This is a genomic window from Brevibacillus fortis (genome assembly GCF_003013395.1).
Lineage (GTDB): Bacteria > Bacillota > Bacilli > Brevibacillales > Brevibacillaceae > Brevibacillus > Brevibacillus fortis.
Genome location: NZ_PXZM01000029.1, coordinates 57,672 through 169,386, shown reverse-complemented (window position 1 = coordinate 169,386; position 111,715 = coordinate 57,672). Strand labels below are relative to the sequence as shown.

Annotated in this window: 118 protein-coding genes, 5 tRNA genes, 1 pseudogene and 3 riboswitches (2 of these 127 only partly in view); of the genes and pseudogenes, 88 read left to right on the top strand and 36 right to left on the bottom strand. The window is 47.3% G+C overall.

Features of this window, described 5'->3' with window-relative positions; genetic code table 11:
- Positions 1-529: the 3' portion of a DUF3238 domain-containing protein gene (locus tag C7R93_RS18280; RefSeq protein WP_106840155.1), read on the top strand. Its footprint begins 59 nt before the window's first position; only the last 529 of its 588 coding nucleotides appear in the window; the start codon falls outside the window, past its left edge; its stop codon occupies positions 527-529.
- A 136-nt stretch (positions 530-665) separates the two neighbouring features.
- On the opposite strand, the gene C7R93_RS18275 is transcribed toward C7R93_RS18280, so the two are convergent.
- Positions 666-992, bottom strand: a complete 327-nt coding sequence (locus tag C7R93_RS18275; RefSeq protein WP_106840154.1) for a DoxX family protein — start codon at positions 990-992, stop codon at positions 666-668.
- Between the two features lie 111 nt (positions 993-1,103).
- Here C7R93_RS18275 and C7R93_RS18270 point away from each other — a divergent pair, with 111 nt between their 5' ends.
- On the top strand, positions 1,104-1,673 hold the full coding sequence (locus C7R93_RS18270; RefSeq protein ID WP_106840153.1) for a GNAT family N-acetyltransferase: 570 nt from the start codon (positions 1,104-1,106) through the stop codon (positions 1,671-1,673).
- 62 nt (positions 1,674-1,735) lie between these two features.
- On the opposite strand, the gene C7R93_RS18265 is transcribed toward C7R93_RS18270, so the two are convergent.
- Positions 1,736-3,196, bottom strand: a complete 1,461-nt coding sequence (locus tag C7R93_RS18265) for a flavin monoamine oxidase family protein (protein WP_106840152.1) — start codon at positions 3,194-3,196, stop codon at positions 1,736-1,738.
- Between the two features lie 155 nt (positions 3,197-3,351).
- Here C7R93_RS18265 and C7R93_RS18260 point away from each other — a divergent pair, with 155 nt between their 5' ends.
- From C7R93_RS18260 to C7R93_RS18245, 4 genes are all read left to right on the top strand, one after another.
- Positions 3,352-3,915: a putative glycolipid-binding domain-containing protein gene (locus C7R93_RS18260; RefSeq protein ID WP_106840216.1), complete on the top strand. Its 564-nt coding sequence runs from the start codon at positions 3,352-3,354 to the stop codon at positions 3,913-3,915.
- Positions 3,916-3,931: 16 nt separating this feature from the next.
- A complete protein-coding gene (locus C7R93_RS18255) occupies positions 3,932-4,321 on the top strand; it encodes a hypothetical protein (RefSeq protein ID WP_106840151.1) in 390 nt (129 codons plus the stop codon).
- 18 nt (positions 4,322-4,339) lie between these two features.
- Positions 4,340-4,810: a macro domain-containing protein gene (locus tag C7R93_RS18250; RefSeq protein WP_106840150.1), complete on the top strand. Its 471-nt coding sequence runs from the start codon at positions 4,340-4,342 to the stop codon at positions 4,808-4,810.
- A 362-nt stretch (positions 4,811-5,172) separates the two neighbouring features.
- Positions 5,173-7,200: an endonuclease MutS2 gene (locus C7R93_RS18245; protein ID WP_106840149.1), complete on the top strand. Its 2,028-nt coding sequence runs from the start codon at positions 5,173-5,175 to the stop codon at positions 7,198-7,200.
- Between the two features lie 135 nt (positions 7,201-7,335).
- Here the strand turns inward: C7R93_RS18245 and C7R93_RS18240 are convergent, their stop codons facing one another.
- Positions 7,336-7,689: a HesB/IscA family protein gene (locus C7R93_RS18240; protein ID WP_106840148.1), complete on the bottom strand. Its 354-nt coding sequence runs from the start codon at positions 7,687-7,689 to the stop codon at positions 7,336-7,338.
- Between the two features lie 22 nt (positions 7,690-7,711).
- Positions 7,712-8,614 carry a UDP-N-acetylmuramate dehydrogenase gene (gene murB / locus C7R93_RS18235; RefSeq protein WP_106840147.1) on the bottom strand — a complete coding sequence of 301 codons (903 nt, stop codon included), beginning with the start codon at positions 8,612-8,614 and terminating at the stop codon, positions 7,712-7,714.
- Between the two features lie 221 nt (positions 8,615-8,835).
- On the opposite strand from murB, the gene C7R93_RS18230 reads away from it, so the two are divergent.
- Together C7R93_RS18230 and C7R93_RS18225 are read left to right on the top strand one after the other, a co-directional pair.
- A complete protein-coding gene (locus tag C7R93_RS18230; RefSeq protein WP_106840146.1) occupies positions 8,836-9,471 on the top strand; it encodes a helix-turn-helix transcriptional regulator in 636 nt (211 codons plus the stop codon).
- A 36-nt stretch (positions 9,472-9,507) separates the two neighbouring features.
- Entirely contained in the window at positions 9,508-10,425 is a 918-nt protein-coding gene (locus tag C7R93_RS18225; protein WP_106840145.1) for a phosphotransferase, read from the top strand.
- 55 nt (positions 10,426-10,480) lie between these two features.
- On the opposite strand, the gene C7R93_RS18220 is transcribed toward C7R93_RS18225, so the two are convergent.
- On the bottom strand, positions 10,481-11,608 hold the full coding sequence (locus C7R93_RS18220; protein ID WP_244191577.1) for a sigma-54 interaction domain-containing protein: 1,128 nt from the start codon (positions 11,606-11,608) through the stop codon (positions 10,481-10,483).
- 258 nt (positions 11,609-11,866) lie between these two features.
- Here C7R93_RS18220 and C7R93_RS30940 point away from each other — a divergent pair, with 258 nt between their 5' ends.
- From C7R93_RS30940 to C7R93_RS18175, 10 genes are all read left to right on the top strand, one after another.
- Positions 11,867-12,001 carry a hypothetical protein gene (locus C7R93_RS30940; RefSeq protein WP_279629451.1) on the top strand — a complete coding sequence of 45 codons (135 nt, stop codon included), beginning with the start codon at positions 11,867-11,869 and terminating at the stop codon, positions 11,999-12,001.
- A 286-nt stretch (positions 12,002-12,287) separates the two neighbouring features.
- The gene (gene fmdA, locus C7R93_RS18215; protein WP_106840143.1) at positions 12,288-13,469 is read left to right on the top strand and encodes a formamidase; all 1,182 of its coding nucleotides are present in this window, start codon (positions 12,288-12,290) and stop codon (positions 13,467-13,469) included.
- Positions 13,470-13,505: 36 nt separating this feature from the next.
- A complete protein-coding gene (locus C7R93_RS18210; RefSeq protein WP_106840142.1) occupies positions 13,506-13,811 on the top strand; it encodes an FmdB family zinc ribbon protein in 306 nt (101 codons plus the stop codon).
- Between the two features lie 177 nt (positions 13,812-13,988).
- Positions 13,989-15,608 carry an AraC family transcriptional regulator gene (locus C7R93_RS18205; protein ID WP_106840141.1) on the top strand — a complete coding sequence of 540 codons (1,620 nt, stop codon included), beginning with the start codon at positions 13,989-13,991 and terminating at the stop codon, positions 15,606-15,608.
- A 32-nt stretch (positions 15,609-15,640) separates the two neighbouring features.
- Positions 15,641-16,234 (top strand): nitroreductase family protein, encoded by a 594-nt coding sequence (locus tag C7R93_RS18200; RefSeq protein ID WP_106840140.1) that lies wholly within the window; start codon positions 15,641-15,643, stop codon positions 16,232-16,234.
- Positions 16,209-17,246 carry a FecCD family ABC transporter permease gene (locus tag C7R93_RS18195; protein ID WP_106840139.1) on the top strand — a complete coding sequence of 346 codons (1,038 nt, stop codon included), beginning with the start codon at positions 16,209-16,211 and terminating at the stop codon, positions 17,244-17,246. The genes C7R93_RS18200 and C7R93_RS18195 overlap by 26 nt, the downstream gene beginning before the upstream one ends.
- Entirely contained in the window at positions 17,246-18,271 is a 1,026-nt protein-coding gene (locus tag C7R93_RS18190) for a FecCD family ABC transporter permease (protein WP_106840138.1), read from the top strand. Before C7R93_RS18195 ends, C7R93_RS18190 begins: the two co-directional genes overlap by 1 nt.
- 42 nt (positions 18,272-18,313) lie before the next feature.
- Positions 18,314-19,315: an ABC transporter substrate-binding protein gene (locus C7R93_RS18185; RefSeq protein WP_106840137.1), complete on the top strand. Its 1,002-nt coding sequence runs from the start codon at positions 18,314-18,316 to the stop codon at positions 19,313-19,315.
- Positions 19,316-19,945: 630 nt separating this feature from the next.
- Positions 19,946-20,542 (top strand): PepSY domain-containing protein, encoded by a 597-nt coding sequence (locus C7R93_RS18180; protein ID WP_106840136.1) that lies wholly within the window; start codon positions 19,946-19,948, stop codon positions 20,540-20,542.
- A gap of 197 nt (positions 20,543-20,739) precedes the next feature.
- Positions 20,740-21,672 (top strand): manganese-dependent inorganic pyrophosphatase, encoded by a 933-nt coding sequence (locus C7R93_RS18175; RefSeq protein ID WP_106840135.1) that lies wholly within the window; start codon positions 20,740-20,742, stop codon positions 21,670-21,672.
- A gap of 51 nt (positions 21,673-21,723) precedes the next feature.
- On the opposite strand, the gene C7R93_RS30350 is transcribed toward C7R93_RS18175, so the two are convergent.
- Positions 21,724-21,894 carry a hypothetical protein gene (locus C7R93_RS30350; RefSeq protein ID WP_167402478.1) on the bottom strand — a complete coding sequence of 57 codons (171 nt, stop codon included), beginning with the start codon at positions 21,892-21,894 and terminating at the stop codon, positions 21,724-21,726.
- A gap of 138 nt (positions 21,895-22,032) precedes the next feature.
- Here C7R93_RS30350 and C7R93_RS18170 point away from each other — a divergent pair, with 138 nt between their 5' ends.
- The gene (locus C7R93_RS18170; RefSeq protein ID WP_106840134.1) at positions 22,033-22,791 is read left to right on the top strand and encodes a MerR family transcriptional regulator; all 759 of its coding nucleotides are present in this window, start codon (positions 22,033-22,035) and stop codon (positions 22,789-22,791) included.
- Between the two features lie 53 nt (positions 22,792-22,844).
- On the opposite strand, the gene C7R93_RS18165 is transcribed toward C7R93_RS18170, so the two are convergent.
- Positions 22,845-23,423 carry a pyridoxamine 5'-phosphate oxidase family protein gene (locus C7R93_RS18165; RefSeq protein ID WP_106840133.1) on the bottom strand — a complete coding sequence of 193 codons (579 nt, stop codon included), beginning with the start codon at positions 23,421-23,423 and terminating at the stop codon, positions 22,845-22,847.
- Positions 23,424-23,581: 158 nt separating this feature from the next.
- On the opposite strand from C7R93_RS18165, the gene C7R93_RS18160 reads away from it, so the two are divergent.
- From C7R93_RS18160 to C7R93_RS18130, 7 genes are all read left to right on the top strand, one after another.
- Complete coding sequence (locus C7R93_RS18160; protein WP_106840132.1) at positions 23,582-24,529, top strand: MBL fold metallo-hydrolase; 948 nt, start codon at positions 23,582-23,584, stop codon at positions 24,527-24,529.
- 138 nt (positions 24,530-24,667) lie between these two features.
- A riboswitch (cobalamin riboswitch) is annotated at positions 24,668-24,816 on the top strand.
- A 156-nt stretch (positions 24,817-24,972) separates the two neighbouring features.
- Complete coding sequence (locus tag C7R93_RS18155; RefSeq protein ID WP_106840131.1) at positions 24,973-25,950, top strand: ABC transporter substrate-binding protein; 978 nt, start codon at positions 24,973-24,975, stop codon at positions 25,948-25,950.
- Between the two features lies 1 nt (position 25,951).
- Positions 25,952-26,989, top strand: a complete 1,038-nt coding sequence (locus C7R93_RS18150) for a FecCD family ABC transporter permease (protein WP_106840130.1) — start codon at positions 25,952-25,954, stop codon at positions 26,987-26,989.
- Positions 26,990-26,998: 9 nt separating this feature from the next.
- Positions 26,999-27,775, top strand: coding sequence for a heme ABC transporter ATP-binding protein (locus C7R93_RS18145; RefSeq protein ID WP_106840129.1), 777 nt, complete (start codon positions 26,999-27,001; stop codon positions 27,773-27,775).
- Positions 27,776-27,801: 26 nt separating this feature from the next.
- Complete coding sequence (gene cobU, locus C7R93_RS18140) at positions 27,802-28,368, top strand: bifunctional adenosylcobinamide kinase/adenosylcobinamide-phosphate guanylyltransferase (RefSeq protein ID WP_106840128.1); 567 nt, start codon at positions 27,802-27,804, stop codon at positions 28,366-28,368.
- Positions 28,369-28,646: 278 nt separating this feature from the next.
- Positions 28,647-29,303 (top strand): YitT family protein, encoded by a 657-nt coding sequence (locus C7R93_RS18135; protein WP_106840127.1) that lies wholly within the window; start codon positions 28,647-28,649, stop codon positions 29,301-29,303.
- A gap of 172 nt (positions 29,304-29,475) precedes the next feature.
- Positions 29,476-29,952, top strand: coding sequence for a hypothetical protein (locus C7R93_RS18130; protein WP_106840126.1), 477 nt, complete (start codon positions 29,476-29,478; stop codon positions 29,950-29,952).
- Here the strand turns inward: C7R93_RS18130 and C7R93_RS18125 are convergent.
- The 3 genes from C7R93_RS18125 to C7R93_RS18115 all read right to left on the bottom strand — a co-directional run bounded on the left by C7R93_RS18125 (position 29,937) and on the right by C7R93_RS18115 (position 33,237).
- Positions 29,937-31,043: an N-acetylmuramoyl-L-alanine amidase family protein gene (locus C7R93_RS18125; protein WP_106840125.1), complete on the bottom strand. Its 1,107-nt coding sequence runs from the start codon at positions 31,041-31,043 to the stop codon at positions 29,937-29,939. The two genes, C7R93_RS18130 and C7R93_RS18125, sit on opposite strands and share 16 nt — an antisense overlap.
- Before the next feature lie 102 nt (positions 31,044-31,145).
- Positions 31,146-31,955, bottom strand: coding sequence for a WYL domain-containing protein (locus tag C7R93_RS18120; protein WP_106840124.1), 810 nt, complete (start codon positions 31,953-31,955; stop codon positions 31,146-31,148).
- The gene (locus C7R93_RS18115; protein WP_208637832.1) at positions 31,942-33,237 is read right to left on the bottom strand and encodes a helix-turn-helix transcriptional regulator; all 1,296 of its coding nucleotides are present in this window, start codon (positions 33,235-33,237) and stop codon (positions 31,942-31,944) included. The genes C7R93_RS18120 and C7R93_RS18115 overlap by 14 nt, the downstream gene beginning before the upstream one ends.
- Positions 33,238-33,420: 183 nt before the next feature.
- On the opposite strand from C7R93_RS18115, the gene C7R93_RS18110 reads away from it, so the two are divergent.
- The 8 genes from C7R93_RS18110 to C7R93_RS18065 all read left to right on the top strand — a co-directional run bounded on the left by C7R93_RS18110 (position 33,421) and on the right by C7R93_RS18065 (position 37,841).
- On the top strand, positions 33,421-34,857 hold the full coding sequence (locus tag C7R93_RS18110) for an RtcB family protein (RefSeq protein ID WP_106840215.1): 1,437 nt from the start codon (positions 33,421-33,423) through the stop codon (positions 34,855-34,857).
- Between the two features lie 283 nt (positions 34,858-35,140).
- Positions 35,141-35,683 carry a hypothetical protein gene (locus C7R93_RS18105; RefSeq protein WP_244191576.1) on the top strand — a complete coding sequence of 181 codons (543 nt, stop codon included), beginning with the start codon at positions 35,141-35,143 and terminating at the stop codon, positions 35,681-35,683.
- Complete coding sequence (gene thiM, locus C7R93_RS18100; RefSeq protein ID WP_106840121.1) at positions 35,649-36,452, top strand: hydroxyethylthiazole kinase; 804 nt, start codon at positions 35,649-35,651, stop codon at positions 36,450-36,452. The genes C7R93_RS18105 and thiM overlap by 35 nt, the downstream gene beginning before the upstream one ends.
- Before the next feature lie 863 nt (positions 36,453-37,315).
- Positions 37,316-37,408: transfer RNA gene (locus tag C7R93_RS18085), tRNA-Ser, on the top strand.
- Between the two features lie 8 nt (positions 37,409-37,416).
- Positions 37,417-37,490 (top strand) — tRNA-Glu (locus tag C7R93_RS18080).
- Between the two features lie 86 nt (positions 37,491-37,576).
- A tRNA-Val gene (locus tag C7R93_RS18075) sits at positions 37,577-37,652 on the top strand.
- 9 nt (positions 37,653-37,661) lie between these two features.
- A tRNA-Leu gene (locus tag C7R93_RS18070) sits at positions 37,662-37,748 on the top strand.
- A gap of 17 nt (positions 37,749-37,765) precedes the next feature.
- Positions 37,766-37,841, top strand: a tRNA-His gene (locus tag C7R93_RS18065).
- Between the two features lie 80 nt (positions 37,842-37,921).
- On the opposite strand, the gene C7R93_RS18060 is transcribed toward C7R93_RS18065, so the two are convergent.
- From C7R93_RS18060 to C7R93_RS18050, 3 genes are all read right to left on the bottom strand, one after another.
- Positions 37,922-38,290 (bottom strand): glyoxalase superfamily protein, encoded by a 369-nt coding sequence (locus C7R93_RS18060; RefSeq protein ID WP_106840119.1) that lies wholly within the window; start codon positions 38,288-38,290, stop codon positions 37,922-37,924.
- On the bottom strand, positions 38,287-38,751 hold the full coding sequence (locus C7R93_RS18055) for a DinB family protein (protein ID WP_106840118.1): 465 nt from the start codon (positions 38,749-38,751) through the stop codon (positions 38,287-38,289). Before C7R93_RS18055 ends, C7R93_RS18060 begins: the two co-directional genes overlap by 4 nt.
- 148 nt (positions 38,752-38,899) lie before the next feature.
- Positions 38,900-39,808 (bottom strand): EamA family transporter, encoded by a 909-nt coding sequence (locus C7R93_RS18050; protein ID WP_106840117.1) that lies wholly within the window; start codon positions 39,806-39,808, stop codon positions 38,900-38,902.
- 288 nt (positions 39,809-40,096) lie between these two features.
- Here C7R93_RS18050 and rarD point away from each other — a divergent pair, with 288 nt between their 5' ends.
- Positions 40,097-41,005, top strand: coding sequence for an EamA family transporter RarD (rarD, locus tag C7R93_RS18045; RefSeq protein ID WP_106840116.1), 909 nt, complete (start codon positions 40,097-40,099; stop codon positions 41,003-41,005).
- Between the two features lie 70 nt (positions 41,006-41,075).
- Here the strand turns inward: rarD and pdxK are convergent, their stop codons facing one another.
- Positions 41,076-41,903 (bottom strand): pyridoxine/pyridoxal/pyridoxamine kinase, encoded by an 828-nt coding sequence (gene pdxK / locus C7R93_RS18040; RefSeq protein ID WP_106840115.1) that lies wholly within the window; start codon positions 41,901-41,903, stop codon positions 41,076-41,078.
- 171 nt (positions 41,904-42,074) lie between these two features.
- Positions 42,075-42,248 (bottom strand): hypothetical protein, encoded by a 174-nt coding sequence (locus C7R93_RS30345; RefSeq protein WP_007723176.1) that lies wholly within the window; start codon positions 42,246-42,248, stop codon positions 42,075-42,077.
- A 220-nt stretch (positions 42,249-42,468) separates the two neighbouring features.
- Between C7R93_RS30345 and C7R93_RS18035 the strand changes: the two genes are divergently transcribed.
- From C7R93_RS18035 to C7R93_RS18025, 3 genes are read left to right on the top strand one after another with little or no spacing between them, the layout of a single operon-like run.
- A complete protein-coding gene (locus C7R93_RS18035; RefSeq protein WP_106840114.1) occupies positions 42,469-43,170 on the top strand; it encodes an ABC transporter ATP-binding protein in 702 nt (233 codons plus the stop codon).
- A gap of 24 nt (positions 43,171-43,194) precedes the next feature.
- On the top strand, positions 43,195-44,655 hold the full coding sequence (locus C7R93_RS18030) for an ABC transporter permease (protein WP_106840113.1): 1,461 nt from the start codon (positions 43,195-43,197) through the stop codon (positions 44,653-44,655).
- A gap of 24 nt (positions 44,656-44,679) precedes the next feature.
- Complete coding sequence (locus tag C7R93_RS18025; protein ID WP_106840112.1) at positions 44,680-46,197, top strand: efflux RND transporter periplasmic adaptor subunit; 1,518 nt, start codon at positions 44,680-44,682, stop codon at positions 46,195-46,197.
- A gap of 90 nt (positions 46,198-46,287) precedes the next feature.
- Here the strand turns inward: C7R93_RS18025 and C7R93_RS18020 are convergent, their stop codons facing one another.
- On the bottom strand, positions 46,288-46,962 hold the full coding sequence (locus C7R93_RS18020; RefSeq protein WP_106840111.1) for a hypothetical protein: 675 nt from the start codon (positions 46,960-46,962) through the stop codon (positions 46,288-46,290).
- Positions 46,959-47,759 (bottom strand): class I SAM-dependent methyltransferase, encoded by an 801-nt coding sequence (locus C7R93_RS18015; protein ID WP_106840110.1) that lies wholly within the window; start codon positions 47,757-47,759, stop codon positions 46,959-46,961. Before C7R93_RS18015 ends, C7R93_RS18020 begins: the two co-directional genes overlap by 4 nt.
- A 192-nt stretch (positions 47,760-47,951) precedes the next feature.
- On the opposite strand from C7R93_RS18015, the gene C7R93_RS18010 reads away from it, so the two are divergent.
- From C7R93_RS18010 to C7R93_RS18000, 3 genes are read left to right on the top strand one after another with little or no spacing between them, the layout of a single operon-like run.
- A complete protein-coding gene (locus C7R93_RS18010; protein ID WP_106840109.1) occupies positions 47,952-49,994 on the top strand; it encodes a hypothetical protein in 2,043 nt (680 codons plus the stop codon).
- Positions 49,995-50,053: 59 nt separating this feature from the next.
- Positions 50,054-50,248 carry a hypothetical protein gene (locus C7R93_RS18005; RefSeq protein ID WP_244191575.1) on the top strand — a complete coding sequence of 65 codons (195 nt, stop codon included), beginning with the start codon at positions 50,054-50,056 and terminating at the stop codon, positions 50,246-50,248.
- A 12-nt stretch (positions 50,249-50,260) separates the two neighbouring features.
- Positions 50,261-51,115, top strand: coding sequence for an EcsC family protein (locus C7R93_RS18000; RefSeq protein ID WP_106840108.1), 855 nt, complete (start codon positions 50,261-50,263; stop codon positions 51,113-51,115).
- Here the strand turns inward: C7R93_RS18000 and C7R93_RS17995 are convergent.
- Positions 51,090-51,638, bottom strand: coding sequence for a GNAT family N-acetyltransferase (locus C7R93_RS17995; RefSeq protein WP_106840107.1), 549 nt, complete (start codon positions 51,636-51,638; stop codon positions 51,090-51,092). The two genes, C7R93_RS18000 and C7R93_RS17995, sit on opposite strands and share 26 nt — an antisense overlap.
- Before the next feature lie 68 nt (positions 51,639-51,706).
- Positions 51,707-52,147, bottom strand: coding sequence for a flavodoxin (locus tag C7R93_RS17990; protein WP_106840106.1), 441 nt, complete (start codon positions 52,145-52,147; stop codon positions 51,707-51,709).
- A gap of 140 nt (positions 52,148-52,287) precedes the next feature.
- Positions 52,288-52,476, top strand: a riboswitch (Lysine riboswitch).
- A 92-nt stretch (positions 52,477-52,568) separates the two neighbouring features.
- On the opposite strand from C7R93_RS17990, the gene dapD reads away from it, so the two are divergent.
- The 5 genes from dapD to C7R93_RS17965 all read left to right on the top strand — a co-directional run bounded on the left by dapD (position 52,569) and on the right by C7R93_RS17965 (position 56,995).
- Complete coding sequence (gene dapD / locus C7R93_RS17985; RefSeq protein WP_106840105.1) at positions 52,569-53,279, top strand: 2,3,4,5-tetrahydropyridine-2,6-dicarboxylate N-acetyltransferase; 711 nt, start codon at positions 52,569-52,571, stop codon at positions 53,277-53,279.
- A gap of 14 nt (positions 53,280-53,293) precedes the next feature.
- Entirely contained in the window at positions 53,294-54,508 is a 1,215-nt protein-coding gene (locus C7R93_RS17980; RefSeq protein ID WP_106840104.1) for an aspartate aminotransferase family protein, read from the top strand.
- A gap of 3 nt (positions 54,509-54,511) precedes the next feature.
- Positions 54,512-55,645, top strand: coding sequence for an N-acetyldiaminopimelate deacetylase (locus C7R93_RS17975; protein ID WP_106840103.1), 1,134 nt, complete (start codon positions 54,512-54,514; stop codon positions 55,643-55,645).
- 275 nt (positions 55,646-55,920) lie between these two features.
- The gene (locus C7R93_RS17970; protein ID WP_106840102.1) at positions 55,921-56,520 is read left to right on the top strand and encodes a hypothetical protein; all 600 of its coding nucleotides are present in this window, start codon (positions 55,921-55,923) and stop codon (positions 56,518-56,520) included.
- 112 nt (positions 56,521-56,632) lie between these two features.
- A complete protein-coding gene (locus tag C7R93_RS17965; RefSeq protein WP_106840101.1) occupies positions 56,633-56,995 on the top strand; it encodes a DUF4912 domain-containing protein in 363 nt (120 codons plus the stop codon).
- A 112-nt stretch (positions 56,996-57,107) separates the two neighbouring features.
- Here C7R93_RS17965 and C7R93_RS30710 read toward each other — a convergent pair.
- Positions 57,108-57,215 (bottom strand): annotated as a pseudogene (locus C7R93_RS30710) (glycoside hydrolase family 73 protein); the annotation flags it as partial.
- A gap of 101 nt (positions 57,216-57,316) precedes the next feature.
- On the bottom strand, positions 57,317-57,745 hold the full coding sequence (locus tag C7R93_RS17960) for a DUF1885 family protein (protein WP_106840100.1): 429 nt from the start codon (positions 57,743-57,745) through the stop codon (positions 57,317-57,319).
- A gap of 181 nt (positions 57,746-57,926) precedes the next feature.
- Between C7R93_RS17960 and C7R93_RS17955 the strand changes: the two genes are divergently transcribed.
- The 5 genes from C7R93_RS17955 (at position 57,927) to C7R93_RS17935 (ending at position 62,014) form a co-directional block, all read left to right on the top strand.
- On the top strand, positions 57,927-58,475 hold the full coding sequence (locus C7R93_RS17955; RefSeq protein WP_106840099.1) for a MarR family winged helix-turn-helix transcriptional regulator: 549 nt from the start codon (positions 57,927-57,929) through the stop codon (positions 58,473-58,475).
- 78 nt (positions 58,476-58,553) lie between these two features.
- Positions 58,554-58,853, top strand: coding sequence for a DUF3055 domain-containing protein (locus tag C7R93_RS17950; protein WP_106840098.1), 300 nt, complete (start codon positions 58,554-58,556; stop codon positions 58,851-58,853).
- 110 nt (positions 58,854-58,963) lie between these two features.
- Positions 58,964-59,761 carry an alpha/beta hydrolase gene (locus tag C7R93_RS17945; RefSeq protein WP_106840097.1) on the top strand — a complete coding sequence of 266 codons (798 nt, stop codon included), beginning with the start codon at positions 58,964-58,966 and terminating at the stop codon, positions 59,759-59,761.
- 118 nt (positions 59,762-59,879) lie between these two features.
- The gene (locus C7R93_RS17940) at positions 59,880-60,005 is read left to right on the top strand and encodes a GapA-binding peptide SR1P (protein WP_007723214.1); all 126 of its coding nucleotides are present in this window, start codon (positions 59,880-59,882) and stop codon (positions 60,003-60,005) included.
- A gap of 107 nt (positions 60,006-60,112) precedes the next feature.
- The gene (locus tag C7R93_RS17935; protein WP_106840096.1) at positions 60,113-62,014 is read left to right on the top strand and encodes a hypothetical protein; all 1,902 of its coding nucleotides are present in this window, start codon (positions 60,113-60,115) and stop codon (positions 62,012-62,014) included.
- Between the two features lie 69 nt (positions 62,015-62,083).
- Here the strand turns inward: C7R93_RS17935 and C7R93_RS17930 are convergent, their stop codons facing one another.
- Together C7R93_RS17930 and C7R93_RS17925 are read right to left on the bottom strand one after the other, a co-directional pair.
- Positions 62,084-64,021, bottom strand: a complete 1,938-nt coding sequence (locus C7R93_RS17930) for a beta/alpha barrel domain-containing protein (protein ID WP_106840095.1) — start codon at positions 64,019-64,021, stop codon at positions 62,084-62,086.
- Between the two features lie 120 nt (positions 64,022-64,141).
- On the bottom strand, positions 64,142-65,614 hold the full coding sequence (locus C7R93_RS17925) for an aminotransferase class I/II-fold pyridoxal phosphate-dependent enzyme (RefSeq protein WP_106840094.1): 1,473 nt from the start codon (positions 65,612-65,614) through the stop codon (positions 64,142-64,144).
- Between the two features lie 166 nt (positions 65,615-65,780).
- On the opposite strand from C7R93_RS17925, the gene C7R93_RS17920 reads away from it, so the two are divergent.
- On the top strand, positions 65,781-66,740 hold the full coding sequence (locus C7R93_RS17920) for an NAD(P)H-dependent flavin oxidoreductase (RefSeq protein WP_106840093.1): 960 nt from the start codon (positions 65,781-65,783) through the stop codon (positions 66,738-66,740).
- Between the two features lie 84 nt (positions 66,741-66,824).
- Here C7R93_RS17920 and C7R93_RS17915 read toward each other — a convergent pair whose 3' ends face one another.
- Positions 66,825-67,460: a YktB family protein gene (locus C7R93_RS17915; RefSeq protein ID WP_106840092.1), complete on the bottom strand. Its 636-nt coding sequence runs from the start codon at positions 67,458-67,460 to the stop codon at positions 66,825-66,827.
- A gap of 232 nt (positions 67,461-67,692) precedes the next feature.
- Here C7R93_RS17915 and C7R93_RS17910 point away from each other — a divergent pair, with 232 nt between their 5' ends.
- The 3 genes from C7R93_RS17910 to C7R93_RS17895 all read left to right on the top strand — a co-directional run bounded on the left by C7R93_RS17910 (position 67,693) and on the right by C7R93_RS17895 (position 69,969).
- Entirely contained in the window at positions 67,693-68,292 is a 600-nt protein-coding gene (locus C7R93_RS17910; RefSeq protein WP_106840091.1) for a hypothetical protein, read from the top strand.
- A gap of 227 nt (positions 68,293-68,519) precedes the next feature.
- On the top strand, positions 68,520-69,026 hold the full coding sequence (locus C7R93_RS17905; protein WP_106840090.1) for a DUF4446 family protein: 507 nt from the start codon (positions 68,520-68,522) through the stop codon (positions 69,024-69,026).
- 346 nt (positions 69,027-69,372) lie between these two features.
- Entirely contained in the window at positions 69,373-69,969 is a 597-nt protein-coding gene (locus C7R93_RS17895) for a hypothetical protein (protein WP_106840088.1), read from the top strand.
- A 103-nt stretch (positions 69,970-70,072) separates the two neighbouring features.
- Here C7R93_RS17895 and C7R93_RS17890 read toward each other — a convergent pair whose 3' ends face one another.
- Entirely contained in the window at positions 70,073-70,561 is a 489-nt protein-coding gene (locus C7R93_RS17890; protein ID WP_106840087.1) for a GNAT family N-acetyltransferase, read from the bottom strand.
- Positions 70,562-71,031: 470 nt separating this feature from the next.
- Here C7R93_RS17890 and speD point away from each other — a divergent pair, with 470 nt between their 5' ends.
- Positions 71,032-71,433: an adenosylmethionine decarboxylase gene (speD, locus tag C7R93_RS17880; RefSeq protein WP_007723244.1), complete on the top strand. Its 402-nt coding sequence runs from the start codon at positions 71,032-71,034 to the stop codon at positions 71,431-71,433.
- A gap of 79 nt (positions 71,434-71,512) precedes the next feature.
- On the opposite strand, the gene C7R93_RS17875 is transcribed toward speD, so the two are convergent.
- Positions 71,513-72,124, bottom strand: coding sequence for a YhcN/YlaJ family sporulation lipoprotein (locus tag C7R93_RS17875; protein ID WP_106840085.1), 612 nt, complete (start codon positions 72,122-72,124; stop codon positions 71,513-71,515).
- Positions 72,125-72,263: 139 nt separating this feature from the next.
- Here C7R93_RS17875 and typA point away from each other — a divergent pair, with 139 nt between their 5' ends.
- The gene (gene typA, locus C7R93_RS17870) at positions 72,264-74,105 is read left to right on the top strand and encodes a translational GTPase TypA (protein ID WP_106840084.1); all 1,842 of its coding nucleotides are present in this window, start codon (positions 72,264-72,266) and stop codon (positions 74,103-74,105) included.
- A gap of 59 nt (positions 74,106-74,164) precedes the next feature.
- On the opposite strand, the gene C7R93_RS17865 is transcribed toward typA, so the two are convergent.
- Positions 74,165-74,647, bottom strand: coding sequence for a glutathione peroxidase (locus tag C7R93_RS17865; RefSeq protein ID WP_106840083.1), 483 nt, complete (start codon positions 74,645-74,647; stop codon positions 74,165-74,167).
- Between the two features lie 231 nt (positions 74,648-74,878).
- Between C7R93_RS17865 and C7R93_RS17860 the strand changes: the two genes are divergently transcribed.
- From C7R93_RS17860 to C7R93_RS17850, 3 genes are all read left to right on the top strand, one after another.
- On the top strand, positions 74,879-75,205 hold the full coding sequence (locus C7R93_RS17860; RefSeq protein WP_106840082.1) for a YlaH-like family protein: 327 nt from the start codon (positions 74,879-74,881) through the stop codon (positions 75,203-75,205).
- Positions 75,206-75,215: 10 nt separating this feature from the next.
- Complete coding sequence (locus tag C7R93_RS17855) at positions 75,216-75,491, top strand: hypothetical protein (protein ID WP_106840081.1); 276 nt, start codon at positions 75,216-75,218, stop codon at positions 75,489-75,491.
- Between the two features lie 189 nt (positions 75,492-75,680).
- Positions 75,681-77,105: a hypothetical protein gene (locus C7R93_RS17850; protein WP_106840080.1), complete on the top strand. Its 1,425-nt coding sequence runs from the start codon at positions 75,681-75,683 to the stop codon at positions 77,103-77,105.
- Positions 77,106-77,114: 9 nt separating this feature from the next.
- On the opposite strand, the gene C7R93_RS17845 is transcribed toward C7R93_RS17850, so the two are convergent.
- A complete protein-coding gene (locus C7R93_RS17845) occupies positions 77,115-77,447 on the bottom strand; it encodes a DUF5665 domain-containing protein (RefSeq protein ID WP_016740690.1) in 333 nt (110 codons plus the stop codon).
- Positions 77,448-77,594: 147 nt separating this feature from the next.
- Here C7R93_RS17845 and C7R93_RS17840 point away from each other — a divergent pair, with 147 nt between their 5' ends.
- The 3 genes from C7R93_RS17840 to C7R93_RS17830 all read left to right on the top strand — a co-directional run bounded on the left by C7R93_RS17840 (position 77,595) and on the right by C7R93_RS17830 (position 80,691).
- Positions 77,595-78,053, top strand: coding sequence for a pyridoxamine 5'-phosphate oxidase family protein (locus C7R93_RS17840; RefSeq protein ID WP_106840079.1), 459 nt, complete (start codon positions 77,595-77,597; stop codon positions 78,051-78,053).
- 74 nt (positions 78,054-78,127) lie between these two features.
- Positions 78,128-78,249, top strand: a riboswitch (SAM riboswitch).
- Between the two features lie 94 nt (positions 78,250-78,343).
- Positions 78,344-79,507 (top strand): aminotransferase class I/II-fold pyridoxal phosphate-dependent enzyme, encoded by a 1,164-nt coding sequence (locus tag C7R93_RS17835; RefSeq protein WP_106840078.1) that lies wholly within the window; start codon positions 78,344-78,346, stop codon positions 79,505-79,507.
- Complete coding sequence (locus C7R93_RS17830) at positions 79,504-80,691, top strand: trans-sulfuration enzyme family protein (RefSeq protein ID WP_106840077.1); 1,188 nt, start codon at positions 79,504-79,506, stop codon at positions 80,689-80,691. Before C7R93_RS17835 ends, C7R93_RS17830 begins: the two co-directional genes overlap by 4 nt.
- A 24-nt stretch (positions 80,692-80,715) precedes the next feature.
- Here C7R93_RS17830 and C7R93_RS17825 read toward each other — a convergent pair whose 3' ends face one another.
- The gene (locus C7R93_RS17825) at positions 80,716-81,321 is read right to left on the bottom strand and encodes a YhcN/YlaJ family sporulation lipoprotein (RefSeq protein WP_106840076.1); all 606 of its coding nucleotides are present in this window, start codon (positions 81,319-81,321) and stop codon (positions 80,716-80,718) included.
- Positions 81,322-81,523: 202 nt separating this feature from the next.
- On the opposite strand from C7R93_RS17825, the gene C7R93_RS17820 reads away from it, so the two are divergent.
- Positions 81,524-82,858, top strand: a complete 1,335-nt coding sequence (locus tag C7R93_RS17820; protein ID WP_106840075.1) for a PhoH family protein — start codon at positions 81,524-81,526, stop codon at positions 82,856-82,858.
- A gap of 334 nt (positions 82,859-83,192) precedes the next feature.
- Here the strand turns inward: C7R93_RS17820 and C7R93_RS17815 are convergent, their stop codons facing one another.
- Positions 83,193-83,669: a DinB family protein gene (locus tag C7R93_RS17815; protein WP_106840074.1), complete on the bottom strand. Its 477-nt coding sequence runs from the start codon at positions 83,667-83,669 to the stop codon at positions 83,193-83,195.
- A gap of 139 nt (positions 83,670-83,808) precedes the next feature.
- On the opposite strand from C7R93_RS17815, the gene C7R93_RS17810 reads away from it, so the two are divergent.
- Both C7R93_RS17810 and C7R93_RS17805 read left to right on the top strand, forming a co-directional pair.
- Positions 83,809-84,255 (top strand): hypothetical protein, encoded by a 447-nt coding sequence (locus C7R93_RS17810; RefSeq protein WP_106840073.1) that lies wholly within the window; start codon positions 83,809-83,811, stop codon positions 84,253-84,255.
- An 80-nt stretch (positions 84,256-84,335) separates the two neighbouring features.
- Positions 84,336-84,875 (top strand): hypothetical protein, encoded by a 540-nt coding sequence (locus C7R93_RS17805; protein ID WP_106840072.1) that lies wholly within the window; start codon positions 84,336-84,338, stop codon positions 84,873-84,875.
- Positions 84,876-84,928: 53 nt separating this feature from the next.
- Here C7R93_RS17805 and C7R93_RS17800 read toward each other — a convergent pair whose 3' ends face one another.
- Entirely contained in the window at positions 84,929-85,429 is a 501-nt protein-coding gene (locus tag C7R93_RS17800; protein ID WP_106840071.1) for a hypothetical protein, read from the bottom strand.
- A 63-nt stretch (positions 85,430-85,492) separates the two neighbouring features.
- Between C7R93_RS17800 and C7R93_RS17795 the strand changes: the two genes are divergently transcribed.
- Both C7R93_RS17795 and C7R93_RS17790 read left to right on the top strand, forming a co-directional pair.
- Positions 85,493-86,140 carry an MBL fold metallo-hydrolase gene (locus tag C7R93_RS17795; protein WP_106840070.1) on the top strand — a complete coding sequence of 216 codons (648 nt, stop codon included), beginning with the start codon at positions 85,493-85,495 and terminating at the stop codon, positions 86,138-86,140.
- A gap of 93 nt (positions 86,141-86,233) precedes the next feature.
- On the top strand, positions 86,234-87,490 hold the full coding sequence (locus C7R93_RS17790) for a CapA family protein (RefSeq protein WP_106840069.1): 1,257 nt from the start codon (positions 86,234-86,236) through the stop codon (positions 87,488-87,490).
- A 13-nt stretch (positions 87,491-87,503) separates the two neighbouring features.
- Here C7R93_RS17790 and C7R93_RS17785 read toward each other — a convergent pair whose 3' ends face one another.
- Positions 87,504-88,577, bottom strand: coding sequence for a hypothetical protein (locus C7R93_RS17785; RefSeq protein WP_106840068.1), 1,074 nt, complete (start codon positions 88,575-88,577; stop codon positions 87,504-87,506).
- Positions 88,578-88,670: 93 nt separating this feature from the next.
- On the opposite strand from C7R93_RS17785, the gene C7R93_RS17780 reads away from it, so the two are divergent.
- Positions 88,671-89,768, top strand: a complete 1,098-nt coding sequence (locus tag C7R93_RS17780) for a class I SAM-dependent methyltransferase (protein WP_106840067.1) — start codon at positions 88,671-88,673, stop codon at positions 89,766-89,768.
- A gap of 56 nt (positions 89,769-89,824) precedes the next feature.
- On the opposite strand, the gene C7R93_RS17775 is transcribed toward C7R93_RS17780, so the two are convergent.
- Positions 89,825-90,091 carry a DUF2626 domain-containing protein gene (locus tag C7R93_RS17775; RefSeq protein WP_017249582.1) on the bottom strand — a complete coding sequence of 89 codons (267 nt, stop codon included), beginning with the start codon at positions 90,089-90,091 and terminating at the stop codon, positions 89,825-89,827.
- A gap of 137 nt (positions 90,092-90,228) precedes the next feature.
- Positions 90,229-90,927: a helix-turn-helix transcriptional regulator gene (locus tag C7R93_RS17770; protein ID WP_106840066.1), complete on the bottom strand. Its 699-nt coding sequence runs from the start codon at positions 90,925-90,927 to the stop codon at positions 90,229-90,231.
- A 304-nt stretch (positions 90,928-91,231) separates the two neighbouring features.
- On the opposite strand from C7R93_RS17770, the gene C7R93_RS17765 reads away from it, so the two are divergent.
- From C7R93_RS17765 to C7R93_RS17755, 3 genes are all read left to right on the top strand, one after another.
- Entirely contained in the window at positions 91,232-91,609 is a 378-nt protein-coding gene (locus C7R93_RS17765; RefSeq protein ID WP_016740704.1) for a Spx/MgsR family RNA polymerase-binding regulatory protein, read from the top strand.
- An 88-nt stretch (positions 91,610-91,697) separates the two neighbouring features.
- Positions 91,698-92,465 (top strand): enoyl-CoA hydratase/isomerase family protein, encoded by a 768-nt coding sequence (locus C7R93_RS17760; protein ID WP_106840065.1) that lies wholly within the window; start codon positions 91,698-91,700, stop codon positions 92,463-92,465.
- 134 nt (positions 92,466-92,599) lie between these two features.
- Entirely contained in the window at positions 92,600-93,241 is a 642-nt protein-coding gene (locus C7R93_RS17755; RefSeq protein ID WP_106840064.1) for an RsfA family transcriptional regulator, read from the top strand.
- A gap of 91 nt (positions 93,242-93,332) precedes the next feature.
- Here the strand turns inward: C7R93_RS17755 and C7R93_RS17750 are convergent, their stop codons facing one another.
- Positions 93,333-93,800: an N-acetyltransferase gene (locus tag C7R93_RS17750; RefSeq protein ID WP_048033769.1), complete on the bottom strand. Its 468-nt coding sequence runs from the start codon at positions 93,798-93,800 to the stop codon at positions 93,333-93,335.
- A gap of 276 nt (positions 93,801-94,076) precedes the next feature.
- Between C7R93_RS17750 and C7R93_RS17745 the strand changes: the two genes are divergently transcribed.
- The 10 genes from C7R93_RS17745 (at position 94,077) to C7R93_RS17700 (ending at position 104,096) form a co-directional block, all read left to right on the top strand.
- The gene (locus C7R93_RS17745; protein WP_106840063.1) at positions 94,077-95,432 is read left to right on the top strand and encodes an acetyl-CoA carboxylase biotin carboxylase subunit; all 1,356 of its coding nucleotides are present in this window, start codon (positions 94,077-94,079) and stop codon (positions 95,430-95,432) included.
- A 31-nt stretch (positions 95,433-95,463) separates the two neighbouring features.
- A complete protein-coding gene (locus C7R93_RS17740; RefSeq protein ID WP_015892116.1) occupies positions 95,464-95,676 on the top strand; it encodes a biotin/lipoyl-containing protein in 213 nt (70 codons plus the stop codon).
- Positions 95,677-95,727: 51 nt separating this feature from the next.
- Complete coding sequence (locus C7R93_RS17735) at positions 95,728-96,627, top strand: hydroxymethylglutaryl-CoA lyase (RefSeq protein WP_106840062.1); 900 nt, start codon at positions 95,728-95,730, stop codon at positions 96,625-96,627.
- Positions 96,628-96,664: 37 nt separating this feature from the next.
- Positions 96,665-97,438 (top strand): enoyl-CoA hydratase-related protein, encoded by a 774-nt coding sequence (locus C7R93_RS17730; protein WP_106840061.1) that lies wholly within the window; start codon positions 96,665-96,667, stop codon positions 97,436-97,438.
- Between the two features lie 17 nt (positions 97,439-97,455).
- Positions 97,456-98,994 carry an acyl-CoA carboxylase subunit beta gene (locus C7R93_RS17725; protein WP_106840060.1) on the top strand — a complete coding sequence of 513 codons (1,539 nt, stop codon included), beginning with the start codon at positions 97,456-97,458 and terminating at the stop codon, positions 98,992-98,994.
- Between the two features lie 172 nt (positions 98,995-99,166).
- Positions 99,167-100,132 carry a ketopantoate reductase family protein gene (locus C7R93_RS17720; RefSeq protein ID WP_106840059.1) on the top strand — a complete coding sequence of 322 codons (966 nt, stop codon included), beginning with the start codon at positions 99,167-99,169 and terminating at the stop codon, positions 100,130-100,132.
- Positions 100,129-100,527, top strand: a complete 399-nt coding sequence (locus C7R93_RS17715) for a DUF3397 domain-containing protein (protein ID WP_106840058.1) — start codon at positions 100,129-100,131, stop codon at positions 100,525-100,527. The genes C7R93_RS17720 and C7R93_RS17715 overlap by 4 nt, the downstream gene beginning before the upstream one ends.
- Positions 100,528-100,579: 52 nt before the next feature.
- The gene (locus tag C7R93_RS17710) at positions 100,580-101,137 is read left to right on the top strand and encodes a helix-turn-helix domain-containing protein (RefSeq protein WP_106840057.1); all 558 of its coding nucleotides are present in this window, start codon (positions 100,580-100,582) and stop codon (positions 101,135-101,137) included.
- Between the two features lie 123 nt (positions 101,138-101,260).
- A complete protein-coding gene (bshC, locus tag C7R93_RS17705; protein WP_106840056.1) occupies positions 101,261-102,883 on the top strand; it encodes a bacillithiol biosynthesis cysteine-adding enzyme BshC in 1,623 nt (540 codons plus the stop codon).
- Positions 102,884-103,043: 160 nt separating this feature from the next.
- Complete coding sequence (locus C7R93_RS17700; RefSeq protein ID WP_106840055.1) at positions 103,044-104,096, top strand: S-layer homology domain-containing protein; 1,053 nt, start codon at positions 103,044-103,046, stop codon at positions 104,094-104,096.
- Between the two features lie 38 nt (positions 104,097-104,134).
- On the opposite strand, the gene C7R93_RS17695 is transcribed toward C7R93_RS17700, so the two are convergent.
- Positions 104,135-105,400, bottom strand: coding sequence for an APC family permease (locus C7R93_RS17695; RefSeq protein ID WP_106840054.1), 1,266 nt, complete (start codon positions 105,398-105,400; stop codon positions 104,135-104,137).
- 110 nt (positions 105,401-105,510) lie between these two features.
- Between C7R93_RS17695 and C7R93_RS17690 the strand changes: the two genes are divergently transcribed.
- The 6 genes from C7R93_RS17690 to C7R93_RS17665 form a co-directional block, all read left to right on the top strand.
- Positions 105,511-106,440 carry a LysR family transcriptional regulator gene (locus tag C7R93_RS17690; RefSeq protein WP_208637831.1) on the top strand — a complete coding sequence of 310 codons (930 nt, stop codon included), beginning with the start codon at positions 105,511-105,513 and terminating at the stop codon, positions 106,438-106,440.
- A gap of 83 nt (positions 106,441-106,523) precedes the next feature.
- Positions 106,524-107,783, top strand: a complete 1,260-nt coding sequence (locus C7R93_RS17685) for an adenosylhomocysteinase (RefSeq protein ID WP_106840053.1) — start codon at positions 106,524-106,526, stop codon at positions 107,781-107,783.
- A gap of 151 nt (positions 107,784-107,934) precedes the next feature.
- Positions 107,935-108,366 (top strand): division/cell wall cluster transcriptional repressor MraZ, encoded by a 432-nt coding sequence (gene mraZ, locus C7R93_RS17680; RefSeq protein WP_007717680.1) that lies wholly within the window; start codon positions 107,935-107,937, stop codon positions 108,364-108,366.
- Between the two features lie 17 nt (positions 108,367-108,383).
- Entirely contained in the window at positions 108,384-109,328 is a 945-nt protein-coding gene (gene rsmH, locus C7R93_RS17675) for a 16S rRNA (cytosine(1402)-N(4))-methyltransferase RsmH (RefSeq protein ID WP_106840052.1), read from the top strand.
- Between the two features lie 33 nt (positions 109,329-109,361).
- Positions 109,362-109,775: a cell division protein FtsL gene (gene ftsL2, locus C7R93_RS17670; RefSeq protein WP_106840051.1), complete on the top strand. Its 414-nt coding sequence runs from the start codon at positions 109,362-109,364 to the stop codon at positions 109,773-109,775.
- Between the two features lie 140 nt (positions 109,776-109,915).
- Positions 109,916-111,715, top strand: partial view of a penicillin-binding protein gene (locus tag C7R93_RS17665; protein ID WP_106840212.1) — the 5' portion only. Its footprint extends 654 nt past the window's final position; only the first 1,800 of its 2,454 coding nucleotides appear in the window; the start codon lies at positions 109,916-109,918; its stop codon lies beyond the right edge, outside the window.

Sequence of the window (111,715 nt, the reverse complement as noted above, 5' to 3'; positions counted from 1 at the left end):
TAGGACAGACCCGCAAACAGGAAAAGTCATTCAATTCGAAGGCGATTCACGTGAATTTACTCCCTATGCCGTCAACAGCATGCGTTCCAGAGTGGAGCAAGAGGTCGTCGTAGACTTTATGAAAAAAGAAATGTTCACCTATCAGAACACAGGAATCACAACAGAGAAGATCACGAATCCAGATGGCTCGATTCAGCTGCGAAAAGGAAAAGCGAGTACAGAGGGCATTTTGTGTAGGAACATCGTGTGGAAGTCGGATGAAGAAGTGAGCTTTGAAATGAGCGCAAGTGCGAGTAATCCCTTGAATGAGCAAGCGCCTCCAGTTGACTACTTGTTATCGATAACTGCGAAAAGTGATGGTCTTGTACAGATCGAAGGAGCGCATGATGGGTTCCCTTGCTTTGAATTTTATAAGCAAGCGGATTTTGGGCCGTTTGAAACGATTTATACCCATGATTTCCGTGAAACAGGTGATACTCCGGCAGCACTGGCTGGAGAGATGGAATATCATTTTCGTAAGATTCTGTAGTACGCAAGAGATTTGTTCAACTATCAGTGCCTTTCACTCGGTTTTCCTTCCAGTAGTACAGAGTTGTCACGACAAAAATGCCGATCAATACCATAGTCAAAAAAGGGGTCATAGCCATGAGCCTCCAGATATTTGATTATTTCGCGAGCAGACCACACAATTTTTTTCGATCTACCCACAGCAATAGGCCACACATTACGGTGAGAAGCAGACTGTAATTTTGGGCAGAAATATCAAAAGCAAAATTGACGACTGTAATATTCAAGGTAATGGGGAATAGACAAACTGCTGCGATGGTTCTCGTCCTAGGAAAAAGAATGAGTAGGGCACAGGCCAGTTCAGCAACGCCAATAAATATTTCGTAAAAGCGCGAGTAGCCAAAAAAGTGCCACGCTAAAATAAGTGGCTCATCTTGGCTGGGATCAAACGTAAACGCTTTGGGCGGGCTGAACTGACCAATCACCGTTGCTTATCCTACATGTCCTTCCTATAATAAACCATATTACTACAAGACTATGGAAGGGGAAGGGGCACCAATAATCTCCTCTCCCATGTATACGAGGAGGTTCTTTTCGTGAGTAACCCAACTATGTTCAATCAATTTCCTGTCATCGAAACAGACAGATTGATCCTTCGACAACCTGATCAACAAGACATAGAAGATATTTATGAAGTTTTGTCACATGAAGAGGTGGCGAGATATGTAGGGATAGCGAGGTTTCAATCGATAGCCGAGGCTGAAAATGAACTTCGTTGGTATCGAGACTTATTTGAACAACAACAGGGACTCAGGTGGGCGGTCACGGATCGTTCCACTGGAAAATTTCTTGGCAGCTGCGGCTACAAACATTATCATGCTGTACATAACAAAGCGGAGATTGGGTATGATCTGAATTTTTCGTGGTGGAATAAGGGGATTATGTCGGAAGCGTTGCGGCCCATTATCGCGTACGGGTTTACGCATATGCATCTAAATAGAATAGAAGCTGACGCAGATACGAGAAATACGGCATCCATCCATTTGCTCCAAAAATTCGGCTTTCAAGTGGAAGGGATCCATCGGGAAACAGAATTTGAAAATGGGATGTACATTGATCTTGTGAAGTTAGCGCTACTTCGAAAAGAATATGAGATGAAATCGTAAAAGAATAGTAGTCGATAAGCGGCGGGGGAATGTACGGAATTTTTCATCGTACATTCTCCCGCTCATTTTCTCCCTACCTCTACAGCCACTCGCACAGCCGACTCTATCGCCCCCTGAATCCAGCCGTGATATTCATTCGAGGTGTGCTCCCCCGCAAAATAAATTCTTCCTTCAGATGCACCAATGTAAGGAGAAAATTCCGTCTCCTGCAACGGTTTGAACAAGGCAAAAGCACCAGCAGCATAAGGCTGCAACGCCCAATTATGTGTGATTCCCGTAACAAAGGTGCTGTACACCTGCTCCCCATGAATGTCAGCCAGAAGCTTTACTGCTTGCATAATCTGCTCTTCTTTCGACATGCTGAGCCACGGAAGGTCGTCATCCTCCCATGTGTAACTGACCAATACGACACCCCCAGGCTGATCAAAACCGTGGCTGGGAAAGTAGGAGAGGCGAATAGGCGAATCTGTAACGGTTTGTCCGCTCTTTATTCCCTGTGCTTCCCAGAATCGCTGAGAGAACTGGACGCCTATTTTGGATGAGGAAACATAGTGGAGTTGACGAATGGCTTTCCATTTTTGATAGGAAAACAGGTCGTACGGTTCGACTTGTACAAACTGCAAAACGGTAAAAGGGATGGTAACAATCGCGATATCACCGGTCATCTGAAACAGCTCGTCAGTGTGGGTACACACGCCAGAAATCGTAATTTGATTTCCCGTTTGGACGATTCTCGTCATTTTATGCTGAAAGTAGATATTCTCATGTAATTGGGGGAGAAATGCCTGTGGTAGCTGGTCAAATCCCCCTGCTATTTCGTAAAAGCGTGTAGAAGGATCGAACAGGATGAAGTCTCGTAATATTTCGGGAAAGGCCAGCTCAGGGAACCCTTCGAAGCCAGTCATGACTTTGATCATGTCGATAGCGGGGACGGATAAGGAAGGGCCAACAGGATTGAAGCGCATGAATTGATCCATGGAAAAACGATCGTATTTTTGGACGACGATCGGCCAATTCGTCGCTGGATTGAGTTTGATGAAGTCGATGACAGGCTTGATGGCTTCTCCGGCCAATTCATTGAACGTACGGCCTTTTTCATGTGGAGCTACAGGGAAACGGAGGATGTCCGGATCGCGTTGATAGATCCAACGCCTCGTTTTGATACCATTTACTGAGATGATGTCGTTCGTAGTATTGTTGATAAACGGTTGAAGGGGAAGACCAAATTTTGTCACGTATGCCAAGGTTAGATCGTGTGTATGAGGAATGCGCATGGCACCAGCTTCTAGATAATGGCCATGGGTAAAAGGAGAGCGCAATGTGAAAACTCTACCACCTATCAGGTCTGCTGCTTCCAAAATCGTTACGTTGTGTCCCGCGGCTTTTAGCAACGAGGCAGAAACAAGACCGGCCATTCCAGCGCCTACGATGATGATGTTGAGTGGGGAGTGAGCTTGTGGGAGACCTTTGCGAATAATGGACAGCATTTCAGGTCGTGATAAGGAGAAGGAGGTATTATCCATAGATTGTCTCCTTTCCATTCTTTTTCGATAAAAATATTCTATTCAATCAATTAATCAGATATGCGTTTTGTAAGCCGATAATACAGGACTCTACCATTTTCATCCAAGAAATGATAGGATGAAGAACAGGGGAACAAATGATCGGAGGGGTAGGTATGTTACCTATGAATGTTATCTGGAAACCAACGACAGGTGTCGGATATGAGCACTTGAGAATACGGGAGGGATTGAACCGGATCCACGTAAACAGCATGGTGATCGGGAAGCTGGATGACGAAACCATTTCAAGAATCCAATATGAGATTGTCCTTGATTCAAATTGGATCACGCGAGAGGTTTCAATGGGAATCATGGGTGAAGAAGGTGCTCTGCATCTCTCATCGGATGGCAGGGGAAATTGGACGAACGAGTCGGGGGAGTCCATTCCTGAGCTCTTTGGCTGTATCGATATCGATATTTCTTGTACACCATTCACGAATACACTGCCGATCCGCCGCTTGTCGTATGCTCCAGGTGAACCTCAGTCGATCCAAGTAGCCTATTTCTCAGCCCATGAGCTGACGTATAGACAAGTGCAGCAGCAATATACGTTGCTAGAAAGCACAGTAGACTCCTCTGTGTATCAATACCGGGCAGGAACATTCGTGGAGAACATCACTGTCGATACCAATGGGCTTGTAGTAATCTATCCAGATCTGTTTATACGTGAGCAGGTATAGGAGGTGATTGTCCAGCATGGCTGAAAGGTTTATTGCGGGTATACTCGCCAGTTTTTTATTTACGTTTGGGACTGCGTTTCTGTATTTTCAGGATCGTTTCTCTGTTCTTCCTATCGCTATGTTTACGTTCCCGACGGTGTTTCTCTTAGGAATTCCGCAATCACTCGTCATTGATCGGGTCACGAAGCGATTACCATGGAACAAGAGAAGTCATCTTTTCTTGCTAGAAGCGCTGCTGTACATCATGGCTGGAATGATCGCGACCATGATGCTTTTTTTAATCGTTACGCGCTCCTTTGCCTTTGTTCTGTCAAAGTTTTACGTCTTGGGCATAGTTGCTTCCTTGCTTTACTTTGGTTGTCTGTGGTTCTTGAGGCGTAAAAAGAAGGCCGTACATGTCACGTAAGGAAAAGGGGTGAGTGCAATGCATGATTGGGTACAAGTCATACCAGGAAATATTTTGGAAGCCAAGGAAAATATCATCGTACAGCAGGTCAACTGCATGGGTGTGATGGGAGCAGGGCTTGCCAAGCAAATAAGAGCCAAATATCCAAGTGTATATACAGAGTACAAGCAGCTTTGCGAGCAGTATGCGGATGCACGTGAAGACCTCCTTGGACAAGTGCTGCTTTGTCAGGTTGGGGAAGGGAAGTACATGGCCAACCTTTTCGCACAGCTTGGTTATGGAAAAAAAGGTGTCTACACGAAATACGACATGCTGCAAAAAGGGTTAGAAGAAGTTCTTTCCCTAGCGAAAAAAGAAAATCTGACCATCGCCATTCCATACGGGATTGGCTGCGGATTAGCAGGCGGGGACTGGGATGTGGTAAGTAAACAACTCAACGATATTTTTGTGAGCTTTCGTGTGAAGGTGTATAAATGGGAAGCGGCTTGACGATAGCGGATTACATACGTTAAAGTAAAAAGAACCATATCTAGGGAGAGATGTTGATGTCGGCGGTCGTTCTTAACTAAAGCAATTCCATACAAAAGGTCTTGATTCATCATTCGAAATTTTGCCATGTAGCAAAGTTTCTTTGTGCTGGATGATAATCGGCCTTGGAATTAGTTAAGAACAACGGATATCATACAATGCCTTAGGTGAAAACCCTATCATTGCGCCCAAAATCCGTGCTGAGTTCAGCGCGGTTTTTTATTTGGTTGCGTTTTGTTTAGGTATCCCAAAAAAAGGGCGGAGAATGACATTTGTTCATTCTTCGCCCTTTTTTATTTTTCATAAAAAAGGAGAAATCAGTCATGAATAAAAAAGCATTACAGCGTCTCGAATACGACAAAATCAAAGAAAAAGTAATGGAGTACGCCTTATCGTACGTAGGGAAAAAGCATGTCGAACAAATGGTGCCGATTGACTCTGTAAAAGGAGTGCGAAGTAAGTTGGACGAAACAGCAGAAGCCAAAAACATCCTGCAAAATGGGGCCAGTGTACCGATTCCTGCACTGGAAGGGATGGAAAAGATACTTTCCCTCCTGGGGACGGGATATGTATTTGGTGTAATCGATTTTACGAATCTGTACTTGTTCCTAACGAGTTGCTCACAGCTAACGAAGTACATGGCGACAAAAGCACAATTGGCGCCACGCGTAAGCACTTATGCAGCATCGATGTACGACGCTCAAAAATTGAAAAATGAAATCGAACAATGCATCCGTCATGGGCAAGTTGTCGATTCCGCCAGCAAAGACTTGTTGAAGGTGCGTAAACGCATTGTCGTATTTGAAGAGCGCCTGAAAAGACAGCTGGAATCCATCATGAACAAATATCGTTCGATCATGCAAGAAAATGTCATTAGTACACGCAATGGACGCTATGTCATCCCCATCAAAAAAGAGCATCGCAAGCAAGTAGCTGGCAGTGTTTTAGATGAATCGGCGAGCGGTCAAACCGTCTATATGGAACCGACGGAGATCAGCTCCGTACAGTTCGAGCTGACAGCACTCATGGCAGAGGAAGAACGCGAAGTAACAAAAGTATTGATGCAACTGTCCGCGTTCGCAGAAGAATATACGCACGAACTTGCTGTGAATGTTGAGACCGTTGGAATGTATGACTTCCTTTTCGCAAAAGCGAAGTACGCATTGGCAATCGGAGGTGCGAATGTAGAACTAAACGACAAAGGGATCATCGATGTCAAGGAAGCGCGACATCCGCTACTCGGTCCGAAAATGGTGCCGCTGCATCTGAAGATTGGTCGAGAGTACAAATCGCTTATTATTACAGGTCCCAATACAGGCGGGAAAACATTGACGTTGAAAACGATTGGACTTTTAACAATGATGGTGCAGTCCGGTTTGCTCGTACCTGTACAGGAAGGCAGTCGCTTCTCCATTTTCCGCAACATCGCGGTAGATATTGGGGATGGGCAAAGCATCGAGCAAGCGTTAAGCACGTTCTCCGCGCATATTCATAATGTCTTGGAAATCTTGCAGATTACCGATGCCGCGACCCTCGTTCTGATTGATGAGATGGCTACTGGTACAGATCCAGGAGAAGGTGTCGCCCTATCCATTGCTATTTTGGAGGAGCTGCACAGAAGAGGTGCGACGGTAATTGTGAATACGCATTTTAACGAGATCAAAAATTTTGCCTCCGCAACTGCTGGGTTCCAAAATGCACGAATGGAATTTGACGAAGAGACCTTGCAGCCACTGTATCGCTTGCGAATCGGAGAAGCTGGCCAGAGTTACGCATTCCTGATCGCACTGAAGCTGGGTATCCCGTCTGAGATGATTCAGCGTTCTCGGGAAATTACTCGGAATGGATTCGCTGCTACGACTTTCATGACAGAAAGGCTGGAACAATACCAAAACGACGAGCAGGAAGAGCATGAGGCTCCGAATTATGTGGAGACACGAGTGATAGAAGAGCCAGAAGAAGTGGAAATGACAGTGGCAGTAGAAGTAGAAGAGGAACGGCATGAACCTCTTCCGCAGGGAATTTCAGAAAAAGCAGCAGGTACGCCAGCCACGCCTAAGCGTGACAAACCATTTGCTGTTGGTGATAGTGTATTCATCTCCTATCTCGGAAGAACCGGCATCGTGTTTGCCGCGGAGGACTCCAAAGGTATCGTTGGCGTCATGATTCAAAATCAGAAATATAAAATCAACAAAAAGCGCCTTGTCTTGCATATTGAGAGCAAAGAATTGTATCCGACCGACTACGACATGGACATCGTATTCGAGACAAAAGAAAACCGGAAGAAGCGTAAAATGATGAGTCGCAAGCATGTCGAAGGATTATCGATCGAGACGAAGCGGGAGGGATAAAGGAACGGGCAAAAAGCCGATTTTCTCTAAGAGAGAATTGGCTTTTTGATGTTTGATGGGAAGAACGGATGGGCTATTTGGTTGTATGGCTAGCATTCGTTCGGAATCGGTGACAAGCCATTTTCGTTCGTTGGTTTACTCACACTTTTCTCTTTTTCCTCGATGTAGCGCTGTACGGAAGCTGCTTCCACAGCCGCAGGTGGCAATTGCATTCGGGTTTTGGATCGTAAATCCACCCATCATTCCTGTCTCTTTGTAATCGATTTCGACGCCATCGACATACGGATAGCTTTCCGGATTGACGACCAGCTTCACTCCATCAATATGGATCGTGGTATCGCCTTCTTGATAGGTATCATCAAAACCGAGTCCGTAGGTCATCCCGGAGCATCCCCCGTCCTTCACGCCAAAACGAATGAAGAGAGAAGAGCTTTCTTGTTCGAGCATATTCTGAATGCGAGTTACGGCAGCTTCGCTGATTTGTATCATCGTGAGACCTCCCTTTTTATGCTTACTGTTCACCTACGATTACAACCTCAGGAACAAGCTGAATACCTGATTGGCTGTGCACTTTTTCCTGGATCTGCTTCATGAGTGTCGATACATCAAGTGCGGTGGCATTGCCGGTGTTCATAATAAAATTGGCATGTTTGTTCGATACTTCAGCGCCTCCATACCGCATGCCCTTGAGGCCAGCCTCTTCAATGAGCTTTGCAGCAAAATGGCCTGGAGGATTTCTGAAAACACTGCCTGCACAGTCAAAAGGCAGTGGCTGTGTTTTTAGACGCTTCTCTTTATATTGGTTCCACTGGAGCTTGATGCTTTCGCTGTCGCGCGGAGTCAGCTCAAAGATAGCTTCCGTGATAATGACATCAGTATCTTGCAAGGAGGAGTGGCGATAAGAAAAATCCAAATCTACGGCACGCAGGCGGCGTATGGCTCCAGTTTGCGTGATCACTTCGGCAGAATGGAAAATGTCAGAGATATCCGATCCGTTAGCGCCTGCATTCATATACACAGCGCCGCCTACAGACCCGGGTATTCCTCCTGCAAATTCCAAGCCACTGAGCCTGTGCTTGTTTGCCAACGCTGCAAGCTTGATCAAGGAGTAGGCGGCCCCTCCGTAAATCTGATTGCCCACGATTCGGGCATAGTCCAAAGCCTTGTTCAATTTAATGACCGCGCCACGATACCCCTTGTCTGTAACTAAAAGGTTCGAGCCCTTTCCTAGCACCATCCATGGGACATGATGATCATTCAGTATTTGTAGAACCATGATCAGATGGGATTTACTGCTCGGTGTGATTAGTAAATCCGCTGGTCCGCCTATTTTCCAGGTAGTATGTGCCGCCAAAGGCTCCTGATAAGTCACCTCGACCTGTCGTTCACGAAGAAGGGAGAATACAGGTTTCATTCGTTTCACCTATCCTTTTTGGAAAAAAGCACCTTGCACTTCAATTACAGTATATGCACAAATTTATATATATTCAACTAAAATGTTTAATAAGTTGCAACTGTGTAGATTTCGTTATGAACAAAGACTGTCACTTTGTAAACATGTTTGTTGAATTAGTTTTGCAAAGGGCATATACTGTGAGCGTATCGTTCTTTTCCAATTAAAGGGGCGAAGAGAAAATGGAGAGATATAGACACCTATCTACACGAGAATACATTCTTTTATTGCTGAAAAGGGAAGGGGAGCTCAGCACAAAAGATTTGCAAAACAAGCTGGAGCTCACAAAGGTAGCTGTCAGCAGGCAGATGATCTACTTGGAAAAAGACGGTTTCGTTGTGTGCAGAGTGGGGCGTCAAAAAGCAGGCAGACCGATGCACTACTACTCATTGACACAGCAAGGTAACGAGCAATTTCCGAATGATTACGGGCAATTAGCCGTTGATTTGATGGAGCATATCGTGCTGGCAGATGGGACAGACCGAGTTGATCAATTTTTCGCAAGACAGCAAGAGAAGATTATCCAGAAATACGAGGGACAAATGGCAGGAAAAGAGCTATCTGAAAAGGTAGCAGAGATGGCACGCATCCAAGATGAGAACGGATTCATGGCGAGGTGGGAACGAGAAAGCGATGAGGAATTTGTGATCACACAGCACAATTGTCCATATTTTAAAGTAGCAGACCGGTATCAGATGATCTGTGAAAGAGAGCTGAATTGTTACCGAGCGTTACTCCAGACGAGTGTAGAACGGACGGAGTGTGTGGCAATCGGAGGGAAGAAATGTGTCTATGTGATCCGTTCTACGCATTCGTAGCTACGAAACATAATCACAATAGGAGGGAAGGCAAATATGACCAACGCGAATCCATGGGATGCTGACTGGGAAGTATCCGAACCATTGGCGAGCGCACTCATCTTCCGTCAGTTTCCGCAGTTATCTTCTATGCCAATTAAGCTTATTGGCTGTGGTTGGGATAACGTGGTCTTTCGCGTGGGGGACGATTATGTTTTCCGTTTTCCGAGGCGGAATGTCGCTGTTGAATTGATCAAAAAGGAAGGGGTGCTGCTGCCAATGCTTGCGGCATTCCTGACGCTTCCGTATCCGAAGCCAGTTTTTTACGGTGAACCTAGCAACGACTATCCATTCCCTTTTTTGGGGTACACGTTCGTACCGGGAACGTTTCCAAAAGGCTTGACCGACGAACAGCGTGCTTCATCGGCAGTGGCACTCGCGACATTTTTAAAAAGACTGCACGCGTTTCCGCCCGAGCATGCACGCGAGAACGGGGGCGAGCATGATCACAGGAACCTCCTGGACATTGCACAGAGAAAAGAAAAGATGCAGACATTCTTGTCTACCTTGGCCGTACATATTTCGGACGAGGATCGGGATGCGATCGCGAATTATTTGGGGCAGGTCTTGATAAACCGAATAAGTCCGCGTGAAGTTCTTCTGCATGGAGACCTCCATGTGAAAAATATGCTGGTAGGTGAAGCTGGGCAGATATCAGGCATCATTGACTGGGGAGATCTCAACGTGGGTCACCCAGGAGCAGATTTAAATGTGGCTTACAGTTTTTTACCGCCACAGGCCCGCCAGCCTTTTTTCCATGCGTATGGAGAAGTGGATGAAGAGACAAAAATATTGGCCAGGATGATGGCGGTGTACATTCCGATGCTACTCTGGATGCAAGCCATTGATAACCATGACGAAGAAATGGCAGAGGAAGCACGAATGACGATACGGCGAGCACTCGCTAACGAATAGGGCATCTGCAAAATATTTCGGGGGACAAGCCGCTTACGCTCATCCCCCGATTTCCTTATCCGATTCCTAACTCTTCCATTTTTCGATACAGGGTGCTTCGCGCAATTCCTAGCTTTTTGGCAGCGGCGCTGATTGATGGAGCTTGTGTGATGGCTTGCTGGATCGTCTGTCGCTCTAATTCTCGCAACAAAGGCAATGGTTCCCCAGAAGCTTCTTGCAATCCGTACTGTTGCTGCCATTCACTAGGGAGATGGTGAGAGGTGAGCCACGAATCGCCGTACGCATGTAAAAACGCTCGCTCTATAATATTGCGAAGCTCACGAATATTTCCGGGCCAAGAGTGCTGCTGCAAGATTGCCAGAGCAGATTCACAGATGCCTGTCGGACCGCCAGCGTATTGGGTATGAAGCTGCTGGAGGAACTCGTCAGCCAAGGTTGCAATGTCTTCCTTTCGTTCGCGCAGTGGAGGGATGCGTATTTGCAGGACATTCAGCCGGTAGTAAAGGTCTGCACGAAACAGCCCGTTCCGTACATCTTCTTCAATGGAACGATTGGTGGCAGCGATAATCCGGATGTCCAATGGCTTTTCTTCGTGAGAGCCCAATCTCGTCACTTTTCGTTCTTCCAGCACCCGCAGCAAAAGCACTTGAAGCTCCATACTCATTTCCCCGATTTCATCGAGAAAAAGCGTTCCTCCATTTGCTGCTTCAAATTTTCCCGGTTGCCCTCCTTTTTTTGCTCCAGTAAAAGCTCCTTCTGTATATCCAAACAGCTCACTGGCGATAAGCTCGCGTGGAAGTGCTGCGATATTGACTGCAAGAAAAGGGCCGTCTTTTCGCGAACTGGATGAGTGGATGGCACGTGCAAGGACTTCTTTGCCACAGCCTGTTTCTCCCAGCAATAACGTATTCGATAAAGATTGTGCAGCGATACGTGCTGTATGTAGTTGGGCTTGATAGAGGGGACTATTCGTTTGAATCTCTGAAAACGAGTAGCTGCTAGCTGTTTTTGACAAGGTTGACATGCATGGGCGAATAAGAAAAAGACGATACCCCGTCTTTTCCCCCAGATCGAGTTCTTCCAAAAACCAATTGCTTAAGCGTTCTTGTTCCCAATCTACCTCGAGTACAAGGCCTTCATATAACGAAAATCGTTCTTGTGCCCGCTTGTTAGAAAACAGCACAACCCCCTCGTCACTGACCGCGATTAGGTATTCTTGGCTGTGTTCGGCCCATGCGAAAAGAAGACTCTTCCAATTGGGAGCTGAATGAGAGACGTGGCTGAGAGCTGGAATCACAGGATCAGATTGAGGTGTAGAAGGGCGTCTCGTAGTTGAAAGAGATAGCGGGAGAAATGGCAAAGAGCCATTATGTAGGAAATGAATAAGTGCATCCCTGATCAGAGAAAATTCGTAGGGTGAAAAATTCGCGGAGGCCTGTAATTGCTGATAGAGAGAATGAAAGACAGCATGAGAGATCGTGCGATGATGGGAACGCTCGATTACAGCGGAAGAATCGAAAGACGAGAGCAGTATGCCGGCTTCAAAAATCGTTCTCGCACCCTTTCTTGGTTATAGTTTGTTTGTTCGATCGTGGGACAGGTGTCCGACAAGGAAGCAGGGAAACAAACGACACACAATGACGAAAGCGATACAAGAGATGAGAGATATTTCCGGTCAAAGACAGATCAACTGCATGACCTGTTTTGCGACAAGCTCTATGTAATAAGTATACAGGAGAAAATAGCCAAAAGAATCGGTATCATCAAATTTTTATCGAGACCTGCAAGCATTGGCATGTCATTTGCTTCTTTTTTGTGAATGTACATCATTCGCAATTTTGAACATGTGAGGGGGAAGCAGCATGCCAGAAGTTTTATTTCGAGTTGACTTGAACAAGCCGATGGAGGAGCAGGATACACCTGGTCACAACAGATGGCACCCAGACATTCCGGCAACAGTTTCCGTGAATCCAGGAGCTGTTTTCCGCATGGAATGTAAGGACTGGACGGACGGGCAGATCAGTAACAACGATGACCCTTCCGACATTCGCGATGTCAATCTCAATCGCGTCCATGTGCTCAGTGGACCTGTCTGGGTGAATGGAGCAGAACCAGGCGACCTCCTGGTTGTCGATATTCTCGATATCGGGGCACTTCCCCAATCGGAATGGGGCTTTAACGGGATTTTCGCCAAAGAAAACGGCGGGAGCTTCCTCGTCGATCATTACGCACAAGCGGCCAAGTCGATCTGGGACTTCCACGGAATATACACGACCTCTCGTCATTTGCCAGGAGTCAAATTTGCTGGCCTTCTTCATCCAGGCTTGATCGGTACGGCACCTTCCCACCAGCTACTGGATCGCTGGAACCGAAGAGAGAGCGACCTCGTAGCGACAAATCCTGAACGAATGCCGCCACTCGCTAATTTGCCGACCCCGCACAGCGCGGTGTTGGGCAGTTTAAAAGGAGCCGAGTTTGATCGGATTGCCAGAGAAGCGGCTCGAACTGTCCCTCCTCGCGAGCATGGCGGAAACTGCGATATTAAAAACTTGTCCAAAGGCACTCGCATCTACTTCCCGGTTTATGTAAATGGAGCGAAGCTGTCCATGGGCGATTTGCATTTTTCACAAGGAGACGGTGAAGTGACCTTCTGCGGTGGAATTGAAATGGCTGGATGGCTGGATCTTCATGTCGACGTAATCAAGGGCGGGATGGCAAAGTATAACATCGTGAATAACCCTGTATTCAAGCCAGGTCCAGTAGAGCCTCGCTACACGGAATACCTCGTTTTCGAAGGAATTTCTGTCCATGAGACGACAGGGCAGCAGCTGTACATGGATGCGCACGTCGCTTACCGCAATGCATGCCTAAATGCCATCGAGTATTTGAAAACAGCGATGGGTTTCACGGGGGAGCAGGCCTACATGCTGCTGGGTACGGCACCGGTGGAGGGAAGAATTGCGGGGATCGTCGATATTCCGAACGCGTGCTGCACCTTGTCTATCCCAACTAGCATTTTTGATCGAGATATTTTACCGAAGTAGTCTAGAAAAAGACCGCGAAAGAGGGAGCCAAATACGATGCCGAGATACGATTACATGTGCGAGGAATGTGGTCCATTTGTACAGTGGCTGAAGATGAGCGAGCTTACAGATAGCGTTGCGTGCCCCGATTGCCAGCAACCGTCAAAGCGTTTGTATGCTGCACCAGGATTGATCATGACACCGCAAGCGTTGCGCCAACGTATCGAGCGTGGTGTGGAACCGAAAATCGTCAGGAAACAAGCTCATTCACACGAGGGAGCAGGGTGCAGCCATGGGAGTCACTCGTATGGTGGTCATTCCCACAGCCGCGGGGGGAAGCGACCTTGGATGGTCGGACACTGAGTCATAAGAATAACTTAAGTGGAGAGGGAAAAACGCCGAGTGGTCATCTTGATGATCGTTAGGCGTTTTTTTGCTTTTTCTCATTCAAGTGCAATTGCAGTTTTATCCAGTCTCCCGTACAATTAATGAGAATTGTTATCAATGGATTGCTACATCATGATTCAAGAGGAGTTAGTTATGGGGAAAACAGACAAATATAGTGATCCGAATGTCATCACTGTAAATGATGTGCAAGTTTTGTCCATTTCAAAAGAATGGAAGCTTGCAGAAGCGAGAGATAGAAGCGAACAAATAATCATTCTGGTAATAGAGGGCAGGGCGTCGTTTCGGTTGGATAAGACAGGAGGGATGCTTACCCAGGGAGATTTCTTGGTCATATCTCCAGAGGATATAGAGGAAGGGCTCGCCCTTTTGCCCATTACGGAGAACATCTATGTTTGTTATGTGGCGCTTTTTGCTGCTCATGCCAGAAAAGAAAGGGATGGCTGGCTCATAAACGAAGTGATGCTACCAATCCAGGGGAAGCACCATATCGAAGCAATCTCCTTGATTCACCATCACATCGAACAATTGCATCTGGCATGGCGAAAGGATCATTTCGATCAGGCAACCATGCAAATTCTTTTTCTGAAGCTATGGCAAGCGATTATGGCTGGAATTACGCTGCAAGAGAAAAAAACAGATCGTCAGCAACTTCTTCAAGGGATCGCTGAGCATATGGAGCAGCATTGTGAGGAGACTTTTCAAATTGAAGAGATGGCTCGCTACTCAGGAATGACGCCGACCCTTTTCTATCAGCAGTTTAAGGAGTACACCTCGCTCACTCCCTTGCAATTCATCAATCGGAAACGAATGGAGAAGGCCTGTCAGCTTCTGGTGGCGGAGGACGTGATGATTCCTGAGGTAGCTAGTGAAGTTGGCTATCGGGATGTGTACTATTTCAGTCGGATGTTTAAAAAGATCGTTGGCGTGCCCCCTTATCGCTTCAAGAAATCGTTACACAAGAAAATAGCCGTTCTCCATCCAGCAATCATCGGCGATCTGCTTGCATTGGGGGTTTCGATTCAACATCTGATCCCCGTTTGGGAAAAGCATCGGCAAAAGCGGCCGTACTCCCAGATGGAAGCTGCTACGTTGGAATTTGACTTGTATCGTCTGCGCCAGATGGAGCCGGATTTGATTGTCGGTACAGATCAGGTTGCACCATGGCTTGAACAATTGGAAGCCATTGCACCGACACAGCTCATTCCTTTCAAAACAACGACCTGGCGAGATCATTTGCAGCAGGTAGCTACCATGCTGGGAATTGCAGAGGTGGCGACGAGTTGGCTCTATTATTATGATCTGAAAGCAGTTGCTGCCCGCGAGCGTATCCGCAAAAAAATTGGGAATGAAACCGTTATGGCAGTGAGGGCTTGGGATGGTGGAGCCCGTATCTTTGGGGCGAGAAGGCGGAAAATTTCCGATATTTTATACGGTGACCTACAGGTGAGACCGCCAATGGGAACAGATCATTTTGCCTTTCTGGATATCACGAGCCTGGATGAACTTCATGATTTTCAGGCTGATCATATTCTGCTTTTCGACGAAAGGAAAATTCGCACGGATGTACGCAAGCATCGATTAAAAGGAAATGTACATCGAGCTGGGGTATATCCTTGGCTGCATTATTCCGCACTCGGCCATGAGCAGGCGATTTCAGAGGCGCTCACGCATTTTGCAGAGTCACAGGAATGTACAAAAAAGGAATCAGGTTCTTCAATTTTCTTGCGTCCACAAGTTTGTGATAATGATTGAGAATGAGTATCACTATTGTTGGAGGGAACGAGATGATGTCACCACAGTATCCGATTGCACAAGCGATCCGTGACCGCAGAACCATAAAGAAATTCAAGCCAGATCCGGTTCCACTGGAACTGATTCGTGAGTTGCTGGATGTAGCCGTCTGGGCGCCTAACCACGGACTGCGCGAGCCTTGGCGATTCGTTCTGTATAGGGAGGAAGGCAAGCAGATTGTCGTCGATGCCATTCTTCAAAATGCCATGAAAAAAAGAGATCCTGAATTACTCTTACGCGTTCCGGCGTATTTATTCGTCATCGTCAACGAAGACTCTCGGCAAAGAGAACGGGAAGAGGACTATGCGGCAGCCTGCACGTTGATTCAAAACTTTCAGCTTGCGGCGTGGGAGCGGGGATTGGGCGTCGTTTGGAAAACGGAACCGTTCACGTATCAAGCAGGATTTTTGCAAGCGGTAGGGGTACGTGCGGAGGAAAAACTCGTAGGAATGCTTCAGCTTGGCTTTCCGGAGGTCATCCCGGAAGCACGAGCGAGAACGGCTGCAAATGACAAGCTGACCGTGATTGATTCAACCGTTGCTTTGGAGGATAAGAAGGGAAATGTCACTGTCACAGCCGATCACTAAAAATGCTTCGCTTCGAACTAGGCCGTGGATGGCGACCGTTTTAATTGTTGCGGGGATATGCGCCATCTTGTTCGGGCTAGGTTCATCCATTATCACGGGAGTGGCTAACATCTCGTTTGCCACCGTTTGGAACTCGATTTTTCACTATGATTCTAGCAACGAGCACCACGTCATTATTCAAACACTGAGATTGCCACGTGCCTTGGCAGGAGCGTTGGTGGGTGCTGCTTTTGCCGTAGCGGGAGCCATTATGCAAGGCGTCACGAGAAATCCGATTGCGGATACGGGCTTGATGGGCATTAATGCAGGGGCTGGATTCGTGCTCGTACTCGTTTTTGCTTTTGCACCAGGACTCCCTTTTGAGTCTATTATTCTCTTTTCTTTTATCGGAGCGGGTTTGGGGGTAGGTCTTGTTTATGGACTGGCCTATTTTTCTAAAAACGGTTTGACACCTTTACGACTCGCGTTGGCGGGAGCAGTCGTCAGCTCACTCATATCAGGAATCAGTCAGGCGATTTCCCTCTTGTTTCAGATCAACTACGATCTGGCTTTCTGGTCGGCCGGGGGGATCTCTACAGCGGAGTGGTTTCAAGTATCCGTCATGATGCCATGGATTGTGGGAGGAATCATTGTGGCAATGATTCTTTCTCGCTCCATTACCATTTTGAGTCTGGGAGAAGAGATAGCAGCGGGACTCGGACAAAAGACCAGGCTGGTGAAGGGGGTGGCGGCGGTTGTCGTCATGGTGCTGGCAGGTGCTTCAGTCTCAACGGTTGGCGGTGTTGGGTTTGTCGGTCTCGTCGTCCCACATATCGTTCGTTTTCTGGTCGGGGTTGATTACCGCTGGATTATTCCTTGTTCGGCAGTCATGGGAGGCGTTTTGGTTGTTTTTGCAGACATTGGAGCCAAAATGATAGCGATGCCCTACGAGACACCGCTTGGCGCTATTATCGCTGTCATCGGAGTCCCTTTCTTCCTGTACCTGGCTCGTAAGGAAAGGAGGGAGTGGTAGTGGACATCGATCTATTTTCCGAAAAAAGAAAAAGCCGTAGTGTCCGACTGATCCTCCTTTTCGCGGTACTTTTGCTTGTCGGTTTTGTCCTGAGCTTGAACACGGGACCGTACAGTATTGGGCCCTTCGAGGTGTTGCAGACGTTGCTGGGGGAGGGCTCGAAAAAGCAGAATCTCGTGCTGTTTGAGCTGCGGCTTCCTCGGATGGTGATTGCGGTCATGATTGGGGCTGGGCTTGCTGTATCGGGAGCGATTCTGCAAGGAATCTCTCGCAATGGTCTGTCTGACCCCGGCATTCTTGGAATCAGTTCAGGTGCTGGACTGTCCGTATTGTTGTTCGTCTCTCTTTATCCCGCGACGAATATGGCTCCCCCTTTTTTGATGCCGTTTCTCGCACTCATCGGTGCCACTGTCACTGCGACCATCATCTATCTGCTTGCATACAAGCGGGGCCATGGAATATCACCTACTCGTCTTTTGCTTACAGGGATTGCAGTTGGGGCGGGGCTTAGTGCCATCAGCATTATTTTGACGCTTCAGTTGAATCCGCGGAACCTCGAGTTTGTCGTCACTTGGCAAATGGGATCGTTGTGGGGTTCCAATTGGAAGTTCGTGCTGGCACTGTTGCCGTGGATGGTGATCCTGTTGCCGTACGTGTATCGGAAGGCAAGTGTGCTGAACCTGCTCAGTATGAACGAACAAATTGCAGCAAGTCTGGGCGTATCTCTTCAACGGGAGCGACTGGCCTTGATGGCGGGAGCGGTTGGTCTGGCTGCGTCGAGTGTAGCGACTGGCGGAGGGATAGGGTTTATCGGCTTGCTTGGCCCGCATATCGCGCGCAGATTGGTCGGTCCCCAGCATCAATACATGCTGCCCATTACGGCGCTCGTCGGTTCATTGCTCGTATTGGCCGGGGATACGATAGGGCGAAGCATCATGCCGGCTACAGAAGTACCAGCGGGCATTGTCATTTCCCTCATTGGGGGCCCTTATTTTCTGTATTTGTTGATCCGGTCAAAAGGGTAAGACACGTTTGAAATCAGGAGATGAAAAAGGAGTTCAATATATATGAAAAAGAAACTATCAGGCATTCTGTCCGTAATCTTAGCCACAGCCGTCGTGGCGGGGTGCGGGGCAGGACAGGCGACGACAGACACAAACGCTAACAATAAAACGCAAACGGTTGAGGCAGGAGCATCACAACCTGATACAAAAGGGACAGGGGAGCCTGTGTATCCGCGAACCATCAAGCATACGATGGGAGAAGTCACACTGGAGAAAAAGCCAGAGCGTGTCGCTTCTGTTGATATCATGGGAACAGATTACTTCCTCGTACTAGATTTTGCTCCGATTGTATCCGAAGGCTTTGAGTCGACGAAAAGTAAGTCACCCATTTTTGCGAAGTATGCGGAAGGGAAAACGGTGAAGGATCTGGGTGGAAAAACGAATTTGGAGACCTTGTTGGAGATGGACCCAGAGGTTATTGTCATGACAAGCACCGGAAAAGGCTCTAGATTTGAGGAATTCAACAAAATGGCTGATTCCATCGTCATTGATTTCTCAGTGGATGCACCCAACCGCCTCATGAAAATAGCGGAAGTGATTGGTAAAGAAGAAAAGGCGAAGCAAGTTTTGGCCGATTTTGATAAGCTGAAGAACGAAGCAAAAGCAGCAGCAGATAAGCATAAAGGAGAAACGGTGCTATTCCTCGTTTCCAATGGTAAGGATTTTACGGTGATGCATCCCAAAAACTTCCCGATTTACTATGAGGAAGTGGGGCTGACACCGATAACAGGATTGCCCGAGGATGGCAAGATTGGGGGGCGTATCGGAATCGAGGCGTTGAGTGAGCTCGCTCCCGATCATATCTTTATTGCTGAGAACCGTCGTTCGGCGAAAGCAGAGGAGCCGGAAGGGTTGATTCATATCTGGAAGGATCATCCTGTCTGGAAAAACCTCAAAGCAGTGAAAAACAACCATGTTTACACCATGGATACACTCGCGGGCGATACGTTCTTCCTGGGAGAAATCGCTGGATTGGAAGCCATTAAGATCAATCTCGGAAAATAGAAAATACTTATGCGATAGCCCCCTTGCTGTCACTCCTTTTTCACATGAATGGTTTATCGTAAACGTATAAGAAGCACTCTACAAGATTAGTAGAGTGCTTTTGTTTATTTTCGATTGTCTGATTCCGAATAGGCATAGGAGATAGCTTGTGTTGCTTGTGCAGTCAATTGGATACGTGCTGGGTTTTTCACTTCCAAGGTCATAACGGACATGACGACCATGTGCATGGTTACGAGAAAATAGATTCAAAAAAAGATGTTTTTCAAAAGTGGTGATTCCACGGAAAAATCGTTTCTCCTTCTCATTTAAGAACAACTGCCATTCACGCTCTCTTTCGCATGTTATCGAGTCAGCTGTTGTCCTCTCGATTGCTTTTATTATACAGAAAGAAGCGGAAAGCACGCAAAAGCGCGGATGTTTCATTCTTACAGCCGGAATGGATCGTTTTTGCCAGTAGAAAACACGCGCTCTTTTTGTTAAGCGTGCTGGCTCACTGGCAATCATGGAATCTGTGAGAGGTCTTATCTATTTTCTCATCAATTTCTAATCTCTCTCTTTTTTTTCCTTCATCTGCCCTTTTTATGATAAAGGAGATCAAACAAAACCAGTTAAAAAAAGGAGCGAGATCATATGAAAAAAGTAGTCATGACCATGGTAGGAGCACTGATTGTAGGGAGCCTCAGCGTAACAGCCTTTGCACATAGCAACCAGTACAACAGCGGACAGCAAAAGAACACTTCTACCGTGTACCTGCAAATCGACGATGATGTGAAACACAATTGGGCGAAGCTCGTGCGCATCACTCCTGAAAAAGCACTCAAAAAAGTTCGGGATGTACAGTCTGGTATTATTACGGAATGGAAGCTGGATGAAGAGGACGGTTTCCTCGTATACAAAGCAGAGATCAAAAACAAGCATCAAGAGTTTGATGTGTACGTCGACGCGATGACTGGCGAGGTGTGGCAAACAGTTGACCACGATGACAATGATGATCATGACGACGACAACGACGATCAGTGGAAAAACCAACAAGTGAAAATCAGTGTAGAGCAAGCGAAAAAAATCGCTTTGGCGAAAGTGAACGGTAACATCAAATCCATTAAGCTGGATGAAGACGATAACCAATACGTGTATGACGTGGAAGTGAAAACGGCGAAAGGACAGGAAGTAGATTTGGAGATTTCCGCTACGACAGGTGCTGTACTGGATGTAGACTGGGACGATTAATCGAATCAGCTATATTGCTCACCGACCCTTTACTATGTAGAGGGTCGGTTTTTTGTGTCATGGCCTCCCATTTTTTACTAATTGATCTTGAAAACCGTATTTCCAATGATCCAATTTGAACCTATAATGGATCTTGGGCATATCCTCTAACCTATGGTATAATTTTGACGCCAAATCACGATTAAGGAGTATGGATGATGGAAAAAAAACTAATCTTCGGTCATAAAAATCCAGACACGGATTCCATTTGTTCAGCACTGGTGTACGCTGACTTGAAAACAAAACTGGGCGCGAATGTAGAGCCTGTACGCCTCGGTGTAATCAGCAGCGAAACAGCATTTGTGTTGAATTACTTCCAAGTAAAAGAGCCTCGCCTCGTAGAAACAGTGGCGAATGAAGTAAATGAAGTCATCCTTGTAGACCACAACGAGCGCCAACAAAGCGCGAATGATATTGAGCAAGTGCAAGTGGTAGAAGTGATCGACCATCATCGTATTGCGAACTTTGAGACGAGCAATCCTCTCTACTTCCGTGCAGAGCCAGTTGGATGCACGACAACCATTTTGAAGAAAATGTACAAAGAAAACGGCGTAGACATTCCAAAAGAAATAGCGGGCTTGATGCTTTCTGCCATCATTTCGGATACGTTGCTGTTGAAATCTCCAACGTGCACGGAGCAAGATGTAGCGGCAGCACATGAGCTGGCTGAAATCGCGGGTGTCAATCTGGAAGCATACGGTCTGGACATGCTCAAAGCGGGGGCAGACTTAAGCGACAAAACAATCGCACAACTGCTCACACTGGATGCAAAAGAGTTCCAAATGGGCAATGCGAAAGTAGAAATCGCGCAAGTAAATGCAGTTGATGTCAATGATGTACTCACACGCCAAAGCGAATTGGAATCGGCTATGAATGCAAACATCGCTGAAAAAGGTTTGGACCTGTTCGTGTTTGTCGTAACGGATATCTTGAACAACGACTCTGTTGCAATCGCTCTTGGTAGCGCAACACAAGCAGTAGAAAAAGCGTACCAAGTAACATTGGTAGACAACAAAGCTGTTCTGAAGGGCGTTGTCTCCCGTAAAAAACAAATCGTACCGGTATTGACCGATACGTTCCAAGCTCTGTAAAAAAGAAAGTTGGCTGCCTTGCACACGATGCGGGCAGCCAACTTTCTTTTTTTACATTCCTTGGGTAGGATTGTTGTGCATTTGGAACAAGGTTTGCTGGGCGTATGCATCGTCAGCATAATGGGTGATAGCATGTTTGTCTCTTGCTTTGAGACTGAGCAGCCCTGTTAATCCCCAGCCAGCACCAAGTATGGCTACAATGAAGCCGATGACATAGAGCATCGCATAACCTCCTTTGTAATACCCTTCCTATTATTTTAACAAATAATAAAAATAGAGTAACGCCAATTTTATTATGAAAATGTGTTTGACATTGACGGTCCGTAAATGTGTACGATCAATTTGTCAGGAGGAATGAACATGGAATATACGGTGCAAAAGCTAGGACTCCTGGCGGGTGTCAGCACCCGGACGCTCCGATACTACGATGAAATTGATCTTCTCAAGCCGGCGAGAATCAATTCGTCAGGGTATCGCATTTACGGACAGCAAGAGGTGGATCGATTGCAGCAAATCCTTTTCTACCGCGAGCTGGGTGTGAGCTTGGAGGAGATCAAGGAGATTCTGGATTCACCAACCTTTGATGCTGACCGGGCACTGCGGGAGCACCGCGAGAAGCTCCTGGATAGGCGAGCGCAATTGGATGCGTTAATCGCCAATGTCGATTTGACATTAGCACAAAGAGAGGGGACCAAAACGATGAGTGACAAGCAAAAATTTGAAGGCTTCAAGCAAAAGTTGATTGACGACAACGAGGCTCAGTACGGAGAAGAGATTCGCACAAAATATGGAAGTGACCAGATTGACAAATCGAATCACAAAATCAAAGGAATGACGGAGCAGGAGTACGCCGCACTTGAGCAGTTGAATGAAGAACTGCATGAGACATTGGCGCAGGCTTTTGCGACGGGAGATCCTGCACATGAGCTTTCCCAAAAAGCAGCTGATCTTCACCGTCAATGGCTCAGCTTTTATTGGGACAGCTACAGCAAAGAAGCTCACGCAGGTGTTGCGCAGATGTACGTCGATGACCCGCGCTTTACTGCTTACTATGACAAGGAACAGCCAGGTGTAGCAGCGTTTCTTCGCGATGCGGTCGTCATTTATACCAGCAAGTAAAGAGGTTTCAAACAAAGAAGCTGCGAGCAAGGCAGCTTCTTTGCGTTGTACGATTAGTTATCCCCTTCTACTACAGGAAAAAGCTTTTGTCCCAATGGTGTTGGCAATCCATCCATGCTTCGTACGTTGTTTTCTTGTTGATAAGCAAGCAGTTCCTGCTCGTCTTTCGCCAGGGTCCATTTCTGAAGGGTTTCGCGTTCTTTTGAAAAGGAGTAGAAGGGGATTGCCCAGCCGCAAGAGGTCTTTACTTCCTGTATGTTTACGGTAATGATTTGACGAGCACCGGGCAGAAGTGGGAAGTCATTTACGAGCTCATCCCATCTGGGCGTATCTGGGAGAATAACCGTTCCTTTGCCGTATAGGCGCATGATGAGAGGGGGGCCTTCGAATGCACAGAACATGATAGTAATTCTGCCATTTTCCTGCAGATGAGCACTGGTTTCGTTTCCGCTTCCAGTCAGGTCCAAGTAAGCGACCTCTGTGGGCGATAATATGCGCAAAGAATCGTACCCTTTCGGTGAAAGATTCACGTGACCATCTGTGTCCATAGGAGCAGAGGCAACAAAGAACATCTGTTGCTTCTTGATGAACGCCTCATGCTCAGGTCGTAATTCTGAAAAAAGCTGACCCATTTTTGTACCCCTCCAGATAATGGAATTGTTTTTGCTGCCCTCATATTACGATAAAAATATGAAGATTTTGTGTTGTTTATCCCCAATGCGTCCACTATAGATGGTAAAGTGTAAATATTCCAGCAATATATTGGCTTTTGAAAAGGAGGAGTATTTACATGCAATCAACACAGCCAATCTATTTAGGGGGACGCATCCATTTAATAGACGGTTTTGATATGGGGTGGCCTGAACGTACGGGTACATATGTGATCGCGGAAGAAGAGCTCACATTGGTAGAAACAGGGCCAAGCCCCTCCGTCCCTTATATCAAGGCCGGTCTCGCCAAGCTCGGTTATACGACGGAACAAGTAAAATACATCATCGTGACGCATATTCACTTGGATCATGCGGGAGGAGCGGGACTATTTCTAAAGGATTGCCCGAACGCAAAGGTCGTTGTCCATCCAAAAGGTGCACGACATCTCGTAGACCCGAGCCGACTAATTGCAGGAGCGCGAGCCGTTTATCATGATGATTTTGATCGTCTGTTTGATCCGATTGAGGCTGTTTCTGAGGAGCGGATTTTGATTCGCGGGGACGGGGATACACTACAGATCGGAGAGAATTGCGTGTTGGAGTTTCTGGATTCGCCTGGTCACGCCAATCATCATTTCAGCATCTACGATCCAGTAAGCCGTGGCATGTTCACAGGTGATACGGCAGGTGTACTCTATCCACAGCTTAAAGAGGATGGCATACACCTCGTGTTGCCGTCGACTTCCCCGAATCAGTTTGACCCGGAGGCCATGTTAGCTTCTCTAAACCGTTTTGAAGCGCGCAAGCTGAGTCGCATTTACTTTGGTCATTTTGGGATGTCAGAGCAAGTAGATGACGCGTACCGCCAATTACGTGAGTGGCTCCCCGTGTTTGTGGCGGAAGGAGAGTCAGCGCTTGCTATTGGACAAACATACGATGAGCTGTCTCGTAAGTTATTGGAACGAGTCGCTGATCATCTACAGTCACAAGGCATCAGCGGTGACCACGATGTTTTCGAAGTACTCAAGCTCGATTTACAAGTATGCTCCATGGGCATTCTAGATTATTTGCAGAAACGAGGGAAATAAAGCGTTACAATTGCCTGAACCTTTTGTTCAGGCGTTTTTCATTTTTGGGAAGCCAGATGGCGTTCGCAGAGTGTTTGTCATTCTTTTTTCATCCAAGGAATGCTATGATGTAGGTTGAGTCATGGACTGTAACAATTTCAAACGTAACAGCAAACAGGTGCCTCGTCTTTGAACCAGAAGACCGGGTGAAAAGGGAAGTCGGTGAAAATCCGGCGCGGTCCCGCCACTGTAAAGCGGTTTGTTCCTCAGCCGTAAGCCAGGAGACCTGCCTGTTTGTTTTAGTGCCTGTTGCCTTCGCGGAAAGGATCGGCCTATTTCAGGAAGCGGACTAACATGTCTGTTTGCCCTGAAGTGCCGACCCTTTGATTTCCGAACGGAAGCAAGGGTCGATTTTTTTATGGGAAATGACAGTCAATCAGACATGCAGAAAGGAAGTTTACTATATGAAACGTTCATTGCGATTCATGATCCCACTATTGGTTGCAGCGAGTCTCGCAGGTTGTGCGGGTAACAGTCAACCGGCACCAGGTGGGCAAACAAGCGCACCGCAAGAGAACGCGGCAGTGCAGCCTGCAAAACAAACAACGTATCCATTGACCGTCACGGATGCGACAGGAAAAGAAGTGACCTTTGCAAAAGCCCCTGAGCGAATCGTCTCAACATCACCTGCCGAGACAGAGATTTTGTTCGCATTAGGCTTGGCAGATCGGATCGTAGCGGTTTCAGATTATGACGATTATCCAGATGCGGCGAAGGCAAAACCAAAAGTTGGTGGAGTAGTCAAGCCGAATGAAGAAGCTATTCTCGCTCAGACTCCAGATATGGTAATCGGCGGAATTTCGATGGAAAAGCCTGTAGCAGACAAGCTAAAATCTCTCGGAATGCCTGTCTATATTACCCATCCGACAAAAATGGATGACATCCTAAACAACATTTTGGCGATGGGAGTTATCACCAACAAACAAGAACAAGCCCAAAAAGTCGTGGCGCAAATGAAGAAAGACATCGCCTACGTTCAAGAAGCAGTGAAAAATGTAAAACCAGAAGAGAAGAAAAAGGTATACTTGGAATTTTCCCCAGGCTGGACAGTCGGAAAAGGCGAGTTCATGGATGAACTCATCACACTGGCTGGAGCGACAAACATTGCATCTGACACCGAGGGCTGGAATCCGATCAGTGAGGAAAAGATTTTACAAAACGACCCAGACGTCATTTTGTACGCGAGCGGAATTACTGATGAAAAGACTGGCGTCAAGCTGGAGGATATGATAGCGAATCGCAATGGCTGGGACAAGATGAAGGCGATCCGTGAGAAACAAATCTTTGGCATGGACCAAAATATTCTTTCCCGTCCTGGTCCGCGTATTACACAAGGCTTGATCGAAGTTGCCAAGGCGATTTACCCTGACTTGGTGAAATAAAATGAAGAAGAGATTGTTCGTATGGGGAGGAGTAAGCTGTCTCGTCCTTCTGGCATCGATAGTCATCAGCATCTCGATGGGAGCAGCACATCTCCCCATTTCGCAAGTGTGGCTCATCCTGCTCCATCAGATCCCGGGCTTGTCTGAGTGGATCACAGTAACGTGGCCGGAGTCTTCTGAGCAAATTGTCATGAAGGTTCGTTTTCCACGCGTAGTATTGGCTGTCTTGATTGGTGCCTGCTTGTCACTTGCGGGAGCGGGCTTTCAGGGAGTTTTGCGCAATCCGCTAGCAGATCCGTTTACGATGGGCGTGGCATCGGGTTCTGCTGTCGGGGCAGCCTTCTTGATCCTTTTTGGCTTGCAAATCACCTTTTTGGGTGCATGGAGCACGCCTGTCGTCGCTTTTCTTACCGGACTGCTTAGTTTATGGATCGTACTCGGCCTCGCGAACACGCAAGGAAAGCTGCAAACGGAGACCTTGATTTTGTCTGGTGTAGTGGTGCAGGCTTTTCTTGGCTCGCTCGTTTCCTTTATGGTGTCGCTATCCGATCAGACTGTGAATGAGATTGTATTCTGGCTTATGGGGAGCCTGTCATTTCGCGGCTGGGCCTTCACGTACGTCTTGATTCCGTACTTGGTCATAGGGGGAATGGTGCTCGTGAGCTATGCGCGCTCCTTGAACCTATTTGCTTTGGGGGAGCGGCAGGCTGCGCATCTCGGCGTCCATGTTGATCGAACGAAGCTGGTGGTTCTGGTTGTCTCGACCCTCCTGACTGCAGCGGCGGTTTCTATCGCGGGAATTATCGGGTTCGTTGGTCTGGTGGTACCGCATCTCGTCCGATTGCTGGTTGGTCCTGACTATCGTATTTTACTGCCTATGGCTGCGATCTGCGGCGGTATTTATGTGCTGTGGGCCGACACTCTTGCCAGAATGCTGCTGAGTCCAACGGAAATCCCGCTCGGTGTCGTGACAGCATTTCTGGGAGCCCCGTTTTTCGCCTATTTATTGAAGCAAAATAAACGCTTTAGGAAGAGGTAACGTAAGCTTATGATCAATGTGCGCAACTTGCAAAAATCGTATCAGGATGCGCCTGTTTTACACGGAATCGATTTTTCCGTGGACAAGGGAGAATTTTTTGGCATCATCGGGCCCAATGGAAGCGGTAAATCCACCTTGCTAAAAATCATTTCAGGTGTCATCAAGGCAGATGCAGGAGACATTTTGCTTCAAGAGAAGAAGCTTCATTCGTATCCACGCAAGGAGCTTGCCAAAATACTTGCTGTTTTGGAGCAAGAAGGACTGCCGCCAGTTGGCTTCCGTGTTCGAGAGGTACTAGAGATGGGGCGTTTTCCTTACCAAAATTGGTTGGGAGAAGAGAAGCAGGATGTCGCATCGCTCATTGATGAAATCGTACAGATGCTCGGCCTTGAACATTTGGAAGATCGCACACTGGATCAGTTGAGTGGTGGGGAAAAGCAGCGCGTAGCTTTGGGGAAGGCATTGATCCAAAGACCTCAGGTGCTGTTGCTCGATGAACCTACGACTTACCTCGATATCGGGTACCAGATTCAACTCATGGACATCGTGCGAAAATGGCAAAAGACGACTCAGGTGACGGTCATTGCTGTGCTGCACGATCTGAATCTGGCCTCCCTATACTGCGATCGTATTTTGATGCTTCATAAAGGAAAGCAGATGAGTGTCGGCGCACCAAAAGACATCTTGCAAAGTGACAGAATAGAGGCTGTATACGGAACCAGACCGATTGTCATGGAGCATCCTGTCCATCATTTGCCGCAAATTATTTTGCAATCGCAAGTTTGAACACGTGCGAATAAGGAGAAAGAAGCATGATCGTACTCATTACAGGCGGAGCACGCAGCGGTAAAAGCACATTTGCAGAAAAATACGCGGCTCACTTGGGTTCCTCGGGTGTTTACATCGCGACCGCACAAATCTCTGATGAGGAGATGGAAGAGCGGATCTTGCACCACCGAGACCGCCGCTTGCAGTCTGGCTTCTCTTGGCAAACGATCGAGGAGCCGTACGCATTGACAGAATGGCTCGCGAAGCTGGGAGCTCAAAAGGAAATACAAGATCAACAGACAGTGATTTTGGTTGATTGCTTGATCCTTTGGCTGTCCAATTGGCTGCTGCATGATGGAGAGGAGCAGCCGTTTGAGCAAGTGCTCCGGCAGGTTGATGTGCTGGTAAACAAGCTGAAAGACTACCCAGGGACCGTTTTATTGGTGACAAACGAAGTAGGCGACGGACTCGTCCCACAACACCCGTTGGGCCGTATGTTCCGTGATTTGGCGGGCTTAATGAATCAACGCGTGGCAGCTGTTTCTGATCAAGTTTTTCTTGTCACAGCAGGGATTCCGGTGGAGATAAAAGGACAAGCTTTCCGATTTTAACTCGGTGAAAAGACGGTTTCGAGTCGTCTTTTTACCTTTTTTATGATATAATACAAGAAAAGCCATGGAAGGGATCAGGATACCATGCGTCCCCATAGGACGATCTGGAAACGTTTTGACCTCTCCTACATCTAGCTTCGTAGTAGTCGCTCGTCACTGAAGACGACTAATCTACTACGAAAGCGAGGCCCTTTGTATGAGTAGCGACTTATACTTTCGATGTTCCTCGGTAGTCGGTTGGTCGTCTGTGTCTAAACCGACAAAAATGCGAGGAAACCATGATGAGGAGAGCGCTGCAGTTATCTAAGCGTTATAGTATGATTTTGTTTGGAGCTTGTTTACTTGCTTTTGCGTATTATCACATTAACTTTCAGAACCATTTGTCTGAAGGTGGGTTTGTTGGCTTGGGGTTATTGGCGAAATACGCCTTTGACTTACCGCCAGCGATGGTGATGCTTTTGCTGGATATTCCACTGTTTTTGGTTGCCTGGTTAGTAAGAGGCCGCCAGTTCATTTGGGACACCATTTTTGCATCCCTTGCTTTTACTGGATTTTACGATTTGTTTGAACGTTTTTCACCGATTGTCATGGATATGAGCAGAATGATGCCGCTGGCGTCTGTCTTGTCCGGTGTATTGACCGGGCTGGGCACCGGATTGGTTCTGCGCTATGGAGCTGCGACAGGTGGAGACGATATTTTCTCCCTGTTGATCAGTAAGTACACGGGATTGTCCATTGGTACGGTCTTTCTTTTACTGGACGTCATTGTGCTTTGCATGTCGTTCTGGTTCGTACCGATGAAAGAGATGATGTATACTATTTTGGCCGTTGTCATTTCCAGCCAAGTCATCACCTGGACCGTACATCGTGGTGCAGGAATGGCGGTCATGGAAGAGGAGCACGGGCATGGAAACGTCTCGATGACCCACCGGTAATGAGTAGATATTCAGTTGAAAAAACATGCCTATACAAAAGCAAGCAAAAGGCCAAGTCGGTTTTCATGTCGACTTGGCCTTTTGAACGTTTATGGCCGTTTTTGTACATAATATCCTGCTTCCCTAGTGGATACTAACCAACACAGAAGACTATCGAAGGAAAGGACCTGCCATGAGCGATCCGTTTTTTAGCAACTACAAAGCATTCGTCGTCATACCGGCGGATGAGAAGCAAATCGGACCGGAGCCTTTTGACCCGAAGGATTACGCCAGCCATTTCATCCTGACGTTTTCGTTGTACGATTCGGTTATTACCGCCTGGAGGGAAGCGACAAAGTATAAAGTGCAGGCAAAAAAGAGCCTGTCGAATGTGATCGACGGTTTCAACGCTAAACGCCGCGGTACAGCCCGGCTGCATTTGTTGGAAATGGAAGAAGACCAGGCGTATTTCGTCCTGGCCTTGTCGTTGAGAATTCAAAAAGACAATGAGAAAGCGGTCATAGAAGCGATCACCAATCTGCTGGAGAAAGATTTCGCCACCGATTTGCTGATCGGTGAGACCTGGTATCAGATCATTGGTGCCAAAGGAAAATTCGAGCGGAAGCTGTTCTCTTACAGTGTCCAGCCGTATGATTATCGACCGAAATAATCAGCGAGTGCTTCCGTAATCGCCTGCGCAGCTTTGTCCTGATAGGAAGCTGTACGGACGATGCCTTCATCCTTTGGATTCGATAGGAAGCCAAGTTCAATTAATACGGACGGATCGTCGTTTTCTCGCAGGACATGATAATTGCCGAATGAAATGCCGTTGCTTCGGAGTCCGATGCCACCTGCCAAGCGAGACTCAATCGCTCGAGCTAACGGCTCATCTTTGTCTTGCGAATAATAAAACGTCAGGGTACCGCTATTTGGCTTCAGAGAAGAATTGTAATGGATGCTGATGAAGGCATCTGCCGCCTTGGATTCGCTATAAGCGACACGCTGCGAGAGCGAAGGCTTTTCTGTGTCACTTGTCCTCGTCATGAAGACTTGCGCACCTCGTTGTCGCAGTTTGCTGGCGAGCAGCATGGACGTTTTGTAATTCAACGTTTTTTCCATGCTATTCCACTTCGTTCCCTGTGTCCCGACATCTGAACCACCATGTCCCGGGTCGATGACGATGACTTTTCCTTTTAAGCCTGGCGCTTTGGAGCTTTTGGAAACAGGAGTGTTGGCTTTGGCATCACCAATATACGTCGCAGAGACCCAGCCTGTTTGTCCGCTCGAAGTTCGCGCTTGGATCCAATCTCCTTGCTTTTTCAAAATGTCTACACGGGTTCCACTGGGCAGCGAAAGAATAATCTCATGGCTCGTGCTTGGCCCTTTTCGCATTCGAAGCGAATCGGCCAAAACCGTGCCTTGCTTGCTTTTGACAGTGGATGTTGTGGCTGGTGAAGAAGCCGAACCTGTACTCGTTACCGCTCCTTTTTGCAAGTAATACCCCGCGACCCAGCCTACCTTTTGATTGTATCTAATTTTTGCCCAACCGTATGCTTCATCCGTAATCGTCACGACGGCTCCATACGGCACGGTAGCCACAACGGAAGCATTGGGGGCTGGTTCACTGCGAACGTTGAGAGAGGTTGCGACCACTTTTGCCTGGATGACACTTGCTGCTTGCGCCGGCTCTGTAAGAAACGGCCATGACAAACTAAGCCATAGCCCACATATGAGAGACGCTTTTTTACATGTTGTTTTCATCATTTCTACCTCTGCCTTGGATTAGCTACTATCTCACCTGAATTATAATAAGGGAAATGCAGGAAATCGAATAGGGTATGATTTCCTGATTTTTTGGGACAATCAAAGTGGTGGTTCTGTGTATCTTGCCAAGGCATTCGTTGCCGACTCTGCCATTCGCTGTTTGAGTTGATCGTTTTCTACTATTTTTACCCGCAGGCCGAGAAAACGAATGCGCGATAAAATAAACTCCTGCTCGTCGGATAGAAAATGCAGGGTGATCGTATACACTTGTAATTCGGGGTCAAAAGCGACCTCTTTGTCAAAGCAGGAAAAGGCGTACAATATGCGCTGCAGCTCTGCGTTGTAACGGCGGATGATCACGATTTTTGCCATCTGCTTGCGCTGTTGGATCTGTTTCGAAATGGTCGGTAAAAAACTGTCATACCATACATCTTCTATGTAAAGCTCGTCGACGGAGCGAATGAGATGCAGCGGAGTCGTGATCACGCGGTTGGAAGACATGTTCAGCCAGATCAGGTACCAGGCCTTCTTGGCAAGTGAATATTCCAGCTTGTAGGGAACTCCTCGCTGATCGCGAAAAACCCGGCCTTTGTTCGTGGCTGCGGTTATTTTTATGTGGTTTTTGCCGAGAATGATTCGCCGCAGGGTGCGCACGTGTGGGCTCCAGAGCTGTTTGGCCTGAGTTTGGGCTTTTTCTACGAAACGTTCTTGTTCGGTCGATTCGCTCTCTGACATGTCTGTCAAACGACGAAGCTTATCGAGTGTCGCGGGCTCGAAAATTTCTCCCGCAGATGGATTCGCTAGCATCAAGGCGAGCCACGCTTTTTCGTGTGAGGTTACCGGATAAACACCCGCTTCATCCAGCCGTGTCACTAGCTGGTAATTGTGTATCTTGTCAAACAAATTCATAGTAGGCGAGCAGCTCCTCCCATTCTTTTTGGAATTGCTTGCGAAGAAACAGCGGTTCAAGGACTTCGACGCTTGAACCGAAGCTGCGAATCCACGGTGTAATTTCCATCGTGCTGTTCACTTTGATCTCATAGACAAAGCTCTCACGTGATTCTTCTGTCACAATCCCCCATTGCCCTTGTGCCTCCACTCGCTCTTGGATAAAGGAATGAGGCGTGTCGCGAGGCTGGAAAAAGCGAAGGCGTACGGTTACGAGTTTTCCAGTATCAATTAGCCAGCTGTGGGCAATGCGCTCATCCGCACTTGCTTGCAAGGAAGAGAAAATGTCTCGCGTGACCGATCTGCCTGTTACTAGCTTGGTCATTCCTTCCACACGGTATTTGCGCAGCGGACCATTGCCGCATCCTTGTGCCAGCAAGTACCATCTGCCGTATTGATGATCAAAAATAACCCGGAGCGGAATCACTTTTTGATGTCGCCCCGATGTATCCCTTTGGAAAGCCGGATTCGTATTTTGGGAATCGTAAAACTTTAGGCGTTTGGGCGTGTAATAGTGAAATTCAACGATGTTTCGCTGACGAATGGCTTCGGTGAGAAGCAAAGCTTGATATTCATCGAGAATACGTGAGACGAAATGATATTTGTATAAAAACGCAGATGCATCGGTTCGCTTCAAGCGAAATTTGAGATAACGCTTCACTTTTTCTTGCAGGAGATAACCAGGGACGGCCGGCAGTTGTGTATTGGCCATGAAGTCGATGAAATCATACAGATCCAATAGCTCGTCGTCCGTCAACGAGTCCAGCAGCTCACCGTCGAATTGATAGACGTACGGTCTGACCTCACTAACGTTTTTAATCACGCCAATTTCTTCGAGGTATTTCATGTCCTGGCGAATTGTTTTTTCATCAGGCTCTGTATCCACAAACGTATCCAGCAAGTCTTTAATGGAGTGAGGCTGCTGTCTGAGCTTTTCCAAGATGTGCGACAGTCGCTCTACTTCCGAGTCCTTCAATGATTTTGCATGGTATAAAAACATCAAGAAATTGTCCGTCACCTCAAAATAGTTGTAACGAAGCTGCGCGTAATACTCTTTTTTCTCCTCATCGCCTACATGCTGGTAAAAAGTCGATTGGATGTCTTTCAGCTTTTTTATCGTTTTATCTAGGGTATGAACGGAGATCCCAAGCCGCTCTGCCAATTGCTGACGATTGTAAGCGCCAGCGGTCAAAAACAGGAGACGGAGCAATTGCAGCTCTTTGTCAAAGCTTTCGCGTGCCATTACACTCATCCTTATTCATTCGTCATTTATTTCCAAATTAGTCCTCATATTACGAAGAGGCTGAAGAGAAGTCAATGATAAAAAGAGGTTCGTAATACTTTTACCATGTTCAAAACAGATGCGCCGATGGAAAATAAGGGTATGAAAAACAGCACAGGCTGCGAAAGACAGGAGAAATGGATGATGAAAACAATATTGCATGGAAACAACCATCGTGAAGTGAAGCTGGAGCATGGAAATGTGCACGTTTTTGCGAATGACGAAGTCTTTGCGAGCTTCGGTGAACGTGTATTTCAAATGGCAGACAATAATCTGCGTATTCCGCGAAATGTGTATTTTTCGTATACACCTGATGCGCATGTCGGCGTCGGAACGTGCATTGGGACGACAGCGGTTTGGAATTTTGCCGATGGATTTGTCTCGCCTTCCATCGTAGGATCAGACATTGGGTGTGGAATGCGTGTGCATCTGACTCCCTTGCATCGAGACGACCTCAAAGACAAGAGTCTAAAACGTGCATTGATCGAAGCGATCGAAGCGTACGTCCCGACAAACGAACGGGGAAATACGCATTTTACAGATATTCGCTTGGAAGAAGTGGTGAAGCATGGCTTGAAAGGACTGCCTGGCAACTACATTCCGGACACAGAAGTGGCGCCTGACACACTAAGTCGTTCTTTCTCGCATGTGGAAAAGTACACATTTGAATTCGACCATTCCTTCCTTGAGCAAATCCCGCAAAAATCTTGGAGTCGTGCTTGGGGCCAATTGGGAACATTGGGGGGCGGAAACCACTTTATTGAAATCCAACATATCGAGATCGCGGAGGAGAACAGGGAGATTGCAAAAGCGTGGGGACTGTTCGACGGCCAGGTCGTCATCATGATTCATTCCGGTTCACGGGCGTGGGGGGCAATGCTAGGGCGTGATTATACCAAAAGCTTCAAGGAAGTCATGTACAAATGGGGGATCACGAATCCCGAACCGAGCCTGGTTTATGCTCCGATCCAAAGCGAGGAAGGGAAACAGTATTTGAATTTGATGTACTCTGCTCTGAACTTTGCGGTAACGAATCGGCATATGATTGGATTTTCAGTGGAGAAGGCGTTTCAGGATGTATTCGGAAGTGAGATGCGTACGCCAGTCCTGTATGACTTAATGCATAATTACGCCTTGAAAGAATTCCACCGCAACACACCGATGCTCGTCCACCGCAAAGGAGCGACGAAGGCGCTGCCGGCAGGCCATTTCCAAAATCCGAAGGCTTACCGTGAAACGGGACATCCAGCTTTGATCCCAGGCTCTATGGGAACATCGTCCTATATCATGGTCGGATCTGATGCCGGAGCCAAAAACTTTTATTCGATCTGTCATGGTGCAGGGCGTGTCCGTTCCCGCAAGGCAACCAAAGAGCTAGTGACGATCGATCAATTCGAGCAGGCAATGCGTGTGGGACAGGAAGATGAGATCATGGTGAATCACCGTTCGCTCACGTCCATCCTTGATGAATGCCCGCAAGCCTATAAAGATGTGGATCAAATCATCGATTCAGTTGTGGGAGCAAATCTTGCATCTGTCGTCGCAAAATGTAACCCTCTTATTGCCATAAAAGGAGTATAATGAAGAGTGGCTTCCTGAAAAATTTTGGGGGGAGCCACCTTTTGTGATTTAACTTACACTAAATAACAGGAGTTAAATTGTGAACAAATTGCGTGAGAAGTTTCAAAAAATAGGTTCGAATGTAACATAAATTGCTGCGCTTCCTCAACCGATACCAAAAGAGAGACAAAATAGGGGAGATAGGGGAACAGATATGCCTACATACTATTACTTCACCTGCCTAAAATGCCGAACCCGGGGGGGAGTTTTCGGCGAACAGGCCTGGGGTTGGGGGAACTTTGACATGATCGAGTCCTTCAAATACCTGGCTCACCACATCCGTACATGCGGAGAGGATTCTATTCGCGTGATTTCTGAGGATGTAGATGATTATGTAGATCAGCTTCACGGAGAGTACAACACCTTCCTCGAGCAAACGAAGCATATATTTCCACATTCCAAAGATTGGGAGTTCCTTGATCGATGGAAAACATTAAAAGTAGAAGAAATGAAGCTGAAATGGGTCGAGGAAAACCGGATTATGCATCCAGATGATCGGATGAAAATATGTGGGGTCCTTGATGCCGTGGACATTTTGAAGGAAGGGGCGGGAAGAGTCTCCTTCAGTGCTAGCGTGACAGACGATGATGGGAAAACGTGGAAAATCGTAGCTGACATGCGCGAATTACCCATCTTAAAACACTCGTATATCATCATTGGCGTCATGCAAGAGCATTCTATATTAGGGGAAGTCATCGAGGTGTACAAGATGATTCCACGAGTCGTCGTTCAAGATGAAAGGGGTAACGATCATGATTCTGGAGACAATCGGGCAATTACTAATTAAAGTGCGCGAGGAAAATCCACTTGTCCATAACATGACGAACGTAGTTGTCACGAACTATACAGCGAATGGCTTGTTAGCCCTTGGTGCATCACCTGTCATGGCGTATGCCAAACAAGAGGTGGCAGATATGGCAAAGATCGCTGGAGCTCTTGTATTGAATATAGGGACATTGAATGAGCATGAGATAGAAGCGATGGTGATCGCAGGAAAATCGGCGAATCAACATGGAGTGCCTGTTTTGTTTGATCCTGTGGGAGCGGGGGCTACATCGTACCGAACTGAGACAAGTCAATATCTTGCGCAGGAGCTCGACCTTACCTTCATTAGAGGAAATGCTGCCGAGATTGCTAATGTCATCGGGGAGCGCTGGGAGATTAAAGGTGTAGATGCGAAGGAAGCGGGAGGAGATGTCGCGGACCTAGCGAGAGCAGCAGCGAAAAAGCTAAAGACAATTGTCGCAATTACAGGCAAGGTCGATGTGATTTCGGATGGAGAAACGACTTACTCGATCCATAATGGTCATCCAATCTTAACGAAGGTGACCGGAACAGGCTGTTTGTTAACATCTGTTATGGGAGCGTTTGCAGCCGTTGCGAATGACAAGCTGATCGCAGGAGCTGCGGCATTGGTATGCTACGGTGTTGCTGCGCAGCTGGCAGCAGAAAAAGCAGCAGGAGTAGGTCCTGGCAGTTTCCAAATCGAATTTTTGAATGCGTTGTATAACTTGACACCAGACGAAGTGCGCCGTTTTGGTTACATCGAAAAATAAGAATAAAAATTCCCCTTGAAAAAGGGGAGGAAAAATGGCCGTAGAACGATTAAGCTAGATATGTTAGACAGTAGCTGTAATTTCGTAGTGAATAAGACAGCAGCTTCTTCTGGTGCTCTGATAGTGCTAGGAATATAAATTCTACTTGATCATCATCGTATGGACGGACATAAAAACGGGAAATACCATGACATATAATTTCTCTCTTTAACGTCAGCGCCACACTGGCGTCTGTTCGTATGTGCAATTCCACGCTGCGTACCCTCCTTGGACATTCAATAGAGTACCAAAAAAATACAAGGAAAAACAAGGGAATTATGTCTGATTCATGTCCAAGTTGTTACCAATTTTTGTATGAAAACTGAGAAAGAGAACGATTCAGAAAAAACTAGCGGGGATTGTTGGGAGAGCACCCTGTTCGAGAGAAAAAATTCGAGATGAGTCCAGCCATTCTCCCTTTTTCCGTCGAATTGTTTACTTTATTTCGAAGGCAACGCACCAGCTCCTGATCGCAATGACAAGAAAAATAGCCGTGCTTTCGATAGCAATCATCATGTCGCTTGCAGCATCTGTCGACGTCATCAATCGGCGCACCCGGCCCGGAGCATCCAGGCCCACACCAGTTTCCGTACAAACAGGGGAAGCCTCCTGAACGACGATTTCTTTTTGACAACTGACATCACTCCGTCTTATAAAGGGATACTACTTGTATCATATTGAACAACAAGTGAAGTTGCTTTAGGCAATCTCCCTTTTTTATATCCGATGTTCGAACAAGGGAAAAACTTTGAAAATATCACTTGAAATCATGTTGTGAATATGATAGATTAATTCTTGCCGAAGCGAACGCTTGCAGGCACGATGGATGGATGTCCGAGCGGCCGAAGGAGCACGATTGGAAATCGTGTAGGCGGTGTCGAACCGTCTCGTGGGTTCAAATCCCACTCCATCCGCCATCATACTTGGCCCGTTGGTGAAGCGGTTTAACACAGCAGCCTTTCACGCTGTCATACAGGGGTTCGAATCCCCTACGGGTCACTTAAACATCCCGTATAGTAATCCGGGGCCCCCGCAAAGTACTCGGAATATGCTTCATTGTATTGGCGTCACTTTGTGGGGTATCTGGAGGCTTAGCTCAGCTGGGAGAGCATCTGCCTTACAAGCAGAGGGTCGGCGGTTCGATCCCGTCAGCCTCCACCATTTTCATATGCGGTCGTGGCGGAATTGGCAGACGCGCTAGATTCAGGTTCTAGTGGTGGCAACACCGTGGAGGTTCAAGTCCTCTCGACCGCACCAAGCAAACCCTATACATGGCGGTCGTGGCGAAGGGGTTAACGCACCGGATTGTGGCTCCGGCACTCGTGGGTTCAAGTCCCATCGATCGCCCCATTTATGATGAAAATGTAAAATGAAATAGCCCAGCAGTGGCTCCTGTAAAGGAACTCCTGCTGGGCTTTCTTTGTATTCGTCTACGAATGATCGACAGGCTGATAAAAGTGAAGGCGATTGCCAAAAGGATCAGTCACGCTCACTTCACGAGTTCCCCATGGTGTCTCCTCCAGACCGGGACAAGCGTACTTGTATTCTTGACGCACCAGTGACTGGTGAAAAAGCTCAATGTTCACTACCTGCACGCGAATTGCGGAACCAGGACAAGCATCTCCGTGATGCTCGGACAGATGGAGCGTGCACGATGGAGACGAAATTTGCATATACAAAGGAAAATGCTCCTCGTAACGATGCTCCCAATCAACCTGAAAACCTAGAAAGTCTACATAAAACTCTCTTGCCTTTTCCACGTCAAACATACGAAAAATAGGAGTTATGATCTGGTTCATTTGCCTAGAAACCTCCGGATTGTGTTGATTGATGCGAGATGCACCCCTTCGTGAAAAATCGTTCGGACAAGCACTTGTGCAATCGTATGCATGCCGGATTCAGTTGCGGGAAACTCTTCTTCTAATCGATCCTTGTAAGCGGCTTGTATCTTCTGAGGTTGTTCTTGTAAAAGGGAGACAAGCACTGCGAGTTTTGGTGGTGGGGTATCCCAGTCAGCAGGTTTTGTCCCGAAGTTAAACCATTCGTTGAAGCCAGGGGATAACGAGATCGTTTCTTTTGTAAGGTGGGCAATCCATAAATACTGGTCGAGATAGATATGTCCCAGATTCCACAAGATATTGTTTGAGAAACCATCGGGTATAAGGTTCACATCTTCATCCGTCAAACCATCGATTGCTTTTAATGTCTCCTGTCGATAATCCTCAAGCTGCTGGAATAGCACCCTATGCCGTTTTTCCATACCTTTTCCCCCTTGCGTGGCAGTCTATCGCAAATACATTCGAGCGAGAGAATCTACCTTCCTTCTATAAGAAGGGGTATAGCAACAAAAAAAGCGTGCAGAATCAGCTCGTCTGCACGCCATTTATATACTGTTTATTGGAACTGCACTACATTCTTTCCTGCTCGAGGGCGCGAGAAGGGGAGAATAGTTTCCGCCATTTTACTTGCGGTACACAAATGGCAGCAAGAATCATAAAAACGCCACCCCATTGAGGGAGAGAGACAGTCTCTTGAAGCACGAAGCTCGACAAGAGCACGACTGTAGGCAGCTCGACTGCACTTAAAATAGTAGCCAGGCCATTGCCGATCCGGGGCACACCGACTGCCAAACAGAAGATCGGGATGACCGAACCGAAGATCGCAACTATAAGACCGAGCGGTAGCAGACCTTGCAGAAGCTGACCATTTACCAGGAAAGTGGGTGGATAAACGATCGAGAGCATCAGGGCAGCCGTACTAATTGAAATGGCGCTTCGCAAATAGGGATCCATTCCAGGGAGAATTCGTCCGCTAAAGAAAATAACCAGGGCAAAGGTCGCGCCAGACAGCAGACCGAAGATCAATCCCACCATGTCTACACTCTGAATGCCACTTTCGCCAAGTCCGCTTGCAAGAACCGTCCCTGCTCCAAGCATAACCAGAGACACCCATTTTTCAGCGGTCGGCCATTTGCGATCGACAATCGCCTCCAGCAAGACACCAATCCAGGTAAACTGAAAGAGGAGAACGATTGCGAGTGAAGCAGAGACCCGGCTAACAGCCTGATGGTAAAAAAGACTGGTTGAGGCCATCATGAGGCTGGCTGGTGCCAAAAGCATCAAATACTTGAACGAAAACCGTTGCTTGGAGAAAAAGATGGCCATGACTGTCATGATCAAGCCGCCAAAAATCAATTGGCTCCCGCTCATTTCAAATGGGGTAAAGCCGAGTTGAAAAGCATGCTTCATGAAGATTGAGAGGACGCCGTAGCTGCACGCACCGAATAAAACTAAAAAGATAGATCGCCAGTATGTCATAAGTAAAAGTTCCTTTCGTATGACTAAACTCGGAAGAATAATGACTATTGTACTACAGGTATAAAAGTGGTACAATAAAATTTTTGTCCATGCTTCACTGTGCTACTAAGGTAATTTACTAGCTGCATGCATTGGTAATATGGTAACGGACGAAAGTGTAGGGGACCCATTATACTTCGTGAGAATACATAGCTGTTTTTTCATATTTCCGTTACACTACTCGATAGAGAAGAAGTTCAAAAAGTCGTCTATAGAGAAAGAGAAGGCGAAACACATGGAGGAGCAAGGATGAGACAGGGGATTATTTACGCAATTGTGGCGTATTTGGCTTGGGGGTTACTCCCGCTCTATTGGAAGCTGTTTCAGGCAATGGGGGCATGGGAGATACTCGCTCATCGAATCGTCTGGTCTATTATTTTTGTCGCAATCATTATTCAGGTAACGAAACGTTGGCGCAGTATGTGGAGCGCGGTTACTGGTTTTAAAATGTTCGGAGCATTAGCGATATGTTCACTGCTGATCAGCGCAAACTGGCTCATTTTTATCTGGGCAGTAAATAACGATCAAGTCATGCAAACGAGTCTTGGCTACTACATGAATCCTCTCATCACCGTACTGCTCGGAGTCATTTTCTTAAAAGAAAAATTGAATGCCGGGCAATGGCTCGCGCTTGTACTCGCCGCTTTCGGAGTCTTGTTCATCACCTTCCAGTATGGTGAGATTCCATGGGTCTCTCTATCGCTTGCCCTGACCTTCGCTTTTTACAGCTTAGCGAAAAAGGTCGTCCGGATGGAAGCGATGATCGGCTTGGCGTGGGAGACGCTGTTTGTGGCGCCTATTGCTTTCGGTTATCTGTTGATGCTACAGGTCAATGGGACGGAGACGATGACATCCTTAGTGTGGTGGCAACTCTTGTTGCTGACGCTGGCTGGGGTAGCTACTGCCATGCCGCTCTACTGGTTCGCCCAAGCAACGACTAGACTTCCACTTTCCGTTGTGGGCTTCATCCAATACTTGGCGCCTACGATATCGCTCCTATCAGCTGTTTTCTTGTTCGGTGAGCCTTTCACACAGGTACATCTTATCAGCTTTGGATTCATCTGGTCTGCACTCATCGTATTTACAGTGTCTTCCGTGCGCCTGAATCGAAAAGTTGCCCCAATCAAACCCGAGGTCGCCATCAAAAAACAAGCGTAAACATAAGAAAACTCCTGACCTGCCGAGAAGCCTCGGAGATGGTCAGGAGTTTTTGCTTACCAATACGTGATTAGCAAATCGCTTCGCCGTGCTTTTTCATGCGGTACGCACCGTGATTAGTAGGTCCCACATATTTATTGAGCGCAAACGAGTGGCGAATCGCTTCGGTAATAAATTCTTTGGCGACAGCTACTGCGTTGTTCACAGAGCTTCCTTTTGCCAATTCAGCACAGATTGCAGCTGAGAATGTGCAGCCAGCACCATGAGTAAAGCTCGTCTCAAAGCGCTCTGATTCTAATACCTCGATCGTTTTTCCGTCATAGAAAACATCTACGGCATTGCCGCTTTGAAGCTTGCTGCCGCCTTTTACAACGACATAAGAGGTGCCGAAGTCGTGGATGCGCTTCGCCGCTTCCTTCATGTCATCGACGCTTTTCAGTGCGCCCATTTGGCTGAGAATACCCGCTTCGAACAGGTTAGGAGTCGCAACTGTCGCGTGTGGGAGCAAGACTTCACGCAGGCTGACTGCAATTTCTGGATGGAGGGCTTCATCTGCACCCTTACAGATCATCACAGGGTCAACGACAACATTTTTCAGATCATATTGTTTTATTTTACGGGTAGCGAGGTCAACCAGTTCAGTGGTTCCGAGCATCCCTGTTTTTACAGCATCTACGCCAATTCCGGAAAGTACGGTTTCGATTTGTTTTTCCAAGATCGCAACATCGATCGGAAACACTTCGTGAAACCATTCGTTATGTGGATCTTGAGCTACGATAACGGTGAGGGCGGTCATCCCGAAAACACCAAGCTCCTGAAACGTTTTGAGGTCTGCTTGCTGACCAGCTCCGCCGCTGGTGTCGGAACCTGCAATGGTGAGTGCTTTCTTCATGGTCATTGTGATTATCTCCCTTTGTATACCGCTGCACAATCTAAGCGGATCTGTACTGTCATGCACTGTAATGCCTCTCTCTCTATTAAAGAGGAAGAAATCCGTGCTGTCAATAATATCCCCCAAAATATAAAAACCGCCTCCCATAGCGGGTAAGCGGTTTATGTATGTGTGCATTTATGCTTGAGAAGCAGCGTGGTGGAAAGAGAAGCTGATGGTAGTGGACATGGACTTGGAACGCTTGGTTGCAAGTTGTTTGGCTTGCTTTGCTGCCTCAAACATACTGGGTGCCTTGATGATTTCAACCCATCTGCGTGTTGCTGTTTCAAATAAAAAGCGATAGATAGTCATCTTCTTCGACCCTCCATGGTTTGTTGACATCTACATTGTATGACGTAACGGGCTGCAAAAGGTTACATAGCTGTTACATATTTTTGAAGAAAATATTGTTATTTACGTAAATCGTAAATTGTTTCTGAAAGAGCGTTACGTTTTGCGAAATGTTACGTCTTTAGTATGTGATGTTTACGAAAGCTTCCATTTTGAAAGAACGAATGAGGTGCGACAAACGATGGTCAATTCAACAGGAGAGCTGACGGTGACAGCGGTCAATCACAGCTACGGAACGGGAAAAATCAAAGTGCCCGTGCTGTTTGATATCAACCTTCATATCAACCAGGGAGAATTCGTGGCTCTGTGCGGCTCGTCGGGTTCAGGCAAGTCTACGCTCTTGAATTTGCTTGCAGGCTTGACCAAGCCGGAGGAAGGGAGTGTCACGGTTAGCGGAGCAGTGATTTCCAGTTACAGCGAAAACGAACTATGCATGTTTCGCCGTAAAAATATGGGCTTTATCTTCCAGTCATACAATCTGCTCCCAAATCTGACAGCGTTGGAAAACGTAGAGCTTCCCTTGATTTTTGCGGGCGAAAGCAAGAAAAAACGTCGGGAGAAAGCAACGGAAATCCTACACCGTGTAGGGCTGGAAGGTCGTATCCACCACAGACCCAATGAGCTTAGTGGTGGACAACAGCAGCGTGTCAGTATTGCGAGAGCGCTCGTCAATCAGCCAGGCATCATCTTGGCGGATGAGCCGACGGGTAACCTGGACTCGAAGACAGAACAAGAGATTCTCCTATTAATGAGAGAAATGAACAAGGAAAATGGGACTACGTTCATCATCGTTACCCATGAGCAGGAAGTAGCGGAACAGTCCGACCGCGTTATTTATCTCCAGGACGGACGGGTTGTACAAAAAAGGACAAGACCAGCGTAGGCGAGGGTATGAGGTGAACAAACAGTGAAAGTAATGGATTCTTTTCGCATCGTCTGGAGGAATCTGTGGCGAATGAAGCTGCGGACAGCCCTCACGTCGGTTGGTGTCATGATCGGTACGGCTGCAATCGTCGCGATGATGGCACTTAGTTTAGGGCTTAAGGAAAGTGCAGTAAAAAGCTTGGAGAACTTCGGGAACTTGACAGAGATGGACGTCGAGCCGTTGCGTTGGTACGAGGAAAATGGCGAATGGATTGATGTTCCAGAGGATAAAGTCAAGAAGCTGAATATGCAAGCGGTGCAGGAATTAAAAAAGATTCCTGGCATTCAGGCAGTTATGCCGATAAAAGAATTACGTGAGCAAGCGAAGCTGAAGGTAGGTAGACGAGAAGGTCACGTACAGCTTATTGGCGTCGATGTGAGTGAGTCGGCTGCCTATCGCAAAAATGACATTGAAAAAGGAAGCTATCTGACAGGGGCACCACAAGAGATCGTTGTTGCTTTCGATGTCTCCAGAGAATTGCGCGACGTAGAAAAGGAAAAGCGCGAGGAACGGCGAAGAAAGGCCGGCGGTGGCCGTAATGAAATGTCCAACATGCCGCCGCCTGATATCGGTGGCGGAGAAGCACTGGCCTTCAATCTCGTAGACAGAGCAGGGACTCTCATCTTGTCACGAGAATATCGCATCGACGATGAACCGAAATACGAGAAAAAAGAACTGCGTGTGAAGGTTGTCGGTCAACTAAAGAAGTCTGAAGAACGTAACTCGTCAGCAGCGGTTTATGTACCAATTAACGTTGTGAAAGAGCTGAACGAGTGGGTCACGCGCAGTCGAGGTGACGAAGTTGAAGAGGGTGCATCGCGCCGCTCACGCGATAAAGCAAAAAAGGATACATTTGAATTTGACAGAATTACAGTCAAGGTAGAATCTCGGGAAAAAGTCGAGGGTGTCGTCAAAGCGTTGAAGGAAAAGGGCTTTGAAGTATGGTCGCCTGCACGTGAGCTGGAAACCATCAATAACTTCTTCTTCGTCATACAGATGGTCCTCGGAGGAATTGCAGCAATCTCCTTGCTGGTTGCAACCATTGGAATCGTCAATACGATGATCATGTCGATTTTGGAACGAACCAAAGAAATTGGCATCATGAAAGTAATCGGAGCCACTGTGTTGAATATTCGCTGGCTGTTCTTAATGGAATCAGGCTTTATTGGCTTGATAGGTGGACTGGCTGGTCTTGGCATGGCGTGGGGAGCGGTTGAGCTCGTGAACTACTTTGGTGCGTCTGGCGGTCTCTTGGATAGTCTGAACATGGGCTTTGGCGGTGGAGGAGATCCTGAGGCTGAGCCGACAAAGCTAGCGGTCATTCCGAGCTGGCTGGCACTGTTTGCGATTGGCTTCTCCTTTATTATTGGGGTATTGGCGGGAATCTTCCCGGCGATTCGCGCGTCTCGTTTAAGTGCACTGCAAGCGATTCGATCTGAATAAGAGATGAAATGTGGGGAACGTAAGATGAACAAGAAAAAATGGATCATAATCGCCACGGTCGTGGCCGTTCTTGGAGGGGGAAGCTATTACGGCTATTCGTACTTCAAGGGCGAAGAGGTTACAGAAGAAAAGCCAGAAGAAAAACCGAACTTCCCGACAGCGCTCGTGGAACGCGGTGATGTGAAGAAAACGATCAACTCAGCAGGTACAGTGGAAGCGAAGGCGCGTGAGGAAGTCAAGCCAGAGCTCAATGGCAAGGTGCAACGAGTGCTAGTCAAGGAAGGTCAGTCTGTGAAAAAAGGCGATGTCTTGTTCACGATAGACAGCTCGGATGCACAGCTGGAAATTCAAAAGCTAGAGCTGGAAATTTTAAAAGCGAAAAAAGAACTAAGTGAAATTAAACAGAAAAAAGACAAGATCACGGCTACCAAGGAAGGGAAAGTCATCGAAGTCTCAGTGGATGAAGGGCAAGATGTCAGACCAGAAACAGTAGTCGCCAAACTTGCTAATACCGACTATTTGAAAATTATTGGGCAATTCACTTCCTATGAGTCTGAACGATTCAGTGTAGGTCAAAAAGTGAAGGTATTCATTCCGACTTCCATGTATTTTGTGGATGGTGTTGTCACGGAAGTGGATAGAATTGGTGAAAAAGTAGAAGGTGCTGGCGGAATTCACAATGTCGAGGTATTGGTCAAGAAGCCTGGGGCCATTTATGTCGGGGACAAGGGTGTGGTACAGTACACGGATGATAAGGGCCTCTTATATGTAAGCCGAAATCAGAAAGAATTCCAGCTGCCAGATGAAATGGAAATCTTGGCCGGTACGTACGGCAAAATCGGCAAGATCGATGTGAAAAAGGACGATGTAATCAAGGTCGGGCAACAACTGTTCAAGATGGATATGGAAGCGTCCGGTATGGAGCTGATGGAAAAAGAACTAGCGCTAAAAGGGTCCTTATTGAACATGGAGCAGAAAAAGCGTGAAATTGCGAAGAACCAAGTAACAGCGCCAATTAGCGGTGTAATCACCAAGCTAGGTGTAAAAGAAGGCGAAGCGCCAGGGTCAGAACCTGCAGCCATTATTATGGACACAACTTCTGTTTACTTTATGGCAGCCGTTGGAGAGCTTGATATTCCCGCGATTAAAATCGGACAAAATGTCGATGTTTATGTGTATGCGTTTGGTACCGAGCCGTTTAAAGGCAAAGTCGTAGAGCTCCCGAAAGAAGGAAAGAAGGAAGAAAAGGAAGTTCGTTTCGCGGTAAAAGTGGAACTGCTAGACAAGGCTGATTTTAAGCATGGGATGACGGGAGACAACGATATTATCGTCGCCCAAGCACAGAATGTCCTGCGCTTGCCAAGCAATGCGGTTGAAATTCTGGGTCCAGGTCAGGGAACGGTCATGGTGAAAGATCCGAGTACCGGAGATCCAATGCCGAAAGACGTAGAAATCGGTATTGAAGGATATGATTTTATTGAAATCAAAGGCGGCTTGAATGAGGGAGAAGAGGTTCTGGTGACCAACTCCGAAGGCATGTAAAAGCCAATCGAATTCGTTAATATCGACAGCCCCGTTGCCACTGGCCAAAGACCTAAGCAAACGGGGCTGTTTTTTACACGCATACGTTTTTCAACGGTTTGAACACAATTGCAACGTTGCGGAGATGTGCGACGTCAAACTATATAAAGGATGGGAGATTGCACAGCCGTTTTCCTTTGCAAACTGATCGGCAATAGGTGCCATGGAGAGCTGTGCGACTGCAATAGGTTGGTCTGGAAACGTTTGGTGGAGGTGATACAGGGCGTCCTTTATCGCTTCTCTGTACGCTTCCTGCTTGTTTTCCATGAGTAGGGCAAAAGCATTTTCGACGATGTTTATTTGAATCTCTGGATGAAGGTTGCGGAAATGGGCGTGTTTCACGAGACGCTCCATCGTAGGTTGGACAGTAGCGGGATTGGAGAACAGCAGAACTTGTGGCTCAGTATGCTGGGCAAGCTCATGAAAAAAGGGTCCATCGATTGTGAAGATTGGGACAGTGGCCATTGCCTCATCCTCTGGTGTTACCAGCGAGGCATACTGCGTGCAAGTGATCACGATAGCATCTGCGGCGCAGCTCTGCATCCAGGTTAGTTGATCACGTAATTTGGCATGTGATTGCTCCTTGGTATGGACAGGTGTTCCCACGTTTTGCAGGAGTAGACCTGGATCAACAAAATGAATGAGCTCTACGTCAAAGGTTGCGAACGCATCTGATAAGAGGGAAATATTCGAATGATGTCCATGGAGACAGGCAATACGGGTCATCGTGCAGCTCCCCCATGTAGAGCATCGTTCTCTGATTTCTTATGGGCAATGACGCGAATGCGCTTGTAATCGAGCACCCAGTTACCCTCTTGAAACAAAGCAGGACGCAGTAAGCGAGCGACGTCCCTACATACCTGTTGGATTTCATCTGAGGACAATCCCGCAAAAAAAGGACTGCAAAAAGAATTCAACCAATGCGAAAGCCCCAGGTCCCCATCAGCCATGACAGTGGGACGATCAAAATGGGAGGCAAGTACAACGTGGAAGCCTTGCTTTTCCAAAAGGGTCGTGTACTCTCCCATGCTGGGAAAATACCAAGGTGAGCGCTCATCTGCCGATATACCTTTTCGTGCTAAAACAGTCCGTAATGCCTTTGTTATTTGTCCGCAATTGCCGTGTCCTCCAAATTCGGCAACAAAGCGTCCACCGGGAGTAAGAGCCAACCAAATGGTTTCAACAACTTCTGCAGGACGTTTCATCCAGTGAAGAGCGGCATTGGAAAAGACAGCGTCGTAGCTGACATCTGTTCGATACGTATGCGCATCGGCTACTTCAAAGGCTAACTGCGGATATTTTTGGCGAGCAGCCTCAATCATGGCGGCAGAAAAGTCGATTCCTGTCACATTAGCTCCCGCAAGCGATAGTTGAGCACACAGATCGCCTGTACCACAGCCTAAGTCAAGAATGCTTTCTCCTGGAGCCGGCAGTAGCCAGTCCATTATCTCTTTGCCGTATTCCGAAACGAAATTCATTTTGGTGTCGTATAGCCCGGCATTCCATTGATTGGTTTGTGCCATCTGGATCCCCTCCCTTTCATCAAATTTTTACCGACAGGGTGATATAAGTCAAATCTATATTAATTATAAACTGAATAGCATTTAACTATATCTAGAGGGAGAAAAAGCCATCGATTGTAAAGGATATTTCGCCGTTTTTGTCGAATGATCACAGTTGATAAAATTGTAAGGAAGAAAGTAGGAGGACAATTCGTGAAAAAATGGGTTGTAAAAGCACTTCTAGTGTGTTTGGCAACTGGCACCTTTTTGTCAGGTGTGTCAGTGCCGACAGCCATCGGGGCCGGGGCAACAGCATCCATGAAAAAAAACAGCCAAGTATCTAAGCCGATCCGGCAGCAGCCTGTTCACGATATGGTTATCTTTAACGATTATCAGGTTGCAGGATTGGATTCAAATGGTTGGAACTGGGTGAAGAACGATGAGTTTATTCTTCCTCCAGAGACGCCACTTGATATTGACGTGATACAGACCACTTATGGAACTGGCACTAACCTCAATCGGAAGGAAGTTTTATTGGATGGAGTAGAGTTAACGGAGTTTCAAGCGGAAAATACCTCGTCACAGACTTCTTTCAAATGGCAAGTACCTCGGTTTACCATTCCAGCGGAAAAGCTGTCTGCTGGCTCGCATACTTTGACCTTCATGGTAACGGATGCCAAAGGGAAGAGCAGTACATTGCATGTGCGATTTCTGGTAGAGGCCAAAAATTACCCGAGCATATTTAATGGGGAAAAGGCAGAGGGAGAACCAGTACCAAATGGCGGGCAAACGGCCATTTTTGGAACGATGGGTTCACACGACTTTACCAGTTCTGTACCGGGCACATGGAAATTAACAAATAAGTCCACGAGTACAGAGATGAGGTCTGTTCCTGCGACAATATTTTCGACGGGTACATTATTAACGGGGCAGTATGAGCTCCTCTTTGTTCCGGACGATACAACCATGTCACCTTGGATGACGACGATTCAAGTAGGCGTTGCCGAGCTGTACATGGGAACGGATACAAGCGGTCAAAAGCTGACGCAAGATCAAAAAATTACAGCTCCAGCAGCACCAGGGAAGGTTCCGTTGTATTCGCCAATCCCAGGAAGATGGTCGGTGAACGGAACAGGACAAACCTTGACAGACGCGCAACATTTTGAGGTGGATATTCCTGAGAGACTGGCTGGAATCACAATCACGGTTACCTTTGAGCCTGTTACGGTGCAAAAAGAGACATCGTCTTTGTGGAGCGATACTTCGGCGACAACGGTTCAAATACAAGTTCCAGGTGCACCAAATGCCTGCGGCCCTGCTAGTGGAAATGTCACGATGGATGTGTTGATGAAGCAGAACGAGCAATCAACACCGAGGGTAGAAAAGATGAACCTGTATTCCTCTGATAATACAGTCAAGCTGTATCAAAATCCTGTTCATATGATCTGGCTGGCAACTGCTGCCGAGCACATCGAATATGGAAGCGAAGCAGATGATGATGAGGGGCCAGGTGTATGGGCGATTGATAACGTCATAGTCGACGAGAGCAAATTGAATTGGGATCACACAGCATTGCTGTTGTCCGGCTATAAGCCAGGGCGATACAAAGTCAACTACTATAGCAAAAGAGACCCGGCGCAAGTATGGTGCGGCTACGTTCAAGTGATAGAAGATTTGCCTCCAATCAAGTCGTATCCAGCATGTGAGCCGGGTGACACAGGCGTATCTCCGTCAAGTGCACCACTTCTTCTTCGTAGTGAGAGCGGCAAGGAATACCGGGATGGACAAAAAATTACAGTGAACGCAGGCGATGATCTCGAAGAATGGGAAGACCTAAAGCTGATCGCTACCCATGCTGAGCTTGTCGGGTCCAAAAAGATCAGAGATAAGAGCGAAAAGACGGCCTACTATATGCCGAAATTTGAATGGAAACATGGCGAAATCGGTATTGGTGCCAGTAGGAAGCACAGTAACGGTACCATTTCCTCAGAAAATCGGATCGAGATCTTTTCCGGGGAGGAAAAGATCGCCAGCATCAAGCCAAGCAAAGGTGATGGCGACGATGCTGACGGGCTTGAATCACTGAATTTGAAAAAGTATATCGATACGGATAAGCCTGGAGAATACAAGATCAAGGTAACGAATACGCTCACAAACAAGACCTGCACGGTTATCAACTCGAAAAGAAAGTACAATAAGAAAACCGATGTAAATGAGCGTAATGAAACATTGACGATTACAATTGAAGTGAAGTAGGTAGGTAGACCCCCTTGCATTTGGCATGGGGGTTTTCCACTACAAGGGGAGGAAGTCCTGTGACAAATGAGCAGAAGGCGATCTTGGAAAAGTTCGGGTTTCAGATTGAAGGAGAGCAAGTGAAACATTTGAAGCTAGGAATCGTAAGAAATAAAAAAGAATTCGTCTGTCACGCCACGTCAGAAGAGTTGCAGGACTATATCAAGTCCATCTTGCGCAACCAATGTCAGTGGAAGCGAGGAGAATCTGTGTGAGCTGCCAGGAGGTTGTTGGGTTTGAGGGAGTCTAAGGAGACATTGGTTACAGCATTACGTGAAGTGGAGGCTTGGGAGAAGGATCAGAACGACTTGTGGTTCTGGGAAAAGCTTGGCAGGCTTCCTTTTGTTCTGTTGGATCGGATTACGCCTGCATTCGTTCAAGAGAAGCTGGGAAAAGCCGTAGATGAAATGGCAGCCTTTCTTGAGACAGGTGGAACTTATTTGGTGCAGGATGAACCGATTTACAAGCGCTTTCGCAAACGGTTAGAGGAACAGGGCACGCCTGTTATTGGCAAGGAAGAGATGGCTGCTGTGCCGCTTACAATCATGAATGATGTTGCGATGGAGCTGAAGGATTCGCGTGCGAATTTTGCCACTGTACAAGGTGCGACGACTGGCTTCGGAGGGATTTTTACCCTCGCGATCGATATCCCGTTATTGATGGGGACATCCCTCAAAGTATTACAAGAGATGGCTCTTGCCTATGGCTATCAACCAGAAGAGAAGAGAGAGCGGCTGTTTGTCGTCAAATGCTTGCAGTTTGCCTCGTCAGACATCGTAGGGAAAAAAGCGATACTCACTGAGCTCTCGCGCTTTGATGATCCAAATGCGCAGAGAGAGGTGATGGCGCAATTGCAGGGATGGCGTGAAGTCGTGGTAACGTACACAGAAAACTTTGGGTGGAAAAAATTATTTCAAATGGTGCCCATTGCGGGTATTTTGTTCGGAGCTTATTTGAACCGCTCAACCGTACAGGATGTCGCCGAAGCGGGGATGATGCTGTATCGCAAACGGCGCATCCTGGAGCGGCTACGTGAAAGCGAAAAGAGCGAGGAGATTAATGAGACCACTCTTCAGCAGTAATGGCGTAGATGAGATGGTCCTCCCATACACCGTTAATTTGCAAATAGCGTAACGAAAGCCCTTCTTTGCGAAAACGGTTTTTTTCTAAAATCCGAATGGAAGCTTTATTGCGAGGCATGACAGCAGCTTGCACCCTGTGCAGTCCAGCATCTGTTAAAGCAAAGAGAAGGGCGAGATTTACTGCGGATGTCGTATAGCCCCTGCCATTGCACGACTGATCCATAAAGTAGCCAATCGTCGCATTTTGCCATGCGCCGTGTACGACATTAGACAATGCTACACGTCCAATCATCTTTTCGGATTCTCGGGAGAACACGCCAAAAGCATAGGCAGTGCCACGTTCAAAATCTTTTTGTGCTAGTGAAATCTGCTCTTGTTGTCCTGCGAGGGTCAAAAAAGAAGCGGGACGGATCGGCTCAAATGGTTGAAGAAAGTCATGATTACGCAGCCGAAGCTCTAGGAGCTCGGCTGCGTCTTGTTGGTGGAGAGGCCGTAATAGAATCTCATCTGTATGTAATGACATGAGATCAATCCTCCTAATAAAGTTGGATTGATAGTATATCATGTGCCAGAGTATTTGGTAAATGCAATTTAGCCGAGCAATTCAGCGAACGATACACCAAATGCTTTGCAAGTTTCCACTTCTTTTGCAGTAGGAGAAAGCTCGATTTTCAATCCTTCCATCGGCGTTTCCGCGCCACGCTCGCTCGCTTTTTTCAGCAAAATATCGACAGCTGCACCGACATGCTCATAAGCGGAGTCGCAAGAGCCAAAAGCGACAACCTTTTTCCCGCTGAGGTCAATATCGTTCATTTCCTCATAAAAATCCATGCATTCGTCTGGCAGTTCGCCATCGCCCCATGTGTAGGCGCCAAGAAGAATTCCGTCATAAGCCTCGAGTTCTTTTGCGCTCGCATCCATCACTTCTTTTATCTCCAGCTCAGCACCAGTTGAACGAATACCTTCTGCAATTGCTTCAGCAATTTCCTGTGTATTCCCTGTCATGCTCGCGTATACCATCAAAATGCTCATAAAACGTAAAACCTCCAATTAGATAATGAGTATCATTCTCACCAATAAAAATAATGAAAATGAGAATCGTTGTCAATAACTTTTTTCTTATTGCCACCTTTCATTGATTTTGGTAGAGTTAAATAAAATTAGAATAATGTACTCTAAATAGAGGTGCGCCGAAGAAGAGTAAGCCTTTTCGTAATCTGTCAGGGGACAGGAGAAGGAAGAAAGGCTAAAGCGCCGAAGCTTATGCTATGCCCCTACGTAGCACAGGCTGGGGTGTCTCATGAAAAATGATCATCCTGTCACAAGGGACCTGTGTCTTATTGTGGAGCGCTATTTATGATTTGCTTGTGTAGTATCAAGAGCAATGAGATAGCGAATGCACTCATTGCTTTTTTTGATTTACCATGCTGCTATTTTTGAGGAGGATGTAACAATGAACATGATGGATGCCAACGAAATTATCGCGTTTATTCAAAAAAGCGAAAAGAAAACACCGGTAAAGGTATATGTGAAAGGGAATCTGGAGGGAATCGACTTCGGTGCGAGCTCCAAATCTTTCATTACTGGCCCGACGGGTGTTGTTTTTGGTGAGTGGAAAGAGATTGAGCCAGCGCTCGCTGCTAACGCAGACAAAATTGAAGATTATGTAGTAGAAAGCGATCGCCGCAACTCCGCCATTCCGTTGCTGGATACTAAAGGGATTCAAGCTCGTATTGAGCCGGGGGCAATTATTCGTGACCAAGTGACAATCGGTAACAACGCGGTCATCATGATGGGTGCTTCCATTAACATCGGTGCAGTCATCGGTGAAGGTACAATGATCGACATGAATGTTGTGGTAGGTGGACGTGGAACCATCGGGAAAAACTGCCACATCGGCGCGGGATCGGTTATCGCGGGCGTTATCGAGCCGCCATCTGCACAGCCAGTTGTTGTCGAGGATGATGTTGTCATCGGAGCAAATGCTGTCATTCTGGAAGGTGTACGCGTAGGAAAAGGTGCTGTAGTTGCAGCGGGTGCTGTCGTGATTGAAGATGTACCTCCATACGTGGTAGTTGCGGGAACACCTGCACGCGTAATCAAGCAAATCGATGAAAAAACTCGTTCCAAGACAGAAATCAAGCAGGAGCTACGTCAGTTGTAAGGGAGAGAGTGCACATGGACTGGCGTTCGCTCGATGAACAATATATCGTCTCCACTTACAAAAGACTTCCGATTGCCATCGAAAAAGGTGAAGGAAATTACTTGTACGATACGAACGGAAAGAGCTATCTCGACTTGTTTACCGGACTCGCGGTAAACGTTCTGGGGCATTCTCATCCGCGCATTGTACAGGCACTGCGTGAGCAGGGAGAGCGCTTCTTGCATATTTCCAATGTATTTTTAAACAAGCCGGCGATTCGTTTGGCCGAGCGTTTGGTTGCGAACAGCATCAGTGGGAAAGTGTTTTTCACCAACTCGGGTGCAGAGGCCACAGAATCTGCGATCAAGCTGATTCACAAATGGACAAAGAACGAGGGAGCAGGTCGTGAAGGCATCGTTGTTTTGCGCAACAGCTTTCACGGTCGAACACTTGGAGCCGTGCGTTTGACGAGGCAGGCTCACGTCTATCAAGACTTTCCTCAGCCGGCTTTTCCTGTTTATGAACTGGATGCGGAGGACACGGAAGGGTTGCGAGCGATTTGCCAGGAAGCAAGGCCCGCTGCGGTCCTCATGGAGCCAGTCTTGGGTTCGGGCGGTGTGGTGCCGCTAACGGAAGCGTTCTTGCGAGAAGTAGCTGCGATCTGTGAACAAGAAGGCATGCTCTTTGTTATGGACGAGATCCAGACAGGAATGGGCAGAACAGGAAAGCTGTTTGCTTATGAGCATGCAGGCGTAACACCAGACCTTATCCTTTTTGCCAAAGGGATAGGGGGAGGGCTTCCGCTCGGCGGTGTCATCGCTGGTCCAAAGCTGATGAACCAGTTCAAACCGGGGGATCACGGAACGACGTTCGCACCATCACCACTGTCTGCTGCCCTGGGGAATGTCGTGTTGGACGAATTGCTTGATCCAGCTTTCACCGCTCACGTAGAAGAGGTGATTGCGTACCTGTGGTCGGGATTGGATGCGTTGCGAAAGCGTCTTCCAGATCAGCTGCAATCCCTTCGCGGGAAAGGAATGATGGTTGGAATTCCGCTCTCTTCGACCCCAGAAGAGGTAAGCCACTTGCAGCAAGCATTGCTTGACGAAGGAATTCTCGTTGACGTGACGCAGAAAACGATTGTTCGTCTGCTTCCGCCACTGACGTTGACAAAAGCCGATGTGGATCGTTTCCTTGCTGTGTTCGAGGAGCAATTAACAGCAAGAACGGGTACGAAAAAGGAGACGTAGACCATGACGACTTCCTTGTTTACACAAATTCGCCGAGACCTGCACCAAATACCGGAGCCAGGCTTCGCTGAAGTGAAAACGCAACAATACTTACTCGATTATTTGAATAAGCTTCCCCATGAGCGAATCGAGATCAAAACGTGGCGGACAGGCATTTTGGTCAAGCTGGCAGGATTGGAGCCAAAACGATTAATTGCCTGGCGGACGGATATGGATGGCCTGCCGATCGCAGAGGAAACGTCCTACCCGTTTCCCTCGCTTCATGAAGGATACATGCATGCATGCGGGCATGACATGCATATGGCAATTGCTCTTGGACTCCTGACGCATTTTACCGAGCATCCGATAGCAGATGATTTGCTGTTCCTCTTCCAACCGGCAGAAGAAGGTCCTGGCGGTGCGGAGCCGATGATGGAAAGTGAAGAGTTTGCAGGGTGGCGACCGGACTTTATTTTTGCCCTGCATATCGCGCCGGAATATCCAGTTGGTCATATTGCGACGAAGCCTGGAATTCTGTTTGCCAACACTTCTGAGTTGTACATTGATTTGGTTGGCAAAGGGGGGCATGCAGCCTTCCCGCATAAGGCGAACGACATGGTGGTTGCAGGAAGCCATCTGGTGACACAGCTTCAATCGATTATTTCGCGCAATATTGATCCATTGGATTCTGCCGTCGTAACGATTGGCAAGCTGGAGAGCGGGACGAAGCAGAACATCATCGCGGAGAAGTCCAGGCTAGAAGGGACCATCCGAACCTTTTCGATGGAATCGATGGCACTCGTCAAGAGCCGTATTGAATCTCTCGTAAAGGGAGTGGAAACAGGCTTTGAGTGCCAAGCTACGATTGACTATGGTGTTGGCTACTGCCAGGTTTACAACGAGGAGCAGCTAACGACAGACTTCATGCAATGGGTACAGGAACAATGTGAAGATGTAACCCTCATCACCTGCAAGGAAGCCATGACAGGAGAAGACTTCGGCTACTTTTTGAAAGAAATTCCCGGATTTTTGTTCTGGCTGGGTGTGCAGACGCCATACGGCTTGCACCATTCCAAAATTGAGCCGAACGAAGACGCGATCGAGGTCGCTATACGACTGGTCTCCCGGTATTTTACATGGCTTTCGCAACAGGAGTAGCAGGTGTCAGGAGCAAAAAAAGAGTGGCTTGATAGCCGCTCTTTTTTCTGTGCCCTTCCCAACGGATATTCTCGTCAAGAGTACAGAAGTAGTTATTAACATCTCTGTGCATAAGTCTTTCTTCCTAAGCTTTTTGTGCTTGTGGATAATGTGGATATTGTTGAAAAAACTTATCAGGGCAGCACAACTATTTCCTTTTCCAAACGTATAAACTAGAGAGAAGAAATTCCGGAAAAACAAGCGCTGCCGCGCACACATACAGGAGGATTATTGACATGAAAAAAGCATGGTTATCGGCCTTGTTGGCGTTGACTGTAGCAGCAGGGGTGGGGAGCACTGCCGCGATGGGAGAGGGTGCGATGCGCGTATTTTTCGGCGCTGAAACGGTAGCGAGTGAAATGCCTGCATCCAAGGCTGAATCGGTAGGAACATTAGTGAACAAGCTCGGTGGTTTCGCCGATTACGATCAGCAATCAGGAAAATTGCAAGTGATTAAGCCAAACGTGAATATTATTGTGGTCGAAGGGATTCAGCAGACCCGTAATAAAAACGTCGTTTTCAGCAACCCTGTCAAAGGATACAGCGACAAGAATGTGCCGCGTACGTTTAACGTGTTCGTAGAGGTCGATGACGCGCCTGTAGCCAAAGATTTGCGCATGCAACTCGTGTTGATCGGACCAGACGGCAAAGAAGTATCCAAAGGGAAAGAGTGGAAATACTCCACGCAAAATGCAAACAGCTTCTATTTCTCTGAGCCTTTTGTATCTACTAAACTCGAAGCATACGGCACTTATAAAGTACAAGTTCAAATGAAATCCGAGAAATTCACTTCTTATGTAAACGTTGGTGAAAATTCATTTGCAGTTGGGCGTTAAAAATTATGGCTTGGATGCGTTTCCACTTTGCATGTCCCCGTGCTATAATAGACGGAAAAGCCAATATACTTAGTGGTAGCAAGTACATGAAAGAAAGGAACGATGGGAGCGAATGGAGACAAATCCCCCGCGATCGTCCACAGATGTAGAAGGCCCGAGTATACGCATTGCCTGGAAAGATGAGCAATCCATCCAGGCAGAGTGGAGCATGACGAAAGAGTTCGAGCAAGAAATAGAGCGAAAGTTTGCTATACCGTTTGCTGAACTGCCTTTTGTCCTACGCCTTTTTGATGTGACGGACCGCAAAGAGATCCGAAATGATGGCACTGACCTTTACACTGATTTTGATATCAACCACCGTTCTTCCGAATGGATATTGTACGGAGTGACGCAAGGATTGGAATATTGCGTCGATCTGGGAATTCGGATGGTGGACGGAAGGTTTTATTCGCTGTCCAGGTCTCAAATGATTTGATCAACGTGCTCAAGCAACGTACGACTGAGGCAACTGCTTTTTTATACGAAACAGCCCCATTACCCACGAGATATGTTTGTGGCAATGGGGCTTTTGATTTTTATTCATGCACTCATGGCTTCTCTCGCTGTTTGTCCAGCAGGCGCAGGGCAACCGCTAAAACAGCCCATACTGGCATGGGCTCGTCTAATTTTTTTAGCCAAATAGGCGAGGTCAGCAAGCATAAGCACGGAACTGGGAAGTACGTGTGACCGTCGTTCCGTTTTCGACCTGAACAGGAAAAAACAGCCGATATTTCTCGACTGTTTTAACGTTTTTGCATTATGGCTTTCGAGGCTGGAAGTATTGAATACGCTTGTTGAAGAGGTGGAGCTCTCCTTTATAATCGCGTGCCAAGTATCGACAGTACTCATTTGCCTTGTTTTTATCGCCGTGCGTCGCTGATTCAGGAAGGGACACTTGTATGTAGTGCTTCTCGGAACCGTTTTCATTTTTGCTCCCGACTCCCACAACGATGGCTTTGTACATGTTTGGGTCTTTGCCTTTGAGAAGGAACCACGAGTCCTTTCCTTCAGAGCGTTCTTCTAAGGTGTAAGGGAAAGCGGCGTCAGCATAGGTCCAGCCCAACTGCTTTCCTGTTTTTGTGGTCATGTCAACGTATCGCGTAAACTTGGCTTTCACGTCGTCAATACTTACAGATGCTGCGGTAGAACCATCAACGAAATAGATGTAGGCCGATTGAAGTTTCACGACTGCACTCACTCCTAGTACCGGTATTCTGTGCGTTTAGTGTAGCATTGTCTTCCACTCTTTGGCAATGAGGCAGTTGGCGACGGAAAACAATTGCGCGTTTTTTCTGAAAAGTGTAAAATATATATCATATTTATATAGCCGTTAGATGAACGATAAAGGATCATGGAGGAATATACGCATGCAGGAGGCCTCAATTAGACACGTATTCGAAGCTTTAAACACCATGCGCGCCATCGATGTGGTGAACAAAGAAGACTGGGAGCGGGCAGCGAAGGAAGCCGAATTGGATTCCTCCGTGCAGTTAAACATTCTCTGGATCATCTACTGTTATGAAGGTGTACGCGTCACGCAAATTGCAGATTGGACCTTCTGGCATCCCTCATCGATTGTCATTCATATCAAGAAATTAATGGAGAAAGGCATGGTGACCATTGAGAAGTCGGAGTTGGATGGACGCGTGGTTCACGTATACCCGACGGAAAAAGGAAAAGAAGTATTGGAAGCCAGTCGAAGAAGTGTACCAGATATTTTTAGATTGACGTATGCATTGGAGAAAATGGAGGAACGATACAGTACAGCAGTAGTTGAACTGTTCTTTGAATGTCTTTCCTTTGTCGCGCAATCGTTGCATGGTGCAGAAAAAGTGAGATGGATTCAAGAAGGAGAAGACAGGGTTATTAACCCGACGCGTCTGGTAAATGATGCTATTTGGGTGGCAAAATCGTGATTTTTCGCTTATACTAGTTAATAATCCGAATTTTCCACGAAATTCGGATGCCAAAATACTGTTGAGGAGGGATTGCTGATGGAGCACTACGACCACTTATACGACGTTTCGGAGAACGCTAATGTACGTTTCCTTGGTTTTATCTCAGAGGGAACTCGTTACGACTTTGGCATGGTATTCACACACAAGTTTTATGGGAAGCCGTTGGTGATCTGTATGCAAACAGGGCAATCGACTCTTCTCAGTTCAGAGGATGCGGTGAATCCAGGATACCTGCAAAAAATTTTCAGGCTGGATTCAGAGAACGAGGCAGTCGCGCTTGCTGAATTTTTCCAGGAGCATTTACCGACCATTCCATTTGAAGAAAATCAGTATTAGGTAACGAGCAGAAGTTTATCTTCTGCTCGTTTTGGTTTTTCGGTAAAAAACGGTCTTATCCGTTTTTTAGTATAATCGAAAGAAATCAGGCAGTAGGAGGAACAGTGAGGATGGGTGTACATAAATGGTCGGCCAAAGCCTCTCGGGGAGCAATTGTTCTCGTCCATGGAACGGGAGAGCATCATGGGCGTTATGAGCATGTAGCAGGTTATTTCAATCAGGCAGGCTGGGACGTATATGCGGAAGATTTGCCGGGATGGGGGCGCTCTCCTGGGAGGCGGGGTCATATTCAATCATTCGAAGACTATTTGTCCCGCGTGCGCGAGTGGACGAGTACCGCTCTAGCAGATGCGTCAGGAGAGAAGCCGGTATTTTTAATGGGGCATAGTCTGGGAGGTCTCATCGCGACTCGCTTTATTCAGACAGATGAGCAGAGTAAAGAGCTGGCAGGGCTGATTCTCACATCGCCATGCTTGAAACTAAAACTAACTGTACCGGCGTGGAAGGAGCAATTGGCACAGTTTCTCGATCGGGTCTGGCCAACACTCGTCATGCCGAATGGAATAACTCCCGATATGATATCGCGTGATGAAGCTGTTCAGGCTGCTTATCAGAACGATCCGCTCAATTATTCCAAGGTAAGTGTCAGATGGTTCACAGAATTGAACCGCTCTATGGAAAAGGCGTGGGAAGAAAGAAGTCGAATCAAACATCCAGTCCTTGTTTTGCAGGCTGGTGGAGATACATTGGTTGATGCGGATGCAGTCGAGCAGTTTACAGCGGGCCTTCCAGACAGACAAACGTTTCAACGATTCCCAGGCTTGCGGCACGAGATTTTGAATGAACCGGAAAAGGAAGAAGTTTTGCAAGAAATGGTGAAATGGTTGAATGACAATATTCCAGCTTAATGTGACATACTAATTATCATCAAATGCATCTTGACTCCGAATGTGGTGGCATATTAATATGAATGTAACATAATATTTGTAGGGATATGTGAATCAATTGAATGCGGAGGGGACATAGATGGGAACTATCGTATGTCAGACTTGCGGAACCATCATCGAGCATTTTGAATGTAATTCAGTGAAAACGCTTTATGCGGTATGCAACTGTGACTGCCGACCTGGTGAAAGACAGGAAAAAGAATAAAAAAATAGTCAACAGGCCCATGTCGAGGCCTGTTTTTTTTGACAACCTTTTCCGTATGGAGGATAATGGAGAAGTGTGAAAATCGTTGCAAAAGGAGGAATTGTTTCATGAAGCGAAAACCGATGCAGGGAATGCTGGCCGCTGCACTTTTGGTCACATCTCTGTGGAGCGGGACACCGGCGCTTGCCTACAGTATTGGTGATGAAGAAAAAATCGACGCAAGCAAGCCTGAAATTTCCGGAGCTGGTTATGACATTTCCAAAAAATATGCCGTATGGATGGTTGAAGGGGAAGAAACCGTAACCCTTTACAATCTCGATAAAGGTACGCAAACTCAAATTGGCGACAAGGAATCTGAAAAGACGAATCCAAAAGTCGATGGTGAGTACGTCGTGTGGATCGACTCCCGTGATGGAGGTTCGAACGTCTACTTGTACGACATCGCGAAGCAAAAAGAAACCCGTTTGTCAGACGGCTCAGCATCTGTCGATGGAGTGGAGATCGGGGATAAAAACGTTGTCTGGACAGATAACGGGGACGTTTATCTGCACAAAATTTCCACAGGAGATACAGAGATCGTATCTGCGAGTGGAAAAGCAAGCAATCCAGTGGTAAGCGATGCGTATGTCGCATGGGAAGATGAGCGTGATGGCAACGGCGATATTTATTATTACGATATCAAAGCCAGAGAAGAAAAGCCGGCTGTAGTCCAAAAAGGCGAGCAAGGGCGTCCTACCATCTCCTCCAATAAAATTTTGTACGAGAATCGCTCCCACAACCAGATCTATGTGTATACCATCAGCAATGGCAGAAATAAAGAATTGACGAACGGTTCGAGTGACAAAGAATTTGTACATATGTACAAAGACGATTATGTGTATTCTGAAAATAATAATCTGACCTATCGCACCGTTGATAAATCGTCCAAAAAGAAACTTGATTCCAACCTTTATGGAAATGTAGGGCCGAAAATTTATGGCGACTATGTATTGTATGCCAAGAAGGACAGTAATAAAAGGCTCCAGCTTCACCTGTATGATCTGGACGAGAAAAAGCAAGTTCCGCTGGGGAGTGTAGGTGGCGATCCTATTGATCCGAGTGGTCACGATCGTTATATCGCTTATGCATCAAAGTCTAAGAATAACAATTCCATCGTTCTTTACGATATGGTAAAAGGAACGAGCAAATCCATCAGCGACCCAGATCACGATGCAGCTCGCCCTGTCGTAAGTTCTCGTTATGTTGTCTGGTATGATCAGCGGGAAGACGCACTCTTCTCCTACGACATTCGGAAAGGCGTCCAAACGCAGATTACAAACGAAGATGATGATCAAAAGCCGAGTGAGAAGTTCTATGAAATCGACGGAGAGCGCCTATTGTGGGTCAATGTCGATCGCAGAGCAGAAGTGATCATCACAAATCTGTCCACTGGAAAGCATACGGAGGTATCAAGGCTGAAAAGTGAACCGCTAAGCGTTGATATTTATCAAAACTATGCGACCTGGGTAGTCGAAGAAGGTAAAAAGAAAGCAACGATCGTTCTCTACGATATCGAAGATGATAAAGAGAGAGAAATTCGTAGTAACGTAAAAGTCGAGAAAGCAGAGCTTGGCGATGATTTCGTGGTTTGGAGCGAAGATACTGGCAATTCCAAAACAGGTTGGGATTTGTATTATTACAACATCGACCGTCAAAAAGTCAATCCGTTGCTGCGCTATACGGACGGTGACCAGAAAAATCCACAGGCTTCACGAAATATGATTTTGTTCGAAGACAATCGACTGTCCGGGAAAGGCAAGCAGTCCTACTATGAGCTGTATGATTTCGAAGAGGGGTCATTTAGCGATATCGAGTGGGATGATGATGCGGAAATGGAAAAACCGCGCATGGGTGGAAATCGCATTGTCTGGATAGATGATCGTGACAAAGAGCCTTACGTTTACACGTTGGCTTTCGCTCCGGGTGACGACGAAGACGACGATGACGATGATGAAAAAGACAAGGACTGATTCTGAATAAATAGAGTCAGGCTTCGCTAGAGAAAAACAGACGAAAGGAATTCTTTCGTCTGTTTTCTTTTATGTCCGGCATAAATAAGGCTTCAAAAGTACGAGTGCTACGAGAAACAAAATGACTGCGACATAAGCAGGCAGGAGATGTATAAAATCGACGTACCCTACGGTGAAATGTATGCCTATGCCAGAAACAAAGCCTGGAATGCCTGCTAAAAACAATGTCCACCAAATCCATGCTTCTCCTCGCCTGATCCCCCAAAGACTAATCAGCAAGACGGCCAGGCCATTCGAAACTAATGCTCCGCCAAAGCCAGCGCGGTCATGAGCGATGACCGGAATTAATCGCTCATTGTAAGACTGCAAAGTATCGGCAGACACACAGAGAAAGACGAGATCGGAAGGAACGAAGACACCTGTGACGCCGATAATCGAAATGATAAGACCAGCCCCTGTCAAACCGAATCCGATGATGACAAAGAGCAGTTGTCCCCATAGAGCCATTCGCCAATCCCGATCGTTGTGAAGCTGTGGCGGTAGGCGAGTTAAATGAACGGTTGCAGGTGTTCGTAATGCGAGCAAAAACAAGGGAAACAACATGATTGCTAAAACAGCGTGCAAGTAATCGAAGTACCCGTATCCAATAACTAAAAAGAAGCTGGAAAATCCAACAGCACCAGAGACGAGCAAGATGGTCCGCGTCCAGTGAATGTCTTTGCGAAGGCCATGGTAAGCCAGTTGGCTATACAAAATTCCTATGGATATCATCGTTCCAGCAAGGCTAATCCGATCGTGTGACATAAAAGAAAGGACCTGTGGATTTAAGATCTCAAGCTGTTCGGCTGACATCCCGAGAAAGCGTTCGTCGTAGGGGAGGATGACTGTTGTTGCGGCGACCAGCCAAGCAAGTGCCCCACCGATGATCATTCCTACGCCCAACATGATTCCCCATATCCAAGAAGGAAATAAAAAAGCAGGCCGTTTTTCTTGAGGATGCTCAGCGTCTGGTTGTGTTTGCAAGATGGCTTCGTTGATTCGTTTTGGCAAGCCGGGGCCCGAATAGACCAAGCCGCTGTGCAACTGTACAAAATTGGCACCCGCTGCAAGAAGGGTCAGAGCATCTTGTGGCTCCAGAATGCCACCTGATCCAATGATAAGGGCATCTGACCACTGTTCCCGTGCCCAAGAGACAAATTTGACGGCTTGCTCGTGTGAACTCCTCCCTGTGATGTAAACAGAGTTGTTCGCACATAGTGAATCTTCCTGAATCATACCTCCAGCGACAACTAGACCGTTGAGTCCTGCTTCTTTTGCCGAAATAAAAATCGGGAGTGCTTCCGCTTCTGTAAGGCTAGGAGGGAGCGCCAGCAAGAGTGGCAGATCCGTTTGGCTACGCAAACTGCAAAAATGTTCCTTCCATTCTGGCTGACTCCATCCTGACTGTCCACTGTTCGCCCGCGTATCAATCGTGAAAAACGAACAAAAACGCTCCAGTTTGTCGATCAGCTCCTGACGCTCTTCTGTGGCTTCTCTCAGGCTGGCTTCTGGTCGGCAGGCCAATCTGACTCCGATAGGAATTTTGATGCCAGAAGACCCCTCCAAGCGCCTCTGAAGGGTATACATCCCATTATTTACCAGAGGGCTGGAATAGTGGATATTCATCGCGGCAATGTCACGTTGAACGGTGCCGTGGGAATCAATCGGTTCTTTGGACACAGGTCCTAGCTCTAGGTATCCGAAGCCGAATTTGGACAGAGCCTGGATCGCGATGCATTCTGGGTCCAATCCAGCACCCAGCCCGACTGGAGTAGGGAACGTGACAGGCCCAATTGTTTTGGAGAGCTGTGAAGGAGGCTCCATATGTCCCATCCATTCAATGATGAGCGAACCACCCGGAATTTTTGCCAAAGCGCCGATTGCCTGCAAGGTAATAGACCGGGCCCGTTCGGGTGGCATGAGAAAGAGAAGTGGCCGAAACATTGTTTGATACGACCAGTCTGGCATGGCAGCATCGCCCGCCTTTCCTGATTTTTCCTATCCCCATCTTATCTTAAAATGTTTGCATAAAAAATAAAAAAAGCTGCTCTCTCGTGAAAGAGGCAGCCGTTTTTCGTTTTGGATCGCCTAGCCAGAAATAGCGGTTTGTCTTTTTACGACTTTGATCGTTTTTAGTGTCTCATCTTCAGGGCCCTGTACAGGTAACCCGACTCGAATGTTTTCCTGAATGTACGCGATATTTTCTTCGGTGATTACCTCGCCAGGCAGGAAAATCGGGATGCCTGGAGGATACACCATGATGAATTCAGTGATGACCCGACCTGCAGCTTCCGTCAACGGAATTGTCTCAGTTTCTGCATAAAATGCTTCACGAGGGGTGGTGGACAGCACAGGGATGTTCGGCAGTGAGATAGTAGGCTTCTCTTCTGCTTGTACGTGCGAAAATTCAACGGACAGATCACGCAAGCCATTAACCAACGTACGGATAGACTCTTCCGTATCTCCCGCAGTAACGAAGCAGAGGATATTGTACAGATCGCTCATCTCTACTTCAATGTTGTACTTGTCACGCAGCCAGTTCTCGACTTCCCATCCAGTGATTCCGAGATCGCGTACGTGGATGAGGAGCTTGGTTGGATCCATTGCAAAAGTCGCAGGCTTTCCAAGAATCTCCTTGCCAACGCAGTAGATGCGCGGGATTTCGTTAATCATATCGCGTGCTTTTGCTGCCAGTTCCATCGCTTGATCCGCGAGCATTTTCCCGTTGAGGGCCAAATGCTGACGCGCCATGTCCAACGATGCTAGGAAGATGTAAGAAGTCGAGGTCGTCGTGAGCATACTCATTACAGTTTTAACCCGATCGACATCGACGAGGCCTTCCCGTACATTCAAGATCGACGTTTGAGTCAAAGAGCCACCCAGCTTGTGTACACTGGTCGCTGCCATGTCCGCACCTGCTTGCATGGCTGAAATCGGCAGTTCCTCATGAAAATGAATATGCACACCATGTGCTTCGTCTACCAGTACAGGAATTTCATAGTTATGCGCAGCCCGCACGATCTCACGCAGGTCACCCGCAATACCGAAGTACGTTGGGTTAATCACCAACAAGGCAGCAGCATCAGGATGTGCTTCCAGTGCTTTTTGCACGGCCTTCACAGTGATCCCGTGAGAAATACCCAGACGCTCGTCCATTGAAGGGTGAATAAAGATTGGGATTGCTCCAGCGAAAATAATCGCCGACATAATCGATTTGTGTACGTTACGCGGTACGATAATTTTGTCGCCAGGACTGCAGGTCGCCATGATCATCGCCATGATGGCACCACTTGTACCTTGAACGGAAAAAAATGTATAGTCAGCGCCGAATGCCTCGGCTGCCAAATCTTGTGCTTCTTTAATCATGGCCTTCGGGTGATGCAAGTCATCCAATGGCGCAATGTTGATGAGGTCTATCGAAAGAGCGTTGTCCCCGATGAACTCGCGAAATGCCGGATGCATACCCATACCCTTCTTATGGCCCGGAATGTGAAATTGAATCGGGTTCCGGTTGGCGTGCTCCAACAACCCGCTGAACAAAGGAGTTTTCATTTGTCTCACTACGATCGCCTCACTTTACTAATCAAGAATAAAAAGGACAAAAACAAACAAATTGAGTATAGCAAAATAGGGGGGGAAAGCAAGCGAATTTTTATTCATGTTGGCGAGTGGTGGCAGGAGTTTGACCTGTAAGCCGAGAAGGTCATTTACATGGGGTGATAAAAGGATGAAAACGAGAGTAACGGAGCTACTTCAAATTACATATCCGGTAGTTCAAGGAGGCCTGGCTTATTTAGCTTATGCAGACTTGGCTGCGGCTGTTTCTAACGCCGGGGGACTCGGTCAAATTACGGCTATGTCCTTGCCATCGGCGGATGCATTGCGACAGGAGATTCGCAAGGTCCGCACATTGACAGATAAACCATTTGGTGTGAATTATGCGATTGGGCAACACGGTCGGCCTTATGAAGAAATGCTGGATGTGGCGATTGAAGAAGGGGTGGCGGCTATTTCCGTAACAGGAGGCAATCCAGAGCCGCTGCTGCGCAGACTCGATGGTCATCCCATCAAAAAACTCGTGCTGGTTGCATCTGCCCGTCAAGCACAAAAAGCGGAATCGATTGGTGCAGACGCTGTGATGGCTGTTGGTCAAGAAGGTGGGGGTCACCTGGGGCGTGATGATATCGGAACGTTTGTTCTGATTCCGCGTGTGGTGGATTCCGTGAAAATTCCGGTATTGGCAAGCGGTGGCATCGGCGATGGTCGGGGAATTTTGGCTGCGCTTACACTTGGCGCAGAAGGTGTGGAGATGGGGACGCGATTCATTGCGACAAAAGAGTGTGTCCATGCGCATTCTGCCTACAAAGAGGCGTTGGTTGCTGGAACGGAGCACGATACCGCAGTTATCAAGCGCACACTGGGTACACCTGCGAGGGTCGTTCGTACACCAGGCTCTGATCATATTCTCCAATTGGAACAAGAAGGCGCAGGCTACGAGCAGTTAAAGAGCTTCATCAGTGGTGAGAACAATTGCACATTTATTTATGAAGGCGACAGTCAGCGTGGCTTTGGTTGGGCAGGTCAAGTTATCGGATTGATTGATGATGTACCAAGTGTCCAACAATTGTTTGATCGCATGTTTGGCGATGTGAACAAGTCCTTGGGTCGACTGCAGTCTTTTTCCTAAAACAAAAGAACAGGCCTGCGTTTTTCAAAAGAAAGCGGACCTGTTCTTTTGCATATAACTTAACTAAAGCAAGCGGGAGGCGATCTATCCACGAGAATTTCCTAATGTATAGAGCTTACTCAACACGCCAAATGTTTCTTCGAGACGACGGAGCAATGCTTCTCCGTCTGCTAGGACGGGATCATGACGGTCAATGGTAACTCCACAGAGCAACTCCGCTTTTTTTACCTGTGCCAGCCTGTCCACCAGCTTTTTCACGCCAGCCGTACCAAGCTCTTTTTGAGAGGTGCTTGCTGGTTGCATATGATCTGGAGACCAGTGAAAATGTTCCGGAACCATCGCGATGACCTCATCTAGACGCTTGTTAAAAGCACTGCTGATGACCTCTTTGGAAGGAGACTCGTAGATTACCGCGTACCAAACGAACAAATGTGTTCCCCACAAGCCGATTTGAAAGTGCGGATGTTTCTTGTAGCCGCGTTTATCATTAGCCCAGGCAACCCACGTGTCTGCTGGTGGGTTCACCGTACGGCGTGCATGCTTTGCTATGTGCGTAAACATTTCATCCCCTGTTGATACGGAGAGAAAAGGCGCAAAGTGTTGGCTGAGTGCTTCGAATTTGGGACGGATATTGGTTTTGATCGCGTCCATCCTCGCATCCAATCCATCAATGGCAAAAACATCAAAATCTTCTTGACGAAAGCCTGGAAACGTTGGCATGTAACAAACACCTCTTTTAAGCATCATCGAACCCCACTGGAAAGAAAAGGGCGATCGTCCCCGTCAAGGGAGCTTGGAATCCTCCATATGATATCATACCATCCAGGAAAAAAATACATGCCGAGTTTTATGAATAGCAAAACCAAAGCCTGAATAATATGATATACCACTCACTCCCTTACGGCGAAAAATGATATCTGAGTATTCTGTCAACGGGAGGGGCCTGTAGAAGATGAATCTCGGCATGGAGTTGGAGTATTTTCATTTGGCAGTTTGGTTTGACCGCAAAACATTGCACGCGATGGTGCAGGCCCTGGTGGAAGCAGGGGTGAGCGTCACGTGGAAAGAATCTCCCGAGCAGTTTCACCTCCTCGTGAACACCACAGATGGCCGATCCGACTGGAAAATGCAGCGTTTAAATGGGTCCTATAAGCTGCACATTGCAGGCATTCCTGTCAATGATTCACGGGTGGCACTTGTGCTGTACCACTTCGTAGAGCGGGCAAAAGGGCATGCGATGATCAAGGTCACTTTTGAAGAGTGCGTCTTGCTGAAGCAAATCCAGTACGGGGAAGTTATCAGAATAGTGGAATTAAAAGGAGCTGAGAAAAAAGTGATCTATGAAAAATTTTGCAATGTAACGATGGATCAGGTAATTGCCGCGATGAAACGACGTGACTCGGAAGAACGAATCCCGGTGCTGCGTCTGGAGTTGGATTATGAATTGGCGACATTGTATGATGCGATGCAAGCAAAAGACCAGACTCAAATAAAGCAGTCCATAGAGCGATTAAAACAGCTCCGTCGGGAAATGTTGCTTTTGGAAGCGTAGGCAGACTGGAGGATAGCCAAAGGACGATGAGTTTGACACAAACCAATACGGAATAAAAAAGCGACATCTCAAACAAATGAGGGTGTCGCTTTTTTTGGTGTGAATGCCGCCCATTTAGTAATTGTTGTTTTTAGAAAAGACTTGTTTGAATGGGAGGCCCGGCGGTTGTACAATAAAGAAGGTTTTTGACAGCATATTTACGCACGCGCCAGAAAGGAAGAAAAGTTTTGGAAGCATTCCTATCACAAATCCCCAATGTAGCGATCCTGCTTTTAGCCGTTATCGCATTGACACTGATCCTGTTATGGATCGTGATTATGCAGTCCGTCCGGATTAGTCGATTGAGGAAATCAATCAACCGGATGATGACAGGAACGGGAGGAGCCAATCTCGAGGAAGGCTTGCACAGACTGCTGGATCAGGTAGATGAGATGAAAAAGCAGCATAGCGATCAGCAATTTGCCATCAATCGACTGTCACAACGCATGGCAGCGCAATGCGGCAAAGTAGCGATTGTCCGTTACAATGCCTTCGGGGATGTCGGCAGTGATCTTAGCTTTTCGTTGGCGATAACAGACGACGCTGGGAACGGCGTTGTGATCACCAGCATTTTTGGACGTGAAGAATCTCGTGTGTACGCCAAGCCTTTAGAGCAAGGGACATCGAGCTACCATCTGTCTGAAGAAGAACAGGCTGCGATCAAAAAAGCGATGACCTCCACGGTAGGGATATAAATCCCTCTGAATTTCAATGAAACAGCAAGCATATGAATGAATCAGGGAGTTCTTTTCGATTCCCTGCGTCTGATTGCGGATATTCCGGTTTTTTGCTAAAATTCATCGTCATTTTGCTCAAGACTTTTGAGGGCAGCTGAGGTATAATAAAGATGTCAAAAATGGCTTTTTTGCGAAAAACAAAAAGTAGGTGATCCGCCTTCATTACCCAAATCGATTTTCGATTCGCGGGGCAAGGCCAGGTTCTACAGCGTTCTTTTGTTGACACTTAGCGTATCTCCTCTGATTTGGATAACTGTTCGGTCGTACTCGACCCATGCAAACCAAAAGAATTGAGGAGATATTTATGGCACAGCGTTTAGCAACTAATTACGCCAAGGCCTATTTCACGGTGAATGAAGAAGAGCTGAACCAGTTCGTTTCGCTTTTCACCAATGAACACATTTCAGTCCAAGTCAAAGTGTGTGACAATGGCGATCGTGACGTAACCTTGAATGACAAGAACGGCGAAATTCAATTGAGTTTTTGTCGGATTGGCAGCCGCTACTCATGCGACAGCTCGTATCTGATCCGAGATCGGCAGCTGGCAAATGCGATGAGAAAAGCAATGAAAACGTTCCGAGGCTATGGAATTGTCCACCGGATTTATGACGGCTTCACAATGGTATATCACTACGATCAAGGATCGGTTGTGAGCATTCAGGAGCTAACCGGAGACGAAGAAGTGTCCATCTTTGAAAATAACTCTCTGCACATGGTCAATGAGCTGGAGGCGTTGTTCCAGCAAGTGGGCAGTGAGCAAGAGATTGAGTCCTTACGTCAAGAAACGGACCGATGGCTGGATTTGCGTAATTGGGCAAAGAGAACTGCCCCGGAAAAACTTCCAGCAATTGATGTTCGATTAGCTACGTTATCGCGACGTCTATTTGAATTAGAAGTTTAGTGAGAAAGGGTGCCTTGGGCGCCCTTTTTATTTATCGCAGTGACTAATCAAACGCGGGTACCCCTTCTACCAAGGGATGCCCGCGTTTGCTGTTTGCCCTCACTTAGCGTAATGGCTTGCTCATATTGTACCAGATTGCACCCGCATGATCGGAGTCGGAAACACCGTTGTTGAGGTATCCATGACTTTCATAGTAGCGAATCAAAGCTTCCTTACACGTAAGCGTGATCGTCTCACGACCGAACGCCCTTGCTGATGCTTCCAGGTGTGCTAGGAGCATCGAGGCAATGCCGCGATTTTGAAAAGCGGGAGAAACCGCTATTCCTAAAATGGTTTGATGTCCGCCGGTTGCCGGATTTTCTTTAATCGTTTGAAACAAATCATCGGTAATGAAGGGAGAGTCAATGACAGGTCCATTGACCAAACCTGCAACGACCCCATCCGCCTCCGCTACAAAAAAACTGTCAGGAATCAATCGAATGCGCTTCTCAAATGCTTCTTGTGTTGCAGCCTCTTCTGGCGAGAAGCAAAGGTGCTCGATTGCGATCAGTGCTGGCAAATCTTCTGCTTTGGCATTACGGATAGTAATCATGTGTTGCGATCCTCTCCATTCTGGTTCATTTCCTTTTCTGAAAGTTTAGCACACTTCATTTCGGAAAAAGACAAAAAAGCTTACCGTCATCGCAAGGAACAGGATCAAGTGGGATATGGGCAAGTGAGGATTGTAAAGTTTATCAAAAGTAGCTTGAGTGTAAACGACAATATCCGGTAAGCGCTAGTAAACAAACAAGGGAAAGCATGTGAAAAGACGCATGTAACAGATGGCGGCTCTTCGTCCTATAGAGAAAGTCGTCAGCTTATTTGTATTGTTCTTTTAGATTATTGAAAAAGGGTATTGTCAAACTAGGCCGATACGTGGTATTGTTGTTTTCGTTGGAAACAGGATTAGGAACCAGGATTCACTTTAAAGGGTGGATAACAACGGAAACCGCCCCCGTTAGTGAATGACGCAGGTCCTAGCGATGTTTAACATTACACTCGTTAGGAAGGGGGAACCGAAAGATGGAATATTCGACTTTCGGAAGACACGTTGCTGTTGACACATGGGGAGTTCAGTTTGATTTGTTGAACGACGCAGAATTTTTGAAAAAGGAAATGATTGAGGCTGCTGAGGCATGCGGTGCTACGGTACTGAGTGTGCAAGCGAAGCAGTTTTCTCCTCAGGGTGCTACCGTACTGGTTCTTCTCTCGGAAAGCCACCTGTCCATTCATACGTATCCTGAGCGCGGCTTTGCTGCTCTGGATTGCTACACGTGTGGGGAAACCGTTGATCCGCAAATTGCCATCGACTACTTGGTGTCCGTGCTGAAGCCGGAAAAAACTTACGCGAAGAAATTAGTTCGTGGTTTGGGTGAACTGCAAGTTGTTGAGCCAGAAATGAAACTGGTTGAAGCGGCAAAGTAAGTAACAAATGGAAAAGTTTTCAAGAGGTGCGGGCTGATCCCGCACCTCTTTTATATGGAGCTTCCGTTCATCTTTGTCATCATGGAGTGACAGTAGGAATTCTGCGGTTAAGATCGTGGAGTAGCGAACGAAATTCCGTTGATGTATTGGTAGTCTGGCTTTTCATATCGGGCTTCACATAGACTTGATTGGTCCGCTGCGTCGCTTCTTCATAAATATCGGCATGGATGGCGCGAAGCCGATCAAATGTGGCCGCATCGGAGGCTACTTGGATCGAAAAGTTTGGCACTCGTGAACGAGCGGCTGAATGGACTTGCTGTTCAATTACGCGCGATTGCTCAGGGCCAAAATTTTTCCGAACACGAATCCCGATGACAGCATCCGTACCATTCACGAGCACAGTAGCACGTTCTACACCAGGCACGTCATCTGCGGCCAAGGTGAGCTGTTCAGCCAAATCCTGATTAAAGCCATTGACCGTATAGCCGTTTCGATAATTGCGGGCATTGATTGTGCCAGTGTAGGCATGATAATCATGAGCGAGGCTGTTTCTGGCACCGGGGGCCTGCTGATTGGTGGTACTTTGTGTGTGCGATTGATTTGTGGGATGGCCGCTTGAGCTTGCGCATCCGCTCATCATGGTTGCAATGACAAGCAAGCCAACCAAATATTTCGGGCTGTACCGTTTCATACGTATGCCACCTCCATTTCTCTTAGTATGACGAAAATAAAGTCCCTTACTCAGGAAGTGGCTCCCGTAAAAAACTGCCCATTGTGCCGCGTTTCACGACCTGTTAATATGGAAGGTATGCATAATAGAGGAGGTTCACATGAAGCGTCTTGACATACGCAACATTGCAATTATTGCCCACGTTGACCACGGGAAAACAACTCTGGTTGACAAACTATTGATCCAATCGGGCACATTCCGCTCTAACCAACAGGTAGAGGAGAGAATGATGGACTCCAACGACCTAGAGCGCGAGCGTGGAATTACGATCCTGGCGAAAACTACGTCCGTACAATACAATGAGTTCACCATCAACATCTTGGATACACCGGGCCATGCTGACTTCGGCGGCGAGGTTGAGCGTATCATGAGCATGGTGGATGGCGTTCTTTTGATCGTCGATGCATTCGAAGGCTGTATGCCACAAACACGCTTTGTATTGAAAAAAGCGCTGGAAGCAAAAGTTACCCCAATCGTTGTCGTGAACAAAGTAGACCGCGACAATGCACGTCCTCAAGAAGTTATCAACGAAGTGTATGACCTGTTCATTGATCTGGATGCGACGGAAGACCAATTGGAATTCCCAATCGTGTATGCTTCCGGTCTGCAAGGAATTGCCGGACATGAGCCAGATAAGCTGGAAGGCGACCTTCGCCCACTGTTTGACACCATCATCGAGCATATGCCTGCTCCTGACGCAGACGAATCTGCTCCGCTCCAAATGCAAGTAACCATGCTGGATTACAACGACTTTTTGGGTCGTATCGGGATTGGCCGTATTTATCGCGGAACCATGAACCTGAATGATATGGTATCGGTAACCACTCGTGAAGGTAATGTGAAAAAAGCTCGTATTCAAAAATTGTTCGGTTTCTCCGGTTTGCAACGAGTTGAGCAAAAAACAGCAAGAGCGGGAGATATCGTAGCGATTTCGGGTATTGACGATATTAACGTAGGGGAAACTGTTTGTCATATTGACCATCCAGAGGCATTGCCATTGCTGAAAATTGACGAACCTACTCTGCAAATGACGTTCCTGGTGAATAACAGCCCGTTTGCTGGTCGCGAAGGTAAGCACGTTACTTCCCGCAAACTGCGCGATCGTCTGATGGCTGAGCTGGAGACAGATGTATCTCTTCGTGTGGATGAAACAGATTCGCCAGATGCGTATGTAGTATCTGGACGCGGTGAATTGCACCTGTCCATTCTGGTAGAAAACATGCGTCGTGAAGGCTTTGAGCTAGGTGTATCCAAGCCTGAAGTTATCATCCGTATGGTCGATGGTCAAAAAATGGAACCGGCTGAGCTTTTGATCATTGATGTGCCAGAGGAATACACCGGGCCTGTTATGGAGACATTGGGTCAACGCAAAGCCGAAATGGTCAATATGATCAACAACGGCTTCGGACAAGTACGTTTGGAGTTCATCATTCCATCCCGTGGTTTGATCGGTTACCGTACCGAGTTCTTGACTATCACACGTGGTTACGGCATTCTCAACCACTCCTTCGACAGCTATCGTCCGCTGGTTCAAGGAGCGGTAGGTGGACGTCACGCAGGGGTACTGATTTCCCATGAGACAGGTACAGCCTCCACATACGGCCTGATGTCCGTAGAAGATCGCGGAATGATGTTCATTCAGCCAGGTACAGAAGTATATGAAGGAATGATCGTGGGCGAGCATAACCGCGACAATGACCTGACTGTTAACGTATGTAAAGAAAAGCATGCGACTAACGTACGTTCTGCTAACAAAGATGAGACCGTAAAAATGAAGGCTCCACGCCTTCTTTCTCTTGAAGAAGCATTGGAGTACTTGAATGACGACGAACTGTGCGAAGTAACTCCTCAATCCGTTCGTCTGCGCAAAAAATATCTGAACAAATCAGATCGTGAGCGCTACGAGAAGCAAAGACGTTGGGAAGTACAACCGCAAGCATAAGCTTGAAATAAGAGAACGCCACTTGATCCTGTTCAGGGACGAAGTGGCGTTTTTTTGTTCTATTGATTAGTAATGAGACCTTCAATTTCAGAGACGAGCTCGTCAGGCTGTGTACGAGCACCGATACGTTTTACGACATGACCGTTTTTATCCACAAGGAATTTGGCGAAGTTCCACTCGATATCTTGATTTTCTTCGTTTGGGGCATGCTCCTTCAAGTACTGATACAACGGGTGAGTACTAGGACCATTGACATCGATCTTCGCAAACAGCGGAAATGTCACGCCATAATTTCGATCGCAGAAGGTTGCGATTTCTTCTTCTGTTCCTGGTTCTTGCCCAGCGAACTGGTTGCAAGGGAAGCCAAGAACGAAGAGACCCTTATCCTGATAGCGCTCATACAGCTCCTGTAGCCCTTTGTACTGAGGGGTAAGGCCGCATTGGCTAGCCACGTTCACGATTAGCAGTACATGCCCTTTGAAGGCAGCTAATGTCTTCTCTTCACCGGAAATTGTTTTGACGGCAATATCATACAAGCTCATCTTATTCCCACCTTTTTCTACTGACATATCCTCATCATAGCATGTACGGCGAAAATCATGCCAGCAACATGGAAGGGCCTACCGTTTTTTGACACAGAATCCACCACCTGATAAAGTAAGAAAGATAGCGTTTTCCTAAGAAAAAAGGAGTGACTATTCGTTTCATTCCGCCTATGAGGTGGCATGTGAAGCGTTAGGAGTTTCACCGCTTGAAGACAGGAGAGATAAGTGATGGACTGGATACAAATCGCATCAACCTATGTGCCAGCTAATCCAGATCAGCTCACAGCATATGATAGCTTTCGCGTATGGGCTGATAAATATCGGGCTTGGATTTTGTTCGTGGAATTAATTATCGTCTATTATCTTGGTTTTGCTACACGTATTCGTATGCCTATTTTGAAGAACGTGCTTCTGTACATTCTTTTGTTTGCTGGAGCCCTCATTTTCGCTATTTTGGATGTGCAGCTTCCTGTGAAAAGCGCAATGTTCGTGGCGATTGCGATTCTCGTGATAGTGAAGGTACGGATCAAGCCGGAGCAAACGGGGCGAAAGTGAGGAGAACCGCGTGAAACGTGAAGATGCACTCTTTAATTGGCTCCAAATTCAAGTGGTTGCCGATGCGCGACCAGAAGACCGCTCTGCTTTGGATACAGCTGCTTTTTTCTTGCAATTGCTGCAAGAGGATCATCAAATCAGCGATATTGGCTATCGTCAGGAAAGTAGTTGGTACGTGCTATTTGGAAAAGCTGATTCACAGTCTATGGAAGTCCGATACCCCGCGGAATCAGTCGAAGCTTTACTGGTCGCGATTGAGAGTGAATCCAAGTACAATTGCAACTAACGGGACCAAAAACTCCCCCACTTGCCGAAATGGTTCGGAAGTTGGGTGGAGTTTTTTTGTATCAGGAGCTTGTCATAGGTAATAAGCCGCGGTTTCTTGTATGATGCAACTTTTGAAAATGATTTCCCGTCAATATTCATGCCCCAAGCAACCAGGGGGATTTTGGCAGACTAGAAGGGGGAACTACCATTGAAAAAGTACATGACGAAGCCCGTTTTAGCCGTGGTGACAGCTGCAGGTATTATTGGCTGCTTGACGCCGATTTTTGCCGACGCAAGCTCAATTGCTAGTCCAAGTGCCACAAAGGTAGTCATGAATGACGAGGGGAAGCAAGTCACACGCTACAATCTGAAAGAACTTGCCGAAAATGATCCAACCACGTTGAACATGCTCTTGAAGAATCAAGCGGATCACTTGTACATCATTGTAGAAGAGATCAACTTGAATACGAAGCTGCAAACCTTCATGGAAGAAAACAAAGCAGAGTGGGAGCGTATTTACAACGAATACTACAGCGATATTTGGTTGGAAGTGCGCTTGACTGACAATGACGAAGAAATTGTGAGTGTAAATGCCAAGACTGAAAATAACAAAGTGTACATAAAGGGGATTGTGACTTCGGATGTCACCAAGGTGGTTGTGAAAAAACCGAATTCCGACATCATCGAAGTCGTTCCGACTAAGGAGCACTCTTTTACGGTCAGCTTTGAAGCTCCTGATGCATCCTATGAACCGTATGTAACCGTGAGTGCCTATGAAGGCAGTAAGCTGGTAGATAGCGAAAAGGTAAAGATCGTTCCGAAAGCAGAAGAAGATAAGGAAATGATCATCCATACGATGTCTGTTTTGGATGCGAAGAAAAAGGAATTAAAAGTAAAAGGAATTGTCAAGCAGGGGGCTGACAAAGTAACCGTCACCTATAATGGTGTGAAAAAAGAGGCAAACGTGAAGAAGCTGTGGGATGGCGTAGGCAGCTTTACGGTTTCAGTAAAGGATGTACAAGCAGCGAAAGATCAAAAAGCCTTGATCGAGGTTTACGAGGATGGCAAGAAGGTTGATTCCGAGTCCGTTCAGGTAGAAATCGTCAACGCTCCTGACAAGGATCAAGCTACCGCATATGCCATCAAGGCGACTGCTGTAAACAATCCTGCGGCCAAGTCCATTCAGGTGAAGGGGACAGTAAGCGGCTGGAATAAAAAGGACGATACTGAATTGTTTGTAATCGCTCCTGATGGGAAGAAAAAAGAAATTGAACCGAATGACAAAGGTGAGTTTTCTTTGACGTTGTCTTACAAGAATCGCTCCTTTAGCGCCAAATCGATTCAATTTGCCTTGTATGAAGACGATAAGCTGGTCAAGAAGGCTGATGTTGCACTAAGCACAAAAGTCATTGTCGAGCCTGTGAAGCACACAGACGACGATGAAGACGATGATGATGACAAAAAGAAAAAAGAAAAAAGGAAGCAGAAAGATAAGCAACCCAACGGCAACGGGTATGGTTATTGGAAAAAGCACGATAAGCAATGGAAAGACGACAGAGATGACGACGATGACGACCGCGATGATGATCGTGACAACGACGACGATGACGATGATCGTGGAGACAGAGACTAGTCTCTATCGTTATGGCCGCTGCTTGTAAGTCTCGACGTACTCCACCAATTGTCTGATGTAATCCCCTAAAATGGGGATTGAAAGAAATTGCGTCAAGAGGGAGCCGAGGAAAGCCAAAACGATAGCGGTACCAATCGTTAACCCCAGACCCCGGGCAAGACCTGCGAGGAAATTAATCCAGAGCAGCTTGCGCGGGGCTGTGTAATTTTGAATCACATCTGCTAATCGGATATCTTCCAAGAACATCGCAATTTTATGCATCCGCTCATTTACCTTCCGAACTTCCTGAAGCTCTTCAAGCACTTGATCTATTTGTTGCATGAGGCGGTCTGTAGGCGACATGCTGTCCATCCCCTTCCGTATTTCGGTATCGTTACCTACCAGTCTAGGGAAAAAGACAACCAGAATCAAGGTGAAGAGGAAACGTTTGCCTATCAGCTATGCGAAGGGTACAATGAACGTACAAAACGTTTGTTAGGAGGCTTTGAAATGGCTGAAACTGTTTCCCAATCTCTTTCGGAAGATTTATTCAAGCTCTTGCAAAAGGAGCGTTTTGTTACCTTGGGCACAGTAGACCATGAGTCAGGGGCACCATCGCTCAGCTCCTTGTCCTGGACGTATGCTGTCAGCGCCGATACGATTCGTTTTGCCGTGGATAACCGTTCACGTATTTTGGCTAATATTGCGAAGGAACCGCAAGTTGTCCTGCATTTGATCGGTGCTGGCTCCTCTTTTGCCATTAATGGTCGTGCTACCGTCAAAACAGATCGACTGGAGGGTGTTCCGCTCAAGCTGGCCATGGCGGAAATCAAAATTGAGGCCGTTCGTGATATTATGTTTTACGGCTCCCGTATTTCCGTAGAGCCTCAATATGAAAAGACATATGACAAAAACGCGGCAGCGAAGCTGGACAATCAAGTGATGACTGCCTTGAAAGATGCAAACTAACGGTTGGAAATAAATTGTTGACAAGAATCCTGCCGATCCTTTAGTATTAGGGTCAATCGAATTGAATAGCAATCTTCTTATCCAGAGCGGCGGAGGGACTGGCCCGATGATGCCCGGCAACCAATCACCTGTATTTTTAAACAGGGAGATAATGGTGCTAATTCCTGCAGAGTTATCAAACTCTGAAAGATGAGAAGGATTTGCTTACGGTGACGTAAACAAAGCCTTCTTTCAGAGGAAAGGGGGCTTTTTTGATGCCCTCGTACACTATTGGAGGGAGAGAAATAGACATGAAATTGGAAACGAAGTTGATTCAGGCGGGTGTAGGCAGAGACGAAAAAACAGGGGCGGTGAGCTTTCCTGTTTACTATGCAACTGCTTATCGCCATCCTGCCTTGGGCCAGAGCACTGGATATGATTATACGCGTACAGCCAACCCTACTCGCACCATCCTGGAGGAGACCATCGCTGAAGCGGAATCAGGAGATGCAGGATTCGCATGTGCCTCAGGAATGGCTGCTGTTCATACCGTCATGGGCTTGTTTTCCCAAGGGGATCATCTGATCGTTTCACTCGATCTGTACGGAGGAACCTATCGCTTGTTCGAGCAAGTGCTCTCACGCTACGGTCTTACGTTTTCGTATGTGGATTTGCGTGACTTAGGTGCACTCAAACATGCGATTCGCCCAGATACAAAGGCCATCTTCGTCGAGACACCAACCAATCCGCTCATGCAGATTACCGATATTCGCGCAGTGACGCAATTGGCGAAACAGCACGGGCTCCTAACGATTGTAGACAACACATTCTTAACCCCCTATTGTCAACGCCCGTTGGAGCTTGGCGCAGATATCGTCTTACATAGCGCAACCAAGTATCTGGCAGGACATAACGATGTGCTGGCTGGACTCATCGTAACAAAAGGGGAAGAGTTGTCGGAAAAAATCCGGTTTTTGCACAATTCAATCGGTGCTGTGCTCGGACCGCAAGATTGCTGGCTTCTCGTTCGCGGGATGAAAACACTGGCATTGCGCATGGAGCGTCATCAATCCAATGCCTTGATCGTAGCGGAAAAACTGCGTGAGCATCCGGCAGTGGCGGAGGTGTTTTATCCGGGTCTGCCAGAACATCCAGGGCATGAAATACAGGTGAATCAAGCGACTGGGCATAGTGGGATGGTATCGTTCCGCGTACGTGATGCAGAGCAGGTGGGATTGTTCCTGCAAAATCTGCAAATCGTATCTTTTGCGGAAAGTCTGGGTGGTGTCGAGTCATTGTGTACGTATCCGGCGACGCAGACTCACGCCGATATCCCGCAAGAAGTCAGAGAGCATGTCGGTGTTTGTGATCGATTGTTGCGACTGTCAGTTGGCATCGAGCATCCAGATGATGTCGTAGCCGATTTGTTTCAGGCATTGAATGCTAGTTTGGTCGTAGGGGGGAGCGTACGATGAATTTTGCAACTAAGATCCTCCACGGTTCGACTTGCATTGATCCGTTCACAGGCGCGTCGTCGGTTCCCATTTATCAGGCTTCCACGTTTCATCAGGCTGATATCGATCAGCCAGGCTCCTTCGATTATGCCAGATCAGGCAATCCGACGAGGCAGGCTTTGGAGGAAGCCATTGCGTCGCTGGAGGGAGGCGCACGGGGTTTTGCATTCTCATCTGGCATGGCTGCCATTTCCAGCGTGTTCATGCTGTTTTCAGCCGGAGACCATGTGGTAGTGGCGGAAGATGTATACGGAGGCACATTTCGGTTTTTGACCAAGGTATTGTCGAGAATGGGCATCTCCGTTACATTCGTGGATGCGACAGAAACAGAAGCTGTTCGTGCAGCTATTACACCGGAGACGAAAGGCGTTTACCTAGAGACCCCTTCTAACCCTACCTTAAAGGTGACAGATATTGCAGCAGTTTCCCGTATCGCGAAGGAGCACAGCTTGCTCGTCATTGTCGATAATACGTTCCTGACCCCGTATTACCAGCGGCCATTGGAACTTGGTGCAGATGTGGTCATTCATAGTGCAACGAAGTTTATCGGAGGGCATAGCGACGTCGTGGCAGGTCTTGCCGTGACGAGAGAGGCTGCATTAGGGGAGCAGCTCTACTTCATCCAGAATGGCATGGGAGCGATTTTGGGTGTGCAGGACTGCTGGCTCGTGATGCGCGGGCTCAAAACATTGAAAGCTCGACTGGATGTGAGCACAAAGACAGCTGCGTGCTTGGCTGACTGGTTGTCTACGCATCCACAAGTAAGCCGAGTCTACTATACGGGACTGGCGGATCACCCCGGTCACCTGATTCAGACAGAACAAGCGAGTGGTCATGGGGCTGTTCTTTCCTTTGATGTAGGGAGCCGCGAGCGTGCGAAAGCGCTGTTTGATCGCGTAAAATTGCCGATTGTGGCCGTTAGCCTAGGGGCAGTGGAAACGATTCTTTCGTACCCAGCCACGATGTCTCATGCAGCGATGCCTGCTGAGGATAGAGCTGCAAGGGGAATTACGGATGGTTTGATCAGGTTGTCAGCTGGTTTAGAGGATTTCGATGACTTGGTGGCAGATTTGAAGCAAGCATTGGATTATTTGCCTTCTGAAGCACCAGTCCATAAAGAAAAAGAGGTATTCTCCCGGGCTTAAATCCGGGGGAATACCTCTTTCCTTTTAAGGTGTTCCTGTACGATTTGCATTGATCTTGTTCTGGCCTTGCGGTTCTTTGTGCATGCGTTTTTCTTTTACTTGAGCAGGTGTTTCTTCGGGAGGCTGGACGCTACGCGGCAACTGAGGCATGATCCGACCTACGATATCCGCGAGTTCTTCGGTAATTCCTGAAACAGGATTACCGCGACGAATATCTTCTCCCATTTCCCGTAATCGCTGTACGATGGCAGGGTCAGCGGTTACGACGGCATTTGCCCCTTGAGGATCTTGCTTCAGTGCTTCTGCAACTGTGTACTTAATGACACCAACCTCTGGGCGATCCAGATTCGGATCTACTGTAATACCGACAACTGCATATTTGCCCAAGACCACAGCAGTCGCGTTCTGTACCCTTTTTACACGTGTTGCCACTTGGACGAGACGATCGGCAGTGGCTTGGGAAGATTGATTATAAGCAGGCTCAGGAGCTGTTTGCTGAACGCGTTGAGTATGAGTGGCATGCTTGGGCTGTTTTGCAGCCTGATTCGCCGGTGGATTATTGCCCGACATGCATGCTGTAAGCAACAAGCTAAAACCGAGGCAGCAGATCATGGTCCGTTTCACAGGCATTCTCCCTTTCCCAGTATTGCCTTCCTTCGTGAGGAGGGCAGGGTTACAAGTATTTTGTTCTGGGCTGCCCATTTTCATTCTGTCAATGGGTCGTCTATCTCTGTCTACCTGAACATAGACTGTAGTACATCACGTCGCCGCACTTTAGCATCCCTCCAAAAATTGCATAGGGTATATAAGAAGGGTAATAGGAGGCGAGATTTTGAAGAAAATCTACGTACTGGACACCAACGTACTCCTGCAAGATCCAAGGGCGATGTTTTCTTTCGCTGACAACGAAATAGTCATACCAGCTGTCGTATTAGAAGAAATCGATTCCAAAAAGCGGTACATGGATGAAATTGGCCGCAATGCTCGGTACGTATCTCGGCTCTTTGACAGTTTTCGTGAGCTGGGGCATTTGCACACTGGTATTACCCTAGAAACAGGTGGGTTGTTTCGAGTAGAACTGAATCATTCCTCGTTCCACCGCCTTCAGAAACAATTCACGGAAATGAGTAATGACAACCGCATTTTGGCGGTCGCACTAAACTTACAGGAGGAGGAAAACGGAAAACCACAGCCAAGACCTGTCATTTTGGTAAGCAAGGATGCACTCATGAGAGTCAAGGCTGATGCATTGAATATTTCCGCAGAGGATTTTCTTTCGGATCGAGTTGTGGGGGAGTTCTCCAGTATTTATCCGGGCTATCAGAAGATGATGGTAGCGTCCGATATCATCAAGACCTACTACGCGACAAGAAAGCTGCAGTTGGCCTCCTGTTTTCCACGCTATCGCTTTTACCCTCATCAATTTTTAGTGCTGAAGGACGAATGCAACCCATCTATTTCAGCGATTGGAAAAGTCGACCCGGACGGAAAAATGTTAGAAATGCTTGTGTCAGATGATGATCCGATTTGGGGCATCCGAGCCCGTAACGTGCAGCAACGAATGGCAACCGAATTGCTGCTACGAGATGATATCCCTTTAGTAACCATGACCGGTAAGGCCGGTACAGGAAAAACCTTGCTGGCATTAGCAGCGGGCCTGCTGCAAATCGAGGACCAGCAAAAATACAAAAAACTGTTAGTGGCAAGACCTATCGTTCCGCTTGGAAAAGACATCGGTTATTTGCCCGGCGAAAAAGAAGAAAAGCTTCGGCCGTGGATGCAACCGATTTATGATAATTTGGAATATTTATTTAACACAAAGCGTCCAGGTGATCTGGATAAAATTTTAGCAGGCATGGGTAGCTTGCAGGTGGAAGCTTTGACGTATATTCGGGGGCGCTCCATCCCTGGACAATTTATTATCATTGATGAAGCCCAAAACTTGACAAAGCATGAAGTGAAGACGATCTTGACGAGGGTAGGGGATGGCTCAAAAATTGTGCTAATGGGTGATCCGGAGCAGATCGATCATCCGTATCTGGATGAGAGCAACAACGGTCTAACCTACGTGGTAGAAGTATTTAAAGACCAAAAGCTGGCTGGACATATCCAGTTGGAAAAAGGGGAACGGAGTGTGCTCGCTCAGCTGGCCGCAGATTTATTGTAAAGAGGATGTATGAAAAATAGCGAGGAGGTCATACTATTTCTGTCGAGCCCGATGATTCATGTAAGTAAACGGCGAAATGCCTTGCAGGAGGCGAAGATCCGTGGATAATCATGATCAAGCAATCGACGAAAGTCGTATGGAGATAAACCGATTCCTTTAGCTACTTTTCTCTACGATGGAGGTTGAAGAGCCAAAGAGAATAACCGGTAGAACCCCATAAGCAATTCGGGCTCGACAACGACCGCTCCTCATTGGAGCGGTTTTCATTTTTGGAGGGTTCGCAGCCAAAAAGAAAAACGCGGATAAAATGTCCCGCGTTTTTGTCTGATTTTCCTTATTTAGCAGCCGCGATTGCTTTTCGCAATGACGAAATACATCCGATGTGCATTCCTTCATGGAAAAGAGTGAAGACCATCATTTCCCCATACGTATGCATAATGCCTTTGTCTCCTAGTTCAAACGGTTTTGGCAATGGTTCATGCAAGCGGGAGTGCAATTCTTCTTTGATACGTACATGCTGTTCTTTTAGCTCGGCAGCTAAGGTTTCGAGGGAAGGCCCTTCTTTTTGCCAATCAGCAGGCTTGGTTCCTGGAGCGAACATGGCTCCGTAATACGAAGGACATTTCATTCCTTCTGGTCCGAAGAGCAAGTAATCCTGTGTCAGGAGAATATGACCAATATTCCAGCGAATGTTGTTTTTAAAGCCAACTGGAACCACGTCTACTTCTTCCTCGGTTAATTCCGTTAATCTCGCCAAAAACATTCCACGAATCAAGTCATACTGATTCCATACAAAAGAAAAGTCCTGCATAGCAATCCCTTCCCTTCCTCATATTTACATGCACTTCACATGTTACCGCATAAACAATAAAGGGGAAATATTCAAACTGCAAAAAAATTTGCAAGTTGTCCCTCGATCTCCATACATATGTACAAAGGAGGGAAGAATGATGGTTACGTTGGATTCATCTATTTCTTTTTTGATTTATATAACAGCGGTGTCCAGCGCGGCAGCGGGTGTTACGGAAGCTTTTAAATCAGTCGTTCCCTTTTTGGCAACGGACTATGAGGCGAAAGAAAATTGCTGGGAGGATCATTATCTCGCTGCTCGATTGATGCACTATAAGCGCTTTTTCAATTTGCTTATTTCCGTATTGGCTGCTGGTATCATTTTTGGCATGCTTGGTCTGGATCCGGCTCTCATTTTAACGGGGGCAGAATCAGCCTATGTAAAAAACTCGTGGCAATTAGGAACTTGGATGTGGGGAATTGTTGCGGTGTTCGGCTCGCCTTTTTTCGCATCACTTCTCAAAATATTAGAGAGCTTCAAACAATCGGTGGACAGCAACCTGCCACCAAATCGACCACGTCGCAAAGTCAGCGGAACACGAGAATAAGCTCGTCTCCCTATGTTGCCCGATGCTTGCCGGATACGCTAAGATAACCAAAAGAGAGGTAGCAAAGGTGGGCATAGGTGATGATGGGGAAATGCTTGCGAATGACTGCGTTTTGGGTGTTAGCAGTAGTTGTCTTGGTCGCGTGTTCGGCCCAGTCGGAACCAACTGCTTCATTTGACCCTGAAAATCAAAAGGAATACGGAGTGAACGGCATTTTTCTCGGGCAGAACATAAAAGAAGCGATGGATATCTTGAAGCCGACGAAAGCTGATTTTATGGATATGGTGACAAGGCAAAGCTACACGGAGGAGCAGATGGCGCAAGGGGCAGGTGACGCCGTGATGGGGATGCTCTTGGTTGATCAAACCCAGATGATGATCAAAGTACACAAAGGTGAATTGACATCGATCATGCTGGGAGGAGTTCGCCGTGAGGATGCGCAAAAGTTCAAAACATATCGAGGGCTCGTCATGTTTGATAGCGCTGAACAGCTAGAGAAGCTGTATGGCAAAGGAAATGGCGATCAAGAAGTGGTCTATGAAGGCAGCAAGTACACCGCCAATTTTGGTCTTGTGGACAATCAAGTGGCATGGTTCCGATTTGATCGTAAAGCATCGTAAAAAGGGAAGGGGGAGTTCGCTTATTTGGAACTCCCTTTTTATTTTTATAGAAATCATTTAATTGGATGGAGCCAAACGAGCTTCACTTGATAAGCCTTCGCGATTCCCTCTGCCAATGGAATCAAGCTTTGATCGATCAAGTAGGCTTCGGGTTGTTGGGAATTTTCAGGTATCACGCCTAGAACATGCTCGCGGAGTTGCTCCATGGCTGCCCATTGATCGTCTGATTGGGCAGAAGCCCCGAGCGTTACGATGGCAACTCGATCTGCATATACATACAAATGTTCATTTTGGGAGACAAAACCGATATCATCGAGTGGATCGATTGTAGATGCGGAAGGGAGCAGCAATAGCGAAAAAGCATCACCTAACATGTTGGACTTCTCCAAAATGGTTTCCAGCTTCTCCTGTTCGGCTTGATTCTCTACAATAAAAAGCAGTTTGTCCCGATCAAAGACATTGACATGATCTCCGATTTTATGTATGACTTGAGCATAGAAGCCAGGGAGCTTCCCGGCCGGTACATTCAGTTCAATTCCGTACATATGGCGCATGTCGTTCCCCCATGTTTGCAACGTATTTTTATCTATCGTATCAAAAAATCAAGGAGGTTTCCTATGACGAATCAAAATCTTGCTATTGAATCCTATGCGTTGGGAGCATTTCAAACCAATGCGTATGTGGTGACAAACACCGCGACCAACCAAACCATTGTGATTGACCCGGGTATGGAGCCAGATCAGTTGCTCCGTGCTCTCGCAAATAAAAACGTAGTTGCCATTCTTTTGACGCATGCCCATTTGGACCACATTGGCGGCCTCAACCAAGTAAGAGAATTGGCTAAAGCCTCGGTTTACATTCACCCACTGGAGCAGGAATGGCTCACCAACCCTGATCTCAATGGATCTCGACGCTGGAATCTGCCTGAACTCATCGTATGTGAGCGGGCTGAGCACGAGCTGGAGGATGGTCAGACTCTGGAGCTGGCAGGTTTTCACATTCAAGTGCTGCATACGCCAGGTCATTCTCCGGGCAGTTGCTCATTTGTAATTGGCCAGCACTGCTTCGGTGGCGACGTTCTGTTTAACCAGAGCATCGGGCGTACGGATCTCTTCGGAGGAGATTACGAGACACTGATGATTAGCATTCAAGACAAACTGTTTGAACTCGATGATGAAACCATTGTTTATCCAGGACATGGACCGAAGACGACGATCGACTACGAGAAAACGTACAATCCGTTTGTCACAGGCATGCTTCGTTAGTCCCTTCATTATTCTTTATAAAGAATGGGAGAGGATTTTGTCAGATGGTGGAGAAAAGGAAGGGGTCACCATTTACTAAAGGAGCTATTCATTATGAATCGAACATGGAAGTGGGCACTCATTCTCGTTATCGCCTGCACGAGTCTAGTTGGGTGTGCAGCACCTATCGCCCAAGCAGATAAGACGACCCCAGCTCCCAACGTGAAAGTGCCTGATCCCGCAACACCATCACAGACAGTGCCAAACCAACAGGAGTCGCAACCTCCGACATTGCCATCAAGATTTCCTGAACAACGTATCTCCCTTCTTGCTGTTGGGGATATCATGATGCACCAGGAGCAGTTGGATGCCGTCTGGGACCCAGCGACGAAAAGCTATGATTTTAAGCGTTTCTTCCCGAATGTCATCCCGATGTTCCGCGAGGCAGACTGGGTCATCGGCAATCTTGAAACAACGATGAGCGGAAGCAAGGCAAAATACTCAGGTTATCCGATGTTTAATTCTCCTGAGTCGCTTGCACATACGTTGAAGGAAATGGGATTTAGTGCGGTATCGACAGCGAATAACCATTCGATGGACCGCAAAGAACAAGGGGTTCTGCAAACCATCAAATATCTTGATGAAGCTGGTCTTCCGCATACGGGAACATTTGCAAGTCCTGAAGAACGAGATGAGCCCTTGCTGTTGACCAAGGACGGATTCACACTAGCCTTGCTATCGTATACGTACGGCACGAATGGAATCGCGATTCCAGAAGGTAAGCCATATCTGGTCAATCTGATTTCGCCTGCGCTGATGAAAAAAGACATCGCCCGGGCAAGGGAAAAGGGAGCCGATCTGGTTGCAGTGGCTCTTCATTTCGGAAATGAGTATCAACGCATGCCCAGTCCTGAACAAATCAAGACCGCTGAGCAAGCTTTAACATTTGGAGCGGACTTGATATTGGGCGCGCATCCACATGTGGTACAACCTTACGAATGGAAGACGGTTACACTCGAAGACGGGCGTGAACACAAAGGGCTGATCGCCTATTCTTTGGGCAATTTCATCTCTGCGCAGCGTTGGGACTACAAGGATGTTGGTGCAATCCTGAAGCTTGAGCTGTACAAGAATGAGTCCGGAGAGGCCAGCATCGAAAGCGCGGAAATGATTCCGACCTACGTTCATTTTTATCGGAAAAATAACAAGCGTAATTATGTCATTTACCCAGTGCCAGAAACATTGGAAAAGCTGAAACAGGGACAGAAATACCCTACGCTTACGAAAGAAGCGATTCAGTACATGACTCAATTGCAGAAGGAAATGCCGGCTCATGTAAATAAGGCTGTTTCCAAGAAAAAAGCCAGCTAACAAATAGCTGGCTTTACTTCTTTCCGAATCCAAATGGAAGATTGAGTTGTAACTGGAGCTTTAATTCTTCGTCCATCAGCGTGATGCCTTGCACTTGGATATTGGGGGAGATCAGCTCCGGATAAAATCCGAGATCGTATGCTTCCTCCATTTCCTCCACGGTCGATTGAGGCAAGGCAAAGCCGTCAAAGTACAGCTCGGTGATGTGGAATTTGAGATGAGTTGGGGAGACGAGCTCGTAGTTACCAACGAGCTTGAGTTCCATTTGATCATACGTGCCTTCCACGGTCAGCTTGTTATCCTTAAATGAAAAACGTGATTGTTTAAACAAGGCGTCTTTCTCTATCAAAAAATTGTTGAAGTCCGTCTGGTTGATGGTTAGCGTATGTTTGAGGAGACCGTCCGACTGAATTCGATCCGGCGTCGCCAACTCGGGAACTTGAACCATGACCTGCGCGAGCATTCCAAAGAACGTCTGGAAAGCGGGCAAACCACGTTTTTCCCAGTCTAAAATCAAGTGATTCATCATGGATTCCACGACCGTCGAGTCATCCAGTTTTTGTACGTTTTTTTCTTTTTCAGCGGCAATGGCGAGCATCTCTGTTAATTGAAGCTCGTATTTTTTTCGCAATGTTTGAAGTTGGTCCAATCGATTCTTTTTGTCGGATTGCATCGCGGTGAGCTTGGTGCGCTCAGTATGATAGGACTCTAGTCGAGACATGTCACGCTCGAACAAGATCTCGTAGAAGTCGTACATCAATAAGAACTGATTGAAATTTTCCGCATTTAATAGTAACGTCAGAAGATTAGTACGCTCGCCCATGTAATAGGCCCGCGCTACCTCACCGGCCCGACGTTGTGTCGCTTCCATCACCAGCTTTTGTCGTTGCAAATCGAGATCCATTTGTGCGATTTCCCCGTATGTCCGCGTCTCTTCTTCCTTGAGTAAGGTGAGGGTTCGCTCCAGCTCTTTCTGTGTAAAATGCTGCTGCAGGATGAGCTGCTCCAAAGGGGTAGCGGGCTCTTCCTGGGCGAACACCGTCAGTGGACATACAAGCAGGAACAAGACGAGAAGAATTTTGCGCATGATTTCACCTTTTGCTTTTGCCTTTCCATATTGTATGCTTCTTTTCGTATTATAGCCTTATCTAGTTGAATTTGGATAGCAGGAGAAGAGCTAATGACGATGATCGAACTGATTCACAAGGAAATAGCAAGCCAACCAGCGAAAGCGATTACGTTCGCGCGCTTTATGGAGTTGGCACTATACCATGACACTTATGGATATTATATGGTCGAACAACCCAAAGTAGGCAAAGCGGGAGATTTTTATACAAGTGCATCGGTACATCCCGTCTTTGCGGAAACGATCGCAGATGCCCTCTTGGCATTATGGGAGGAGGCGGATATTACTTCGCCTGTTCTCGTTGAGATTGGTGGTGGTACCGGGGCTGTTTGCCGTCACATGCTGGAGCGCATCCGTGAGAGCAAGCCAGAGGTATACAAAGAACTGACGGTCGTTCTAATAGAAGCGAGTCCGTATCACCGGAAAATGCAGCAAGAGGCGCTCCAGTGGCATGAGGGTCGTAAGCGGTGGTATTCTTCCGTGAGTGAAGCTGCCAAGCATGAAAAAATAGAAGGAGTTATCTTCTCAAATGAATGGCTGGATGCATTTCCGGTACATATTGTAGAGAAAACCAGATCAGGCTGGCAGGAAGTGTGGGTGCGTGCTGGTGAGGACGGGTTGGAAGAGTGTTTGGGGGAGATGACGCCAGCGCTAGGGGAATATGTGCGCGGGCTGAACTTGAAGCTGCCAGTCGGAATGCGTATCGAGGTAAACTTGGCGATGGAACAAGCTGCGCAAGAAGTTTCCGGCCTATTGAATAGAGGATTCATCATCACCATTGATTACGGTGACCTGCAAGAGGAGCTCTACCATCCCAGTCGAAAAAACGGAACACTGATGTGCTACCATCGTCATCAGGCTCATACGAATCCGTATATCAACATTGGCGAACAAGACTTGACGACACACGTGAATTTTTCTGCGTGGAAAGAGTATGGAGAAAAGGCTGGTTTACGGGAAATAGACTATATGAGGCAGGATCGGTTTTTGATGAGGAATGGCTTGCTTCATAAAGCAGTCGCGCATATGGATACAGACCCTTTCACGAGCGTTGCGATGAAACGGAATCGGGCGATCCAGCAGTTGATCGATCCTGCTGGCTTGGGCGGGCGTTTTTGGGTCATGGTCCAGGAAAAAGGCACCCGGGAGTAAAAGAAGAGGAGAACGGAGAACGCAAAAAAAGATGCTCATGGTGAGCATCTTTTTTCTTACATGATCAATTGTAGAAAAGCGTGTTCTTGTGGTCCTACAGGCATCACGAAGAACGTGTAATACGTGAATCCAACAAAAGACAGGAACATGAAGCCGAAGAAAATGTTTAGGTATACTCGTTCAGTCAGGTTCATGTAGCTCAGCGCTACGAAGAAAGCAGTCAAACTGAAGAAGATGAGCGCCATCGGGTACAATTCTGCCCAGAACGCCATCAACGCGATCACGATGGTCCAGAAACCAAGAACGCGATACATACGATCCATTTTTGTCCCCCCTTTTTGCCTCGATCGGTAAGATTTACAAGATTCCTTCCCCATTATATAGGACAGGTGAACACGTGTAAACGATAAAGGTATGACGGATTATTGTCACCCGGGGAGGAGAGACAGGACTTGCGGTGCTAATACTGAATCAACGTATAGTTGCATGATTGGCAGCCGCGAATTTTGGAATCATCCTCACGTAATTCAATGTTCCCTAAGTACGTTTCGAATATTCCCATCAACAGAGCGTTATGCATCTGGCATACGGCATTCGGATATTTTTTGGCACTGTCAGAGAAGGTGCAATTATTTACGCGAAAACGCAGCTTTCCTTCGGCCATTGCTTCGATGTCTGGTTTCAATCCCTGAGCCACGACAATCCGATGGATCAGGTCCAATTTTTCTTCCATAGAGGCTGTTTCTAAATTGATTCCACTTTGGACAACCGCCCGTTTTGCCATCTCTGTTCCAATGCGATGTCCCATTTTAATTAGAGCGGCTTCGCCAGCTTCGCCGAGCGAGAGAAGACTTTCAATCGCGATATCGGCCAGCAGCTGATAGTCACGTGGTGGGAATTGCAGACTCACAACCTGTTCAGATAATGAGTACAACCGACTGGGCCGTCCTCCCTTACCACTTTTGTCTGTAACAGCTGTGAGTAGATTCACGTCCTCCAGCTTCGTCAAGTGCAAGCGTGCCACATTAGGGTGGATAGAGAAGTGATCAGCTATATCCTGAACCGTGATGGGATCTTTACAGTAGGCGACAAATTGGTAAATGGAAAAACGGGTGGGGTCAGCTAAACAACTGGTTAACTTTTGCGCATCGTGGTTCATGCCGATACCCCTTTCTCAAAACAATCTCCATAAATTCGAGTAAACAATCCACATAAGTGTATCCCATTTTGTGTTACTTGTTAAGGTAGCAGTGTGCTACAACAGAATATCACATGAATTTTTCGTCTAGTTTTTAGATTAACTACTATTGACATAGTGTTAATGAAGCAGTAAAATCCAAAGTAAGGAAAGAAAATTTATTGACTAACTTTTTGTAAGTATTTGAACGAAACATCAAGAACTGCTAATTGTAAGACTTTTATAGATGAAATCATTCGTGATAGTTGAGATGGAGGGGTAACCAATGGCCGTTGCTGAACGTACACAAACACAAAAATTAACGTTTTTCACTTATCCGAGCTGCACATCCTGTCGCAAAGCGAAGGCATGGCTGGCAGAAAACGGTGTGAATTACGAAGAGCGTCACTTGTTCAAAAATCCACCGACAGCAGAAGAACTGCTGGATATTATCAAAATGACTTCAAATGGCTTGGATGAAATCTTGTCGACGAGAAGTCAGCGTTTTAAAAACCTGGATGTCGATATTAATGATATGTCGGTGAAGGAACTGCTTGAAATGCTTAGTGAAGAACCTCAGCTTTTGAAGCGTCCGATCCTGACTGACGGTGAAAACCTGATCGTCGGATTCAATTCTTCCGCCATGAAAAATCTGCTGTCGTAATGAAGAGGGGGTGCATACCTCCTCTTTTTTGTTTGTCCGCTGAAAGGTACAATAAAGCAACAACCTGATAAAGAAGGTGGGAGTTATTATGGAGACCTTGCTTTTGCAAAAACAGGACGGAATCGCCACGATCACATTAAATCGACCGCATGTACATAATGCCATCAGCGTGGAGCTGGTTGATGAACTGCATCAGGTCTTTCAAGACTGCCAAGCCGATCCTGAGGTAAAGGTTCTGATTGTGACGGGGACGGGCAGAAGTTTTGTTTCCGGGGGCGATTTGAATCAGTTTATTGCAGCGCGCGGTTTTGCACAGGCCCATCCATTGCTCAGTAAAGTGACAGGGCTTTTGTCGGCGATTGATCAGTATTCCAAACCAGTGATTGCCATGATTAACGGAGCAGCTGTCGGAGGTGGCTGTGAGTTTGCGGGAGCATGTCATTTCCGTTTTGCCAGTGAACGGGCGACTTTCGGGTTTGTACAAATCAGCATGCATATTACGACAGGCTGGGGTGGAGGGAGTCGGCTGTTGGACTTGCTGCCAGAGTCAAAAGCACTCGCTCTCCTGTTGACTGGAGACAGATTGCGTGCAGAGGAAGCCAAGTCGTACGGTTTTGTTGATGAGGTTTACACAGAAGAGAAGCTGCATGAAGAAGTATATCGTTTCGCTCGGAAAATGGCGGCTCAACCGCTAGCTGGCATTGAGGCGTACATGAAGATCTTGCAGTGGAAGCGTATGGGCATCCCGCAAGAAGAACGAATCCGTCGCGAAGTGAGTCAATGTGCGCATCTATGGGGTAGCCCTGAACACGTCGCCGTAGTGGAAAGTTTCCTGACTAAGCGCCCAACATCTTGATCAATGTAGTCCTTTTCGTTTAAACATTTATTTGCTTGGACATACTTTTTCTAGTAGAAAGCGATTCTACAAGAGTAGGGAAAAGCATAGGATGAATTACATCATCCTTTTTAAAGGTAACGGGAGGGACTCATATGGTAGCTTCCAGACAAGACGCATGGACCGAAGATGACGATCTAGTGTTGGCGGAAGTCACCTTGCGCCACATACGCGAAGGCGGCACACAGCTTGCTGCATTTGAAGAAGTGGGTCAAAGGTTAGGAAGGACAGCAGCTGCGTGCGGCTTCCGCTGGAACAGTTGCGTGCGTAAACGGTACGATGCGGCCATTTCGATTGCCAAAAGCCAAAGGCAGCAGCTGAAAAAGCTCGGGAGGATTCAAGCACCGCCTCCTGTGGTGGCTGAGGTCGAGGTTGTCGCGTTGCACACAAAACGTTCTGAGACACCAGCAGTAGAGGTACACAAGTACGAGGATGTTGAGGAGCAGCAGATTGAAGCGGTTATTCGCATGCTCGTCAATCAAAAAGAAATGACTCGTCGCGTACGACAGTTGGAACAAGAGTTGGAAGGAAAAGAGTTGGAGTTAAAAGAATTGAAAGAAGCCCACGAACGCGCTAGAAAAGAACTGGATCAGGTTCAGGGTGTCAACGACGACTACCGTGCGTTGGTACAGATCATGGAACGTGCGCGCAAGCTTGCTTTTTTACAGGAAGAGGATTCCAACAAAGCGATCTTTAAAATGGACGAAAACGGAAATTTGGAGCGCGTGGAAAAATAAGCACCGAAATCAGGCATGAAAAAAGAAGCGGTGATGGAACCGCTTCTTTTTGTTTACGCATTCATCTACTGTCCGTGTTGATAAAGGGGAGCTAGTCTTGCAGCTCTACGCTCTCTGGCAACCAGACGTACGGGTTCTCTCCACGATCACGCATTAGGTTGTACTTCACAGGCGTGAAGCCCATTTTCAGCCAAAAATCGTCTGCGCGACAACGGGAGTTGGTTTTAATAGGAGCTCCAAAGCTCTTCGCGTGGTTGACCAAAGCTGTTCCGTAATCTTTATGACGGTAGTCAGGCAGGACTTCGAGCTTCCACAGCTCATAATAGTCTTGCGCAGGTTGGAAGTAACGGTCGTATTTCCCGTCAATTTTGTAGAGGCTCATACGTGCTACCAGAAGATCGTTGTCATAAATACCGTAAAATGGAGATTCCGAATCGTTTTCCACGATGTTCGCCTCCAGGTCTTCCTTCATAGAAAGCTCCTCCAGGCCAAATTCGCGAAACTTCTGGAATTCCTCCAGTGTCTTATAGTTGATTTGCAAACGTCTTACTTCAAACATGGTTAGCCACTCCTCTCACAGCTCTTTGCCTTGGCCACCTACTGGCCCCGCCCCTTTATTATACACGATGATTGTCTTTTCCGAAGTGTTTTTCTTTTTTTATTGGAGGGATTGTAAGGAAATGATTTCGCTTCCTTGGAAAAATTTAAAATTTCATCCTAGAACTATGAGCATTCTCATGGCAAAATAGAAAGTAGCATCACATGATACAAACCAGGCAAACAATTTGGAAGCGCTTACGGTTGTAGTCGGTTTGTCAAAGAGGGGAGCGTTGCCATGCGCAAGGTATTAATCGCAAACCGTGGTGAAATTGCCAGACGAATTATTCGTACATGCAAGGCAAGAGGAGTGGCTACGGTTGCTGTCTATTCGGATGCAGACAAGGATCTGCCATTTGTACGTGAAGCAGATGAGTCAGTCCATATTGGTCCACCGCCTGTGCCACACAGCTACTTGAACGTAGAGGCCATTCTTGCAGCAGCGAAAAGCACCGGTGCCGATGCGATTCATCCGGGCTATGGTCTTTTGTCAGAGAACGAAGCTTTTGCCCGCCGTGTTCTGGAGGAAGGTCTTCTATTCATCGGTCCAACGCCAGAGGTCATCGGTCAAATGGGTGACAAGCTGACTGCCCGCCATATAATGGAGGCTGCAGGAGTACCAGTTGTTCCAGGGTGCGAACAGGCAATCGATTCACCAGATGAAGCAGCTGTCATCGCTACGTCCATCGGATATCCCGTGATGCTAAAGGCAAGTGCTGGCGGCGGAGGAATCGGGATGCACATTTGTCGAGACGAGGCCGAGCTTCGTCAGGCCTACCAATCGGCGAAAGGTCGTGCAAAGGCGTATTTCGGTAACGATGCGATGTACATGGAGAAATACGTGGAACGTCCACGGCACATCGAAGTGCAGGTCGTTGCCGATCAGCATGGTAACGTCATCCACTTACTCGAACGGGAATGCTCCATACAGCGCAGACATCAAAAGGTGCTGGAGGAAAGTCCTTCTCCATTCTTGGACACAGCTACGAGAGAGCTTCTGTGCGATGCTGCGGTTACAGCAGCGAAAGCAGTGGGCTACTCGGGTGTGGGGACGGTTGAGTTTATCGTAGATGAGCAGAAACATTTTTACTTCTTGGAAATGAATACGCGCTTGCAAGTGGAACATCCCGTGACGGAAGAAATGACGGGCATGGACCTCGTGGCGCTCCAGTTAGACATTGCCGATGGGCATCCGCTATCGATCAAGCAAGAGGACGTCAAAGCGCTGCGCCACGCGATTGAGCTGCGTGTCTATGCGGAAGACCCAGTGACCTTCCTGCCATCGCCTGGGACAATTACTTTGTACCAGCCGCCTTCATTCGAGCATGTACGAATTGATGATGGCGTAGAGACAGGTACACAGGTGACTCCTTTTTACGACCCGATGATAGCAAAGGTCATCGTATCTGGCTCGACGAGAGAAGAGGCTGTGCAACATGCGCAGAAGGCTATGGATCATTTTCTGATTACTGGCATTAAAACAAACATTCCGTTTTTACAAGAAGTGTTACAGGACGATCAATTCCGTGAAGGTAATTATACGACATGGTTTGTTACTGAGCGGGGAGCGAAATCAAGCACGGAAAACCGATAATATGAATGATATGTAAGGGAGAGAAGCATCCATGAAACAAGTAGCAGCCAATATGGCAGGAACCGTGATTAATGTCCTGGTGCAACCAGGTGACGAGATTAATGAAGGACAAGACGTCCTTGTACTGGAATCGATGAAAATGGAAGTTCCTGTACAGGCACAAGCCTCAGGCAAGGTTGTGGAAGTAAAAGCGAATATTGGCGATTTTGTCAACGATGGCGATATCATTGTCGTTTTGGAATAGGATTAGAATACTTCTAAACTGAGCGACCGCTAGGCGAGGAGGTGACTCGTTGTGCATGTACAAATTGTGGAGGTCGGTCCTCGTGACGGGCTGCAAAATGAGAGCGCGATTGTTCCGGCAGCAGCAAAAATCACGCTGATTCATAAGCTGATGGCAGCGGGCTTGAAACGGATAGAAGCAAGTTCATTTGTGAATCCCAAATGGATACCCCAATTGGCGGATGCAGATGAGGTCTTGCAGGGAATCAATCGCAGCCAAGAGGTCACGCTAAGCGCGTTGGTTCCAAATATTCGTGGTCTGGAGCGGGCGCGCCAATGCGGACTGACAGAGATTGCCCTATTCATGTCTGCCTCTGAAACGCATAATCAAAAAAATATCAATAAAGGAATAGAAGACACGTATCCGATCCTGCGGGAGGTTGCCCAGGAAGCGCTGGCAATCGGGATGAAAGTTCGCGGATATATCTCAACGGTGTTCGGTTGTCCGTATGAGGGAAACATTCCACTTGATAATAGCCGCAGAGTGACAGAGGCACTTTTGGAAATGGGAGTGTACGAGATTTCTCTCGGGGATACGATAGGGGTTGCAACACCGAAACAGGTTCATGAGGTCTTTGGAGCACTTGTGAAAGATGTTACGAACGAGCGCTTAGCCGCCCATTTCCATGATACGCGAGGAACTGGATTGGCGAACGTAGCAGCAGCGCTAGATGAAGGAATACGAATCTTTGACAGCTCAATCGGAGGCCTCGGTGGATGCCCATATGCGCCAGGAGCTGCCGGCAACATTTCGACGGAAGATTTGGTCTACATGTTGCATGGAATGGACTATGAAACGGGTGTCGATCTCGAGAAGTTGATTGAGGCTGGTGCGTTTATTGGGCAGCAGCTAGACAAAGAGCTCCCCTCAAAAGTGCTGCGGGCATCGCTTGCCAGCAAACCGACTGAATGATCTGTATTTCCACACATTCGCAAAGAGGGGATAGAATATGACGGTTTCCCTGCAAAGAGAGGGCGCAATTGGCATACTAACGCTGCAACGGCCAGAAGTTTTTAATTGCCTCAATCTGGAAACGCTCGTGACACTGCGCGGCTTGATCAGTGAAATCAGCCTTGATCGTGACATCCGGACGGTCATTGTTACCGGAGCTGGTGACAAGGCGTTTTGCTCTGGTGCGGATTTAAGAGAGCGGCGCTCAATGTCACCACAACAGGTCGAAGTATACATCCAAACGATTCGAGATACGTTCACAGAGCTGGAAAAGCTACCGAAACCAGTCATCGCGGCGATTAACGGGCTGGCGCTGGGGGGCGGTACAGAATTGGCGTTGGCGTGCGACCTGCGGATCATGAGTGAACAGGCCCAGATGGGGTTAACGGAGACATCGCTCGGGATTATCCCTGGTGCTGGCGGAACACAGCGTTTGCCTAGGTTGGTTGGAAAAGGCGTCGCCAAGGAACTGATTTTTACGGCGAGGCGTGTATTGCCGGAGGAAGCGCTGTCCATTGGATTAATCAATCGGATTGTTCCCGCGGATCAACTCATGGTGACAGCCATTTCTTTGGCCGAGCAGATTTCAGCAAATGCTCCACTTGCCCTAGCCCAGGCCAAGTTTGCCATCGATTGTGGAGTAGAGGTCGAACTAGCGAGCGGACTTCAAATTGAGAGCAATGCGTACAAGCTGCTCGTCCCGACGAAAGACCGCCTAGAAGGACTCACAGCCTTTCAAGAAAAACGAAAACCGATATATCGCGGAGAGTGACGAGGGGGATTACGCTGATGACGAAACATTTGGAAGACACATTGCACGAAAAAATCGCCCAAGTAGTGCAAGGGGGCGATGCCAAGTATCATGACAAGCTCAAGGAGCAAAACAAGTTGTTTGTCCGCGATCGTCTCAAGCTATTGTTCGATGATGAGTTCATGGTCGAGGATGGGCTGTTCGCGAATGTGATGGCAGGTGATCTGCCGGCGGATGGAGTTGTGACCGCAATCGGCAAGGTAAATGGTCAAACTGTCTGCGTGATGGCCAATGATTCGACAGTGAAAGCGGGGTCTTGGGGATCGCGGACGGTCGAAAAGATTATTCGCATCCAGGAGACAGCAGAAAAAATGCGTGTTCCTCTTCTCTATCTGGTCGATTCGGCAGGAGCGCGTATCACTGACCAATTGGAAATGTTCCCAGGCCGCCGGGGTGCTGGGCGAATCTTTTACAACCAAGTGAAGCTCTCCGGCAAAATTCCACAAGTGTGCATTTTGTTTGGACCTTCTGCTGCTGGTGGCGCTTATATCCCAGCTTTTTGTGACATTGTCATCATGGTCGACAAAAACGCGAGCATGTACTTGGGCTCCCCGCGTATGGCGGAAATGGTGATTGGAGAAAAAGTAAGCTTGGAAGAGCTGGGCGGTGCACGCATGCATTGCTCCGTCAGCGGATGCGGCGACGTACTGGCCGCCAATGAAGAAGAGGCGATTCAAGCAGCGCGCAGCTATCTCCGTTTCTTCCCGGCGAACTATACGTTGACGCCGCCGACTGTACTGGCGAAAGCCCCAGTGCCTTCCGCGAAGGAAATCACGAGCATCGTGCCGGAGAACCAAAATGCAGCTTTCAATATGCATGATGTGATTACAGCATTGGTCGACGAGGATTCGTTCTTTGAAATCAAAAAGTTATTTGCCCAAGAGCTAATTACCGGATTGGCACGTCTGGATGGCAAGCCAGTCGGAATCATAGCCAACCAGCCGCGCGTGAAGGGCGGAGTCCTGTTTGTCGATTCGGCTGACAAGGCGGCCAGGTTCATCACGTTGTGCGATGCGTTTTCCATTCCGCTTTTGTTCTTGGCGGATGTTCCTGGCTTTATGATTGGGACGGCAGTAGAGCGCGCAGGAATTATCAGGCACGGGGCCAAAATGATCTCCGCAATGGCGGAAGCAACGGTTCCGAAAATATCGGTTATTGTACGCAAAGCGTATGGTGCCGGCTTGTATGCTATGGCCAGCTCTGCATTTGAACCAGATGCCTGCCTCGCACTACCTGGTGCCCAAATCGCTGTGATGGGACCAGAAGCTGCGGTCAATGCCGTCTACAGTAACAAAATTCAGGCGATTGAGGACCCGGCGGAGCGTCAAGAGTTTATTCAAGAAAAACGCAAAGAGTACCAGGAAGACATCGATCTGTACTTGCTGGCATCCAACTTGATCGTAGATGCCGTTGTGCCTCCAAGTGAACTGAGGCGAGAATTAATCCAGCGCTACGAGGTATACAAGGAAAAGCGTCTCGTTTTTTCGGACAGAAAGCATGCTGTTTATCCCGTATAAATCAGGGTTCAGGTTGTCGTCAAAAGGCGATAACCTGATTTTTTTTACAGAAAATGTGTAAGAACAAAGGAATATTTCGATAATTTCGATCTTTTTTTGTGTCAATCAATTGAACAATCCCGAAAACTCTGTTATTCTTGAAAAATAAGCAATGATTAATGTGGGTGAACAAATGCTGCTAGAACCAAAGACGTGTCAGGTGGTAGTCATAGGTGGAGGGTCTGTCGGGCTGCTGTATGCAGCAAGGCTCGCACTCGCTGGACAACCTGTTACGATTGTTACACGCAGTTCACTCCAGGCGAATCAGCTAAATGAACGCGGGCTCAGCTTTCAAAGGCTTGATGGCGAAACAGTCACTGTTCCCATCGTTGCTCGTCCCATTGAAGAAGGATTGCCTGAAGGGAATCTGTATTTGTTAACTGTAAAGCAGCCAGATTTGCACAGCGTACTTCCAGCCTTACAAGGGTTAAATCATGAGGCAAGAGTGATCGCTTTGCAAAATGGTATGGGTCATTACGAGTTGCTTCGAACCGTTTTAACGGAGATGCAGTGCTTCTTTGCGATTAATACGGAAGGGGCAAGGAGATTGTCGGCTACAGAAGTCGTGCATACCGGTACTGGTACTTTGCGCGTAGGTTCTTGGGAGACTTCTGATCGCAATGATCCACTGATTCGCACATTTGTCGAGTGGGCGTTATCAACAGGCATGGAGGCTGTCTACGAAAAGGCGATACAGCCCTTCGCTTGGCGAAAGCTCATCGCAAATGCGTTGATCAATCCGTTAACCGCGCTTTTTGAAATCCCGAATGGGGCTCTCCTCGAAAATTCACATACGCAACATCTCATGCGTGCTTTATTTGTGGAAGCAGCTGCAGTGGCTGCGTATGCCGGACAAAAAATCGAGGATGCAGACTTGCAGGAAATTGTCTCCATTTGCCGAAATACTTCCCGTAATCTTTCTTCCATGCTGCAGGATATAAAGAAGCGCAGACCGACGGAAGTGCAGTCTATCAACGGCTATCTCGTCCAAGTAGGAAAAAAGGCCGGAATTCCGACTCCGCTGCACGAAACCTTGCTTCGCGTTATCCTTCTTAAGTCAGACATGGGAATACGGAAGGAGGGAGGCGACAGTAGATGACCATTTTGGCGGATGTCTGGGCCTATTTGTGGGGTACGCTGACGGTTGTGCCGTTTCTCGGATTTCCGCTCGTTTATTTCATCGTGTATGTGACGACGCGGAACAAGAAATTGGCAGGCCGCTTCGCGATAAATATCACGAATCTTTTGGTGATTCGCTCTGCCGTTTCCGCTTACGAATTGATTTGGCCCGAGGCTTTTTCCGCTTGGTGGTGGGTATTCTGCTTTTACCTGGTGGTAACTTTGCTCCTTGGGTGGATACAGATGAAGTGGAAGGGGCGGCTCTCCCTCAAAAAGGTAGGATTTTCAGCCTGGCGTTTGTCGTTTCTCTGGTTTGGAATTGTCTACATAGTGCTGTTTACGACCGGTATTATCAAAACGATGGGTGTCGTGTAAAGCACTGTTGATACATATCGTATTTATTCCGATAAGAAAGAAGGTTGGAACTATGCGACTTCCCATCGAGACCATCGGTCATAAGATTCGAATGATTCGGAAAGAACGCGGCTTTACCTTGGAAATTATGGCAGGCAAGACAGGGTTAAGCAAAGGTTTGCTGAGCCAAGTAGAGCGTGGAATTTCGCAGCCGTCACTGGATTCGCTGTGGAAAATCACCAAAGCTCTGGAGTCACCTATCATTCATTTTTTCGAAGATATTGATCAAAAGCAAGTGCATGTGACTCGCTTGCAAAAACGCAGACAACTGGTCTTTCCTGAATCGACGGGCACTTATTCGCTGCTCTCGATGGGAGGTAGTGCCAAGCTGGGGATGCTGGAAGTGCGACTGATGCCTGGAGAAATGGCTGTCGACAAGTTCGTGCAGTCAGAGGGAGAAGAATGTTTCACGGTCATTTCCGGTAGTGTGACAGCGCGCTTCAACGATGAAGAGCACGTATTGGAAGCAGGAGACAGTATCTCATTTGATAGCAGCAAAACACACTCAATCGAAAATACGGGAGAAACGGAAGCCTTGTTGATCTGGTCCGTCACCCCTCCACAATTTTAATGCAAGCGCAATCGAGCCTGTATTACACTTTGACAACCCATTAAAGTGGGTTGTCTTGTTTTTTGTGGCTGTGGAGCATGGTATAATTTTGGTTGACCATGGTCCTAAGAAAGGTGAGCTAGCATGAATGTTGAATGTCTCGCGCTTCCATTGGCGAATACGCTGGCACAGGAGTACCAGCAGCAAAATGCCTCTGCAATGCAGTTTTTTGCACATAATCCCTACCGTGAACAGTCCTACCGAGAACGTGTGGAATGGCTTCAAAGTCAATCCTATCCTCACCGGAACCAGCTCGTGGAAGGTTTATATCGTTTTAATAAAGAGATGGGTACTCACCCTGAAGCACTGAAAAATATCGAGTTGCTCAAACAGCCAGACACATATGTGGTCATCGGCGGTCAGCAAGCAGGAGTTCTGGGTGGACCACTCTATACAATCAACAAAGCTGTTCATCTGATCCAGGCAGCGAAGAGGCTGTCTGCAGAGCTTCAGGCGAACGTCATTCCGGTGTTCTGGATTGCTGGCGAGGACCATGACATCGATGAGATCGATCATGTGTTCTGGGGAGCGAATGATGGGAAGCGCCTGCATAAAGAGCGAATGGCTTTGAACAAAAAGGGACGTCAATCGGCAAGTACGCTACCCTTGGACCCTGAACTGTGTACGCAGTTCCTGGAAAAGTTTTTCCAGGGGCAAGCAGAGACTGCCGAAACCAAACAGATTCGTGAGTTGCTGACGAAGACTGCAGCAGATTCGCATACAGTCGCAGAGTGGTTTGCCCGCTTGATGGCAAAACTGTTTGGCAAGCACGGTCTTGTCTTGGTTGAATCCTCGTTGCCGTTTGTTCGTGAGCTGCAGCAACCCATTTTTTCACAGATCATTGAAAACAATGAGCAATTGGCAAAGGTGTTGCTACGGGCAGCGGATCGGATCTCTACGGCTGGTTATCCGCTTCAATTGCAAGTGGAAGAGCATCAAGCCAATCTGTTCATCTATGAGGGCGATAATCGATTGCTGTTAGAACGTCACGGAGAGCGCTTTATCAATCGGAGACGTTCTTACACCCGCGATGAATTGCTCAAGCAGGTTGCAGATTCACCAGAGCGTTTTAGCACAAATGTCGTTACCCGCGGGTTGATGCAGGAGCATCTGTTTCCTACGCTTGCCTTCATTGGAGGTCCGGGCGAGATTGCTTATTGGGCGTATTATCGGGAGGTATTCGAGCTATTTGGGATGCAGATGCCGATCGTATTGCCTCGTTTGTCCATTACCCTTGTGGAAGGTGCTCAACTGAGACTGCTGGATAGCTTGGGGCTTTCTGTTGAACAAGTCTTGACTGATTTCGCCGCATGGAAAACCGAGTGGTCCAAAAAGCAGGCGCCACATCCGTTGGAGCAGCAATTCGCATCAGCACGGGAGTCGATCATGTCGATCTATCGTCCACTGGTAGAGGAGGTCGTTTCTCTGGATGGCGGATTGCGTGGTCTGGCTGAGAAAAATAGCAAGCTACTGTTAGAGCAAGTGTCCTTTTTGGAAGAGCGTCTGATTCGTTCGCTTCAGCAAAAAGATGACGTGGAGCATGTGCGTGTCCAACGAATTGAGACAGCTTTATTGCCTGAGGGTGGGCTGCAAGAAAGAAAGCATTCGTTTTTCCCGTTTGCGAATAAATATGGTCTTGGCTTGCTTGACCGATTAGTAGATGCGCCATTCGCGCATGATGGTACTCATCAACTTTATTACCTGTAATATGCAGCGCAAAATAGTCGGATCGTCCTAAAAGTGGACCCGACTATTTTTTTGTTGTTTACGTAGATGGAAAAGATTTCTTCAAATTATGCTGAAACTTTTCCGACAAATTCTGCGTATTAGTAGTAATGGATTGTTTTTGGGAAAGGTGGTACTCGGGATGCAGATTACATTACAACAAATCGGGAAAAAAGCCACTCTACTAGTTGTAAGCTTGTCGGTTTTATTGACGGGCATTGCAACTGCAGGATTGAAAAAGGCCGACGCACGGGAAGAATACGTGGCCAATTCACCTGCATTTATCGACACAAATGGACATTGGGCAGCAAAAGAAATTGGGATTGCTACCCAAAAAGGATTAATCAAGGGCTTCCCCGACGGAACCTTTAAACCAGAGCAAACAGTGACACAAGAACAGTTTTTATCCCTGATTGAACGCGTCATTCCTTCCTTCACAGGTCATGAGCCTGACAGCTATATCAAAGAGACCTACTTGAAGGCTGCTGTGGGACGTTGGTCGGAAAAAACTTATCACCATTTGGCTTCAGCGGGTATTATGCCATCCGGAAAACCGACGGATAGCATGACGCGGTTGGATGCGGCAAGAACCTTGTTGGCGGCCATCGGGCACCAATCAGAAGGTGAAAAATACCGAGGAACGACAGCAAAATTTTTCACGGATATCTCTGTGGAAAATGAAAATCAGGTGATGACGGTCTACCCTGCCTATAAAATGGGGGTATTGGCTGGATTCCCAGATGGAAGCTTTCGTCCTGAGGACAAAATCAATAGAGCTCAAGCAGTCGTCCTCTTAAACCGACTGGAATCAAAAATCGCAGAGCTGTACCCTGGCAATGTAACAGAGAGCGAGAAAAAGGCAATGACACAAGCTGTCTCGTCATTTGTAGGTGACGTGATGGATAAGCAAAAGATTCGTCGCTTTGATGACTTGGTCGCGTATGCAAAGAAAAACAATCTGCCTGTCAGTGAATCGTTTTTACGCGAGCATTTTTCATTTATGCAGTATGAAGTGTACGATTATGTCCGGTTCCCACAGTTTAATGAATTGATGTACTTTGCAAAAATCGGAATGAATAAATACAGAATGACGGTTCAATATTACGCAGGAGATTTGGGTGGAAGCGTCGATCGCACGTTTTACCTTTCCTCAAGCGATGGCAAAACGTTTAGATTGATTGGAAAAGATGAATAAGAAAAAAGGCTGGGACATGAACCCAGCCTTTTTGTATGTCAGGCATGATGACGTTTTTGCCAGATAAAAAGAACAAGTGCAATCACGAGGGGATAGAGAGCGGACCATCCCAAAAAAGGATAAAGTCCTACTGTACATACGAGAGAAGTCCAGGAAGCGAATCGGCCTACGCGACTATGACGCAAGAGCCGGACCCCAGCGAGACACCCGCCGATGTACGTCGCAAAAAAGGTTGCATTGGGAAGCTCGATGAGTCTGGACAAGTCGATCACGTTGAAATACAGTACGCCCAGAACGACGACAAAACAAAGAGAGAGAAACAGAAGGCCGCCGGTGGGTGTTCGGTACTTGGCATGGAGGGTGGCAAACCAGCGAGGAGCGATCTTTTCTTGCGCCAACGAATAGGCGATGCGTGAAGCAGCTCCGATGTAAGCGTTGGCTGTTGCGATACAAATGAACAAGGCAGTTACGGCTACAATCCATCCGCCGATTGGCCCCAGAGAGAGTTGAACCATGACACTGAGCGAGGCAGCGGAGATGCCGATCCCGTAGCTATGCGTAGCCACAGTCATAAAGGCAACGGCAAAATACAAGAGAGCGACGATTCCCGCACTCCACAAAACACCGCGAATCGCGTTTTTCGTAGGATCGACGAATTCCTCTGAGAGATGCGTCACAGCTTCCCACCCAATAAAGCACCAGAACATCAGACCTGCTGCTTGCACGACACTCAACCAACCGTTTGGCATAAAAGGGGTAAAGTGATTGACAGATGCATGCGGAAGGCTTGCGACAACGGCCAAAATCAAAATCGTGATAATCAGCGAGACAACAATCGTTTGGACACGTGCAGCTACATGCAAGCCTACAATATTCATCACAAGGACAGCGAGAAGAAGCAGAGCAGCCGCCGCATAAACTTGTGACTCACTCCAGTTCAGCAGGATCGCAATGTAGTTGGCCCCTGTCACACTCAGAATAGGTGCGCCAATCGGGACAGACAAGAGAAAGAACCAGCCTACCATGTTTCCGAATCGATCTCCGTACGCTGTCCGTACAAATGTAGAGACTCCACCTGAGCTCGGATAACGAGCAGATAATAGTCCCATCGTAATGGCCATGGGCAGGACGAGAATCGACATGACGAGCCAAGCTAAAATGGAAGCAGGACCAGCCTTTTCGGCTGCGAGTCCAGGGATGAGCAGCACTCCGGAACCGATCACCGCCCCGATGTATAAGGCGACGATCTGTGGAAGTCGCAGTGTTTTGGTTAGGCCAGGGGCTTGCCTGGATAATTTTCCCATAGGTAGATCCCTCACTTTTTTACTTACCTTGTCGTTGGTAACTGAAGTGTAGCATAGACTTAATTATCGGAGTTATCTATAATATTAGATAATTGAAATCGATTTTTTCGATGAAAAGAGGGAGAAATCTGGATACTCGTTATTTGCAAACATTCCGAGAAGTAGCAAAGTGCCAGAGCTTTACGCGTGCAGCAGAAATTTTAGGCTACGCGCAATCCAGTGTGACAACCCAAATTCAAAATCTGGAATCGGAGTTCGGTGTCAGCCTATTTGAGCGTTGGGGCAAAAAAATCAGGCTAACCCACGCAGGTGAAGTGCTTCTCGGCTACAGCGAGCAGCTGCAAGCTGTATTAGATGAAGCGAAAGCCAATCTGTCAGAACAAGCACATCTTGCAGGAACACTGAGTATCGGAACAGTGGAGTCACTGGCAGCCTTTTACTTACCACCCTATTTGCAAAAATTTCGCTTGGAGCAGCCGCGTATGCGGATCATGCTTGCACCGGGCATTTGCCAAGACTTGAGACAGGGGGTAAAGGAAGGGAAGTTCGACTTCGCCTTTGTGCTCGATTGGCTCCAAGATCAAACTGAGCTGACAAATGTCGTTTTAGGTGAGGAAAAACTAGTTGTTGTTGCAGCGCCTACCCATTCGCTTGTGAAAAAAGAGAAGGTAGAAACTCACGATTTTACCGGGGAAACCTGGATTTTTACGGAAAAGGGATGCAGTTACCGAGGGATGATGGAATCGGTGTTGCGTGAAGCAGGAGCCACCGTGGAATCTTCTTTTGAATTTGGTAGTCTGGAAGCGATAAAACAATGTGTAGCCTATGATTTAGGAATTGCGTTACTTCCGAAAATTGTCGTACAAGAAGAAGTGAAAAATGGTACACTAGTTATACTCCCGTTTTCCCATCCGGATATCCGTGTTTTCCGACAGCTGGTCTACCATAAAAAGAAATGGATGCCACAGGCTTTGTTACGCTTTTTGGAGCTACTTATGGTAGAAACCGCAGAGCGTAAATTGCCGTTAATAGGAAAATAATTGGAAAAACTGATGATGGTTGAACTTGCGTATGATATGATAGACAAGGTTGCTTTATGAGACAAAAGGAGGTCCATCCGTACATGAACACAGTATCTGAAAGCATCGTAAAAGATATGGCATTGGCGCACAACGGCCATCTGAAGATTGATTGGGTAAGAGAACACATGCCTGTCCTGAACCGCATTCGTGATCGCTTTGAAAAAGAGAAGCCGTTTGCAGGACTGAAAGTTGCGATCTCCTTGCACTTGGAAGCGAAAACAGCTTATCTGGCAAAAGTAGTTCAAGCTGGTGGCGCTGAAGTAACCATTACTGGTTCCAACCCGCTGTCCACGCAAGATGACATTTGCGCAGCATTGGTGGAAGACGGCATTCGCGTATTTGCGAAATACAATCCAGATCCTGCTGAGTACAAAGAGCACCTGATCAAAACACTGGAAACTCGTCCTGATCTGATCATTGATGATGGTGGCGACCTGATCACCATTTTGCACAGCGAGCGCCGTGATCTGCTGTCTCAAGTACGTGGTGGTGCAGAAGAAACCACAACAGGTATTCTGCGTCTGAAAGCGCTGGAAAAAGAAGGCAAGCTTGAATTCCCAATGGTTGCCGTAAACGATGCATTCTGCAAATACTTGTTTGACAACCGCTATGGTACAGGTCAATCCGTATGGGATGGTATCAACCGTACAACGAACCTCGTGGTTGCGGGTAAAACTGTTGTCGTAGCTGGTTATGGCTGGTGCGGTAAAGGTGTAGCGATGCGCGCAAAAGGTTTGGGCGCAAAAGTAATCGTAACCGAAATCGACCCAATCAAAGCGGTAGAAGCTTACATGGATGGATTTGAAGTAATGCCAATGCTCGAAGCTGCGAAGCACGGTGACTACTTCGTAACGGTAACGGGTAACCGCGACATCATCAGCAAAGAGCATTTTGCTGTGATGAAAGATGGCGCAATCTTGTCCAATGCGGGTCACTTCGATGTCGAAGTAAACAAGGTCGATTTGAATGCAATGTCGACATCCTCCCGTATTGTGCGTAAAGATATTGAAGAATTTGTCTTGGCTGATGGTCGAAAAGTGTATCTGCTCGCAGAAGGCCGCCTTGTGAACCTGGCTGCTGGCGACGGACATCCGGCTGAAATCATGGATATGACCTTTGCACTGCAAGCGGTATCCTTGGCTTATGTCAATGAACAGTACAAAAACATTGGCAAAAAAGTGCTGAACGTACCATTCGAGTTGGATCAAATGGTAGCTCAGTACAAATTGGAAGCCCTGAACATCGGAATCGACAAATTGACAAATGAGCAAAAATCCTACCTGGAAAGCTGGGTCGAATAGTCCCTCGAATCCCGTCTTTTCCCGGCAAAAAAAAATACGAAAAAATCCTGCATACAAACGCAGGATTTTTTTTTATAATAACAAATAGGTACCAGGTGGGGAAAAGTGGGGGAAAGTGGAGCTAACCGACAGGAAAGTGGGGGACTAGGGCGTGTTCATGGGGGAATATCAGCACAGCATCGACGAAAAAGGCCGCCTGACGATCCCAGCCAAATTCCGTGAAGGGCTTGGCACTTCCTTTGTGATTACCCGAGGACTGGACCAATGTTTGTTTGCTTATCCGCAAGATGAGTGGAAGCAATTAGAGGAAAGACTCAAGTCTCTCCCATTTACAAAAGCAGATGCTCGAGCATTTACACGATTTTTCTTTTCAGGTGCCACCGAATGCGAGTGGGACAAGCAGGGAAGGGTAAACATACCACCCAACTTACGTGAACATGCAGGCATGCAAAAAGAATGTGTGATCATCGGGGTGTCAAACCGTGTAGAGGTATGGAGCAAGGAACGCTGGGAAGATTATTTTGCTCAGTCAGAAGGCTCTTTTGGAGAAATTGCCGAAAAACTGGTTGATTTTAATTTGTAGCAGCGAGAAGAACAGGAGTGACGACATTGTCGTTTCATCACGTAACGGTTTTGATGGAAGAGGCTGTCGCAGGGCTAAATATTCGTCCTGGAGGCATTTATGTAGATTGTACACTCGGTGGAGCTGGGCATAGCAGTCTGATTGCTTCCAAGCTAACTGAGGGTGGTCGACTTATCGCCATTGATCAGGATGACTGGGCGCTGGACAATGCCCGCGAAAGACTCGCTTCCTATATGGATAGAGTTACGCTGGTAAAGAGTAACTTTCGCCATATCAAAGACATTGTGAGTGATTTAGGTTTGACTGGCGTAGACGGGATTTTGTTTGACCTTGGGGTATCCTCTCCACAGTTGGATGAGGGAGAGCGTGGCTTCAGCTACAATGCTGATGCGCCTCTGGATATGAGAATGGACCAACAGGCGCCGTTGTCAGCCTATGACATTATCAATGAGTGGGAAGAAGAAGAGATTGCCAAGATCATTTGGCTGTACGGAGAAGAGAAATTTTCCCGGCGAATTGCCCGGCAAATCGTTCAACAACGCAAGAAGCAGCCGATCCAAACAACAGGCGAGCTGGTTGAATTGATTAAGGAAGGAATTCCTGCCGCTGCGCGCCGTACCGGACCCCATCCGGCGAAGCGTACATTTCAGGCGATTCGGATCGCAGTCAATGATGAGCTGGATGCATTCAAAGAAGCTGTCGTCGATGCTATTACTGTTTTGAATCCAGAAGGTCGGGTAAGCGTCATCACGTTTCATTCACTAGAGGACAGAATCTGCAAACAAATTTATCAAGACTTTGCAAAAGGGTGCACATGCCCGCCAGCTTTTCCAATTTGCACATGCGGAAATAAAGCTGTGGTAAAAGTGATTACAAAGAAGCCGATTTTGCCATCAGAAGAAGAATTGGAAGCAAACAATCGTGCACGATCAGCTAAACTACGGGTAGCGGAGAAGCTGTAGACCGGAAGCGACGAGAAAGGGGAGGGAGAAGCGATGAGTTATTACTACCGAGGAAATCTAGCTATGGAGTTGGAACAACAATCCCGCTCTGTAACGAAAACAACAAAGCGTACGGTTCGAATCAAGCCAACGATTCCGACCGGAGAAAAATTGCTGTATCTCTTATTTATCTCGTTAACCGTCGTCGGCTTGGGTCTAGTGGGTGTCCGCTACTCGCAAATTTCCCAGTTGAATTACGAAATCCAAAGTACCAAACATGAAAATCGTATAACGACAGAAAAAAATGCAACGCTGAAATTGCAGATTGAGCAAATGACCAACCGGGATCGCCTGCAAAAAGAAGCAGAGAAGCAGGGGATGGTATACAATCCGGGAGCAGTACATACGATTGGGAAACCAGAAGTACAGGCGAGTTCTCTACCACAATCACAGCCAAAACAACCTTAAATGTTACTGCTCTCATGTGCGGTAACATTTTTTCTTAGCTGGGCCCGAGACTGCTCCTGACTCGGCTAGGTTGCGCTCGTCTCCCCCATCAGCCTTTCTTGGGAGGCGGGCGATCTTTGATGCGACGGAGTTGAATGGAGATGGAATGGAAACGAAAAGTAAATTGGCGTATTCTCGTGGTAGCCTTATGCCTGATCTTGATCTTTTCGACGCTGAGCTTTCGAATTTATTGGATCCAAACTGCAGAGGCTGCCAGAATCATGGAAACGGCACAAAAGCAGTGGGACAGGGAGCATGTTTTGAAGCCGAAGCGTGGAGCGATCTATGATCGAAACGGCGAGATTTTAGCGTATGACGGTAAGGCATACACGGTAAACGCAAAACTGAAGCCGCGCGATGAGAGAGACGAAGATGTGGTGAAAGATCCTTACTACACAGCGAATATGCTGGCTCCTATTTTGAATGCGCCTGTTCCAGAATTGGTGAAGAATTTGACCAAGCCGAACAAAGTCGTGGAATTGGGGCGTTACGGGCAAAAGATCAGTGAAGAGCAGAGGAATCGAATCCTCGCCTTGCAATATCCGAAGCTTCCTAGTGGAGAGCAAGTCAAAAAGAACCAGCTCCCAGGCATCTACTTGACTGAAACGACTCGCCGAATTTATCCGAATAACGCCTTCGCTTCCCATGTGATCGGCTATCTTGATTTGTATGATGAACCGAAAATGGGGATCGAGCTGCAATTGAATAAAGAATTGGCTGGCGAAAAGGGACATATTGCCTACCAGAGGGATCGTGCTGGCTACCAGCTTCCAGACGGAGAAGGGGAGTACATTCCTGCAAAAGACGGCTTAGATGTATATCTCACCATTGATCGGCAAATCCAGAATTATGTAGAACAAGCGCTTGATAAGGTGGAACAGCAGTACAAGCCGCAGGGCATGACGGTCATTGTAGCCGACCCGCAAAGCGGTGAGGTTCTGGCCATGGGCAATCGCTCGCAGTTCAATCCGAATACGTACTACAACGGGATTGAAAATTACAATAACCATGCTGTCACTACGATGTTTGAGCCGGGCTCTACCTTTAAGATTATTACGCTGGCGGCAGCGATTGAAGAAAAGATGTTTAGTCCGACTGAAACCTATCAATCAGGTGCTTATACCATCAAGGGGCAGATTCCGATCCGCGACCACAACAATGGTGCCGGTTGGGGAACCATCACCTTTTTGGAAGGGGTTCAGCGATCCAGTAACGTATTGTTCGCGAAGTTGGGTTATGAACGGTTGAAGCTGGAAGGTCTAAAGAAATACTTCAAAAAATTCGGGATGGGTGAAGTAACCGGAATTGAGCTTCCCTACGAGAAAAAAGGAAGTCTGATCAACCTGGAAAAACCTCGATCACCGCGTGACTGGGCTGCAACAACGTATGGACAAGCAGCGACGGTCACGGCGATCCAGCAGGTTGCCGCTGTAGGGGCGATCGCGAATGGAGGAGAGCTCCTTAAACCACATATTTTAAAAGAAATGCGCGATCCTCACACGGAAGCAGTCGTCAATCGCACGCAACGTGAGGTTGTGGAGCGGGTTGTAAGTGAAGCGACTGCGAAACAGACACGAGACATTTTGGGTAAGGTTGTCTCAGAGAAACCCGGGACGGGTTTACAATATCAGATCGAAGGGTACCAAGTAGCAGGAAAGACGGGAACTGCACAAAAATATGATCCCAACACAGGGAAAATTATGGATGGCCGTTACGTTGTTTCCTTCATCGGTTTTGCGCCAAAAGATAATCCAAAGCTGTTGGTTTATGTCGTCATTGATGATCCGCAAACAGATGCATGGTATGCATTGTGGGGGAAAATGATGCTCGCTCCAATGTTTACATCCATTATGGAACGCAGCCTGCAATATTTGCAGCAGCAGCCTGATTTGTCGGTAGTC

What these genes read in the sequence shown, in the direction of transcription:
- C7R93_RS18265 (WP_106840152.1), bottom strand. Translation starts at nt 3,196, where the DNA reads ATGGATAATACCTCCTTCTCCTTATCACGACCTGAAATGCTGTCCATT.
- C7R93_RS18260 (WP_106840216.1), top strand. Translation starts at nt 3,352, where the DNA reads ATGTTACCTATGAATGTTATCTGGAAACCAACGACAGGTGTCGGATAT.
- C7R93_RS18255 (WP_106840151.1), top strand. Translation starts at nt 3,932, where the DNA reads ATGGCTGAAAGGTTTATTGCGGGTATACTCGCCAGTTTTTTATTTACG.
- C7R93_RS18250 (WP_106840150.1), top strand. Translation starts at nt 4,340, where the DNA reads ATGCATGATTGGGTACAAGTCATACCAGGAAATATTTTGGAAGCCAAG.
- C7R93_RS18245 (WP_106840149.1), top strand. Translation starts at nt 5,173, where the DNA reads ATGAATAAAAAAGCATTACAGCGTCTCGAATACGACAAAATCAAAGAA.
- C7R93_RS18240 (WP_106840148.1), bottom strand. Translation starts at nt 7,689, where the DNA reads ATGATACAAATCAGCGAAGCTGCCGTAACTCGCATTCAGAATATGCTC.
- murB (WP_106840147.1), bottom strand. Translation starts at nt 8,614, where the DNA reads ATGAAACCTGTATTCTCCCTTCTTCGTGAACGACAGGTCGAGGTGACT.
- C7R93_RS18230 (WP_106840146.1), top strand. Translation starts at nt 8,836, where the DNA reads ATGGAGAGATATAGACACCTATCTACACGAGAATACATTCTTTTATTG.
- C7R93_RS18225 (WP_106840145.1), top strand. Translation starts at nt 9,508, where the DNA reads ATGACCAACGCGAATCCATGGGATGCTGACTGGGAAGTATCCGAACCA.
- fmdA (WP_106840143.1), top strand. Translation starts at nt 12,288, where the DNA reads ATGCCAGAAGTTTTATTTCGAGTTGACTTGAACAAGCCGATGGAGGAG.
- C7R93_RS18210 (WP_106840142.1), top strand. Translation starts at nt 13,506, where the DNA reads ATGCCGAGATACGATTACATGTGCGAGGAATGTGGTCCATTTGTACAG.
- C7R93_RS18205 (WP_106840141.1), top strand. Translation starts at nt 13,989, where the DNA reads ATGGGGAAAACAGACAAATATAGTGATCCGAATGTCATCACTGTAAAT.
- C7R93_RS18200 (WP_106840140.1), top strand. Translation starts at nt 15,641, where the DNA reads ATGATGTCACCACAGTATCCGATTGCACAAGCGATCCGTGACCGCAGA.
- C7R93_RS18195 (WP_106840139.1), top strand. Translation starts at nt 16,209, where the DNA reads ATGTCACTGTCACAGCCGATCACTAAAAATGCTTCGCTTCGAACTAGG.
- C7R93_RS18185 (WP_106840137.1), top strand. Translation starts at nt 18,314, where the DNA reads ATGAAAAAGAAACTATCAGGCATTCTGTCCGTAATCTTAGCCACAGCC.
- C7R93_RS18180 (WP_106840136.1), top strand. Translation starts at nt 19,946, where the DNA reads ATGAAAAAAGTAGTCATGACCATGGTAGGAGCACTGATTGTAGGGAGC.
- C7R93_RS18175 (WP_106840135.1), top strand. Translation starts at nt 20,740, where the DNA reads ATGGAAAAAAAACTAATCTTCGGTCATAAAAATCCAGACACGGATTCC.
- C7R93_RS30350 (WP_167402478.1), bottom strand. Translation starts at nt 21,894, where the DNA reads ATGCTCTATGTCATCGGCTTCATTGTAGCCATACTTGGTGCTGGCTGG.
- C7R93_RS18170 (WP_106840134.1), top strand. Translation starts at nt 22,033, where the DNA reads ATGGAATATACGGTGCAAAAGCTAGGACTCCTGGCGGGTGTCAGCACC.
- C7R93_RS18165 (WP_106840133.1), bottom strand. Translation starts at nt 23,423, where the DNA reads ATGGGTCAGCTTTTTTCAGAATTACGACCTGAGCATGAGGCGTTCATC.
- C7R93_RS18160 (WP_106840132.1), top strand. Translation starts at nt 23,582, where the DNA reads ATGCAATCAACACAGCCAATCTATTTAGGGGGACGCATCCATTTAATA.
- C7R93_RS18155 (WP_106840131.1), top strand. Translation starts at nt 24,973, where the DNA reads ATGAAACGTTCATTGCGATTCATGATCCCACTATTGGTTGCAGCGAGT.
- C7R93_RS18150 (WP_106840130.1), top strand. Translation starts at nt 25,952, where the DNA reads ATGAAGAAGAGATTGTTCGTATGGGGAGGAGTAAGCTGTCTCGTCCTT.
- C7R93_RS18145 (WP_106840129.1), top strand. Translation starts at nt 26,999, where the DNA reads ATGATCAATGTGCGCAACTTGCAAAAATCGTATCAGGATGCGCCTGTT.
- cobU (WP_106840128.1), top strand. Translation starts at nt 27,802, where the DNA reads ATGATCGTACTCATTACAGGCGGAGCACGCAGCGGTAAAAGCACATTT.
- C7R93_RS18135 (WP_106840127.1), top strand. Translation starts at nt 28,647, where the DNA reads ATGATGAGGAGAGCGCTGCAGTTATCTAAGCGTTATAGTATGATTTTG.
- C7R93_RS18130 (WP_106840126.1), top strand. Translation starts at nt 29,476, where the DNA reads ATGAGCGATCCGTTTTTTAGCAACTACAAAGCATTCGTCGTCATACCG.
- C7R93_RS18125 (WP_106840125.1), bottom strand. Translation starts at nt 31,043, where the DNA reads ATGAAAACAACATGTAAAAAAGCGTCTCTCATATGTGGGCTATGGCTT.
- C7R93_RS18120 (WP_106840124.1), bottom strand. Translation starts at nt 31,955, where the DNA reads ATGAATTTGTTTGACAAGATACACAATTACCAGCTAGTGACACGGCTG.
- C7R93_RS18115 (WP_208637832.1), bottom strand. Translation starts at nt 33,237, where the DNA reads ATGGCACGCGAAAGCTTTGACAAAGAGCTGCAATTGCTCCGTCTCCTG.
- C7R93_RS18110 (WP_106840215.1), top strand. Translation starts at nt 33,421, where the DNA reads ATGAAAACAATATTGCATGGAAACAACCATCGTGAAGTGAAGCTGGAG.
- C7R93_RS18105 (WP_244191576.1), top strand. Translation starts at nt 35,141, where the DNA reads ATGATCGAGTCCTTCAAATACCTGGCTCACCACATCCGTACATGCGGA.
- thiM (WP_106840121.1), top strand. Translation starts at nt 35,649, where the DNA reads ATGATTCTGGAGACAATCGGGCAATTACTAATTAAAGTGCGCGAGGAA.
- C7R93_RS18060 (WP_106840119.1), bottom strand. Translation starts at nt 38,290, where the DNA reads ATGAACCAGATCATAACTCCTATTTTTCGTATGTTTGACGTGGAAAAG.
- C7R93_RS18055 (WP_106840118.1), bottom strand. Translation starts at nt 38,751, where the DNA reads ATGGAAAAACGGCATAGGGTGCTATTCCAGCAGCTTGAGGATTATCGA.
- C7R93_RS18050 (WP_106840117.1), bottom strand. Translation starts at nt 39,808, where the DNA reads ATGACATACTGGCGATCTATCTTTTTAGTTTTATTCGGTGCGTGCAGC.
- rarD (WP_106840116.1), top strand. Translation starts at nt 40,097, where the DNA reads ATGAGACAGGGGATTATTTACGCAATTGTGGCGTATTTGGCTTGGGGG.
- pdxK (WP_106840115.1), bottom strand. Translation starts at nt 41,903, where the DNA reads ATGACCATGAAGAAAGCACTCACCATTGCAGGTTCCGACACCAGCGGC.
- C7R93_RS30345 (WP_007723176.1), bottom strand. Translation starts at nt 42,248, where the DNA reads ATGACTATCTATCGCTTTTTATTTGAAACAGCAACACGCAGATGGGTT.
- C7R93_RS18035 (WP_106840114.1), top strand. Translation starts at nt 42,469, where the DNA reads ATGGTCAATTCAACAGGAGAGCTGACGGTGACAGCGGTCAATCACAGC.
- C7R93_RS18025 (WP_106840112.1), top strand. Translation starts at nt 44,680, where the DNA reads ATGAACAAGAAAAAATGGATCATAATCGCCACGGTCGTGGCCGTTCTT.
- C7R93_RS18020 (WP_106840111.1), bottom strand. Translation starts at nt 46,962, where the DNA reads ATGACCCGTATTGCCTGTCTCCATGGACATCATTCGAATATTTCCCTC.
- C7R93_RS18015 (WP_106840110.1), bottom strand. Translation starts at nt 47,759, where the DNA reads ATGGCACAAACCAATCAATGGAATGCCGGGCTATACGACACCAAAATG.
- C7R93_RS17995 (WP_106840107.1), bottom strand. Translation starts at nt 51,638, where the DNA reads ATGTCATTACATACAGATGAGATTCTATTACGGCCTCTCCACCAACAA.
- C7R93_RS17990 (WP_106840106.1), bottom strand. Translation starts at nt 52,147, where the DNA reads ATGAGCATTTTGATGGTATACGCGAGCATGACAGGGAATACACAGGAA.
- dapD (WP_106840105.1), top strand. Translation starts at nt 52,569, where the DNA reads ATGAACATGATGGATGCCAACGAAATTATCGCGTTTATTCAAAAAAGC.
- C7R93_RS17980 (WP_106840104.1), top strand. Translation starts at nt 53,294, where the DNA reads ATGGACTGGCGTTCGCTCGATGAACAATATATCGTCTCCACTTACAAA.
- C7R93_RS17975 (WP_106840103.1), top strand. Translation starts at nt 54,512, where the DNA reads ATGACGACTTCCTTGTTTACACAAATTCGCCGAGACCTGCACCAAATA.
- C7R93_RS17970 (WP_106840102.1), top strand. Translation starts at nt 55,921, where the DNA reads ATGAAAAAAGCATGGTTATCGGCCTTGTTGGCGTTGACTGTAGCAGCA.
- C7R93_RS17965 (WP_106840101.1), top strand. Translation starts at nt 56,633, where the DNA reads ATGGAGACAAATCCCCCGCGATCGTCCACAGATGTAGAAGGCCCGAGT.
- C7R93_RS17955 (WP_106840099.1), top strand. Translation starts at nt 57,927, where the DNA reads ATGCAGGAGGCCTCAATTAGACACGTATTCGAAGCTTTAAACACCATG.
- C7R93_RS17950 (WP_106840098.1), top strand. Translation starts at nt 58,554, where the DNA reads ATGGAGCACTACGACCACTTATACGACGTTTCGGAGAACGCTAATGTA.
- C7R93_RS17945 (WP_106840097.1), top strand. Translation starts at nt 58,964, where the DNA reads ATGGGTGTACATAAATGGTCGGCCAAAGCCTCTCGGGGAGCAATTGTT.
- C7R93_RS17940 (WP_007723214.1), top strand. Translation starts at nt 59,880, where the DNA reads ATGGGAACTATCGTATGTCAGACTTGCGGAACCATCATCGAGCATTTT.
- C7R93_RS17935 (WP_106840096.1), top strand. Translation starts at nt 60,113, where the DNA reads ATGAAGCGAAAACCGATGCAGGGAATGCTGGCCGCTGCACTTTTGGTC.
- C7R93_RS17930 (WP_106840095.1), bottom strand. Translation starts at nt 64,021, where the DNA reads ATGCCAGACTGGTCGTATCAAACAATGTTTCGGCCACTTCTCTTTCTC.
- C7R93_RS17920 (WP_106840093.1), top strand. Translation starts at nt 65,781, where the DNA reads ATGAAAACGAGAGTAACGGAGCTACTTCAAATTACATATCCGGTAGTT.
- C7R93_RS17915 (WP_106840092.1), bottom strand. Translation starts at nt 67,460, where the DNA reads ATGCCAACGTTTCCAGGCTTTCGTCAAGAAGATTTTGATGTTTTTGCC.
- C7R93_RS17910 (WP_106840091.1), top strand. Translation starts at nt 67,693, where the DNA reads ATGAATCTCGGCATGGAGTTGGAGTATTTTCATTTGGCAGTTTGGTTT.
- C7R93_RS17895 (WP_106840088.1), top strand. Translation starts at nt 69,373, where the DNA reads ATGGCACAGCGTTTAGCAACTAATTACGCCAAGGCCTATTTCACGGTG.
- C7R93_RS17890 (WP_106840087.1), bottom strand. Translation starts at nt 70,561, where the DNA reads ATGATTACTATCCGTAATGCCAAAGCAGAAGATTTGCCAGCACTGATC.
- speD (WP_007723244.1), top strand. Translation starts at nt 71,032, where the DNA reads ATGGAATATTCGACTTTCGGAAGACACGTTGCTGTTGACACATGGGGA.
- C7R93_RS17875 (WP_106840085.1), bottom strand. Translation starts at nt 72,124, where the DNA reads ATGAAACGGTACAGCCCGAAATATTTGGTTGGCTTGCTTGTCATTGCA.
- typA (WP_106840084.1), top strand. Translation starts at nt 72,264, where the DNA reads ATGAAGCGTCTTGACATACGCAACATTGCAATTATTGCCCACGTTGAC.
- C7R93_RS17865 (WP_106840083.1), bottom strand. Translation starts at nt 74,647, where the DNA reads ATGAGCTTGTATGATATTGCCGTCAAAACAATTTCCGGTGAAGAGAAG.
- C7R93_RS17860 (WP_106840082.1), top strand. Translation starts at nt 74,879, where the DNA reads ATGGACTGGATACAAATCGCATCAACCTATGTGCCAGCTAATCCAGAT.
- C7R93_RS17845 (WP_016740690.1), bottom strand. Translation starts at nt 77,447, where the DNA reads ATGTCGCCTACAGACCGCCTCATGCAACAAATAGATCAAGTGCTTGAA.
- C7R93_RS17840 (WP_106840079.1), top strand. Translation starts at nt 77,595, where the DNA reads ATGGCTGAAACTGTTTCCCAATCTCTTTCGGAAGATTTATTCAAGCTC.
- C7R93_RS17835 (WP_106840078.1), top strand. Translation starts at nt 78,344, where the DNA reads ATGAAATTGGAAACGAAGTTGATTCAGGCGGGTGTAGGCAGAGACGAA.
- C7R93_RS17830 (WP_106840077.1), top strand. Translation starts at nt 79,504, where the DNA reads ATGAATTTTGCAACTAAGATCCTCCACGGTTCGACTTGCATTGATCCG.
- C7R93_RS17825 (WP_106840076.1), bottom strand. Translation starts at nt 81,321, where the DNA reads ATGCCTGTGAAACGGACCATGATCTGCTGCCTCGGTTTTAGCTTGTTG.
- C7R93_RS17815 (WP_106840074.1), bottom strand. Translation starts at nt 83,669, where the DNA reads ATGCAGGACTTTTCTTTTGTATGGAATCAGTATGACTTGATTCGTGGA.
- C7R93_RS17810 (WP_106840073.1), top strand. Translation starts at nt 83,809, where the DNA reads ATGGTTACGTTGGATTCATCTATTTCTTTTTTGATTTATATAACAGCG.
- C7R93_RS17805 (WP_106840072.1), top strand. Translation starts at nt 84,336, where the DNA reads ATGATGGGGAAATGCTTGCGAATGACTGCGTTTTGGGTGTTAGCAGTA.
- C7R93_RS17800 (WP_106840071.1), bottom strand. Translation starts at nt 85,429, where the DNA reads ATGCGCCATATGTACGGAATTGAACTGAATGTACCGGCCGGGAAGCTC.
- C7R93_RS17795 (WP_106840070.1), top strand. Translation starts at nt 85,493, where the DNA reads ATGACGAATCAAAATCTTGCTATTGAATCCTATGCGTTGGGAGCATTT.
- C7R93_RS17790 (WP_106840069.1), top strand. Translation starts at nt 86,234, where the DNA reads ATGAATCGAACATGGAAGTGGGCACTCATTCTCGTTATCGCCTGCACG.
- C7R93_RS17785 (WP_106840068.1), bottom strand. Translation starts at nt 88,577, where the DNA reads ATGCGCAAAATTCTTCTCGTCTTGTTCCTGCTTGTATGTCCACTGACG.
- C7R93_RS17780 (WP_106840067.1), top strand. Translation starts at nt 88,671, where the DNA reads ATGACGATGATCGAACTGATTCACAAGGAAATAGCAAGCCAACCAGCG.
- C7R93_RS17775 (WP_017249582.1), bottom strand. Translation starts at nt 90,091, where the DNA reads ATGGATCGTATGTATCGCGTTCTTGGTTTCTGGACCATCGTGATCGCG.
- C7R93_RS17770 (WP_106840066.1), bottom strand. Translation starts at nt 90,927, where the DNA reads ATGAACCACGATGCGCAAAAGTTAACCAGTTGTTTAGCTGACCCCACC.
- C7R93_RS17765 (WP_016740704.1), top strand. Translation starts at nt 91,232, where the DNA reads ATGGCCGTTGCTGAACGTACACAAACACAAAAATTAACGTTTTTCACT.
- C7R93_RS17760 (WP_106840065.1), top strand. Translation starts at nt 91,698, where the DNA reads ATGGAGACCTTGCTTTTGCAAAAACAGGACGGAATCGCCACGATCACA.
- C7R93_RS17755 (WP_106840064.1), top strand. Translation starts at nt 92,600, where the DNA reads ATGGTAGCTTCCAGACAAGACGCATGGACCGAAGATGACGATCTAGTG.
- C7R93_RS17750 (WP_048033769.1), bottom strand. Translation starts at nt 93,800, where the DNA reads ATGTTTGAAGTAAGACGTTTGCAAATCAACTATAAGACACTGGAGGAA.
- C7R93_RS17745 (WP_106840063.1), top strand. Translation starts at nt 94,077, where the DNA reads ATGCGCAAGGTATTAATCGCAAACCGTGGTGAAATTGCCAGACGAATT.
- C7R93_RS17740 (WP_015892116.1), top strand. Translation starts at nt 95,464, where the DNA reads ATGAAACAAGTAGCAGCCAATATGGCAGGAACCGTGATTAATGTCCTG.
- C7R93_RS17730 (WP_106840061.1), top strand. Translation starts at nt 96,665, where the DNA reads ATGACGGTTTCCCTGCAAAGAGAGGGCGCAATTGGCATACTAACGCTG.
- C7R93_RS17725 (WP_106840060.1), top strand. Translation starts at nt 97,456, where the DNA reads ATGACGAAACATTTGGAAGACACATTGCACGAAAAAATCGCCCAAGTA.
- C7R93_RS17720 (WP_106840059.1), top strand. Translation starts at nt 99,167, where the DNA reads ATGCTGCTAGAACCAAAGACGTGTCAGGTGGTAGTCATAGGTGGAGGG.
- C7R93_RS17715 (WP_106840058.1), top strand. Translation starts at nt 100,129, where the DNA reads ATGACCATTTTGGCGGATGTCTGGGCCTATTTGTGGGGTACGCTGACG.
- C7R93_RS17710 (WP_106840057.1), top strand. Translation starts at nt 100,580, where the DNA reads ATGCGACTTCCCATCGAGACCATCGGTCATAAGATTCGAATGATTCGG.
- bshC (WP_106840056.1), top strand. Translation starts at nt 101,261, where the DNA reads ATGAATGTTGAATGTCTCGCGCTTCCATTGGCGAATACGCTGGCACAG.
- C7R93_RS17700 (WP_106840055.1), top strand. Translation starts at nt 103,044, where the DNA reads ATGCAGATTACATTACAACAAATCGGGAAAAAAGCCACTCTACTAGTT.
- C7R93_RS17695 (WP_106840054.1), bottom strand. Translation starts at nt 105,400, where the DNA reads ATGGGAAAATTATCCAGGCAAGCCCCTGGCCTAACCAAAACACTGCGA.
- C7R93_RS17690 (WP_208637831.1), top strand. Translation starts at nt 105,511, where the DNA reads ATGAAAAGAGGGAGAAATCTGGATACTCGTTATTTGCAAACATTCCGA.
- C7R93_RS17685 (WP_106840053.1), top strand. Translation starts at nt 106,524, where the DNA reads ATGAACACAGTATCTGAAAGCATCGTAAAAGATATGGCATTGGCGCAC.
- ftsL2 (WP_106840051.1), top strand. Translation starts at nt 109,362, where the DNA reads ATGAGTTATTACTACCGAGGAAATCTAGCTATGGAGTTGGAACAACAA.